A 115,343-nucleotide genomic window follows, 5' to 3' on the forward strand; every position below is an offset into this window, starting at 1 on the left:
TGGGCGGAACGCGATTCGTTGATCTCGAGGGCTTTATTCTGTCCCTGCGCACGAAAAAAAGCGAAGAAGAAATCAGCAAGGTGCAAAATGCCGTCCTTATGGTGGAGAAGGTCGTAGCCCACGCCGCTTCCCATGCCAAAATCGGCATGACGGAGCTGGAGCTGACGGCGGAAATCGAGTACCAAATGCGCAAGCTTGGCGCGGACCGCCCGGCGTTTGAGTCGATCGTGCTGACCGGCGCGCGTTCCGCGCTGCCGCATGGCACGCCGGGTTACGACAAGATCAAGCATGGCGATTTTGTGCTGATCGATATCGGCGTACAGGCCGGCGGCTATTGCTCCGACATTACGAGAACCTTTGTGATGGGCGAGGCTTCAAAAGAGCAGCGCGCCATCTATGATACGGTGCTCGCGGCGAACATGGCGGGAATCGCGGCGGCAAAAGCCGGCGTAACGCTGGCCTCCGTGGATCAAGCGGCCCGCGGCGTAATTGAGCAGAAGGGCTTTGGGCCGCTGTTCACGCATCGCCTCGGCCATGGCTTTGGCATGGATGTGCATGAGCAGCCCTCCGTTTCGGGGCAGAATCTATCGATTATCGAGCCGGGCCTGCTGTTTACGATTGAACCGGGCATCTATGATCCGGCGATCGGCGGCGTCCGGATTGAGGACGACGTGTACATTCAAGCGGACGGCTCCGTGCGCGTGTTGACCAGCTACCCGAAAGAGCTGATTTTGCTGGGCAACTAGTTGAGTGATGTGGCGGTGGTGGTGATAGCCTTCGCGTGGGGCTAACGAAACTACAACACCTTATCTAGAGCATTTGCAGCAGCTCTCATTTCTAGCGAAACTCAGTATCGTTATTTGGGGCGAACGAGCTGCATTTGGCTTGAAAACGACCGAATAGCGATACCTGGTTTCGTTAGATTTAGAAAACGGCCGTTTTTCCGGAAATAACGATACTACGTTTCGTTAGCGGGATGAGGGAGGCTGCGAGGGTCTATCCTTGAAATTTCCCCGACAAAGCCCAGTGTACAAACCTTCACCGGGCTTTGCGGTTACCCGACAAAGCCCAGTGTGCAAACCTTCACCGGGCTTTGCGGTTACTTAAACATATTCCTCAAAACCAACACCAGGTTTGCCGGCTTCTCGGCCAAACGGCGGGTGTAGTAAGGGTACCACATCGTGCCGTAAGGCACGTAGCAGCGGACGCGGTAGCCTTCCTGGGCAAGCTCGGCTTGTTTACCCATGCGAAGGCCGTAGAGCATCTGGAACTCGAAGGCTTCCTTCGGAATATGATTCGCCTCGGCGAAAGCCTTGGTGAAGTTGATGATCTTATCGTCATGCGAGGCAACGGCCGTGTATACTCCGTTCTTCAGGCGGTGCTCGATGAGCTTCTTGAAGTTGTCGAGCACTTGCCCCGCATTCTGGTACGCCACTTCCGGGGGCTCTTTATAAGCACCCTTCACCAGCCGCAGGTTAACCTTTTCCTTGCTAAGCGCCTTCACATCCTCCTCGGACCGGTGCAAATACGCCTGAATGACGGTGCCGACATTGGTCATCCAGCCGGCATGCAGCTTCCGCACGAGATCGATGGTGGCCTGCGTGTAGGGCGTATCCTCCATATCGAGCCGGACAAAAATCCGGCTGTACTTCGCCTCCGACACCACCGCCCGGATATTGGCGTGACATTGCTCCTTATCCAGCGCGAGGCCGAATTGGGTCGGTTTGAGCGAGACGTTGGCGTTTACTTTGCGCCTTGCGATCTCGCGGACGATTTTTAAATACTCATCCCTGTAGCCCTCGGCCTCCTTCAAGTCCTTGATCCCTTCTCCGAGATGGTCCAGCGTCACCATGATACCCTGACTGTTGAGCTCCTCCGTTCGATCCATCGCTTCTTCCAGAGTGTCGCCGGCGATGAATTTGGAAGCGAGCTTGCGGCCGTAGCGGATGGACAGATGCTCCACAAGCTTGTTGCCGGTGATGCCTAGCAGCGTTCGGCGGTAAAGGCCAGCACCCATTGTCTATCGCTCCTTTCGTAGGTTACCGGGAAGTCCGTCATGGATCCTTGCATGCCAGACTTCCAGTTAAGACACATAACGTTCTGCCGGATGAACTATAAATGGAATAGTGAGCATGTATCGAAGGGGGATGCGGGTATGAGGGCAGCATTCAAGAATGAACCTTTTACGAATTTTCGGCTGGAAGCAAATAATAAGGCGTACGATGCGGCGCTTGAGCTGGTCAGATCCAAGCTGGGCCGGGAGTATCCGCTTGTGATCGGAGGCCGCCGGATTACGACAACGCGGACATCGCCGTCCACGAATCCGGCCTCCAAGAATCAGGTGATTGGCGTAGTGTCCCAAGCGGACGCCAGTCTTGCGGAAGAGGCCATTCAGACAGCGGCTCGCACCTTCGACAGCTGGAGGTATACCGAGCCAGGCGAGCGGGCCAGGTATTTATATAAAGCGGCGGCATTGCTGCGGCGGCGCAAGCATGAGTTCTCCGCATGGATGACCCTTGAAGCGGGCAAAACACGCGCCGAGGCCGATGCGGATACGGCGGAAGCGATAGATTTTATGGAATTTTACGCGCGCGAGCTGCAGCGAATAAGCAAGCCGCAGCCTCTGACTCCTCTTGACGATGAGGAGAATCAACTTTATTATATTCCGCTTGGCGTCGGTATTGTCATTCCGCCTTGGAATTTCCCTCTCGCCATCATGGCGGGCATGACTACGGCCGCTCTCGTATGCGGCAACACGGTTGTCCTGAAGCCGGCCAGCCCAACGTCGGTTATTGCGGCGCAGTTCTTCGAGCTGCTTGAAGAGGCAGGCGTTCCCGCTGGTGTAGTCAACTACTTGCCGGGACCGGGAAGCGAGGTTGGCGATTATCTGGTGGATCATCCGCTGACGAGATTCGTCAGCTTTACCGGCTCCCGCGAGGTTGGACTTCGAATTAACGAACGGGCGGCGAAGACGCAGCCGGGGCAAAAATGGATCAAGCGCGTCATTGCCGAAATGGGAGGGAAAGACGCGATCATCGTGGACGCGGAAGCGGATCTCGATCTGGCTGCCGATTCGATTGTCGCATCGGCCTTTGGCTTTTCCGGGCAAAAATGCTCCGCCTGCTCGAGAGCGATCGTCCACGAAGCGGTGTACGACGAGGTGCTAGCGAAGGTACTGGACCGGACCAATTGGCTTACGGTAGGCGATCCCGCGGATGCCGCCACGAATGTTGGAGCCGTTATCGACGACAAGGCATTCCGCAAAATCCAGGAATATATCGAGATCGGCAAGGGAGAAGGCAGGCTGGTCGCCGGCGGAGCATCCGACGATTCAGTGGGGTATTTTATCGAGCCTACGATCTTTGCGGATGTAGAAGCGAATGCCCGTATATCGCTGGAGGAGATTTTTGGCCCCGTGCTTGCTTTTACGAGAGCGAAATCCTTCGACGAGGCCCTTCAAATGGCGAACAATACGGAATTTGGCTTGACGGGAGCCGTTATTTCGAGAAACCGGGCGCATCTGGAGCAAGCTAGGCGCGAGTTTATGGCAGGCAATTTGTATTTGAACCGCAAATGCACGGGGGCGCTGGTTGGCGCTCATCCGTTTGGCGGATTTCATATGTCGGGTACGGATTCGAAGGCGGGAGGCCGCGATTATCTGCTCCTGTTCACGCAGGCGAAGATCGTATCGGAGAGATTTTAGGGGAATGCAAGCGTCCGTCAAAGGGAGTTTGGCTCAGCGCCTCGAATAGAATACAATAGTGGAAGCGGGTACTTGGGAGATGCAGGATTTATGGAAAAAGGGGATCGATGATCATGACGCAGCAGGAAACCTATATCATCGCGCTGGACCAAGGAACAACGAGCACACGTGCGATTTTATTCGATAAAGCGGGAAACCCGCGCGCGGTTGCCCAGACGGCGGTGGACTGCGCGTTCCCGCATCCGGGCTGGGTAGAGCAGGACGCCGGGCAGCTGTGGGAAACCTCGCTGAAGGTGATACGCGAGCTGCTTGAGAAGGAAGGCCTGAAGGCGGAGCGCATCGCCGCGATCGGCATCTCGAACCAGCGGGAGACGACGATCATCTGGGACAAAACGACGGGAAAGCCCGTCTATAACGCCGTCGTCTGGCAATCGCGCCAGACGTCGGGTATTTGCGAAGCATTGAAGGAAGCTGGCCATGAGAGGCCGATCCGGGAGAAAACAGGGCTTCTGATCGACCCGTATTTCTCCGGAACAAAGGCGAAATGGGTGCTCGACGAGGTGGCGGGTGCCCGTGACAAAGCCGCGGCCGGCGAGCTGCTATTCGGCACCGTGGACAGCTGGCTGATCTGGAAGCTGACCGGCGGCGCGGTTCACGTGACGGATTATTCGAACGCGTCGCGGACGCTGCTGTACAACATTCATGAGCTGCGGTGGGATGCCGACCTGCTCGAGTGGCTGGATATTCCGGCTTCCATGCTGCCCGAGGTTCGTTCGTCTTCCGAGGTGTACGGCACAACGGAGGCGGCTTTGTTCGGCGGGCCTATTGCAATCGCAGGCGCTGCGGGAGACCAGCAGGCGGCTCTGTTCGGGCATGGCTGCTTTGAGAGAGGGGAAGCGAAAAACACGTACGGCACCGGCTGCTTTATGCTGATGAACACCGGCATGGAGCCGATCCGTTCGGAGCATGGCCTGCTCACGACCATTGCCTGGGGGGTTGACGGGCAGGTGGAATACGCGCTTGAAGGCAGCGTTTTTGTAGCCGGTTCGGCGGTACAGTGGCTTCGAGACGGCATGGAATTGATCGATACCTCGGAGGAGAGCGAAAAGCTGGCCTCTTCCGTCGATTCGACGGAAGGCGTTTACGTCGTTCCGGCCTTTGTCGGACTAGGGACGCCATACTGGGACAGCGAGGTCCGCGGCGCCGTATTCGGCATGACGCGCGGAACGCGGCGCGAGCATTTTGTCCGGGCAACGCTCGAGTCCATTGCGTATCAGACGAAGGATGTGCTGGACGCGATGGAGCAGTCGGCGGGCATTCCGCTGCAAACGCTTTGCGTGGACGGCGGCGCGATCCGCAATAATCTGCTCATGCAGTTCCAGAGCGATCTGCTTGGCGTGCCGGTTGAACGGCCGGTGATCAGCGAGACAACGGCGCTTGGCGCCGCTTATTTGGCGGGGCTTGCGGTTGGCTATTGGCAGGGCCGCGGGGAGATTTTGGAGCAGCGGCGGCTGGACCTTGTTTTTGAGCCGGCGATGGCGAAGGAGCAGGCGGATCGGCTTTATGCCGGATGGCAGAAGGCGGTAAAGGCGGCAATGGCTTTTCGATAGGGAGAAGACCGTGGCAGTTCTTCAGGATGCGTAATAGCATAATGGAGGAATGTTCGCGGTTTTCTTTTTTACGCATCAATAAAGAATTTGCGATAGGAGCTGTTCGTAATGGCAAGCGGGAACGGGCATGGGGGAGAACCGGCTTTATTTAACGCTCTAAAGAGAGAGGAGCAGTTCGGGAAACTGCAGGCGGAGGACTATGATCTGCTGATTATCGGCGGAGGGATTACAGGTGCGGGGATTGCGCTGGACGCGGTTACGCGGGGCTTAAAGACGGCGCTGGTGGAGATGCAGGATTTTGCCGCGGGAACGTCAAGCCGTTCGACCAAGCTGGTGCATGGCGGTCTGCGTTACTTGAAGCAGCTTGAGATCGGAGTTGTAGCCGAGGTTGGCAAGGAACGCGCGATTGTGTACGAGAACGGGCCGCATGTGACCACGCCGGAATGGATGCTGCTCCCGATTTATAAAGGCGGTACCTTCGGAATGTTCAGTACTTCGCTGGGACTTCGATTGTATGATTTTCTGGCCGGGGTCAAACGCGCCGAGCGTCGGAAAATGCTTGGAACGGACGAGACGGTCACGCGGGAGCCGCTTCTGAAGCGGCAGGGCCTGAGGGGCGGAGGCTATTATGTCGAGTACCGGACCGACGATGCCAGATTAACGATAGAAGTGATGAAGAAGGCAGTCGAGCTTGGGGCAAACGCGATTTCTTATGTGAAGGCCGAATCGCTGCTCTACGAGAACGAGCGGGTCGCCGGAGCGGAGCTGAGGGATCAACTGACGGGCAAAACGGGACAAGTGAAGGCGAAGGTTACGATCAATGCCGCCGGCCCTTGGGTAGACACGATACGGGAGAAGGACGGATCCAAGAGAGGCAAGACGCTCCATCATACAAAAGGCGTTCATCTCGTGTTCGACCAGAAGCGGTTCCCGCTTGGTCAGGCGATTTACTTCGACTCGGAGGACGGCCGGATGCTGTTTGCGATTCCCCGCGACGGAAAAACGTACATCGGCACCACCGATACCGACTACAAGGAGAATCTTGTCCATCCGCGGATGACGGCTGCAGACCGGCAATATATTTTGAAGGCGGCTAACGATATGTTCCCTACGCTTGGGCTTGAAGCCGAGGATGTGGAGTCCAGCTGGGCGGGCGTAAGGCCGCTGATTCATCAGGAAGGGAAAAATCCTTCCGAGATTTCGCGGCGCGACGAGGTGCTGGTGTCGTCTTCGGGCCTTCTCTCCATGGCGGGCGGCAAGCTCACCGGCTACCGGAAAATGGCCGAGACCGTTATGGAACAGGCGGCAGAGCAGCTCGTTAAAGCCGGGCGGAGCGGTATAGGCGAGAGCCGGACGAAGACGCTCGCGATCTCGGGCGGCGATGTTGGCGGTTCGGAGGGGTATGAGCGATTTGTAGCGGAGAAGAAGGCGGCTGCCGCCAAGGCGGGGCTTGCCGGCCCGGATGCGGAACGGCTTGTCCGCCGGTTCGGCTCCAATATCGATACCGTGCTCGGCCTTATGCCCGAAGCGCAGGAGGAAGCGATCCGCCGGAAGCTTCCCGTTACGCTTCTGCTTGAGCTGCTCTATGCGATTCGTTACGAAATGGCCTGCAAGCCGGTTGATTTCTGGATTCGCCGCAGCGGCAGCCTCCTGTTCGACCGAAGCCGGGTTATCCGCTGGAAGGACGGCGTGCACCGTTATATGGCGGAGCTGTTCGGCTGGTCAGCCGGTATAAGCAACGCTTACGCGGAGGAGCTGGAGCGCGAGCTCCAGCTGGCGGTGACTCCCTCGGAGTAGGGAGGATTAACGGTTATGCCGGGAAAAGAACACCCGACAGTTGAATAATGACGGTAAGCGTAATACTGCTGAGCAATGTGGAGAAAAGCACCGCCTGTGCGGCAAATCCGGGCTCACAGTTGTACTCGAGAGCAAGCGCAGCGCTGTTTCTGGAGGTAGGTATCGCGCTGGCGATAAAGAGCGCCTGCGCGGTAACGCTATGCGCATGCATGAGCTCCAGCAGCAGCCAAGCGATGGCCGGAGCGGCAATCAAGCGGATGAGACTGCTCCATAGGACGGTAATCGTATGAAGCTTAAGCATCGTAGAGGCCATTTGAGCGCCTATCGTAAACAAGGCAAAGCTGAGCATCCCGTCCGCAACAGCCGATAAGGGAGTCAGAAGCGGTTCCGGCAGGTCGATCGGGACGAGCCGCAGCAGGGTGCCGGCGATAATGGCATACAGGACGGGCATTTTAACAAATTGCAGCAGCGAGTGTTTAAGCCCGCTTGCCGCCCTGCTGGCATTCAGCAGGCCAAAGGTAAAGGTCGCGAACAATTCGAAGGTTACGACCATCATCTGGACGGACATGGCGAACGGATCATGCTTGAATGCCATGGCATTGACGGGAATGCCGATATTGCCGTTGTTCGTTAACGCGATGCTGTTGGAGAAGCTGGCGGCAAGCGGCTTTGGATGGCGAAGCATCCGGCTGACGCCCTGGCCGATCAGCACGATGGCGATAAATTGCGCGGCAAGGAATACGAATATCGTGGCCAGCAAAGAAGCGGTAAGCTCGGCTTGGTACACTTTCACGAAAGCAAGAGCGGGAATGTAGTAATACATGAGCATCTTGGAGAAACCGCCAAGCTCGAATTTGAACTTGCGGTGGAGCAGCGCGCCGATTGCGAGCGGAATAAGGATCGGGACGATGATATAGAGGAAGGTATGCAGGATATTCATCATCTCAATTCCTCTGCCCTTGGCTTTGGCTGGACGTTCAAATGCTGCCCGGGTTCAAGCGCGGTGCCGGCGATCCCTTTTTGCCGGAGCATGCGAATGAATGCGGCTGCATCCTGCTCAATGACCGGAAACGTATTGTAGTGAATGGGAACGATATAACGCGCGCCGATCCACTCCGCGGCTACCGAGGCATCGCCAGGATCCATCGTGAAGCGTCCTCCGATCGGCAGAAAGGCGATGTCGATATCGAACCGTTCTCCAAGCAGGCGCATATCGCCAAACAAACCGGTATCGCCGGCGTGGTACAAGGTAACCCCGCCCATTTGAAGGATAATGCCGACCGGTGAGCCCGTGTAGACGATTTTGCCTTCTTCGTTAAGGGAGGATGAGGCGTGAAGGGCGGGAGTGAGATAGACGCGCCCAAACGGAAAATCCCAGGCTCCGCCGGCATGCATCGGTTCGACCCCAACGCCATGCTTTCCCAGATGCACCGCCAATTCTTCGACGGCGACTATGGGCGCATCGTTTTGCTTTGCCAACGGAATGGCGCCGGTGATATGATCGGAGTGACCGTGAGTCAATAGAATGTATTGGACTTTAATTTGGTCTATACGCGGAGTGGTGACGGGATTGCCGGTCAAGAAGGGATCAATGATGACGGAATAAGCATCGTGGGTTACTTGGATGCAGGAATGCCCGTGATAATCAATGCGCATTAGCGGGACCTCGCTTTCAAAATTAAATTTTATAATAAAAAAATTAACGATCGTATATATTTATGTTATATTACTAACAGTGAATAAATGTCAATCATTTCGGCTTGTTTTTTTGCGAGGGGAGTTGTGGGTCCGTTGTTGTCGATAGAAAAACAGTTGCTGTATCTTCTCGCAAGCGGGGACGGAGCCGGTTCCGGAGCTTCCGTAAGCCGTCTTGTCGAGGTGTATGAAGCGCGGGGCATCTCCCATCAAATCGTGCGCAACGCGCTCTCCAAGCTGAAGAAGGACGGATATGCCGAATCGGCGGAACGCTCCCGCTACAAGGCAACGCCGCTTGGCGAGGAATTCATCCGGATCATTAACGCTAAGCCCGGTTTATACGGGAAGGAATGGGACGGGCAATGGTGCATGGTTATGTTCGAAATTCCGGAATCGGAACGGCGCCGCAGGGATAGCTTCCGATCGGAGCTGCTGCAGCTGGGCTTCGGCTCGCTGTACAAGAGCGTCTACGTCTCGCCATGGGATTACCGGGAAGAGGTTATCCGGCTTGCCCTTCAGTGCGAGGTTACGGAATATATAACGGTTACGAATACAAGGATTGTACATAACGGCATCACGCCGGAAAAGGCAGCTTCCTTATGGCCGCTTGAAGAGCTTCAAGAGCTATATCGGGAAAAGGAGCGCTGGTTCCGCGAAGGCTTGGAGCCAGCGCTTACGGAACTCGTAGCAGCGGGAACAGGCACGGGCGGCGGGCTGCCGCTGTTTGTTCTTTTCCTCGAGCTGGGCGAAGTCATTGCCGAGCTTGGTTTGCGCGATCCGATGCTTCCGGACCCTCTGCTGCCCGAGGCTTGGACGGGCAAGCTGCTGCTTGGACAATTCCAGGCCTGCCTGCGGCGGATCGCGCTTGCGATACCGGAGCAATCCCCATACCGCCCTTTTGTGGCGCATTTTCTCGGACGGTAGAGCATTTTCCTCATTGCCGCCCTCCGACTCTCCCTACTATAATAAAAGCGCATACAATTCCAATCCTGATAGGCAGTAGGGGGAACGTCCTTGTATACGATAGTGCTGGTTGACGATGAAGCGGTCGTAAGGGAAGGCATCAGGGAGCGCATCCCGTGGGAGGAGCTTGGTTTTCGGTGCGTGGCGGATTGCGAGAACGGCGTACATGCGCTGGAGGAGATCGAACGGCTGCAGCCGCATATCGTGCTGACCGATATTAATATGCCGTTTATGGACGGGCTCGCCTTGTCCCGCGAAGTCATGGAACGGTATCCGGAGACAAAGGTCGTAATCCTGACCGGCTACGACGATTTCGAATACGCGCAGCAGGCGCTGAAGCTGAAGGTAAAGGATTTTATCCTCAAGCCGGTAACGGCAGCCGAGTTCTCGGCGATGCTGCATAAGCTCCGGCTGGAGCTGGACGAGGAGAAGAGGGAGCGGGAGGACCTGGCCCGGCTGCAAAGCCAGCTGCATGAGAGCATGCCGCTCCTCAAGGAACGCTTCCTCGAGCGGATGTCGACGATGGCCTTAAGCGAGAAGGAGATTGCGGCGCGTCTGCGCTATTTCCGGATTCGACTGACGGGGCCTTGCTATCTGGGGCTGGCGATCGACACGGACCGGCTCGAAGAGCAGGGTGGGGCGGATACGGACCGGGAGCTGCTCAGGTTTGCCGTGTACAATATCGCGCAGGAGATTATTAGCGGGGAGCCGGAGGCCGTTGTATTCCGGAGCAGGGAGGAACGGGTCATGGCCATCCTTGGCGGGGAGCGCGAGGAGCTGCTGCAAGAGAAGGCGCAGGAGCTGGCCGAGCGCATTCGGCAATCGGCGGTTCAATTCCTGAAGCTGACCGTTTCGATCGGAATAGGGACGACCGTTCATAGCTATACGAGAATCAGAGAGACCTGCAAGGCTGCGGCCGCGGCATTGGACTATCGGCTTGTCCTTGGCGACAACAGCGTCATCAGCATTCTGGACATGGAAAAGCGCCGAAGCTCGCCGGCCGGTCATCCGGCCGAATTCGACCGCGAATTAATAGCCGGGATCAAGACCGGCACGGCGGATGAAGTTGAGCGCGCTATCGAAGCGCTGATCCGGTATAACAAAGCGGAACTGACCAGCATCGATCACTGCTATTTGCGTATTCAAAGAACGATTCTTGCCGTCATGCAGGCGCTTGGCGATATTGGCTGCAAGGAGTCCGAGGCGTTCGGAGAAGGCATTAACCCGATGACCGAGATCTACCGGCTCAGGACGATGGAAGAGATCGGGGAATGGCTGAAGACGGCCTGCCGGCAAGCCGTTTATAGCGTAACGGCCACACGCCGCGATCAATGCCGCTCGCAGATTGAAGAAGCGATCGCCTATCTGGAGTCTAATTACGAGGACGAGAATCTATCGGTCAAAGGCGTCTGCAAGCAGGTTCATATGAGCGTCAGTTATTTCAGCGCGGCTTTCAAAGCCCACACCGGCAGAACCTTTGTCGAGTATGTCACTGCGGTCCGGATGGACAAAGCGAAGGAGCTGCTGAAGTTTACCGGGCTTCGAACCTACGAGATTGCCGCCAGAACCGGCTACAGCGATGCGCAGTATTTCAGCGTTCTGTTCAAGAAGCACACGGGGGAATCTCCAACGGATTACCGTCATCGGACGGCGGCGGAGCAGGCATGAGGCGCGCTTATGGAATTATTTAAATTCAAAAGCATTCAAACGAATATTGCCGCCGCCTCCGCCTGCCTCATTCTGCTTACGGCCATCCTGTTAGGCGTCATCTCGTACCAGCTGTCGGCCTCGTCCGTCCGCGAGACGGCCCAGGACTATACGGCGGAGCTGATCCGTCAGGTGAATGCCAACATTCAGACCTATATTACCAGCATGGAAAATATATCGATGCTCGCGCTCAGCAACGAGGATGTCCGCGAGCTTGTAGGCGAAGCGGGAAGTGACGGGCAAAGCTCGGAGGGGCTGGCGCGCGAGCAGCGGATCTCCGCGTATTTTCACTCCATTATGGCTTCGCGCAAAGACATTGCTTCGATTAACGTCATTGGCTACAACGGCCGGTTCGTCTCGGACCGCGAGCATGTTGAGCTGAATCCAAGCGTCAGGCTGGCGGAGCAGCCTTGGTATACCAGCGCGCAAGAGGCATCGGGCCGGATTGTCGTGTCTTCCTCCCATGTCCAGCATATGTTCAAGGACGAATACGGCTGGGTGGTCTCGCTCAGCCGGGAGCTGTGGAGCAAGGATCAGACGGAGCCGCGCGGCGTGCTGCTCGTCGACCTGAACTTCAGCGTTATTAACGACACTTTGAACAATATCGACTTAAGCAAACGGGGGTACATTTTTATCGTGGATGAAGCCGGCAATATCGTCTATCATCCGCAGCAGCAGCTGATCTACAGCAACTTGAAATCGGAGAAAATCGACGAGGTGCTCGCAAAGGGCAGCGGCAGCTTTATGACCGACGAAGGGAAGACAAGCCGGATCTATACGATTCAGGATACCGGCTTCGGCTGGAAAATCGTTGGCGTGTCCTACGTCAACGAATTGATCGGCAACAAGCGCGAAATGCAGCTGTCGATGGCGGCGGCGGGGATCTTTTGCCTGATTGTCGGGCTCCTGCTTGCCGTCTTTGTCTCGCGTAACCTGTCCCGTCCGATCAAGCAGCTGCAGGAGCATATGAAGAAGGTGGAGAAGGGGATTTTTAATATCCGGGTACCGATCGGCAATCCGAGGGAAATCGCGTCTCTCGCCCGCACGTTTAACCTGATGGTTGTCAAGATCGAGGAGCTGATGAGCCAGGTCGTCCGGGAACAGGAAATAAAGCGGAAGAGCGAGCTGACGGCGCTGCAGGCGCAGATTAATCCGCATTTTTTGTACAATACGCTCGATTCGATCATTTGGATGGCTGAGGGGAAAAAGACGGACGAGGTCGTTCTGATGACCTCCGCGCTGGCGCGGCTGTTCCGTTCCTCCATCAGCAGGGGGCAAGAGCTGGTCTCGATCCGGACGGAGATTGAGCATGTTGCCAACTACCTGACGATCCAGAAAATCCGGTATAAGGACAAGCTGGATTTCCAGATTGACATTGATCCGGATATCTACGCGTACCGCACGCTGAAGGTGCTGCTTCAGCCGCTGCTCGAGAACGCGATCTACCACGGCATCAAGAACAGAATCGGGACCGGAACGATTCAGGTTACCGGCGGCAAGCGGGACGGTTATATTTGGCTGGAAGTGAGCGATAACGGCGTTGGGATGGAAGCGGAGGCGCTCCGAACGATTCTGGAGCCGAGGAGAAGCGACCGGGAAAGCAAAGGCGTTGGCGTGGTGAATGTCCACGAGCGGATCCAGCTTTATTTCGGCAAGGATTACGGCCTGACGTACAGAAGCGTACCGGATGAAGGGACAACGGTAACGGTACGGATTGCCGCCATTGAAGGCGATGAATGGGCGGGAGGTGCTGGCGCATGAGCGAGTACAGACGCAGATCCGCATCCGTGGCCATTGCCGCGATTCTTATCGTGGCTGCTGTCGTCGGCCTCTATAAATGGGCGGCAAGCCAGCGCGGGGAGAAGCCCGTCGACATCATTGTTACGGTAAAAGCAACAAGCTCGGCGATTGATTTCTGGAAGGTGCTTATCACGGGGGTTGAGGACGCGGCCAACGAATTTGGCGCCAACGTTACGGTAATCGGGCCTCCGTCGGAGACGGAGATCGATATTCAAATGGAGCAGCTGGAGCAGGCCATCCGGCAGAAGCCGGATGCGATCGTGATGGCCGCGACCGATTATAACCGGCTGGTTCCTATCGCCCAGCGGATCGTTAAGGCGGGCATTAAGCTCATTACGGTAGATTCCCGCATTAACAGCGATGATGCGCTAAGCTTTATCGCAACGGATAATATGGCAGCCGGGGAGAAGGCCGGAGAAGAGATGGCCAAGCTGCTGCCGGGGGCCGATTCCTCGAAAATCGCCATTATGAGTTACGTTTACGGAACCTCTTCGCAGCTTGAACGGGAAAAGGGCGTGCGGCAGTGGCTGGAAGGTCATTCAAACGTTGAGGTAGCAAGTACGCTCTTTAGCGAAGGACGGCTCGAGAAGGCATATGAGCTGACCAAGCAGCTTCTCTCCGAAGATCCTGGCATTAAAGGGATTGTTGGTCTAAATGAGCCTTCCACCGTGGGGGCCGGCCGAGCGATCCGGGATCTTGGGCTCAGCGGCAAAATAAAGCTTGTTGGCTTCGACAGCTCGGTGGATGAAGTACAGCTGATTGAAGGCGGCGTGCTGCAGGCAACCGTTGTCCAGAAGCCTTACAATATGGGCTACCTCAGCGTGAAGACGGCCATTGAAGCGGTGCGGGGCAAGAAAGTGCCTAGGCTGATCGATACGGAATCGGTCGTTATCAACAAAGACAATATGTACACGGAACAAAATCAGAAGCTGCTCTTCCCCTTTGTGGGAGAGTAGCTTTTTTCATTTTTTGAAGAAAAACGGATTCTAAAAAGGAACAGATTTTTTTCAACTAATCAAATACATTATTCCATTCTGGCAATCGAGAAAGCGCTTTAGAATGAGCTTAGTTACAGCGGGATGGAGTGATTGGGGCATGAAGGACATACTCGTTCAGATGGAAGGGATCAACAAGTATTTTCCGGGCGTTCAAGCCTTGCAGGACTGCCGCTTCGAATTAAGGCGGGGCGAGGTGCACGCGCTGGTCGGTGAGAACGGGGCGGGCAAGTCGACGATGATGAAGGTGCTGACGGGCGTCTATCAGAAGGATGGCGGAAGCATCGTATACGAGGGAACGGAAGTCGAGATTCCAAGCGCGAAAGCCGCGCAAAGTCTGGGGATTTCGATTATCCATCAGGAGCTGAACCTGGCCCCCGATCTGACGGTGGCACAGAACATTTATATCGGACGCGAGCCTCGGCGGGGACTTAGGCTGTTTCTGAACGAACGGGAGCTGAAGCGCAGGGTAGAGCGGTTGTTCGAACGGCTGAACATGGAGCTGGATCCGGATGAACCGGTCGGCAATCTTACCGTAGCGAAGCAGCAGATGGTGGAAATCGCCAAAGCCTTGTCTTACGACGCCAAGGTGCTCATTATGGACGAACCAACAGCCGCGCTGAGCGATACGGAGATCGATGATCTGTTCGTTATTATAAACCAGCTTAGAGCAAGCGGAGTCGGCATCGTCTACATCTCGCACCGGATGGATGAGCTGAAGAGGATTACGGACCGGATTACCGTCATGCGGGACGGTCGGTATATCGACACGGTGCCGACGGATTCCGTTACGAACGAGAAGATTATCGCGATGATGGTTGGGCGCGAAATTTATGACAGCACGAAGCAAAGCCGGATAGCGGAGAACAGCGAGACGGTGCTTGAGGTGAAGGGGTTAAGCCGCAGGGGAGCGCTGGACAATATCAGCTTCAAGCTGCGCAAAGGAGAGATCATCGGCTTCGCCGGGCTGATTGGAGCGGGGCGGACCGAAGTGGCAAGAGCGATTTTTGGCGCCGATCCGCTCGATGCGGGAGAAATAACGGTGCATGGGCGCAAGGTCGTAATAAAGCAGCCTTATGACGCGGTACGGGCGGGAATCGGCTACCTGTCCGAGGACCGCAAGCGGTACGGCTGCATTGTGGAGATGGACGTGAAGACCAACGTGGCCGTCGCCTCGCTCCGGCAATACGTGAATGGGGTAGGCTGGGTGAACCGGAGCAAGATTGCGAAGGCGGCCGATCAGATTGTCGAGATGCTGAAGGTAAAGACGCCTCATATCGATCAGGATGTTAAATTCCTTTCCGGAGGCAATCAGCAGAAGGTTGTAATCGGCAAATGGCTGACCCAGGGCTGCGACATTTTGATTTTTGACGAGCCGACCCGGGGCATCGATGTTGGGGCAAAAAGCGAAATCTACAAGCTGCTGAACGATCTCGCCGCCAAGGGCAAATCGATCATTATGATCTCCTCGGAGCTTCCCGAGATTTTGCGGATGAGCCACCGCATCATTGTGATGTGCGAAGGGCGCATCACGGGCGAGCTGGACCGCGAGGAAGCCACGCAGGAGCGGATTATGCGATACGCGACATTAAGAGCTTAACAACGGAGTTTAGGGGGAATCTCTATGAAAATGCAGCCAAAAGCCGAAATGGCGCAGCTAGGCGGCAAGCAGACCGCGATTATTCTGAAGCCGGGCGTTCTGCAGCAGGTGCTTGCTTTTGCCAGTCTGATCGTCCTTATTCTCGTATTCACCATTTCGTCCAGCAACTTTTTTCAATTCTCCAATATCGTGGGGATTCTGCTCTCGACCGCGGTGACCGGCGTCCTGGCACTGGGCTCTACGTTTGTCATTATAACGGGCGGCATTGATTTGTCGGTCGGAACGGTAATGACTTTAAGCGCGGTGATGACCGGGGTGTTTATCACGTATTGGGGACTGCCGGTTCCGATCGGCATTATCGGGGGCATCCTGACCGGCGCCGTTTGCGGGCTGCTGTCAGGGGTGATGGTCGCCAGGCTCAAGATCCCGCCTTTTATCGCTACCCTTGCCATGATGATGATCGCCAAAGGTCTAGCTCTTGTCATCTCCGGTACGAAGCCGATCTACTTCAACGATCATCCGGTGTTCAGCGAGGTGTCGCAGGGCTCGTTCTTCGACGAGATTATCCCGGGCTTTGCCATCCCGAATGCGGTTGTCATCTTCTTCATCGCCGCGATTATCGGAAGCATCCTGTTGTCCAAAACGATCATCGGCCGTTACAACTTTGCCCTCGGCAGCAACGAGGAAGCGACCAGGCTGTCCGGCGTTAACGTGAACTATTGGAAAATCGTAATCTACACCTTAACCGGTGTCTTCACCGGTCTGGCGGGTATCCTGATTGCTTCCCGGCTCAATTCCGCCCAGCCCGCGCTTGGCGCCGGTTACGAGCTTGAGGCTATTGCGGCGGTCGTCATTGGCGGTACCTCGCTTAGCGGAGGGAAGGGGACAATCGTGGGCACGGTTATCGGGGCTCTGATTATGAGCGTGCTGACGAACGGGCTTCGGATTCTGTCCGTTCCGCAGGAATGGCAGACCGTGGTTGTCGGCTTTGTCATCTTGCTTGCGGTATACGCTGATATCCTTCGCCGCCGCAAAGCGTAAGGCCTGTTATCGCTAGAAGCTCTGACCGGCGCGATGTGCCGGAACAAGAGATTCTATACAGAAGGATTCCATCCAAAAATCAAAGGGGAGATTTCGGTGAAGAAGTTTACGGCATTGCTGCTAGTAGCGTTAATGACAGTTGTTATGATGAGCGCCTGCGGTTCGAACAATTCGAACAGCGCAGACAACTCAAAGAGCTCGAGCAATACAGGCAGCAAATCCGGTACGAACAACGGCGGAACCAAAGCGGGTGGAGACAAGATTTATATTCCGATCATTTCGAAAGGCTTCCAGCATCAATTCTGGCAGGCGGTTAAACAAGGCGCCGAGAAGGCCGCAGCCGAATTCAACGTGCAGATTACCTTCGAAGGTCCGGAAACCGAATCGCAAGTGGATAAACAGATCGAAATGCTGCAGGCCGCTCTCGACAAGAAGCCTAGCGCGATTGGTTTTGCCGCCCTCGACAGCCAGGCATCGGTGCCTCTCCTGCAGAAGGCGAAGGACGCGGGCATTCCGGTTATTGCCTTTGATTCGGGCGTAGACAGCGATATTCCGGTTACCACCGCTTCGACGGATAACAAGGCCGCTGCCGCCCTTGCCGCAGACAAAATGGCCGAGTTAATCGGCGGAGAAGGCGAGGTTGGCGTCATTGTGCATGACCAGACCTCCGTTACCGGCGTTGACCGCCGCGACGGCTTCGTAAACCGGATCAAAGAGAAATATCCGAATATTAAGATTGTCGACATTCAATACGGCGGCGGCGATCATCTGAAATCGACGGACCTTGCCAAGGCGATGATCCAGGCGCATCCGAATATTAAAGGCTTCTTCGGGGCGAACGAAGGCTCTGCGGTTGGCGTCATTAACGCCGTAACCGAGCTGAAGAAGGAAGGCCAAATTACGATAATAGGCTTCGATTCCGGAAAGGCGCAGCTGGATGCGATCAAGAGCGGCGTTATGGCCGGCGCCATTACGCAGAATCCGGTAGGTATCGGCTATGAAACGGTTAAAGCGGCCGTTGAAGCGATCCGGGGCGAAAAAGTGGAGCCATCGATCGATACGGGCTTCTATTACTACGATAAATCCAATATCGACAGCGACGAAATTAAAGCGGTATTATACGAATAATCAGCTGAAAAGAAGGGGATAAAACTAGCGGCCGGGTGTCATATTCATTGACGCCGGCTGCTTTTTTTCATCCTCCTTTTTTGAAAAGACCTGAGGATTGTGTTACCCTAAAAAGAAAAGGTTGGAGGTCACGATGGCAAAAGAGCACAAAAAAATATCTGGATTAGAGATTTTTAAAAGGGCTATTTTTATCACGATTGGTTCTGTATTGATGGGTGTTTCACTGGAATTATTCCTCGTGCCAAACGATGTAATCGACGGTGGTATCACCGGTATCTCCATTATGGTATCCGAATTAACCCACTTGCCCCTTGGTCTATTCATCTTCATCCTGAACATTCCGTTCCTGTTCATCGGCTTTAAGCAGATCGGCAAAACGTTTGCCATATCTACTCTATACGGTATCGCCGTTATGTCGATTACCACGCAGCTGCTTCACCACGTACATGCTTTTACCGAAGAGAAACTGTTGGCCGTCCTGTTCGGCGGGATCATTCTTGGAGCCGGCGTTGGTCTTGTCATCCGCTTTGGCGGTTCCCTCGACGGCACGGAGATTCTAGCGATTCTGGCATCGAAAAAATTCGGCATGCCGGTCGGTCAAATCATCATGATCGTCAACGTCTTTATCTTCATCCTCGCAGGTTTTGTGTTTGAATGGAATTCCGCGATGTATTCGATGGTCACCTATTATCTCGCAACCAAAGTCATGGACATCGTTGTTGAAGGTATTGAGGAATCCAAATCCGTCACGATTATATCCAGCGCGTACGAAGAAATCGCCGAAACGATTATGACCCGTCTGGGACGCAGCACGACTTATATCCAGGCACGCGGCGGTTACTCCAGAGAAGAGACGCAAATGGTTTATTGCGTGGTCAGCCGTCTCGAAGTGGCGAAGCTGAAAGCGATCGTGCATGACATTGATACAAAAGCGTTTATTGCGATCGAAAATGTTGCCGACGTGCAAGGCGGCGGCTTTACGAAGAAAAGCATCCACTAAACGGATTAAAGCTTGTTTAGCAGAGCAGTGAGCCGTTCCGGGTAATCGGTAATGATTCCCGCGACTCCCGCTTGGATCAGCCGAAGCATCTCGGCCGGTTCATTGACTGTAAACACGTTATAGATAACGCCATGCTGGGCGGCTTCCGCAACCCAGTCCGGCAGCACGGCAAAATGCGAGGCATGCAGGGCGGAAGCTCCAATCGACAAGGCGTATTTCCACGGACGGTATAAGCCTTCCATGTACAAGATGCCAGTCCGTATTTCCGGAGCCAGCCTCTTGCACTCGATAAGCGAATAATGATTAAAGCTGGAGAGAATGACCTGATTCTCCATGCCGTAAGCACGGACGGTTTCGATTACCTTTTGCTCCATTCCGGGGTAAGGCGCGATGCCGTTTTTTAGTTCGATGTTGAGAATCGTCCCGGTCTGCCCGGCTAAGTCCAGCAGCTGCGCGAGCGTCGGAATCCTGGCGTCCTTGAAATTCGGGGAAAACCAGCTGCCGGCATCCAATTGAAGCAGATCATGGGACTGAATATCGGCGACATGGCTATTCAACCCGGTTGTCCGTCTCAGCATTTCATCGTGAATGAGCACCAGCTCGCCGTCCTTGGTCATTTGCACATCGGTCTCGATCCCTGCAGCGCCAAGCTCGATCGCCTTCTCGAAGGCGATCATCGTGTTCTCCGGATAATTGCCCGAGGCTCCCCGGTGCGCATAATTCACAAGCGTAGTCATAACCGTTCTTCCACTCCCATCTCCATCATAAAATTGAATTGATTTTACTTTACTTCTGATTTGTTTGCGGCATATTATCTTTATCAGGTTTATGCGCGAATTGCGGATTGCATACCCCTAGGGGGTATGATACAATAAGACTATTCCATACCCCCTGGAGGTATTTAAAGATGATTGAACAAGAGAAGACCGAGCATTGCCATTCGAGCGAACCGGAACAACAAGGTGCCGAGCGGAAGAGCCATCATTCCGATAAGATGAAATCCAACCTCGTATCGCGCCTGAACCGGATAGAAGGCCAAATCCGCGGCGTTAAGGCGATGATCGAGAAGGATACGTATTGCGATGATGTGCTGAACCAGATTGCCGCGGTGCAGTCTGCGCTGAACAGTGTCGGGAAGCTTCTGCTGGAAGGTCATCTGAAAAGCTGCGTGATCGAGCGCATTCAGGCGGGAGAAAGTGAAGTTATTGACGAGCTGCTCGTTACCGTAAATAAATTAATGAAATAAAATCGGGAGGGATTAATATTATGGCAAACGTAACGTTGAAGGTTGAAGGGATGTCTTGCGGCCATTGCGTTAGCGCGGTGGAGAAGGCGGTTACCGGAGCAGGAGCAAGCGGTACCGTGGATCTGGCTGCAGGCAAAGTAACCGTTCAGTACGACGAGAAAAAGGTATCGCTTGACGCCATCAAGGAAGCGATTGAAGATCAAGGCTACGATGTCGTTTAACCGGCTATAAAGAGGCGCTGCCAGCTCCGACGGAGTCCGACAGCGTCTTTTTTTTCTGCTTAATACGAGCCCACTCGTATGATGCACATTATGCAGGATAATAAAGCCTTTTCGATCGATGCAGGGTATTACGTTGCACGGAATGCAGCAAATTGGAGAAAAGCGATTCGAATTCGCCTCAATCGGGGCATTATCCTGCATTTTGTGCAGCATAAAGCCTGTAGCTTCTCCAATAATGAGCAATATCCTGCATTCCGTGCAATGCATCGAACACGTTGCTTTTGCTTCTTCCATAGGTGATTAGCGTATACCGGCTCTGGGTATATTGTTAGGGATAAATGGAAGGAGCGAATACAGCGCATGATGCATAGACGTAATCGAAAAAATCGCAATCGCACGTTGCATATCGGACTTATGGCCGTTCTTTTGTCGGCTGCCTATACATCCAGCCAAACGGGCTGGGCCGCATCCGGCTCTGCCGCAGCAGCTCCCGCGCCCGCATCCGGGGTAACCTTCGGTCAAGCCGGCACGCGGCTATCCGGCGACACCGCCGCAGGTCATGAGCATCACCATGCCCATGAAGAAGGGCATAACCAGAGCGTCACCGTGCAGTGGAGCTTCCTGCCGAAGCAGCCGGAGGCCGGCAATCGCGCAGCTATTCAGCTTAACTTCAAGGATGCGCACGGCCGTCCGGTTCAAAGCTTTGATCTGAACCATGAGAGGGAGATTCATCTCATTGCGGTCAGCAGCGATTTAAGCGAATTTCAGCATCTTCATCCGGTCGATGAAGGACAGGGGCATTTTACGGTAGACACCGTCTTTCCGAAAGGCGGAGCCTATAAGTTGTTTGCGGATTTTGTCCCGGCCGGAGGGAGTCATCAGGTTGCTCGGACGGAAGTGACGGTTGGCGGCAAAACAACGGCGGCCGTTCCGCTGGTACCGGACAAGAGGCTTGTTCAGACGGTTCAAAGTACCGTCGTATCGCTGCACACCGGCGAGCTGCAAGCAGGGAAAGAGACGGCTCTCGCCTTCTCGTTCAAGGATGCCGGGACAGGCAGACCGGTGCCGGATATGGAGCCTTACCTTGGGGCGGCGGGACATGTGGTTATCGTCAGCTCGGATCTTCGGCATTATTTGCATGTTCATCCGAAGGAAGGGCAGACGGCGGGACCGGAAGCTTTATTCGAGACGACGTTCCCTTCCCCGGGCATTTATAAAGTATGGGGCCAGTTCCAGCGCCACGGCGACCTATTGACCTCTTCCTTTACGATTAAAGTGGGGGAACAAGCATAGCTGCCGCTATCCTTGCGCAACCTAGGTCAATAATGGAAGCGAAGGGATGGTATAGAGAACCATGAATGAGAAAATTATTTCGATTCTCGAAGGCAAAATCCGGCATATCGACAGCGAGGACGGGGAGATTTATTTGGTTGGACCGATCAAGCTGCCGGTTAACCTGGATGATCAGACGGCTATTTTTCATTGGTATTGCTGGCTGTTATGCGAGGAGGAAGCAGATAAGCTAGAGGATATTATACATAAGCTGTCCGGCGCCAATCTCGCGGAGATGCAGCAATCAAGCGTGCTCGTTTATGGTGATTTCGAGCATGCGGACGAGGCGTTTATCCGGATGCACAGCATCTGCCATACGGGAGATATATTCGGCAGCAAGCGCTGCGACTGCGGCTACCAGCTGCATCAGTCGATGAAGATGATTGCGGCGCATGGGGCGGGAGCGCTTTTTTACCTGGCGAATCATGAAGGGCGCGGAATCGGGCTGTTCAGCAAAGCGATGGCCTATCTGCTTCAGGAGCAGGGTTATGATACGGTCGAGGCGAACCTTAACCTCGGATTTGTGGATGATGCGCGCAACTACGGCGATGCCATCCGGGTGCTGCGCTCCTTGCGGCCGAAGGACAAGCCGGTTACCCTCATTACGAATAACCCGCGAAAGCTGGACGCGCTGCGCAATGCCGGGCTTGACGTTTCCGACCGGATTCCGCTCTGGGGAGATGTGTCGGAATATAACGAGAAATATTTGCAGACGAAGATCAACCGGTCCGGTCATCTCGTAGGCGGTTGTCCGGAGCAGTAGCGGTATTCCATATAATGTGTGCGTCCCATCCCTGTAATTCCTGTGATATAATTCAAGAAAAAGCGCAGGAAGCGGTGAGGTCGCGTGACTTGGCAGACGAATCGGGACGGGGAAGTGCCGGAAGTCATTCATGAAATCATACTTGAAAGCTTTCGGCTTGCCTTTCAGCTGTTAGGCACGCATTGGCGCACCGTAGGAAAAGGCTGGTCTTACAAGGAGCATCAGCATCCGCTGCTGGAGCTCAATGTCGTGCTTCAGGGGAGCCAGCGAACCGTGATCTCCGGTAAAGAATATGTTCAGCGGGCAGGGGACCTGCTGCTGATACGGCCTGATGAAGTGCATCACAGCCGTAACGCGTCGGATGAGCCGATGACTTATTTTGCGCTGCATCTCGATGTGGACGAACCCGATTTGTTCTACTTGCTGGGCCGGATCGAGCAGCATTTGTTCCGGGCGGAATCGCCCACCGTGCAGCAGTTGATGCCCCATATCGAGGAACTGATGGAAATCTGCTCCGCCGAGCCGGAAAATGATATCGTCAGGCGGCTGGATATCCGGGTCAAGGTAATGCAGATTTTGCTGATTCTGACGATGGAGGCTAGAAGTCTGACGCAGCCGCATCCGGGGAGAGGCGGGAGACCGCAAGGCGAATATTCCGTTCCCTTATTGCGTCACCGCGAGCAGAGCTCGCTGGAGAAGAAGGTTCAAACCTTGTTTTCCGAGCCGTATATGCGGGATGTCCAGAGGGATGAGGCAACCTTGCCTTCCTTCAGATGGGCGGGAGTGTTTACGTTTCAGATGGAGGACAAGCCGTTCTGGCAGTCGACGGACCGTTTCTGGATGAAGGAACAGCTAACCGAGAATATGAAGGAGCTTGGGACGGTCGTTGTAATAGACGACCCTCCTTTTATGAATGCTGCCGTTCTGACCTCGAAGCACGCCGTTCCGAATATGGAAGAGATGGTGCTGAAGAAAAAAAGAGAGCTTGAAGAGCGGCTGGGCATTCCGATCAAGCTGGGCTTTGGCGGGATTACCGCGGCGCTGTCGGAGCTCCGCTCCTTGTACCTGAACAGTCTGCGTCAGCTGGGGCATGCGGGGGAAGCAGGCGAGAAGCTGCTCCGTTACGAGTTTGTGAGCCGCATTATCCGTTCCGCGATGCAGATTATGGAGGCCGAGTACGGGGACAAAGGGCTGTCTCTCGTCGCGCTGGCGAAGCGGCTTGGCGTGACGCCCAATTATTTAAGCAATCAGTTCAGCTCGCAGACCGGCGCTACGTTTACTCATCATCTGACGAGCATTCGGATCCATCAGGCCATCCGGCTTATGCGAGAGACGAATCTGAAAATATATCAGGTGGGCGAGCTGGTCGGCTATGCCGATCATGCCTACTTCAGCCGTTTATTCAAAATGACGGTGGGGGTCAGCCCCGCGAAATACCGACTGTCCGAGCAGTCATTTTAATGGATTTGGGCAAACGCCGCAGTAACCCCGGGTAACCGGGGTAGCGGGTTTTCTTGCAAAACCAATCGTAAACGCTTACATTTTATCTTAAAATAATCCAACAAATCTTAACTTTTTACATTGCTGATGGTTTAACCCTATGTGACACTGAGGGTAGGTATTGACGACGAAGATAAACGTCTGAAAGGTGGTGCCCGCATGTACAACGTACTTGTTGTAGATGATGAACCGTTTATGCTGGAGGGCTGGAGAACCATGGTGGATTGGGAATCGCATGGGTTCCGGCTTTGCTGGGCCGTATCGGACGGCAGGGAAGCGCTTGAGGTTATGGAGCGGGAAGTGCCCGATCTTGTATTTACCGATCTGCAGATGCCGGTTATGGACGGACTTGAGTTAATCCGGCAAATGAAGCAAAGCCAAAGGCTGAAAGAGATAAAAACGGTGATCGTGAGCGGTTATTCGCGGTTTGATGCCGCGCAGTTTGCGATCCGTCATCAGATAGAGCAGTACCTGTTAAAGCCGCTTATCGAAGAAGAGATACATGAATTGCTGGACTCGCTTCGGGTAGACATGGATCAGCGGAACAGCATGGAGGCATCGGCGAGCGAATCGTTATCCATCGTATTTGCGAGAGCGCTGCAGGAGGAGGACGAGGAGGCGCGGACAGCCTTGCTTTCCCATCTGGACTGCTTGCCGGAGGCGGCGGGGAGACTGATTGTCCTTGACGTAACGGGCGGAAAACCCGGGCCAACGATGGAAGAAGTGGAAGCTGAATTGACGGGACTACCGGCCGGCAGCCGATGTATGGAGGAGCCATCGGGTTCAACCGGGCTGCTTGTGTGGTCTCGGCAGCAGGATGGCTTGGAAGAGGGATTAGACTCGGACGTTAGGCGGATTGCGGAGAGGCTTTCCGGCCGGTGGCCTTATTGCTCGATATATGTCAGCGGAGAAACGCAGGGCTGGCGGCATCTAAAGCAGCTGTATACGCAGCTTCAGGAACTCCGAAGCAGGGGCTTGTACAAGGGACGGGCGGGTGTCTTTTGGTATGAGCACAGGGATGAGCATACGCATTGGCGGTGGGAGGATGCGGCGAGCCGGGCAGAGGCTTTACTGGCGGCGGTAGAACGTAACAATGTTTCTGCGATAGAGAAGGCTGCCAGCGCACTCGTCGAGTTTGTTGAAGGAACCAATAAACCGGCAAGCAGCTTGGCGGCCTCTCTCTCTTATCTGCAAGGCGGACTGCTTCGGGCTTATCATAAAGCCGGCGGGGATCCGGCCAATCCGCCGGAATGGATTCTGCCCCAATACGGCCTGGTGGGGAATGTGCGGGAACAGTTGTCGGCAGCGTGCCTGCAGGCAGCCGGGGAGATCGACGAGCTGAACGGCAAGAAGCCGGAAGGCAGGCTTCAGGAGGCCGTTGCGTACGTAACCGCTCATTACCGGGAGAAGCTGCAGTTGAAGGAGCTTGCGGAGCTCTTCAGTCTGAACCCGGTCTATATGGGCCAGCAGTTCAAACGGGTAACCGGTTATTGTTTTAACGACTATATGCATCTTCTGAGAATCAAGGAAGCGAAGAAGCTGTTGCTTCGAACGGATCTGAAGGTGTCTACCATTGCAAACGAGCTTGGGTATCACAGCACCGAATACTTCGGCTCCGTCTTCAAGTCCCTAACGAAAGTATCGCCCTCGGCTTACAAATCAAATCAAAAGGGGATTGTCTTGAGTGATGAACAGGCTGTTTCCGAATAAAATCAACGATATTCCCTTAAATCTAAAATTTTTAATGATTTACGTGTTATGCATCCTCATCCCCATTATCGGCATCAACGTTTTTTTCTACCAACAGAACTCGGATAATATCCGGATTCGCGAACAGGAGAACCTTCGCAAATCGATGGACCGGGCCGCAGCGGAGCTGCACAGCATGATTGACGAAAGCGTAGCGGTCAGCCATTCCATTGAAGGCGACGATTCCCTGAACGAGGTGCTCGACAAAACCTACGACAGCCCTGTCTCCTCTTACGAGAGCTATGACAGCGTTCTTCGCAATAAGCTGAAGCGTTACATGCCCGTATACCCGAACATTTTGGAAATCCGGATTTATACGTATAACCATTCCATTCAGACCGGAAACAATTACTATGTCATTAATGCCCCGGAAGAAGCAAGTCCTTGGCTTGGGCCTTTGTTAAGGCAGCCAGGCCATGCTTTCCGTGTAGTTGCCTATTCGGAGGAATCGGGGACAACAGGCCCGGCAAAGAAAATAAGCGTCATTAGCGACATGGATCAAGGATTCAGCATTGTTAAACCGCAATATCGCAAATTTCTAAGGATCGATTTGAACGTTGATAAAATCTACGATATTTTGAGCAGGGAGAGCGACAGCCTTCAGCTGGAGCTGGTAAACGAGCAGAATCAGGTCGTGGCGGAAACGGGCGGCCGCAGCAAGTCGGTTTATGATGCCGATATGTCGGATTGGGCAAAGGGAGACGTTTTTGTATCGAATTTGGGCACGGTCAGTTACGTGCAAGGATGGAAATTGATCGGAAGGGCTAACAACGACCGGATTGCGACTCTTCTGGATGAAGCTCGGCGTTCCATCCTGTGGCTTGCGGTCATAAGCACGCTTATTCCTTCGCTCTTAATATTCGTTATGCTCCGTTCTTACCATTACCGGATCAAGAAGTTAGCCCGGCATATGGACCGCGTGCGCAACGAACGGTTTGATCAGGTGACTCTCCCGGAAGGGAAAGACGAGATTGGCGGACTTATTAATACCTACAATATGATGACGAGGAAGATCAATACGCTGATTAACGACGTCTACAAACTGGAGATTCATCAGAAAAGTCTGGAGGTCGAGCGGGTGCGGATGGAGATGAATATGCTTCAGAGCCAGATGAATCCGCATTTCCTGTTCAATACTTTAAATGCGCTTCTTGTTGTGGCGACGAAAAACGGTTACAAGGATGTGACCGAAATTATAAAAAGCCTGTCGCTTCTTCTCCGGAGGCTGCTCCGGCGGGCGGATGATCTGGTACCGCTGAAGGAGGAACTGCAGTTCACCCTGATGTACCTGCAGATTGAGAAATTCCGTTTCGGCGATCGGTTTGATTACGTTGTTGATATCGATCCGCTTGCGAATGACGTCCGGGTACCGATCATGAGCATTCAACCGCTGGCGGAGAATGCCTGCAAGCACGGGCTGCAGGCGATTAAAGGCGGAGGGTCCGTCAGAATCGAAGCCCGCCTGTCCGAACGGGGGTTAACGGTCTCCGTAGCCGATAACGGAATCGGCATGGAGCAGGAGGCGCTGGACCGGATTCAGCAGGCGGTCCGTTCGGAGCAGGCAATGGAAGGACATGTCGGTCTGCGCAACGTGTACCGCAGGCTGGAGCTATTTTACCATGAAAGCGTACAATTCCGGATGATGAACGGCCCGGAGGGCGGATTGACCGTGAGCTATCAAATACCGCTCCAGCAGCTTGAGCATAACCAGACAAAGCCGGGTGCGGCTTCGTAAATGGAAAGGGGGAGCAGCATGTACCGTGTCCTGCTTGTTGATGATGAGCCATTTGCAATAGAAGGCCTTCAATTATTGATAGACTGGGAGAAGAACGGATTCGAGGTGGAATCGGTCTGCGGAGACGGCGAAGAGGCAGCCCGTCTGATCCGGGAATCCAAGCCCGATTTAGTCGTTACGGATATTCGCATGCCGATCATGGATGGATTGGAGCTTATTTCCCAGATGAGGCTGGAAGGCCATAAACAGACTAAATTTGTCGTTATGAGCGGCTATAGCGACTTCGAGTATGCAAGGCGGGCTCTGCAGCTTGGCGTCTCGCATTATTTGACCAAGCCGATTATGAGCGATGAAGCCAATGAAGTGCTGGAATGTTTGAACAAAGTATTGGGGGAAGAGAGCCGCAGACAGAAGGCTGCCCGCTATACGGAACGCTGCGCACAGCGCCGGGCATTAACCGCATTGATACGCGGCGAAGAATTATCCGATGCCGACAAGACTTCTATTAAACGCCTTTCCATAGATGCTGACGGATGGGTATATATACGCGTTGAACTGGACGAATCGGAATTGGCCTCCGCAGCGGAAGCGGTCGAGGAGCTGCTTGAGAAGGGGCAAGGCGAAGGGGGATTCGGAGGCTGCATACTGGATCAGGAGCTGACCTCTTTTGGGCTGGTCTGCATACTTAAAGAAGACAGCAAGCCGGCTATGCAGGATATGGCGGAGCTTCTGTACAAAGAGATCCGGGGTTCGGTTCATGGAGGCCTCAGCCTGGTAGTCGGCAGTCTGGTGAAGGAGGCGGAGGAGCTTGGCAGCTCATACCGGCACGCGGAGGAAGCGGGTGCTTATCTCTTTTATGACCGAAGAGAGAGGCCTCTCTACTACGACGAGATCAAGGAGCAGGGCTTTGCCTATGATTCCCATCTATGGGAGGCGGCCGAAAAAATCATAGAGGCAGTTGAAACCAATGACGAAGAACGGATAGTCGAGCGCTTGCAGCAAATCTTTGATCATTTTGCCGATAAAAGGACGATGCCATCCTTGATCTCCGCCTTTTCTACCCACATTATGGTGCAATGCTCCGGCATCTACAAAGAGCTTGGCGGGGACGCGGACCAACTGCTTGAGAAAACCGGGTATCCGCTTGTTGGGGCGAATGAGCATTCCTTGCTGAAGCTGCACGCGTTTTTGCTGAGCTTTTGCCTAATGTGCCGGGAAGAACTGTCATTGTGTCGAAGCCGGCAGCAGGGGGGGACCATTGCCAAGGTAGAAGAATATTTGCGCCAGCATTACTGCGAATCCGTTACGGTGAAGGAGATAGCGGAAATCTTCTATATGAATCCCGTCTATCTGGGGCAGGCCTTTTCCAGAAAGTACGGGGTCAGCATTCATGAATACATTCATCATCTGCGGATGAACGATGCGAAGAAACTGCTCCATAACCAGGATATTTCGGGGGCGGCGCTGGCGGAGGGGCTTGGTTATTGCAGCTATCAGCATTTCTTGAAGCAATTCGAGAAACGTTTCGGCATGAAGCTTGCCGAGTATAAAAAAACAATACCCCACCTTAAATCGTAGGGGTATAATGCTTAACTCTGATTATGATGTAAACGCATTCAAATGCCTCATAATGTAGAGGTAAGCACACAATCCGTAGGAGGAGAAGCAAATGGGGGTTAAAGCAAAAAAGCCATTGTTGACAACTATGGCAGTCGCGGTTGCCTTAAGTTTAACGGTTGCAGCGTGCAGTAATGGCAATAACGGTGGCAAAAATAGTAACAGCGATGCGTCCGCTGCGCCATCTACATCTGCGAACGCAGGCAATTCGGGCACAAATGCAACGGACGAGGCTTTGAAGCCGGTTGAGATCTCGGCATTTATCGGGGCGCCTGGCCAATCGCCGACACCGGACAACAAGCTGTTCAAAAAAATTAAAGACGAGCTTGGCATTACGTTTAAGACGGAATTCCTGGTAGGCGACCTTGAGCAAAAGCTTGGCGTTATGATTGCCGGCGGCGACTATCCTGACCTGATTACCGCGGACCCTAAGCTTGTATCGGCGGGTGCTGTTATTCCACTTGAAGATCTTATTGAGCAGTATGCTCCGAAGCTGAAAGAGCATTACGCGAAATACTGGAACCGGATGAAGGATCCTTCCGACGGCCACATTTACTGGCTGCCTAACTACGGCGCGTATCAAGGCAATGTGAACGAAACGTTCTACAGCGGTCCTGCCTTCTGGATTCAAAAAGCCGTACTGAAGGAATTCGGTTATCCTAAACTCCAAACCCTTGATGATTATATGAAGCTGATCCGCGAATATCAGGCGAAATATCCTGAAATCGACGGTCAGAAAACAATCGGCTTTACGACACTCGCGTCCGACTGGCGGACATTCGGCCTGCTGAATGCGCCTGAGCATCTGACAGGACATCCAAACGACGGCGGCGTTGTTGTAGACAATGGCGTGGCAAGCGTTTTCGCAACGCAAGACATTTCGAAACGTTACTACAAAGAACTGAACGGCCTGTACAACGAAGGGCTGATGGATAAAGAAGCATTTACCCAAAACTATGACCAGTATTTGGCGAAGCTGACTCAAGGCAATGTCCTTGGCATGTTCGACCAGCACTGGAACTTCCAAACCGCGGAAGACTCTCTGAATACGCAAGGCAAGTCCGACCGCACTTATGTAGGCTTCCCGCTTGTTTATGACACAAGCATTAAGGACTACTACCGCGACCGCGCCGTTATCAACTTGAACAACGGCTTTGGTATTTCGGTAGACGCGAAGGATCCGAAACGCATTATTCAAGCGCTTGAACAGCTGATGGATGAGAAATACCAGAAGATGTTCACTTGGGGCGAAGAAGGTGTTGACTATCAAGTTGGCGCGGACGGCAAATATACCAGAACGCCTGAGCAACGCAAAAACTACGAGGATCCGGCTTGGAAGCTTGCCAACCTCGGAGACGGCATTTACGGATACCTGCCTAAGATTGAAGGTACTTTGAGCGACGGCAATGCAACATCGCCGGGCGGAGACCCTGTAGAATTCTATGACAGCTTGAAAGATGTCGACAAAGAAGTTCTGAATGCTTACGGCCACAAAACATGGACGGAATTCTTCTCGATGCCGCCGGATAATCCGGTTTACTACCCGGCTTGGCAGATCGACCTGATTGACGGCTCCGATGCTTCGATTGCCAACAAGAAAATGACGGATGCTTCGCTGAAATTCTTGCCTAGAGCGATTATGTCGAAACCTGATCAATTCGATAAAGTATGGCAGGATTACGTAGACGAGTATAAGAAAATCAACGTAAAAGCTTACGAGGACCGCATTAACGAACAAATTCAATGGCGTATTCAAAATTGGAGCACTAATTAATGTAAGGCAGCAGAAAGCGGAAGGGATGAAGCAGACTGCCTCAGCCCTTCCGCTTTATCTTTGGAGCGGAGGAAGGAAGAGAGATGGCGAAACCCGTAGATACTATAGCTGTAGAGGCTGCTATCCAGCCTAAGAAGACCCGCAAATCCAAGCGGTTCAAAAACCAGGGTCAGCTTATGTGGATGTCGCTGCCCGTACTCATTTATGTCATGCTCTTCTCGTATTACCCGATTTGGGGCTGGACAATGGCTTTCCAGAATTACAAGCCGGCAAAATCTTTTGGCGAGCAAGAGTGGGTTGGCTTAAAGCAGTTTAAATTCTTGTTTACCGATGACAGTTTCTTGCGCGTTTTGCGTAATACGATTGGCATGAGTGCCATTAACATGGTATTAGGCTTCGTAACGGCCATTGTTTTCGCGATTCTGTTAAACGAAGTGAAGAACAAGCTGTTTAAGCGTTCGATTCAGACGATTTCGTATTTGCCGCATTTTCTATCGTGGATTATCGTAACTGGAATTGTTGCAACTTCGCTGTCCGTGGATGGCGGTATCGTCAATGAAGTATTGATGAAGCTTGGAATTATTCACGAGCCTATCATGTGGCTTAGCGAGCCTAAATATTTCTGGGGCATTGTTGGCGCATCGCATGTATGGAAAGAAGTCGGTTGGAATGCAATCATCTATCTGGCGGCGATTACCTCGATTGATCCATCCCTGTATGAGGCGGCGGAGATTGACGGGGCTAACCGTTACCATAAGATGTGGTATATAACGCTGCCAGGCATCAAGTCCATCGTTATTATTTTGCTCATCATGAACCTGGGCTGGATTCTGGAAGCTGGCTTTGAAGTGCAATATTTGCTTGGCAATGGCGTTGTAGTCGATTGGTCGGAGACCATAGATATATTCGTACTGAAATACGGACTCAAGCAGGGCAACTATTCGCTTGCAACCGCAGCGGGTATATTCAAGACGGTTGTCAGCATCACGCTTATCTACGCCGCCAATACGATAGCGAAGCGATTCGGCGAAGAAAGGCTTATTTGATAAGGAGGGGATTACAATGAGAAAAAGAACACTTCAGCTTGAGCCGGCGATTTTTGGTACAGTCAATGCCATCATCATGATATTGCTGGCCGTAGTTACGCTCTACCCCTTCTTGAATACGCTAGCCGTATCCTTTAATGCGGGGCTTGATACGATTCGGGGCGGTATTTACGTCTGGCCGCGGGAATGGACGCTTCAGAATTACAAAGCGGTATTTGTAACGGGAACCGTGTTTAATGCCTTCTTTATCTCGATCGCGCGTACCGTACTGGCAACCGTGCTGAGCTTGTTCCTTACGACGATGCTGGCTTATACGGTAAGCCGGAAGGAATATGCTTTCCGCAAGCCTATAACGATTATTATCGTGATGACGATGTACTTTAACGCGGGTCTGATTCCGTATTACTTCTTGGTCAAGGACCTTCACCTGCTCAATAACTTCCTGGTTTACATCGTTCCTGGCCTGGTAAGTGCCTTTAACATGATCGTCATCCGTACCTATATCGGAACGTTGTCGGAGAGCCTGATCGAATCGGCAAAAGTAGACGGGGCGGGAGATTTCCGCATTTTCTTGCAGGTCATTCTCCCGTTATGCCAACCGGTGCTTGCTACAGTCGCATTGTTCGTAGCGGTAGGACAATGGAACTCCTGGTTCGATACGTTCCTGTTCACCTCTTCGAAGCAGGAGCTTAGCACGCTTCAATACGAGCTGATGAAGCTGCTCTCATCGGCTATGAACTCCAACAGCAATCCGGCTCTGCAAAACGGCGGCGATGCCAGCGCGGCAAAAGCTATGGTTACTCCACTGTCGATCCGTGCTGCCATTACAATCGTCGCATCCTTGCCGATTCTCGTTGTCTATCCGTTCCTGCAAAAATACTTCGTTGTCGGCATGCAGCTCGGCGGCGTAAAAGAATAGCCGCACGACAAAAAGACCATCCTAAGGGGCAATGCCCTATAAGGATGGTCTTTTTGTCGTGGTTAAAGAGCCGATTGCGCATTTGAAATGCTAAGCTCAGTTACCAACCTGCTGAGCGGTATGTAAATTCGGCAGTCAGGGTAAGCTGACTGCCGAAACGGTCCCAAAAAAAAGGTGAGGGAGCGAAGCGGAAATAACGTACTGGAGAAGTGAAACATTCGCCTTTTGCCCCAGAATTTCATCCGCAATAAGCGGATTATCATCGAAGCAATTCGGGGGCAACAGCGATCGGAAGGACGTTATTTCCGCGCAGCGGCATCCCAACTTTATTCACTCTAAGCTAAGCTGCAGCCAAGCGCAGCAAGCTCACCTTAATAAATCTCTACGTCATTAGGATTAGTCCGTCCAACTTCCTTGCTCAACTCATCGAATGATTTCACTTTGCCATGCGTTGGATGCTGCGTGTGCTTACGTTGCTTCCACGCGTTCTCGCGGCGGTTTTTTGGCGATGTCATGGTTAGTCCCTCCCTTCCTAAGCAATAGGTTGGCGTTTTGGGCACCGAATCATGCAGAAGAGAACGCTCATCATAATTTAGGCGATTTAGGTAATGATAACCTGTATTAATGAACGGTGGTGACACAACAGTGCCAACGAAAACAAAGACCAGAAGCTTGCCCGAAGGAAAATTGGATCATCATGCAATTAACAAATTTGAGGATGTGCCAATACGGCCAACGATAGAAGCGAACGGCAAAATCATGGAGGAGCTCTTCAAGGACAGCTCCGATATCGTCATGCGCGACTTCGAGATCGAGAATGGTCCCAAGGCGCTCCTGTGCTATGTTGACGGGATGGTAACGACCAGCGCCGTCGATGCTGCGATGAAGGCGCTTATGATCCTTGAGGGCGACGAATTTACCGTTGATCAGATTACCGAGCAGACCCTTCCGGTAGCCCAAGCTTCCAAGATCAAGTTCTACAAGGAGCTGCTCACAAACCTGTTGTCGGGCGACAGCGTTCTGTTCGTTGAAGGGCAGGATACAGCCGTCTGTCTTGGCCTGAGAGGCGGCATCCGCCGCAGTGTAGCCGAGCCCGAGACGGAAACCGTGGTTCGCGGCCCCCGCGAAGGCTTTAACGAGCATCTTCGTACCAATACGTCGCTTGTACGAAGCAAGATCAAGTCTCCGCGGCTGAAGATGAAGTCCTTCGTCATCGGAACCGAGACGAATACGAATGTGATCCTGACCTACATGGCGGGAATCGCAAATCCCAAGCTGCTGCAGGAAGTGGAAGACCGCTTAAGCCGAATTCATATCGACGGCGTTCTGGAGAGCGGATATATCGAGGAGTTCATCCAGGATCAGGGCTTCTCTCCGTTTCCCCAGGTACAGACAACGGAACGACCGGATACGGTGGCCGCATCGCTTCTGGAAGGACGGGTTGCCATCCTTGTGGACGGCACGCCTTTCGCCTTAATCGCTCCGTTTGGCTTTTGGCAGTGGCTGCAGGCAAGCGAGGATTATTATGAACGGTTTATGGTCGGTACCCTATTGCGCTGGCTAAGATTGTTCAGCCTGTTTGTCGCTTTGTTTTCCCCGGCATTGTATATCGCGGTTTCTACCTATCATCCGGAGATGATTCCGACTAACCTGCTGCTTAGCATCGCTGCCTCGCGCGAAGCGATTCCTTTCCCCGCCGTCGTAGAGGCGCTTATTATGGAGATCGCCTTCGAGGCGCTTCGGGAAGCGGGCGTTCGGCTGCCGCGTATAGTCGGCCAGGCCGTCAGTATCCTCGGAGCGCTTGTAGTAGGTCAGGCGGCGGTTCAGGCCGGCATCGTGTCGGCGGCAATGGTTATCGTCGTCTCGATGACAGGCATCGCATCCTTTACCTTGCCTCGTTACAATGCGGCAATCGCTATCCGGATGCTTCGGTTTCCGATCATGCTGCTCGCCTCGGTCTTTGGCCTGCTTGGCATTATGATCGCGGCAATGGTTGTGGTTGGTCACTTGGCGAAGCTTACGACATTTGGCATTCCGTATCTGGCCCCCGTAACGCCGGTTGAACTGAGCGATATGAAAGATGTCATGGTTCGCGCGCCATGGTGGAAGATGAGAAGGCGTCCGAAATACTTGACTCCCGATAATCTTCAACGTCAGCGTCCGCAGCCTGAATAAGCAGGAGAGGAGTATCCTATAACCGTATGAAAATAATCCGAGTATGGCGTGTGGTTTCCATAAGCCTATGTATAGGCATGCTCCTTATGCTTACGGGCTGCTGGGATCGCCGCGAAATCAATGACGTCGCTTTCGTGCTGGCGAGCGCCATCGATAAAGAGGACGATAGTTTCCGTGTGAGCGTACTTATTCCGCTTCCCGGAAATATGGGAAGCATGGGCGGCGGAGGCGGCTCCGGCGGGCAGAAGCCGTTCGCCATCAAGACCGAGACGGGCAAAACGGTTCGCGAAGCGGTCTCGAAGCTCCAATTCCGTCTTCCAAGACATCTGTTCTTCGGTCATCGGCGCGTTATTATCATTGGCGAAGACCTCGCAAAGACGGAGGGTGTAAAAACGGTTATCGATGCCTTGACCCGTACGCCGGAAAATCGGTTAACCGCCTTTATAGCGATAACGAAAGGCAAAGCGCTTGATGTGCTGAATGCCGACACGCGTCTTGAACGCTTCTCTGCGGAATCGATGAGGGAGCTGCTTCAATCCGAGGCTAGCGTGAGGATTTCCGTTAAGGACATTATCAGCAAAATCATCGCAGTCGGGGAGGATGCTTTTTTTCCTTATGTAGAGAAACTGAAGACAAAGGTTAAAGGCTCTGAGGCAGAGGATGTTCTTATCGAAGGCTTTGCGCTAACAAATAACGGGAAAATGACCGGAGTAGCAAAAGATAGGACGGCTATCGGCTTGCGGCTGCTCAATAAACAGTTCCGCAAATACGATGAGACCTTTAGCGACCAGGGCAATTACCTTACCGTTTCCATTAACGAGGCCCAGGTCAGAATCAAACCGGTGATCGAGAACAACAATCTCACCTTCCGTATTCATTCGAAAGTGAAGGTCAGCGTTAACGAGGATCGAAATTTGAATCGGAATTACGACGATTACGAGCAGCGTAAGCAGATCGAGCAACTAGTGATCAAACGTGTGATAGAAAATATAAATCTCGCACTGGATAGCATGCAACGTGCCAATTGCGATGCCGTAGGGTTTGGACTTCACGTATACCGTGCTTATCCTCAACTATGGACGAAGCAATACCGGAATGATTGGGATGCGGTTTTCCCTACCGTTAAATTCGAAGTGACCGCAGCGGCAAACCTGTACAGATTTGGGATGACCAGCGAAAATCTGGGAAGGAAGGATCAATAGATGGATTTAGGGTTTATTGTCTTTGCGATCGTTCTTGTGATTGGTACGGGGATTGTGAAGTGGAAAAACATGAAAGACGGATCAAGCAAGGCAATGTTTTTTGCGGTAGTGGGGATCATCGCCGTATTAATCGTTTTTTGCGTCAATCAAAAAATATACTCCATCATGAACATCACCTTTATGCGGGCCATGGTTATGGGCATTTATGTTCTAATGAGGGGGCAGGGGGTCTAGAATGCAGGACCGGATGAAAGTTACGACCATGCAGATGTCAATGCTTGTAGGATCATTGCTGATTGCTTCCAATATGAATACGATGCCTACGGCCCTTACGATGGCTTCCGAGCAGGATGCCTGGTATGCTTATTTATTTCCGATTCCGTACGGTATCTTTATGGGCTATTTACTGTGGAGGCTGATGCGCTTCAATCCGGAAAAAAACATGTACGAAATGATGCAGTATTCCTGCGGCAAATGGCTTGGCGGGCTGCTGAACGGTATACTAATCGCGTATCTAATGCTGGATTTGATTAGTCAGCTGCGCATATACAGCGACTTTTTCAGCTCTTCCATTTTGCTGCGGACGCCGCAAATCTACATTTTGCTCATGACGATGCTTCTGTTGTCCTACTATGCTGGAGGCTCCATGGAGCATTTATTCCGGACGAACGTGGTGTTTATTACGTTATTTCTTTCCCTGTTTGCCCTTACACCGCTGCTGCTCCTAAACGAGATTGATATGCAGAAGCTGAAGCCCTTTCTAAGCGGCGGCGTAGCCCAGCCGTTAAAAGGGGGGCTGCTTGCCTTAGGCTCCTTCACGGATTTGATTATATTCGGGTCCTTCCTGCATCATGTAAGGAAGCCTCGCGATATTTATATCGCGATGAAAATGGGCGTCATTTACTCCGCTATGATGCTAACGATCTGGCTGTTTTGCGTCGTTAGCGTGGTCAGTCCGATTCTATCCTCAAGGGTGCTCTACATCGGCTGGATCCTGGTGCAGCAGATTCACATTACGGACTTCCTGGACAGAATCGACCTGTTCCTTATTTCGCTATACGTGCCTGTTCTGTTGATCAAATACGCTGCGCTGTACATAGCCATTCTGACAGGGATTGCGTCCTACACGAAGAAAAAGAAATTCGATTTCATCAATTTGCCGATGGGGATCGTGATTACTATCCTGGCGGCCATTTCTTTTGATAATACGGATGAGGTGTCGTTGTTTTACGCTTTCGGCATGCTGCCTTTATCGTTTGGCGTGCAGATCCTGTTCCTCGGAAGCTTATTTATAGGACTTGCCATTCGGAAGAAAAAAAGCATGCCGCCCGATCTGAGAATATCCGGCTACGGAATAGGGGTATGGCTGACGCTGGTCGGGGCGATCGCCTCCGTGGTTGGGGGTACGATGGTTGGCAATATGCGGGGAATTTATGGCGATATAGGTTCCACCTTGTTTATCTGCTTCCTTGTATTATGCGTCTTTATGAGCTTCAAGGAGTACGGCAAAGGAATTGAAGCAAGGGGAAAAAACAGCTAGAAATGGATAACGGCACCCTTAAGCGGGTGCCGTTGACTTGTGTACCTTATATTTAACCTCGGCGGTTTGTATTTCATGCAGCATTAGGCTGACCGCGTGGTTCATATCCCTTGTTAATTGCAACAAGATTTATGTGAGATGATCATCTTGCGCATACTCTGGGTTGCTTTGTGTAACGGACAAAGCAGCTTGTAAGCATACTTTAAAACAACGAAAGCCCTGCCTCTCTTCCGTCCTTGCGGCTCCTAGACCGCGCCAGTGTGAATCAAAGTTCTTACTGTACGTAAGGATTGGAATTAACAGAAAAAGAAAAATCGAAATTCGAGGAAATCATGAATTTTTCTGTTTTTTGGAGGGATATACAGGGGTTAAATATAACACAACTTTTATAGTATACAATCACTCGCCAGAAAAAGCAAGGAAAAGTAAGAAACTGTTAGGTCCACTTGGCTGCCCACAGCTTCATTTGCTTCAAAATCGCATGCAGGTCTTCGCCTTTTGGCGTAAGCGTATATTCAACCGTAACGGGGACGGTCGGGAATACATGCCGTTCGAGCACGCCTTTTTCCTCCAGGTGGCGAAGCGTACTGGTCAGTGCCCGAGGGCTTACCGCCGGTATCAGACGCTGAAGCTCTCCGAATCTTTTCGTGCCGCAGAATAGCTCTCTGATCACGAGAAATGCCCATTTGCCGCCTATGACGTCCAGCGTTTTCTCGATATTGCATTCAATCGTTTCCGGTTCCTTCGGAATATAATTATTCGCGTTCATGATCATTAAAGCTCCTTTCTTTCTTAACGAGCCAAAGTTACTTCCAGTATAGTATATATAATAGAAATAATAAATTAAAAAAACATTCACTACTTTAAAAAGAATACGGCCTGGCTTACACTTAGCCTTGATAGAGATTGGGCGAGGAGGAGTTAAAGGATGAAATACAGAAGACTCGGCAGCAGCGGATTAAAGGTTAGCGAGATTGGACTTGGTAGCTGGCTTACATATGGCGACGCAACGGAGAAGGATACGGCAAGAGAATGTATCCGGTATGCGTATGAGAACGGGATTAACTTCTTTGATACGGCAAACGCCTATAACCGGGGAGAAGCCGAAAAGGTTATGGGGGAAGCGCTGAAGGAATTCCGGCGCAGCAGCTACGTGCTGGCAACCAAAGTGTATTTCCCGATGGATGCGGGTCCAAACGACCGCGGTCTTTCGCGCAAGCATATCCTGGAGCAATGCGATGCGAGCTTAAAGCGTCTAGGCACGGATTATATTGATCTGTACCAATGCCACCGCTACGACCCGGAGACACCGGTGGAAGAGACGCTTCGTGCATTGGACGATCTGGTTGCTTCCGGCAAGGTGCTTTATGCGGGCATCAGCGAGTGGACGGGCGCGCAAATTACCGATGCGGTTGGAATCGGGAAGCGTCTTGGTCTTCGCCCGCTGGTGTCTAATCAGCCGATCTATAATATGATTGAGCGTTATATCGAGAAGGAAGTGCTGCCGGTAAGCGAGAGGGAGGGCCTCGGGCAGGTCGTGTTCTCCCCTTTGGCGCAGGGCGTATTGACGGGGAAATACAAGCCGGGACAAGCTGCCCCTTCAGGCAGCCGGGCGGCAAACGACCGCACGAACTTCGTCATCAACAGCTACATGCGGGAGGATGTATTGGCCTGCGTTCAAAAGCTGGAGCAGCTGGCGGGCGAGATTGGCGGTACATTATCGCAGTTTGCCTTGGCCTGGGTGCTGCGCCAGCCGGGAGTTAGTTCCGCAATCATCGGCTCAAGCCGGCCGTCGCAAATCGAAGAGAACCTGGGGGCTACGGAACTTGTTCTGTCGGAAGAAGTTCTTGCCCGCGCTGACGAAATTCTCGCCGAGATAAAAGGGTTTGCTCCGCTTCGTTAATCGGATTTCGAATGTATTCCTTCATTAAAATAAGGTATGATGGGTTCAGGTTTTAATGAAGGGACGAAAGATCAGTTATGAGGATTGTATTGCTTAGGGGTTACAACTTCTTCTATTTTTCGATGTTTGCCATGTTTCTATCGTTCCTGCCGTTATACTTTGCGGAGAAGGGGATTTCGGCATCCGAGATCGGGGTTATTCTCGGGACGGGCAGCATCATCGGAGTCGTCTCCCAGCCGTTATGGGGAATGATCAGCGATAAATACAAAACGGTCAAGGTTGTGCTCTTGATCCTGCTCATTGCTTCAATTGGACTTGGGATGGCCTTGTTCTCCATATCGCTTATGCCGGCAGCGTTTGCGCTCACGGCTGCGATGTATTTCTTCCTGATGCCGGCTGACCCGTTAACGGAGAGCATGAATTACCGCTTGGCGGAACAGGCGGGGATTGGTTTTGGTACCGTCAGGATGTATGGCGCGCTTGGGTATGCTGTCGCTTCCTATATAATAGGGTTTATCGGTGACCGGTACGGGATGAGCAGCTTTATGTACTTGTTTGCCGCCTATGGCGCTCTTGCCTTTTTGCTCTGCGCCATGCTGCCCGAAACGCCTGCAGCCGGTAAGCCGGTAGCTTGGCGGGACATGAGGCCATTCTTAAAGGACAAGCGCACGGTGCAATTTCTGCTGCTTGTGCTTCTGATCGCCATTCCGCACCGGATGAATGACAGCTACGTCGGTTTGTATGTGCAAAGTCTTGGCGGAGGGGTAGGCATGGTTGGATTGGCCTGGTTCATTATGACGCTGGCGGAGGTGGTATTCTTCGCTCTCATTAACCGGTTCATCAAACCGGGCAAGGAATTGCAGGTCATCTCCATAGCGGCGTTGTTCTATGTGCTGCGCTTTGCATTGTCGGCCTGGCTGGATAATTCGGTTGCCATTGTGTGGCTGCAGCTGCTGCAAGGCGTTTCGTTCGTCTTGTTTTATGCGGCATCCATTCAATATTTGTACACCTTGATTCCGGAACAATGGAAAGCAACCGGGCAAACCATACTCGCGATGCTGCTGTTCGGGATATCAAGCATCATATCCTCGACGGTGGGAGGATGGCTTTTTGACTGGATAGGAGGACCCGCTCTATACGCTTGTATGTCGGCTTTGTCGTTCATCGGGGCTTGCTGCGGCCTGCTTATCAAGCGGAATGTCAATCAAATGAAAAGGATCAGGGCAACCTGATCCTTTTTGCATATATAATAGAAGAGATTTTTTTGGAAATTCATTAATGGGTCGGAATGATGGATTCTCCGTTTTTTTGTTTGGCGCGCATATTATCGTAATCCTTAATCTTCTGCGGCATAATCTCACCGCCCGCAAACTGGTATTTCACCAGGGTGTTGAAGTCCTGCAGCCATGGAGTAAGGGAATGATTCATCCATGCTTCTTTCGCGTATTCATTAAGCTCATTCACAAAATCCATGTTGGCCGAGATGTGCACCTCCTGGACAGCCGGAGCAAGCTCCCTGATCTTTACGGCTACGGTCTGCTTCAGCTCCTCGGACAGCATGCTGTGATCATTAACCGTGAAAAGGGAATTATACGGCGTTACCAGATGACGGTTATCCCAGCGTTGACTGCCAGTGTCGTGATTGTACACGCCTTCGCTGGAACCGCTGCGGTCCTGCTCGTCGGTATGCCCGGCACTCTTGGTGCCAACTGCCGACCAATCGAGAGCAAGGCCTACATAAGCATTTTTGTCGGTGAGCATAACGATGGCCGAGCCAACTCCGCCAAGCTTGGATACTTCATTAGAGAGCTTGTTGCTGTATTCGAAAAAGGCATTGTCATGCTGGCGGGGATTGTTGGCGGAAGAAGTGCCGTACATTTTGCCCCCAAGCATTTTGGCGTCACCGGTTTTCCGGCTTCCGTAATCGTGATCGCTGCTTTGGATGTTCTTTTCGTAACCGCAGGCTGCAGTCATGCTTATCAATAAACAAGAAATCATCAATAATCCGGATACTCGTCTGTTCAAGGAAATCAGCCTCCATTCGGGCAGTTATAGGATTAGGGTTTGTAGGGAACGATGAAATATACACTTTGGCCGCCATACATAATTGACCATGGGTTTGGTGCACAATGTAGGGTAGGGAAACCGTGTGTGCAAAGCATGTTTACATTCACTTTGTCAAAGCCGCGAAACCGTGAAAAACCTGAGTTTTTGACAGCTTTGAGAACAATTTGTGAACTCTCTGTGGAACATTGACAAATAAGTACAGCAACTTTATATTTAATTAAGTGATTTAGTTCCAGTAGTTGTCATAACATCTGTGAAACACGCAGTTTGCCGCATTATTACTGAGATGTTAGCATCTGCGAAAACGTCAAAAGTGGGGTTGATTATTGATGAATCGGTGGCAGTTTTTTAGAAAGCTTGCACCGCTTCTGGCCTTGATGGTGCTCGTGCTGTCGGCATGCGGACGAAGTGACTTGTCCACGCTGAGGCCCCAAGGTCCTGTAGCGGAAGAGCAGTTCGGACTGATGAAGCTGGCGATTTCAATCATGCTCATCGTGATTGTGGTCGTGTTTGCGATTTCTTTCTATGTAATTATTCGTTTCCGCAGACGTCCCGGTGACAACACCATTCCGAAACAAGTGGAAGGTAACCATAAGCTGGAGATTATCTGGACGGTCATTCCGATCATCCTGCTGATCATCCTGGGCGTACCAACTATCCAATCGGTATTTAACCTCTCAAAGGATCACACAAAAGATCCGGAGGCGGTTAAGGTTGTTGTAACCGCTCACCAATATTGGTGGGAATTCGAGTATCCCGAACTCGGAATCAAGACTGCACAGGAATTAGTCATTCCTAAAGGCAAGACGATCTCTATCGAAGCGAAATCAGCAGACGTTCTTCACTCGTTCTGGATTCCGTCTCTTGCCGGTAAAATCGATGCTAACCCTGGAGCTAACGTTAATATTATGTACTTCTCAGCTCCGAAAGAAGGCGTTTACTTAGGTAAATGCGCCGAGCTTTGTGGACCTTCGCACGGCTTGATGGACTTTAAAGTAAAATCGGTGGACGAGGCTTCGTTTGACCGTTGGACTGCTGCATTGCAAGCTCCGGTTGCGCTTCCAAGCGACCCGGCTATTAAAGAAGCATTTGTCAGCAAATGTCTGACTTGCCACGCTGTAGGCGATCAAGGCGGTCCGGCATTCCCTAACCTGACTGGTATCGGCAGCCGTGAAACTGTCGGTGGTATTCTCGTTAACACTGATGATCCGAAATATTCCAACGAAGGTTCGACTTACGACAACCTGCATCGCTGGATTGAAGATCCGTCGGCTGTAAAACCTGGCACGCTGATGCCTAAGGTTGACCTTACTCAACAAGAGCTTGACGGAATTTCTAAATATTTATCGGAATTGACTCTCGACTATCAACAATAATCATCGGTGATTAAAGGAGGTACCTACCTTGGCTCATGGACATGCGGTTAAACGTTATTCCGGCCTGATGGACTGGCTGACAACGGTTGACCACAAAAAAATCGGTATTTTGTATTTAATCGCCGGCGGTTTTTTCTTCCTGGTCGGCGGGTTGGAAGCACTTCTCATTCGGGTTCAGCTGTGGAAACCGCTTAACGATTTCGTTAGTGCGGATACATATAACGAGCTGCTTACGATGCACGGTACTACAATGATCTTCCTTGCAGCGATGCCCGTCATCTTCGCATTGATGAACGCGATTGTGCCGCTGCAGATTGGCGCACGCGACGTTGCGTACCCGTTCGTAAACGCAATTGGTTTCTGGACGTTCTTCTTTGGCGCAGTCCTGCTGAATGTCAGCTGGTTTACCGGCGCAGCTCCGGACGGCGGCTGGACAGCTTATGCACCGCTTTCGGGCAGTACCTTTAACGGCGACCATGGTTTTGACTACTACGTACTCGGCTTGCAGATTGCGGGTATTGGTACACTGGTCGGCGGTATCAACTTCTTGGTAACGATTATTAATATGCGCGCTCCGGGAATGACGTTCATGCGCATGCCGATGTTTACATGGTCTGTATTCATTACTTCGGCACTGATCCTGTTCGCTTTCCCTGCACTGACAGTTGGCCTTGCGGCCCTCATGTTCGACCGCGTATTTGACGCTAACTTCTTTGATCCTTCCGGCGGCGGCAATGCCGTTCTCTGGGAGCATATTTTCTGGATCTTCGGGCATCCTGAGGTTTATATCCTGATCCTGCCGGCATTCGGCGTTATATCCGAGGTTGTCAGCACGTTCTCGCGTAAACGGTTGTTTGGCTACAGCTCGATGGTCTTCGCTACGATTCTGATTGGTTTCTTGGGCTTCATGGTATGGGCGCATCATATGTTCACGACAGGTCTTGGACCGGTTGCGAACGGCTTGTTCTCCATCGCAACGATGCTGATCGCGGTACCGACAGGTATCAAAATCTTTAACTGGCTGTTCACGCTGTGGGGCGGTTCCATTAAATTCACGGCAGCAAACCTGTTTGCCGTAGGATTTATCCCAACGTTCGTAATGGGCGGTGTGACCGGTGTCATGCTGGCAGCGGCTCCTGCCGACTTCCAGTACCACGACTCCTACTTCGTCGTAGCGCATTTCCACTACGTTATCGTTGGCGGTCTAGTATTGGGCCTCTTTGCGGGTCTTCATTACTGGTGGCCTAAGATGTTCGGCCGCATGCTGAATGAAGGTTTGGCTAAGCTGACGTTCTGGACCTTCTTTATCGGCTTCCATCTGACGTTCTTCGTGCAGCATTTCCTTGGTCTGATGGGTATGCCGCGCCGGATCTGGACTTACCTGGACGGCCTTGGCTTTAACGAATTGAACTTGATCAGTACGATCGGCGCCATGCTGATGGGTCTGGGTACGATTTTCTTCCTTCTGAATGTTGTCATTACGGCGTTCAAGCCTAAAAATGCAGCAAACGATCCTTGGGAAGACGGCCGTACGCTGGAGTGGACGATTCCTTCGCCGGCTCCGGAATACAACTTCAAGCAAACGCCGCTTGTTCGCGGTTACGATGCATACTGGAAAGAAAAAATGGATGGTCATAAAGAAATGACGCCGGCTGAACCAATCGGCTCGATCCATATGCCATCCCCGTCCATTCTGCCATTGTTTATGGCGATCGGCTTGTTTATTACGGGTCTCGGTCTCATGTACTCGCATGGCGAATGGGGTAAAATCGCAGGTATTGAAGCAGGATTTGTGGTAGGCGGTATCGGTCTAATCATTACATTTACTTGTATGATTATCCGTTCCCTGATCGATGATCACGGCTTCCATATCGAACCAGAAGAATTGCAAGATAAGGGGGTTAAAGCATGAGTGCACATTCCCATACTGAAGGCCAATTGCCTCATGAGCCTGAAAAAGCAACCCTCGAGGGTCGCAATAAGATTCTTGGTTTCTGGTTATTCCTTGGCGCGGAAACGGTATTGTTCGGAACGCTCTTCTCGGCGTTCCTTGCTCTCCGCGACCAGGTGCTCGACGGTCCGAAATCGCAAGAGCTGTTCGAGCTTCCGCTCGTTGCGCTTGCAACGGCTTTGCTCCTGACTTCCTCGCTGACGAGCGTATTCGCAACGCAAGCTCTTCACCTGCATAAGGTAAAGGCAATGGTCTGGTGGCTGGTCATTACGGTAATTCTCGGTCTTGGCTTCCTTGGCCTGGAGATTTACGAGTTTACGAATTACGTTCATGAAGGACATGGATTTACAACGAGCGCATTCAGCTCCTCCTTCTATACATTGGTTGGCTTCCACGGCGCTCACGTAGCGTTTGGTATCGTGTGGATCTCGCTTCTGATCGGACAATTGCTGAAGAAAGGCCTGACGGTTACAACTGCTCCAAAAGCATACGTGGCTGGAATCTATTGGCACTTTATCGACGTTGTCTGGGTATTTATCTTCACCGTCGTTTACCTGATGGGAAAGGTGGGCTAATCCATGGCAAGCAATCATACCACGGAGGAACAACGTCCGGTTCGTCATAAGGTTGAAGGACCTAAGAAACACATCGTTGCCTTTATTTTCTCGATCTTGTTGACACTGATCGCTTTTGCGGCAGTCGCCGGCGGTGAGATTAACACCGACTTCATCTACATCATTCTTATCGGCTGCGCAATCTTGCAAGTATTTGTACAGATGGCGTTCTGGATGCATATGAAGGATCGCGGCCATACGTTCGCGATAATCGGTATCCTGTTTGGCGTATTCGTTGTATTCACATGTGTCATCATGGCAGAATATTGGGCTTGGTGGTAACATTATTGCATAATTGAAAAGAGGAGGGTCCCCAACACAGTTACGGGCCCTCCTTTTTTGCAGATATTTGAAAGGAGCTGCCATCGATGCTTGGCTTACAATATTTCAGCTTTGAAGAGTTGTGGACCCCATGGTTTCTGTTCTTCATGATCGCCGTTGTGATACTCTACTTCTATTTGATTGGACCATGGCGGGAGAAGCATGCACCGCACGCGGATAAGGCAACAGTCTGGCAGAAAATCATGTTCGTGAGCGCAGCGGTCATGTTCTACCTTGTGCAGGGAGGCCCATTCAGCTTGCTGGGCCACATGATGTTTACGTTCCATATGATAGACATGTCCGTCTCTTATTTGATTGTGCCGCCTATGCTGCTGCTCTCGGTACCCGCTTTTATCTGGCAGAGAATGCTCGCTGCCCAAGGCTGGAAGAAGCTGCGCTTTATGACGCATCCGATTGCAGCAATTCTAACGTTTAATATGCTGTTCTCACTGTATCATGTACCGCTTCTAAACGATTATGTCATGACGCATTTCTGGCTGCACCGCCTTGTTTATTTCATCCTGCTTGTTGCTGCCATGTTGATGTGGGCACAGATCGCGAATCCGGTTCCGGAATGGAATCGATTGACCGATCTGAAAAAGATGGCTTATGTATTTGCAAACGGCGTGTTGTTGACGCCGGCTTGTGCTTTTATTATTTTCGCTAAGGATCCGATGTATGCCGTTTATAGCGATCCCACTGTCTGGGTAAAAGCAATGGGGTATTGCGTCAATAATCCATCTCAATTGCTTGTCTTGTTCGATGGCCCGCAGTTCTTTAATATTTTGTCGAGCCCGGAAGAGGATCAGCAGCTTGGCGGCATCGTTATGAAGCTGCTGCAAGAGTTCATGTACGGCGTTATTCTGGCTTATATTTTCTTCCATTGGTTTAAACGCGAGCATAAGGACGATGATGTAACAAATGCGACAAATGAAACGCCGATTGATCTGTCCAACATGAACAAAGGCACGGTATAATAGAGCGGATAGTATGTGGCGTTCTCATTTTAAATGTAAGAAGCAAGAATCTTTTTTAGGTGGGATAGCATTGGACAAGTACACAATTTTTCCTACGATCAGCACGAGCTTTATCGTAATAAGCGCGATTCTGGTCGCGATCGGCTGGAATCTGGCTATTAAGCGGAAGCTCGATCAACATAAGAAAGTCATGATTGCCGCGGCTATTGCGGCGCTTATCTTCTTCATTATCTATTCGTCCCGTACCGTTCTTGTCGGCAATACGGAGTGGGGTGGACCGGATAGCTTGAAGCCTTATTACTTAACCTTCTTGTTGTTCCACATCGTTCTTGCAACGGTTGCAGCCGTATTTGGCATAACAACGCTGGTGCTGGGCTTCAGGGAGAAATACGCAAAGCACAGGAAGTGGGGAAAAGTTACTTCGGTTATTTGGTTCTTTACGGCGATTACAGGCGTTGCCGTGTATATCCTTCTCTATATGATGTATCCGGGCGGTCATACCAAGCCGGTTATTGATGCGATTTTTGGTTGGTAGTAGATGAGTGAGTATGTCTCAGAGAGCATGAGGCATACTCTCTTTTTTTATTTAAAATGGTAAAATCTGTTGACTCTATAGCCTTGCTGTGTATATACTGTGTATATGGATATACACAGTATAATGACTGTGCTTAGGAAGGAGAGGGGCATTTGAATTTACGGCAAGGAGCCTGGCATATTGCCAAGCATGAACTTACGCGGGATTGGATGGGAATTCTGTTTACCTTTTTATTCAGTCTATATCTGGCTTTAATTACGATGGCGGTCTATAACGATACGGAGAGCGTTATGTCCTGGGTGCTGGATATGATCTTTATTGTTACTTTTCCAAGCCTGGCCTTTGTGATGAATAAGACAACCATGCGCTTCTGGCGGGAGGATACCTTCACCGGCAAGCTGGCAGAATGGCGAACGCTGCCGATTCCTCTCTCCCATCTTGTCATCGGAAGAATGCTGCAGCTGGTTATCGTGCTGGCATTGGTGCTGACGTTATTTTTCACTACGCAGTATATACTGGTTGGCCGCCTGCAAGACCAATTATCTGTCGGAGCTTATCTGTTGTTCGCATTGTTCTGGTATTTCTATGCTTTATCGATGGCCGTTTTGTACGTGTACTTTGAAATCGGGCATACGGGAAAAGCTTATGCGATGTTCTGTTATATCAGCGTTGTCGTCTATGTGGCGATTTGCGCGGTGCTTGGTTTTTTCAAAGCAGGTATCGTTCTTGGCCTACTGGACGGACTGGAGAAGGGACATTGGTGGTATACGGCGGCCGCATTCCTCGTGTGTGCAATTACCATGTACTTGGGCTATATGATTATCAAAAAAAGGCTTAAGAATCGTCACTATACGAAAAAGATTTCGGTAAGCTCCTGATTTGGAAGAAGGTGAGACTGTGTGGCTGCCAATTCATATTAACGAACAAAGCGCGGAACCGCTCTATTATCAGATTGAAGTACAGCTAAGAGCGCTAATCGTAAGCGGGCAGCTGGAGGAAGGAGCTTTATTGCCCTCCATCCGGGAGCTGGCGCAGCTGCTCAAATGCAGTGTCATTACGGTGCGCCGGGTCTATCAGGATTTGGAGAATGAAGGGCTTCTCCGGACAAAGCAAGGAACCGGAACCTATGTAGCCCGGATCGAGCAGAATGCGATGGACCGCTTCCGTCTGGACGCGGTTACGGAAGCGCTCGAGGCGGCGGTGGAAGCCGGAAAGCTAGTGCAATGCACCAGGGAAGAACTAACAAAGCTATTCCAGGAAGTGCTGGATCGAAAATTGGAGGGTGAAAGATGACCGACCATGCAGTAAGTTTGACGGAAGTAGAGCTGCGGCGGACGCATTTTCAACTGGGACCTATTCAGCTGGAAGTACCTAAAGGTTATGTGACGGCCATTGTAGGGCCGAACGGCTCCGGAAAAAGCTCGACCTTCAAGCTTATTCTGGATTTGATAAAGCCCGAAAAAGGGGAGATCAAGCTTCTGGGGAAAAACATTGCCGAGGCTGATGACTGGCAGACGAAGGCGAGAGTCGGTTTTTTGCCGGAGTTATTTTCCCCGCATGATGATAGGCTGAAGGCTTCTTCCAAGACGGAATTCGTGAAGAAGTGGTATCCCGAATGGGATGTGAACCGCTATCAGGAGCTGCTTCGGTTATTTGAGGTGGATGACAGCATCAAGCTAGGCAAAATGTCGAAGGGGATGAGGCGCAAGTATGAATTCGCTTTAATCCTTTCCCATCACCCGGAGCTTCTTCTGCTTGATGAGCCTTCGTCGGGACTTGATCCGTTAGCCTGGAGGACCATGATTGAGGTTCTTCACCGTTATATGGAGCCTGGCGACCGAACGATTCTGATGGCTTCCCATATCGTTGAAGAAGTGAAGCGTCTAGCCGATTATATCGTATTTATGATACATGGGCGCGTGCTTGGCGTATACGAGAAGGATGAGCTGTTCGGCAGCTGGCATGCTTTTTACGTGCATGGGGAGCAGGTTAGCCGCAAGCGGGTGCAAGTCATGCCGGGACATTGCGGGATTGAGGAAGCAGGCGGAGGCATGCTCCGCGTTATTACACGCATGGCTCCTGATGCTGAGGACTGGTGCGGACAAGAGGGCATTACGATTACGCACCGTCAGGCGCTGCAGCTGGACGATATTTTGGCTATATTGGTCGAGCAGGAACGGACGCGGCTCCGGTCATAGTTAATTAGAGAATCCGAAGTGTGATCATTCTTTAAGCCTATGCTTTCGAAGTAAGAATCATCACGAACAACTAGACCTGGTTGTTTGTGTGATCATCTTTTTAGGAGGAACAGAAAATGAAGCCATTGATAGTAGATCGGGTGCATAAGCAGTATGGGGAGAAGACAGCGGTTAACGGAATCAGCTTCGAGGTGGAAGAAGGGGAAATTTACGGCTTGCTGGGAGCCAACGGCGCCGGCAAAACAACCACGATGCGGATGGTGCTGGGGCTGATCTACCCGGACGAGGGCAGGATTTTGTATAACGGCCAGCCGTACACGCAGGAACAGCTAAAAATGCTGGGTTACTTGCCGGAAGAACGCGGACTATATCCGCGCGTGAAGGTAAGCGATCAGCTGATCTACTTGGCGCAGCTGCGCGGAATGAACAAGAAGGACGCGGATGCCAACCTTAAGCGTTGGCTGGACCGGTTCGAGGTCCCCGAATACTACGGCAAAAGAGTCGAGGAGCTGTCCAAAGGCAATCAGCAGAAAATCCAATTTATCGCTTCGGTTATACATCGACCGCGTATCGTTATTTTGGACGAAGCATTCAGCGGTCTTGACCCGGTTAACGTGGAATTATTGAAGTCTACGGTTAAGGAATTGAGGGACTCGGGTACCTCCATGCTGTTCTCGACGCACCGGATGGAGCATGTCGAAGAGCTATGCCGCAACATTACGATTCTTCATCGGTCGAATCCGGTGCTGGAAGGCAGCTTAAGAGACATCAAGAAACGTTATCCGCGGGAAAAGGTAGTCCTGCGCACGGAAGGCAATGTTACAGGCCTTGAAGGGCTGAGCGGGATAACCGGTGTACAGAAGCATGAATACGGCTACGTAGTTGGGATTGCGGAGGAAAGCGCGGCGGCAAATATTTTGCGCCATGCTCTTGAGCAGACGACCATTCATAAATTCGAGATTATGGAGCCGACATTAAACGAAATCTTTATTAAAGCGGTAGGCGGTGATCTGCATGAATAGTTTCTGGACGGTAGCAGGCTTTACGATGAAGAACAAGTTTAAGGGCAAATCCTTTCTAATTACTACGCTGATCTTTGTCGTCATTTTATGTGTCGGTTCGAACCTGCCTTATATCATTTCTTTGTTCGATAAAAACAGCGATAAAGCAGCCAACATCGGTTATGCCATCGATGCGCGTGCTGTGGAAGGGACCAAAATCGCGGAGCAGCTGCGCCAAATGTACGCAAGCCAGGAGAAGCCGGCAATCAAGCTGATTGAGTACCCGGATACAGGCTCGACGGAGCAAAACGAAAAGACGTTGAAAGATGCCGTAGCGAACAAGAAAATTAAAGGCTATCTATTATTCGGTCCGGTCAACGAAACGGGCTTGCCGACGGTAACCTATAAATCCGAGAAGCTGATGGACGAGAAAACGTCGCAGGCGCTGGAGCAAGGCATTCAAATCGTAAAAACCGACATTGTCCTCAAGGACAGCGGATTAACGGAACAGCAAAGATCCATGCTGCTAAATCCAGTCGTTATTAATACGATGCAGATTGCGGCAAGCGATGGCGCAGGCGGAGCAGGCAATGGCAAGACCGAATCTCAGCAAGGCGTAGACATGGGCTTTGTTACTTTCCTGCTGCTGCTGCTTTTCTTCGGTATTATGGTCTCCGGCCAGATGATTGCCTCGGAAATTACGGCGGAGAAAAGCTCGCGCGTAATGGAGATCATCGTCACCAGCGTATCGCCTCTAAAACAAATGTTTGGCAAAATCTTCGGGATGTTTGTAGTTGGCCTAACGCAAATTGTAGCTTACTTGGTTGTTGTCATTATCAACATCAACCTGCCGCATAACAACTCGGCGTTTATGCAATACGATATCGACCTGACGAAGGTAGATCCGTTGCTTCTGGTATATGGCTTGCTGTTCTATGTGATGGGCTTCCTGTTGTACGCGACTTTGTTCGCAGCCGTTGGGTCCATTGTCAGCCGTACCGAGGATCTGGGCCAAGCGGTTATGCCCATTACCATGCTGTCGCTTGCTGGCTTCTACATTACCACGTTCAGCATTTCCAGCCCGGATACGATGCTTGTAAAAGTCACTTCGTTTATCCCATTCTTCTCGCCGTTCGTCATGCTGCTTCGCGTTGGTCTCGCCAACCCGCCAATCTGGCAGGTTATTGTCTCCATCGCGATCCTGCTCGTAAGCATTTATGGAGCAGGCTGGCTGTCAGCGAAGATCTACCGTACCGGCGTCTTGCTTTACGGTAAGCGTCCAAGCTGGAAAGAGCTTCGGAAAGCGATGCGAGCTTATAAGGTATAGCATGCTTAAAAATACAAATTTGTCAGACTGTTCATTTATGCAGTCTGATTTTTTTGCGCTATTTTCGGTCCGAGTAACACTTCCGCTTTGCCTATAATATGATGTGTCTAGAAAGCTAAAGAGGTGAGTCAATGGCAGTTGTAAAAGCCAGGAGTCGGGATATCGATATGTTGGCAAGGTTACTCCGTGCTGAAGCTGAGACCGAAGGCGAAATGGGCATGTTGCTTGTTGGAAATGTTGGCATTAACCGAATAAGAGGAAATTGCTCCGATTTTAAGAATATCCGGACAATTCCCCAAATGATTGAGCAGCCTCATGCATTCGAAGCGTTGCAGCATAGTTTGTACTATCAAGGCGCAAGAGACAGGGAACGCCGTCTGGCCCAACGGTCTGTCAATGGGGAGCGGAATTGGCCAGGCGAATTTTCTCTATGGTATTTCCGTCCGGGATCGTTCGAAAATCCAGGCCCATGCCCGCCAACGTGGTATGATCAGCCGCTTGTAGGACGCTGGAAGAAGCACTGCTTCTATCAACCTACCGTGAAGGAATGCGAAAATATATATAATACGTAAGGAGCTTATTAAGAGCTCTTGAATATCTCATTAGCGGCCGCGTAAATCGCGGCCTTTTTTGTTTACGGATGTAAATTGCGCGTCGAGAATGTTCGACAACTCCATTATTCAGTTTTAATAAGTATAATAATGACCGGAAGCGCAAAGAAGCAAGCGGCTATTTTTCTCTCCACGTTCCATTTTTTATTAGTGAAAAGGTAGTAAAAGGATGCCATTAGCGATATCCCCGGAAAAGCAAATGCAAAGAAGAGTAAAGGAGGGAAGACGATAACAGCAAGAGAAACTTGTCCAAGCAAGAACACTAGAAACCATAATCCAGAAAGAATATATAGAGTATTTAGAATGCTTCGGTTGCTGGTCTTCAAATGAATACCTCCTTTTATACTTATTACTCATTTCCCATGTGTCTATGATAAATCGAGTTTAACTGTTTAATAAGTTCTAACTTTTATAGAACCATTTAACTAGAAATTGGTCATTCCTTTTAACTAGCGGTTAGAGGGTAGAGTAGTTACAATATGTGGTAATATTAAGTTGGACTACTTGTTATCGAGAGGGGGAAATATTTTTTTGAAAAAGGAACTAACCAGGAACATACGATACTGGCTAATTCCCCTCCTGATTCTTGCTGTACCCGCCCTGCTGATCGTTCTATTCTCTCGTTTTGTAAATTCAGTTTACCCGGAACCGCCAAAACCGGCTGTAAAGTATGCTGAGTTTCCCCTGCATGCGGTATACATAATGAACGGTCAGCGCCACGAATTGAGGGACACAATAATTGGTGAGTATGACGGGACAGGTTGGAACGAAGGGAACGGAAAATTCCGCAAGTGGAAGCTAACGCTTAAAAGCAGCGGAGCAGATCGATTGACCCTTGTCAAAACGAAAGAAGGAGACGTGGAAATCGAGATCTTTTTTAGCCTAGGCCACGCCGAATATCTGATGGGAGATCCCGACAAGGATCGCAATTACAAACAGAATTATCCAAGCAGTCCCCTAATTTCAAAAAAAGAAGGCCGGATGAACAGCACAAGTTTGTTCACATCTGGTGAATGGTCAGAGAAGCATAATATACGTATCCTTGAGTGGGAAACGGGCCCGCCGATTCAAAATCACTTTGAAGCAGAAAACGGAGACTTATTTGAAATTCTACTTAGCCGAACCATGTTCAATGGAGGATGGTCGAGCTATTGACTACACAAACGGGGATGGGGTGATCGTTTGAATGAAAAAAATCTTATCTGTTCTTATATTGATTTGTATTGTTATCAGCTTAAATGTAATACGCCCTAATAGGGTGTTTGCATGTAGTTGCAGTTCTCCAAGTATTGAACAAAAATACGAAGAAGCTAGCGTCATATTCACAGGTACATTGGTTAGTAAAGATACTGAAGGCGGAAACATTTTTAGTGCGGATAAGGTTTGGAAAGGTACGCTTACAGATGGTTACGTATATAGTGGTTTCAATGGTATGTGTGGAACTGAATTTGAAGTAGGAAACAAGTATTTAATTTACACATTCAATTCTAAAGGAAAAGAAACAACCAGTCTTTGTAGCGGAAATAAATTGATAACCGAGGCAAGCAAAGAGATTCAAACCCTAGACCGATTATCTGAACCTGAATGGAAATATAAGTACTTGCTGATATTCGCTTTTGTTTTCGTAGTAGTGATCTTAATAATGGTTTGGAAAATGAAAGGGAGGTTCAAGAAACATCCATTAAGCTAAAGAGGACAAATTTTTGTCTATATATAGGATATAGTTTCATTAGTTTGGTAAAGGAGTGGAACCGGTGAGGATGATATTCTTAGTTTTGTTGGTGTCTTTTTTGGCGGCAGGCTGTAGTAATAATGGATCGAACTCATCGGATAGTTATCCAAGCGCCGTTGCTTGGAATAATATCCTGTATGGATATTCGATAGAAGAAGTTTCCGTAGAAGAAATCGGCAAGCAGATTGGAGAAATTAAAAGACAAGTAACTCCTATGCCGAAAAAAAATGGGGATTCAAATGACCGACGTCTACCAACGGGAAGTCAGTTGTTTGAAATAAGTGGAAAGGATCACAATCAAGAAATGGCAATAAAAGTAAATGGCAAATATTTTAAAGCTTCAAAACTGGGACCTCTGAATTGAATTCGGACGACTACAGTTTAAAAACTTCATGACAGCAACCGGCATCTAATCGGTTGCTGTTTTTGTTGAAGAGCGGGCAGCTTACTTCACTTTTTTTTTTCGTAAAAAGAAAATCGAACAAATTAAAGATATGGATTGTCTATATATTGAGGTGATGAGAATTGTTGGAAGTGTCCCTAAGGCATTTGGTCAATTTGGATGAAGTATCCTTCGATATACTGATGAGAGATTATGGGCAAGAGGTTTGGAACTTTGCTTATTCAATCGTCAAGAATCAGAGCATGGCCGATGATATTACGCAGGATGTTTTTCTGCAGGTGTTCAGGCATGTCACATCATTCCGCAATGAATCTTCAATCAAGACGTGGCTGCTCAAAATTACACGCAACATCAGCTATAACTATCGAAAGGCAGCCTTCTTTCGTAAGGTGTTTCTAGTTGAGAGAATAGATAGGACCGAATACAGTGTCTCAGCAGAGCAATCTTATTTCGATAAGGAAGCGACAAATGATATTTGGAGGTATGTCTTTAAGCTGCCTGTAAAATCGAGAGAAATACTTATTTTGCACGCTAAATATCAACTATCCATTCTGGAAATTGCTCAAGTATTAGGCATTCCGCAAGGAACGGTAAGATCGCGATTGTTCGAAGCCCGCAAGAAAATGAATGTGCTATTGGGGGGAGGCTTACTCTTATGAAATCAGATCCTGATTGGTATAAGTCTTTACAAGGGGATATTCTCAAGGAACAAAAATTCGATAATGAACTCATTCAAAAAATCAGGCTGCGCACAACTCAATTGGGAGTCGTTCCCGCGAAGAATAGGTTGCGTCAGGCGACTTTCGCAAGTCTGGCATCATTAATCGTAGTTGTGGCGATTTTGTTTACAGTAAGTGAAACGGCAATGCATTCTTCAATTTCTCAGCAGAATACGAATATAACAGAAGGTGAACACTTAGGCGGACAAGCAACTTCTGAGGAAATAGAAAAACTGTCAGAACTAACGGATACGGATGGCGAACAATTGCCTGGTGCAGTTGATCTATCGGAAGTTTCAACTACTCCTGGTCGAATAGACCTAACCATGGTAAATGATTCGATTCATCTCCCTTTGAATTTAGCAGATCCATCTCTGCACCATACCCATACTTCTTCGTCTGCCCTCCAAATTACTAAATTGGTGGATGCGCATGGGCAAATTTCTCTTAATGGGGAAACCATATTGGTTATCTATCAGCTTAACGATGATAAGCATGAAGTTATATTTACACAATCTCGTAACAAGTTTGAGGATGTACAAGCGGCAGTTGAGGATACAAAATCTTGGTATAAATCGGAGGATGTCAAAGTCATGGAGATCAACGGATGCACGGCCGTAATCGAAGATTCGCCTAGCCGAAAACAAGTGCATTTAATTACAGCTGCTCATTTCTACACTATTGGCTCTCCAGGTACACTGGATCTAGAATATTTAATAACATTGGCTGGGAAAATACAGTCGCCTTAGGTAAGAGTTTCTGCGGGTAATTTATCAGCGTAGGATGGTGTATTAAATGGCAGACAGATTAGAAGGTCAAAAGAAACCCTATCGTACTTTGATTATTGTTCTTTGTATTTTAACCATATTGATTGCTATTTTGTGCTATGGATATTATCAAGTTTTTTATGCGGAAAAAATAATACTAACTCAAAACTCCCCTAACAAAATAAATCAAATTGAAATTAGAGTTCGAGGTCAGAACGCGTTTTTTTCGAATGCTCCGATACGAATTCACTATGGAAAAGTTGGACATATTCGCCCTTATATCGAGGAGAGGATTATCAACGACGGAAAGAATCTTCATGCAGAAAATTTTGATTTTAATTGGGTAACAGAAGATAAAGTTTCAATTACTCTAAAAGGAGAAGAGCAAGAAGATAAAACATTAGAAATTACGTTTCCTGACTGATACAATGAAGTCATTTAATTGGTGCATGAGAGAAGGGGATTTAATGAGATCTAGAGGGTTATACGTCCTGGCGGTTTTGGTCGCCATCTTGCTAGGGATCGGGTCGAGAGAATATGCCTCTGTACTTCCCCATTTTATAGCGAAGCATTTCGGCGATGCCTTATGGGCGGCCATGATCTATTTCGGCTTGCGTGTTCTGCTAGTTCGGATGTCTTCTCTGCAAACCATCCTAATTAGCCTTGGAATCTGTGTTGTGATCGAGTGCAGTCAGTTGTATCAGGCAACCTGGATAAACGGTATCCGGAACACGCTGCTTGGCGGGCTAATTCTGGGGAGAGGATTCCTCTACGCGGATTTGGTCCGGTATAGCGTGGGAGCCCTAAGCGCTTATGGGTTGGATCGTCTTATCTTAATCCCGGTTCCAGTTAGTGCCAAAAGATTTTGAGTTTATAACAATAAACTTTCTACCGCTCAATCGATTCCTTCAATATTGCATTGTAACTTTTCTGCGGCTATTGCGTCAAAAATTAAAATAGAAATTGACGGGAGGGATAGATTGAGAAATATTACATTACTACTTCTCTTAATATTAACAATGGCGATGGCAGGCTGTGGCTCATATGAATCTCAACGCGAAACTCCTATTGAGATGGTAGCATTCGCTGCCCTCTCTGACGAAGAGTCGAAATTAATACCAGTAAGCCCTAAAGATTCTATTGTAAAGAAAGTATCCGTGGATGACGAAATAAAATCTGTAATTGCTACTAACTATAATAAAAAAGAAGTTTACTCCGTTACATTTAATCACACTGAGACTAATTCTTCGGGAAACCTTATAGTCTTTATTGCTTTAGACCAAAAAACGGTTGTTGGTAAAAGTAAAATAATGAATGGTTTTGGTAAAATGGAAAAAAGAGGTGATTCCATTGAGTAGAAATATTACGTATGTAATCTTTCTACTGATTGGAGCACTAGTACTATATATTGCTTCTATTCCGCTTTTCTATGCTTATCCATATAGTAGAGGACCGAACTCCGGCCCTTCGAACAGTTGGGAACTTATTCGAATGATGGCTTACGAATCATGGGGATTGTTTTTATTTATAGGATTGGTATTTATTGTAATTTCAGTTTTAGGGCTATCGCGAAAGAACGATAGTTGAATATAAAGCGTGACAAAGCTGCCGGCCAATGATCGGCAGCTTTGTTATGTTAATGGACAATTTACTGGAACAAATTATTGTATTGGGGTGGTACTACATTCATGGTAAATTTGTAGAAAAGCATTATCATGATGTGGGGTACGAATTGTGAACAAAATAAAGCTTGCAGGGTTTTTAATTATTGGATTCTTTTTTGGAGCTACTGCTGTACTAATGATTTTGATATTGAAAACCCTACTCTTGCAAGCCCTTCAGAATATAATATGATAACGAGGAAACGATAGTTTCATGAATAAAGCGTCAGCAAGGCAGCTTCTCATTTCATACTAATTTCATAGTTTATTGATATATTTAAGATCTATGAAGTTGCAGGAGGTAAGATAAAATGCGCGTCTTGCTTGCGGAGGACGATGAAACGCTTGGTGAGTTAACTGAGCATCAATTGAAGCGAAGATACCATGTTGTAGATTGGGTAAAGGATGGCTCTCAAGCTAAAGAAGTTATTACAAAAGGTCATTATGATGTCTATGTGCTGGATTGGATGCTTCCCGAGATGACTGGATTAGAACTGGTCAGGGAGATTCGAAGTAAGGATGATCACACTCCAATTCTGCTTTTGACAGCAAGAGATGCTGTACAAGACAGGGTGGAAGGACTGCATGCCGGTGCAGATGACTACATGATAAAGCCTTTTGCATTTGAAGAACTGGAGGCACGGCTTATCGCTTTATTCCGTCGTCAGGAACGTGGTTATCAATCGGATATAATATCCCTTGGGGACATAACGGCACATTTGAACAGATTGGAAGTAAACCGTGGAGGTATGGCAATTTCACTTACGAGGCGCGAGTTTCAATTGCTTGTCTGTTTGATGCGTCATGCCGGACAAGTCTTGTCACGCGAGCAACTGCTTGATCATGTATGGGGGATCGGCTCGGATGTTACCCTAAACGTCGTTGATGCCACCATCAAACTGCTTCGGAAGAAATTGGATGGGCCCTTTGAGTCGAAAAGCATTCAAAGTGTATATGGTGCTGGCTATCGGCTGACAGTGGACGGGGGCGCACATGTTTAAACAAACAAGAACACGTCTAACACGTGAATTCTCGTTAACCGTAGGTATTATCTTGATGATAACTGCGGTTTTTTCGCTATGGATGGTACAGAATATGATGACGACGACAGAGGATAATCAGCTTACGACGTTAAGCGGTCAGTACAAATCAGAATTGCAAAAGCTGTTGGACTCACCAAAGGGTGATGTCTTGTTCGATTCTTATGAGAATTCAGAGAAGGGATATGCTCCCTCAGGCTTGCAATTGGATCAAATGGCATGGTTAGTTGATCCGAATGGGCAAATCATTTTTGAATCCCCGTCGGCAAATAAACTGGGTTTGAATGATGAAACGGCAGAAGAGGTTTTTCCCATGAACGCGCTATTGCCAAGTGTTCTCGAAAAACCTGCTCATGACTATCATAATGTCCGAGCGAATGGTCGGACCTTCCGTATGGGAGGGTTGGTCATATCAAGCGGGAAGCTCAATGAATATAGGATTATCGTCGCGCAGGAAATAACGAATGACACTGCACTGATTACGCAATTAAGATGGGCGTTCGCGGGGCTTGCTCTTGTTCTACTGTTAGCTGGCGGAATCGCAGGTTATTTGTTGGCTGGCCGGGCCATGAAACCGATCGCGAATGCTTTCCAAAGGCAGGAGCAATTCACCAGTGACGCGTCTCATGAGCTCCGAACGCCGCTAAGTATATTGAGATCCGCCTATGAAGTGCTTGATGAGCAAAGGGATAAGCTTCCGGAGTTTCATCGTCATGTACTTATGAAGTCGGGGCGTGAAATCCATCATATGAGCCGGCTTGTTGAAAATCTGCTTGTACTTGCACGCAGCGACAGTGGCCGGATTGAGCTAGCGGTCTCACGTTTCTCTTTATGGTATACCATTAACCAAGTCATTGAGCAGCTTCAGCCAATTGCATCGTCGAAGAATGTATCTCTGGGATGGGATGCCAGCCAAGGAAGAGCTACAGAGGATAATGTAATGATTCAGGCGGATGAAGTGAGAATAAGGCAGCTAATCCTCATCCTCGTTGAAAATGCGATACAGTACAATCGTGAAGGCGGCAGGGTAATGGTTGCATTGAATGTGAGCGCACAGAAGACGTCCTTCACGGTAAGGGATACGGGGATCGGGATTGAGAATGAGCACTTGCCACATATATTTGAACGGTTTTACCGCATGGATAAAGCCCGCACGCGCCGTTCCGAAGGAACGGGACTTGGACTTGCGATTGCTAAACAAATTGTGGATGCTCATCACGCAAAGATTGAAGTGTGGACTCAGCCGCAGACAGGAACAACATTTCGGGTAACCCTTCCGAATATTTCATAATCTTTTCAGATTGTTTTCTTATCTTATATCACGTAGCCTTCCGAGGAAGGAAGGCAATTATAAAGAAGGTAGGGATAAATCAATGAAGAGAAATTGGAAGCTCGCAGGCGCAGCGCTATTGGTCGCGGTTGCAGTACCGGTATCCGCTTATGCAGCAGACAACAGCCTGAACAGTAAATCACAAGAGAAAGCAAGCTATGCAGATGCTCAAACCAAGCCGGCTGGAAAGCAAGGAGATACAGTCAAAGGCAATAAGTTGAACCTGGATGTGCTGGAAATCGCTAAATCCAAGCTTGGTCTGGATCAAGCAGCATTCGAGCAAGCTCAGAAAGCCGGTAAGTCACTGGCAGACATCGCAAAAGAAAAAGGCAAAGCGCTTCAACCGCTGATTGATGAACTGACTAAGGAAATCAGTGCTGCGATTCTGGCCAATCTTGATGCAGCAAAACTCACTGATCAGGAGAAGGAGAACGTACAGAAGAAGGCATCCATGGAGGCAGAACGGATCTTCACTGAACCGCTTAATAAAGAAAATGTTAAACAAGAGGGTAATGATTGGAATCTGGCGGCGGCGCTTGAATTAATCGGAATCGACAAAGCTGCTTTTGCCGAGCAGGTTCATTCAGGCCAATCATTCGTTGATATTGCCAAAGCCCACAATATATCCCGCCAGCAGCTGATTGATGCTCTAGTGTCTGATGCGATCGCTAAAGTGGATGATCTTAAGGCGAACGGAGATCTTACACAGGAGCAGGCAGATAAGAAGAAGCAAGCAATACTTAAAGAAGTAGAAGATTTCGTCGACCATACACAGGTGCTGTTCGCTAAGAAGGAGAGTTCTGCAGCTGCACAGGGGAATGAGGATAAGCAGACTCGAGCTGAAGGGATTAGAATTGATTTTCAACAAATCGCTGCATCCAAACTTGGTTTAGATAAAGAAGCTTTCCAGAAAGCACTTGAGGCTGATAAGTCTTTAGCTGATATTGCGCAAGAACAAGGTAAAGAGGTTCAGCCGCTGATTGATGAGCTGGCAGGGGAAATCAGTGATGAGATTCAGGTTAAGAGCACTAAGAGTCTTACGGATGAAGAGAAGGAGAACGTGCATAAAAAAGCAGCATTAGAAGCTGAGCGGATATTCAAGACTCCTCTAAACAAGGAGCAAGAAGTGAAGGAGCAAGGAATTGGTCAATATAATATGCAAGCGGCTTTCGAGCTGTTAGGCATTGAAAAAGAAACCTTCGCCGAACAAGTTCAAGCAGGTAAATCATTTGCGGATATCGCTAAGGACCATGGCGTATCCCGACAGAAGCTCATTGATACATTAATGTCCGACTTTGCTGCCAAAATTGCTGCTATACAAGCAAATGGCGATATTACACAAGATCAAGCAAATCAGAAAAAGCAAGCTGTGCTGAAAGAGGTTGAGGATTTTGTTGATCATACACAGACAAAGTTTGATATAGAAGAGAAGAAATAAGATAGGAATAAAGGCTGCCGATGATGGCGGCCTTTTTAACGAGTATGTGCATCCGGGTAGCTTTCATGTTGATTCTAAGTAGCAACATTAAATTGGTTTTCTCCGTCAAAATACGATAATGACAATCTAAGAGTAGTGTTCTTGGTTGATAAAGAAAGTGCTGCTAATATGAAAGCTCTTCATCAGGAACTTACAGAGAAACTGGGAGATAGAGTTGTCTTTGTGAAAGCCAAGTATAATCCCCAAGCTTTAGTTGATTTAATGAATCAAGTAAGTGATTATCTTCAGACATTGCATCTTCAAGGCAGCTATTCTGTCGGTCGGGATACAGTGGGGGAAGTAATTGAAATCCATGCCAAACTGAGTGACGAACAAATAGATCAGCTGCGAAGTAAATTTGATTCTGCTCTTTTGAAAATTACTAATGAAGAACTTCACATTGTTCTAGAATAAATTACCGCATTACGCTAACGAAAGAACGATAGTGCGGTAGGTGATCAAACGGAGGCAATTTACTATGCACTACAAGTTTTAGTAGTAGGCACTTTTTTAACGTTCCTTGTATGGGGGATAGTTCGGATAATAAAAGGTTTAAAAAAGTAGTTAAGGCAGTTGATCGGAAAGATCAACTGCCTTTTTTATTGTCCTTGCTTTTGTTGGTTATCGAATTGTTGAATTGACAGAGGGCAACCGTCGGGTGAATTCTTAAATCAAGCCGGACTGGGACAAGTTTCCACGGAAAAACGCAGCGAGCTTCGAAACCGCAGGCGTTACGTACTCGTCTTTGTCGTAAGTATCGACATGAGTGGCGCCATCTAACCAGTACAGTTCCTTTGGCTCATTTGCTTTCGCAAAGGCTTCGGTCGTCATCCACGACGTGACCGCTTGAGTTCCTGCGATCATCAGGAGCGGACGAGGAGAAATCTGCTCAATGAACCGGAACGCCTCAAAATAGGCGATTCGGTCTATACTGTTCCATGTAAAGAGCTTAGCCGAACGTTGATGCTGTGCGCGGTCAGTGCAATAGTATTCCCATCCCTCGAAGGCATGCAGATCACCTATTGCGCGGGCTTGATCTTCGGTTTCAGGAAAGATCGGAAACACGCCGATTCCTTCTCCGCGGGCTTCCGAAGTTCGAGCCTGCGCCGCAGCATCAAGCATGCTCTTGAAGATGGCAGGGTCCTGCTTGCCGTCGCTTCCTTTACGGAATTGAAGATGGATGTCGGCCGCACTGACAGTAGCAACCGCCTTAATACGATGGTCGGTTACCGTGGCCGGAATAACGTAACCTCCGGAGGCGCAGATGCCAAGAGCACCAATGCGCTCCGAGTCGACTTCGTTGCGTGTGCTGAGGAACGAGACAGCGGCTTTAAAGTCCTCTACTCGATGGTAGGGGTCTTCGAGCCCCCTTGGCTCACCTTCACTTTCTCCCTGATAGGCCGCATCAAAGGTAAGTGTGATAAAACCTTGCTCGGCAAGGCGTTTCGCATAGAGTCCAGCGCTCTGCTCCTTTACAGCGGCGCCGGGGTGTCCGATTACTATTGCAGGGCGCGGACCGTCAACCTCTCCTTTTGGTAGGTATAGATGGCCGGCGATCTTTACTCCCGCACTCTCGAAGTTAACGTTCATTTTCATATAATTTAGCATGTGTAACTCCTCCAATTCAATTTAACATAAGTTCATTAATAGACATTGATTCATTTGTGAACATGTATATAATTATATTCAGGTGCAGAAGACCCGCAATTGTTAGATTAGCGTAATTTGTTAATTAGTGAACACAGGTTACGATATTGTTCATTATTTCTTGAAGGCTGGTGAATCCCATTGTCTAAAACGGATCGAAGAATAGGCAAAACGCAAGAGGCAATCAAGGACGCGGTTATAGAATTGATGTCTGAGAAGAATTTCGACGACATTACGATTCGAGACATATCCGACAGGGCTAATGTGAGCAGAGGGACCATTTACCTCCATTACTTAGATAAATATGATTTACTCGATAAGCTTGTTGAGTCGCATATCAATGAGCTCCGGGAAATTTGCATAACAGGAGCAGATCTAGACTATGTAAGCGGCTCACCGCTATGGACCGAATATTTCGAACAAAATTATACTTTCTTTTCGTTAATGCTGGCGAGCAAAGGAGCCCCTTATTTTCGCACACGGTTCCTTGATTTCCTTATCGAACAATTTAAGCAAGAAGTAGACGTCACCGAGGGGAAGAACCAGGGATTAAATGAGGAGGTCATAATAAGGTTTGTAGCATCCGCATACGTAGGGGTAGTGGAGTGGTGGTTTATCAATGACAAGCCGATTCCTCATCATGTCTTGGCTGAACAACTCGGATTATTGTTTGAGAGGAATTTGTAAAGGATCATACGAAGTTGCTAAATTAATAAGGGGTACTCACTTATGAAAAAAACAAGAAATATGCTTGTTCTTGCCCTATTAATCATTTTATTTTTCATAGTATACTTTACATTTTGGTGGAAGGATCCTTATGAGGAGATCAAGCTGGACAGTCCTGCCTATTTATACGGTGATCACTTTAATCAAACAACCAGGCTTACTCTAGAGGGGAACTATAACCGGGACGATCATAACTTTCAAGGTTCGTTAACAATTGGGGATAATATCAGGCTGGATCATGTTATCCTATTGCACGGTGCCTTATTGATATCATATGAAGGCAGCGAACGGACATCCGTAGGTCCAGTATTTTTCGATCATGAGCAGGTTAGAATTTCTATTGAAATCACTGATCCTGGTTTATATAAGCTGCTTACGTCAAAAAGTTATGATGGTAAATCCAAGCTTGTGATCAGCTCGCCTGCTACAACTGCGGATGAGGCTAGAGCGATAACCGAGAACCTTATGCAAATTAAAACGATATTCGATAAATAAGCGGTACCCGAGTATTCTGCGAAACGAGAAATGGATGGGTCCCGCTGATTGACTGGATGCAACAACAAACGCTATAATTTTCTTGTTATGCAAAAAAGTTTCTTAGGAAATGGAGGGAGCTCGCATCAAACTAAAAGAGATTGCAAAAAAAGCAAACGTCTCGATTAGCACAGTATCCAGAATCATAAACAACCAAGGCAATTTCAGCGAGGAGACTCGCAAAAAAGTATTGGATATCGCGAACGAGCATTTAAAACCGGGGATCGCTCCCTCCAACCAGGTTGGAATATCCTACACGATCGTTGTTATCATACCGGGCAATAGCGACTTTTTCGATAATGATCCATCTACCTCCGCCGACTTGAATCACTTAAAGGATGAGTTTGAAGCATACGGTCATCAGGTTCATATCGCGAAGCATTACACCGATTTGTTGTCGTCTCCGGCTTATAAGCTTCTGGGCGAGGAAAAAATCGACGCTGCCATCCTGTTTGACCCGTTTGTCGGCGATAAGATGTTTGAGGAATTGGATAGACTCGGCATCCCGTATGTGTTTACGAACGGGAGAACCTACCGGACCGGTCAGAACTATATCGACTACGATAACCGAAAAGGCGCCTATGAAGTAATCCGTTATCTGCACGGATTAGGCCATCGGCATATCGGGATGATCGCGGGGCCTCAAAATCATCTTGTCAATTTGAACCGGCTGGACGGCTGCAAGGACGCGTTTCGCGATTTGGAGCTGCCATGGACCGATGCCAATGTAGCAATGGGCGCGTTTGATCCCGCGCACGGCTATGAAGCCGTCAAGCAATTGCTGTCGGAACGGCCGGCCATCACGGCGATTTTCGCGTTTAACGACATTATTGCTTACGGGGCCATGAAGGCTTTGGCGGAAATGAACCTTCGTATTCCCAAGGATGTTTCCTTGGTTGGGTTTGATGACCTGAAGCTGTCGGAGTTTATGGTTCCGCCATTAACGACCGTAAGAAGGTTCAGGTATGACATCAGCTCCATCATCGTTAAAGTACTGACCGAATTAATAACGAACAAGAATATTTCCGAAGTGTACATTAGTCTTAAGACCGAGATCATCGAGCGGGAATCCTGCTCCAAAGCGGTAAGCAAGGCTTAAGAAACGGAACAGGAATAGCCGTCTTCAGATAAACCATATCTGAGGACGGCTATTTTTGTTTTTGGATTGACGAAGTAAACACGGGTAGAATATACTAAGAGCGCAAATAGTTGCGCAACTAATTTGCGTAAATTTTATTCATGTAGGAGGGATGATTGATGAGAGGCGATAGTTCAAGGTCAGTCTTGAAAGCGTTTACCATTCTGTTGTCGTTTGTGTTATTGACAGGAGGTTCATTTGCGCTGCCCTTTCCGGATAAGGCGTCAGCAGCCGTTGGCGCGATCACGGTTAATTTGTCGGAAACGCAAGAGGCTTTCAAAAACCCTTTAATGGGATTTCGGCCAACCCGCTTTTTGAATGACGCAAGCTTTTCGAATCATGAGTACGGCACTGTGTTTAAGCACTACATCAAATACACCGATTTGGAGAACGCGGCGTCCGATTCCGTTCAGAAGATTAAGGATTGGAGCAATACGGCCTGGGCCGGCATCGAAAGCCAGAACAAAAAGGTGATTCCCCGCGTAATCATCGTTTACCCGAACTCCGGAGAGTATTGGCCGGAAGGCGTTCCTCATGGAGACGTGGCTACGCAATGGACGACGGATACCTTGAAAAACCGTCTAACCGCCTTCGTCCAGAAGCTTGGCCAAGCTTGGGATAACGATCCGAGAGTGGCCTACATCGAGCTGGGACTATGGGGAAATTGGGGAGAGCATCATATTTACCCGGATAAGCTGGCGGACGGGACCGACCGGATTCCGCTCGCCTTCCAGACTGCGTTAGGAAACGCGGCTGCGCAGGCTTTTCAGAACAAGAAAGTGCAGGTGCGGTATCCCAATACCTTTCAGAATTTTAACTTCGGATTCCTGTGGGACTCCTTTGCCTTAATCGATGACCTGTCGGGAGGCGAAGGCATTGTTGCGAGAAATGTCTGGAGAACGCAGGTTAACGGCGGGGAGGTTGCTTACGATTGGGGGCAAAAAAATATTCAGCCGGGAGATTCCCCGAATGATACGTTAAGCGATCCGAACCATCGGAACTACGTAATCGATTGGATCAAAAAAACGCATACAACCAGTCTAGGCTGGATTGATCTGTACGATGCGAACAATTCCGCCGTCTCGCAAGGGGCTGCGCTAATGCAGAAGGAATTCGGCTATCGATTCGTCATTAACCAGGCTACATACTCAGGCAGCGTGCAGCCCGGCGGGTCCATGAACGTGTCCTTCTCGGTCGTGAACAAAGGATCGGCGCCGTTCTACTATAACTGGCCGGTGGAAGCAAGCTTGCTGAGAAGCGACCGTACGGTTGCGTGGAAGGGGATTTTCAATGGCACTGACATACGGAATTGGATGCCGGGCGACGATTGGAACGCCGCCACGCGTCAATACAATCAAGCGCCAGCCGTGCAGCAGGTTTCCGGTGCCTTTACCATTCCGTCCAATATGCCGGCTGGAACTTACACCTTGGCGCTGTCGATTCTGGATCCTGCCGGTTATAAGCCTAGCGCCAGATTCGCGAATTCGAACTATTATACGGGCGGCAGAACGCCGCTTGGCAAAGTGGGAATCGGCATGGATCCCGCCGATCAGAACATCGGGCCCTTCGATCAGCTGAAGCCGGATAACACGCTCTCGTACAGCCTGACCCAAATCCCTTACGATGGCGGCTACAGCGGAGGCGGAAGCACGGATACTCAGGCGCCAAGCGTTCCGGGGAATGTGACGGTAAGCGGTACGACCTCGAGCAGCGTCAGCTTGTCGTGGTCGGCTTCAACCGACAATGTCGGCGTAATCGGCTATGACGTTTATCGCGGAGGGGTATTGGCAGGCTCCGCGGCAGGCACAACCTTTACCGATACCGGATTAAGTGCAAGCACGAATTACGTCTACACCGTCAAGGCCAAGGATGGAGCGGGGAACGTATCCGGTTCAAGCAGCTCCGTAACCGCGACCACCAGCGCTTCAGGCGGAGGCGGAACATCAACGGCTTATGAAGCAGAGGCTGCGCCTAATACAAGGACCGGAGCGGCCGTTATTTCCTCGTGCAGCACCTGTTCGGGAGGCTCGAAAGTAGGATATGTCGGCAATAATGACGGTACGCTGCAATTTAACGGAGTAAGCGCGTCAGCGGCGGGAACGTACACCATGACCGTTTCCTACCTCAGCGGGGAGGCCCGTTCGGCTCAGATTCGCGTGAACGGCGGATCGCCTGTTACGCTTAACATGCCAAGCACGGGAAGCTGGACGACCGTTGGCGCCGTTCAGACGCAAGTGCAGCTCAATGCAGGCAACAACACGATTCATTTCTCCAATCCGACGGGCTGGGCGCCTGATTTCGACCGTATTCAGATTAGTGCGAGCGGCGGCGGCACCGGCGATACGCAGGCACCAACGGCGCCAACCAATGTGAGCGTCTCGGGCAAAACCGCAAGCAGCGTCAGCTTAACCTGGAACGCTTCGACGGACAATGTCGGCGTGTCGCAGTATGTCATCTACAGAAACGGGACTCAGGCAGGAACGTCAACCGCGGCAAGCTTTACGGACAGCGGGTTAAATGCCAGCACGGCATACGCGTATACGGTGAAAGCGAAGGACGCGGCGGGCAATCTTTCGGCAGCCAGCGCGGCGGTTAATGTAACGACCAATGCCGCAAGCGGCGGAACAACGGCCTTGCTGATCGATAACTTCGACAACTCGCCAAGCTGGCCGGGAAGCAATGATCTGGGCAAGTGGGCAGGCGCAAACAGCTTCGCCAACAATGCGGGTGTTATAGACTCGGGGGCTTTGAAGCTGGAGTATAACAACAACGGGTGGTTAGGCACGGATATTAACCAAGACGTGGGAAGCTACACCAAGCTTGTCATTCGCATCAAAGGCGCAAGCGGCGGCGAACAAAACCATATGCAGCTCACGATTGGCGGAGTGACGAAGTCGCTTGCGGATTTCAGCGGTGACACCGTTACAACAAGCTATAAGGACCTCGCTATTAATTTGGCGTCGAACGGAGTAGACCGCAGCAGCCCCGGACAGCTGGTGATGACCTTTTGGCATGGAGGCAATAGTACCGTCTGGATAGACGAGATTCGTTTCGAATAAAAATAAGGCTGGCCCGCGGTTGCGCGGGCCAGCCTTTTCGTTTTTTTATACCGCTGTATCGCGTGGCGTTGTCGCGGTTGATGCAAAAGATTGACGGAAGAGCTTCATGTCGACAAGGGCGCCGCCATTCAGCCTTGAATTCTCGGCAGCAAAGGCCATCAGGTGACTCTCCAGAGAGGCTTGCGCAGAGGTCAAGGTATCGATGTACCTTTCATGCCGGAGATCGGACACGAATTGCCGCATGATTCCGTCGTCGCCTCCTTGATGGCCGCTGTCGCTGACGGGGATCTGAATGACCGACAACGTGCCGGTAGAGAAATCGAACAGCTCGATACGGCCGTTTAATAAATCGCCGCGCATTTCCCCTTGGGTCCCCATAATTTGAACGATGCGGTTAATATCCCGCGTAAACCCGCTCATGCTGAACATCACGGTAACGCCGTTCTCGAACTCCATGTTTACCGTCTGATGATCCACTACATTGTTATCCGTTCTGTAAACGCATTTGCCGTAAGGACCCTCCAGGATCGCCTTCATTCGATTCGTTTCCGTAGGAGGATCCGCGATAAGCGCCGCAAAATGATTCGATTTCGTATCCTGCATGTAGAATCGCAGTGCGGAATAAGGGCAGGTCGATTCTACTGCGCAGCCATCCGTGCAGCGGTTGGTCGACCCTTCGGGCGCATTCTCTATCCGGAAGTGGCCTAACGAGCCAAACGAGCTGATCCGCTCGCAATCCGCATCCACAAGCCAGCGGATCAGATCCATGTCGTGGCAGGATTTGGCCAAGATCATCGGACTTGATAGCGTATCGTTGCGCCAGTTGCCCCGCACAAAGCTATGAGCGTAATGGAGGTAACCGACGTTTTCGTTATGCTGAATGGACATGACGTTTCCAATAAATCCGTCCTGAATAAGCTGCTTCATCTTTTGCCAGAAAGGGGTGTATCTCGAAACATGGCAGATCGAGAGCAAGCGTCCCTCTTCGCGGGCGACGGCCTCCATGGCTACGCACTCGCTGGGACTGTTCGACATCGGCTTCTCCAGAAGCACGTGATACCCCTTGCGAAGAGCGGCAACCGTAGGCTCGTAATGCATCTGGTCCTGCGTGCAGATAAGAAGGGCATCGCAAAGCTTGGGCTGGCCCAGCAGCTCTTCCCAAGTGGAATAGAGCTGGTCCGAGGTTAAGTTTAACGCTTCAGCAAATCTCGTTCTCCTCTCTTGGTTCGGTTCCGCAACCGCGACGACCTCAACCTCGCTCGGAAATTTTTGAACATACGGCATATAGGACCGGAAACCGCGTGCTCCTGCTCCTATAACGGCTAGTTTGATTTTTTTCATCTAAAGATCACCCTCCTCGAAGCAACGATTTAAATTTTTCGATACCATGGCAGCCGGGATAGCGGCGCATGAACCTCTAGCTGGATAGGGCCTTCTACAATACTTTCGTCATCGCCGAGCCATCGGCCTTCCGGAAATTGGATGATGCGGTTTCGTTGTCCCTTCACTAAGACCGGTGCTGCCAGAATGGAGTCGCCAACCATGAATTGATCCTGGATTGAATGATAACCTTGATTAGGAAAAACAAATTCCAAGCTTCGCAGAATAGGCAGTCCATCCGCGGCAGCCTGTTTCGCAAGCTCGAAGAGCAGGGGACCCAGCTTTGTCCGGAGCCGTACCGCATCCATGCACCAGGATAATTCCTCGCCGCTGAGAACCCGCCAAGGAGCCATGGAGAACTGCATGGCGGGGAATAGAGCCGAGCATTGCACAAAACGGATAAACAGCTCGGAATCGAATCGGAAATCAGGGGAGTTGATGTCGCCATCCATTCCTCCGCCTATCATATCGGGACAATTATAGGCATAGCCCATGAGGCCTTGAGCGATGGCATTGGGGATGAGCCCTCCAAGACCCGTCGCATCCCACGTATGCGTCTTGTCGCGCTGCCTCTGAATAAGCGCTTGGCCTCCAAGCTTCCAACACATCCGCAATTCGCTAAGCCCGTATCCGATCCCCAGGCGCGCGTAAGCTTCGCAATCTTCCATGGGGAGAATAGGGCGCGACCATTCGACGTCCCGGGAAACGTCATTCAGCAGGCCGGGCAGAATTGGTTCTCCGGCGTCAAGCTTGAAGCCGTCAACCCCGTAATCCTCGATCAGCCTGTCCAGCTGCCGCTTGAACCATGCTGAGCCTTCCGCGCGGGTATAATCAACAACCCCGCTGTACCCATTCCACCATCTTCTTAAAACAGGCGTCCCGTCGGCATGCTTCATCAGGAGATCCTGACCTCGTAATTGCCGGAAGGTGATGCTGTCAGGGCTCACATACGGGCATACCCACAGCATGACTTTAAACCCTAATTCATGAAGAGCCTGGATCATTCTGGCGGGATCGGGGAAACGATGCTTATCGAAATCCCAGGTCCCGTAATCCTGCATCCAATTATCGTCGATGATCAGTACGCCTGGAGGAAAGCCGTTCTCAATAATGGATTTCGCGTAATGAATAAGCTTCTCTTGCGTCGGCTCATAGAACATCTCCACCCAAGTGCAGTATTGCGGCGCCGTAAAGGCGATTTCGTCCGGCGTAACGCCGGAAGGCGGGAAATGGTTAACGCAGGCATGCCGGTAAGCGCCTTGAAGGTTGAGGTGACCTTCTTCAACCGTGATCTTCTGCCGGTGATCGATCGTCACGGTACTCTCATTAAAGGAGAAGGCAAACGGCTCTTCGCACCAAATGTATCTGCCGTGATTAGACAGCAATAAGGGGGAGGCTTGATTATCGTCGGTCAAACGCAAGTCGCGCGAATGCGGCCGCTCGCCAAATGGCATAAGATGACCTTCATTGATAACGCCTCCCCACCAGAATTCGCCGGGCTCTCGTTGCAATGCGGTGATTGTCATAGTAGACACTCCTAATCTGTTGATGAAATAATTTGCGCAATTATTTACTGATATTATGGAGGAATCTATATATGAATGCAAACCTTTTTTCATCTTAACAATAAGGCATGTAATCTTAAAAATGAGGCATTTAAAGCGTTTATAGAGATCGTTTAAACTAAACGTGTAAGAGGCAAGAGTGATGCAATCGATAAAAGTTTAAGCAAAATTTTTGCCTAAATCATTCATTAGGGGGATATCAAATGGTGAAAAGAAACAAATTTTCATTCATGTTAGTGCTAGTCTTGATGGTTCTTTCCTTAATTACCGCTGCATGCAGCAACAGCTCGAACAACGCGCCAGCTAACAAGCCGGACGACAGCAAGAATGGCAATGCCGGAGAAGAAACGGACGCTCCTAAAAAGAACGTAACGCTTACCTATGCCATCTGGGATAAAATTCAGCAGCCGGCAATGGAAGCGATTGCGAAAGAGTTTACGGCGCAAAACCCAAACATCAAGGTTAAGGTAGAAGTTATTCCATGGGGCGATTATTGGACAAAAATGTCCGCTGCCGCTCCTGCCGGAACATTGCCGGATGTGTTCTGGATGCACGGCGGTCAATTCGCAACTTATGCCTCCGGTAAATTCCTCGAGCCAATTACCAGCAAAGTAGAAGCCGGAGAGATCGATCTCAATAACTACGCGGCTAATCTTGCTTCTATTTATACGCTGAACGGCGAGAACTATGGCATTCCTAAAGATTTCGATACGATCGGCCTGGCTTACAACAAAGAGCTGTTCGACCAAGCGGGCATCCCTTATCCGGACGATACTTGGACTTACGCCAAGCTTGCCGAGGTTGCCAAGCAGCTAAGTCAGCCTGACAAGGGCATTTATGGATTCGGAGCTAAAATGGATACGCAAACCGGCTATTGGAACGATATGCTGGCTAACGGCGGCAAAATCATTTCCGATGATATGAGCAAATCGGGGTACGATGATCCGGCTTCCATCGAAGCCTTGCAAGCCCGCTATCAAATGACGGTTGACGGCGCTTCTCCAACGCATCAGCAAATGACGGATATGGAAGCAACCGAGATGTTCAAATCCGGCAAATTAGCGATGATCTTCGACGGATCCTGGCGAATCAGCGATATTGACAGCAGCGACATTATTAAAGGGAAATGGGATTGGGCGAAATTGCCTATGGGCAAGGCGAAAAGAGCGAACATCATTAACGGCCTCGGCAACGTGATGTCCGCAAGCGGCAAAAACAAAGAAGAGGCTTGGCAGTTCCTCAAGTTCCTGGGATCGCAAAAAGCGGCGGAAATTACGGCGGAGATGGGCGCGGCTATTCCGGCGTACAACGGCACGCAGGATGCATGGCTGACTTCGAGGCCGTATCTGAATCTGAAAGTATTCACGGAGCAAGTAGCCGATGCAACTCCGTATCCAAGCGGTTCGATGTCGTATCCGGTATGGTTCGCGAAAGAGCCTGAGATTATGTCGCAGGCATGGGGCGGAGCCATCTCCGTGGAAGAAGGCGCCAAGAAGGTTGCCGAGATGATGAATCAAGCAATCGCGGACACGAAGTAATGAAGGAACTATCGGCAAATTGAACGGAATTCGGGGGACGTTCCTGCTGGCAGGAACGTCTCCGATGAATAGGGAGTGGTGAAATTGAATTCCAGAAGCAGGTATGTGTGGGCTTATTTCATGATCGCGCCGACTCTCATAGGCACATTGGTTTTCTGGGGTTGGCCGGTTATCCAATCGATCCTGTTAGGCTTCCAGCATTCGGAAAATTTCGGGACCGTTAATCATTGGGTGGGATTCGATAACTATGCGAAGTTATTCCGTGATAAAGAGTTTTGGCAAAATCTGCGCAACACCTTAGTTTACGTAGCGATGTTTGTACCCCTTACGCTTGTGCTCTCAACCTTGTTTGCCGTACTGCTGAATACGAAGATCAAAGGGGTTTCCCTTTATCGCGTCATCTTTTTCCTGCCTCAAGTGACCATGCCTGCCGCGGCAGCGATGGTGTGGGTTGTTCTGTTCGCTAAAGACTTCGGCCTCATCAACCATTTATTGGGGACGCGTATCGCATGGCTGTCCAATGGCCATTATGCCATGCTGGTGCTGGTTATCGTAGGCGTATGGGGGGCAATCGGCATGAACATGCTGCTTGTTCTCGCAGGGTTGCAGGGGATACCGAAATCGCTGTACGAAGCGGCGGATATTGACGGCGCCAAGCGATTCAACAAATTTCGGTATATTACCATCCCGATGCTGACGCCAACTTTATTTTTCACCAGTATCATTCTACTCATTGGAGCTACGCAAATCTTCGACTCGATCTATCTGATTATCGGAAAAACGAATGTCGCGCTTCCGTCGGTTCGTTCTCTTGTGTATGCCTATTACCAGAACAGCTTCATTTATAATGACCGCAATTACGGCGCCGCAATTATCAATATCTTGCTGGTGATTAACCTTGCGCTGACAGGCATTCAATTCGCATTCCAGAAAAAATGGGTCGTCTACGACTGAGAAAGGGGGAGACGCAACTATGATCAGCTCATCGGCGAGGAAAGCTCACCTCGTTGTTCACATCATTCTTATTATCAGCGCCATCGCTATGCTTGTTCCGTTTGTATGGATGGTGCTCACTTCGCTGAAGACAACGACGGAAGCCACGCAGATTCCGATCCGGTATTTTCCGGATGCCCCCAGCTTAAGAGGATATATCGAGGCAATCAAGCAGTCGGAGTTTCCGCATTATTATCTGAACACGGTTATATCGGCCGTAATGAAAACCGTGTTTCCCGTTATCTTCAGCTCGATGGCGGCTTATGCCTTTGCCCGGATCCGGTTCCCGGGAAGCTCGATTCTGTTTATCTTGATTCTCTCGGTCATGATGGTGCCGAATCCGGTGTTCTATACGCCGCAGTATATGATGATGAGCGAACTCGGGCTCGTCAACACCGTTACCGCTCTATGGATTGCATCCTTGATCAGTCCGTTTGCTACTTTTCTTCTCAGGCAATTTTTCATGAGCATATCCAAGGAACTGGAGGAGGCATCCGTTCTGGATGGCTGCAATCCGTTCCAAATTTATTGGCATATTATGCTTCCTTTAGTCAGGTCGGCTTTGGTAGCCATCGTTATTATTCAACTGCAGTGGGCTTGGAATGAACTGCAGTGGCCGCTTATTATCAACAGCTCTCCTGAGAAGATGACCCTGTCTTCGGGCATAGCGACGTTAGTGTCCATGTTCGGGACGGATTACCCGGTGTTAATGGCAGGCGCCTTTATGGCGGTTGTTCCCATGATTATCCTCTTCTTTATCTTCCAGAAACAGTTTATTGAAGGGATCGCCTTCAGTGCCACAAAAGGATAAGGGATATCCGGACTTCCAGGAGTCCGGATATAACCTGTTTCAGCCTGGTGATAGTAGGAAGGATTTTAAAGCTCATTATTGACAGCGCTTTCAAATAAGATAGAGGAGGATTTCGATGAAACGGTTATCCATGCACGATATCGGAAAGACATCCCTTAAAGCGATGCTCATTGTCAGCTTGTTATTGAGCGCGCTTTTTGGCAATGCCGCCAGCAGAGCAAGCGCAGATCCGGGACCGACGCGCGTACCAACGAATCCGTATCCAAGCCCTGCGGTGGATAGCGCACTGACGAGGCATGACTTGACCTACGCCCCAAGCCCGCTGGACAATCCGTTAAAAGGGTTTGCGCCGTTCTATCCGTGGGAAACGGAGACCTCCTTTCCCCACAGCTTGGAATGGTATTACGTACCGCTGAAGGCGGTGATGAACGGCCCGGATTCCTTTACGTTCGATACGGGCATTGAGCCGGCTCTGAATGCCATTGCGGCAAGAGGGAATCAGGCGGCGCTCAGAGTCTATCTTGAATATCCGGGCAAAGAAGATGCCATACCGGCGTTTATTCATGACAGCGGCGTTGCCATGCGCCATAACGATACCTTTGACCAAGACGAGCCGGATTACGACGACCCTTTAATGGTCACGTATTTGACGAACTTCATTAAAGCTTTCGGCGCAAAGTATGATGGGGATCCGCGTATCGGCTTTATTCATATGGGCCTCGTTGGTTTATGGGGGGAGTGGCATACTTACCCTTACGATGAGGATACGGCGGACGGACTGCCGAACTATATGCCTAACGCCGCTACCATCGAAGAGCTTTTTACCGCCTACGATGCAGCCTTCGATTACACGAAGCTTGAGGTCCGGTATCCCGGTTTGCCTGGCGCATCGGAGCACCATATAGGCTACCATGACGACTCCTTCGGTTATAAGGAGGGCGATCCGCTGCAAAGCGTAACGCAGCCCGAGAGTATGGGCGGAGCCTATTATTCGTTCCTGACCAAGATGCTGGAAGCCGGTGCGGAAAATAAATGGATAACGGAATCGGTTGGCGGGGAAGTACGCCCGGAAATTCAGAGCCAGCTGTTCAGCGGCGGGACTAACGTTGATCATGCCATGGACGATATCGAGCTGACTCATGCGACGTGGATGATTAACCAAGGCGGTATCAGCAGCTATAACGCTAATGATGCTGCCGTTGCCGCCGGCGTGAGAAAGATGGGCTACGATCTGAATGTAAAGAGCGCTTACTATAATGATGCTGCTCAAGGCGACCCGCTTAAGGTTGGCGTCACCATTCAGAACAATGGCGTTGCTCCTTTCGCTTATCCTTGGAAGGTAGAGCTGGGAGTCAAGAATGCATCGGGAAAACTCGTGAAAGAGTGGGATACAGCCTGGGATTTGACGAAGGTTATGCCTTCGGAGATCAGAACGTATCCGGAATGGAATGTAGCCGGCGATCCGAAATATGTTCCGTTCGGCGAGCCTTATTATTTCGATACGACAATTGCCGCTCCGGGGCTAAATGACGGTTATTACTATTTAGTTATGAGGGTTGTAAATCCGTTAGAGGCGATTAGCAGTAAGGCGAAAAAAGTAGGATTCGCAAATACCGATCAAGACAAGGAGGGCTGGTTGAATTTGGGGCCAGTCCGGATAGGGGATTGCGCCTCGCCTTGTTCGGAGCCTCCAACATCGCCGCCGGCACCTCCAAAACGCCTGCTCGTCGATGATTACGACGGAACGCCGGCCTGGTCCGGAAACACGCAAAATGATCTGAACCAATGGACCGGATCAAGCGGTTTTGCCAATGGGAACGGCGCCGGTATTGTGGAAGACGGCGCATTAGTGCTGCAATATCAGAATATGTCGCGGATGGAAACCAATATCGGCCGAAATCTCGCAGATACGAGGAAGCTGGTCATTCGGGCGAAAGGAGCCGCCGGAGGCGAAGAGAATCAGGTCAATATCAGCATTGGCGGCGTAACGAAGACACTGGGTCAATTGAGCGGCGATACGGTTACGACAAGCTATAAAGACTTCGTTATCGATTTGCCTGATCAAGGAGTAGATCTGTCGCAAACGATTTGGAGCATTGCGGTCTCGCAAGCTGCTTGGGGCACTACGGGAACTATCTATCTCGATGAAATCTATTTTACGGATAAGGTAGATTCAGATACGGACCCGGGTACGGATCCTGGATCCGGTACCGACAAACCGGGACTTATCGAGGATTTCGAGTCTTATGCCAATGACGCTGCGCTTGGGCAAGCATGGACGGAAGCGTGGTCCGACAAACCGGGCTCCGTTATAAGATCGTTAGGTCAGTCGAGCGGAAGCAAGGGCCTCCGGCTGTCGACCGCTATCGCGGATTCCGAATGGTCGAATATTCTTTATTCCATTCCTTCGGACAAGAGGGATTGGTCGAAGTATGACGGGGTAAGCTTCTGGGTGGACAATACAACTAGCGATAATAAGGATTTCAGCTTGAATGTCGCGCTTCAGACGCCTGCGGCCAAAGGCGAGTTCGGATTGAAGGAAGGCGGCCATGCCTTAACGATTGCGGCAGACGGGAGCATGCAGCCTGCGGCATTTAATGGCGGTTCGCTTCGTATTCCCGCAGGCTTCAACGGTATTGTAAAGCTCGCTTGGGATCAATTCGTTCAATCCGCATGGCAGTGCGGCGGCGTTCAGCCGGAATGCTCGGCGGTGCTTGATCCAAGCGAGGTAACCGGTCTTCAGTTCGGATACCCGCCTTCGGGATATCCTCATAACGTTATTACGATTGATGACATTACACTCTATCGGGCGGATAAGATATTGGACGATTTCGAATCGTACGCGGACGATGCCGCTTTGCAGAACACTTGGCGGATCGACTGGGAATCCGGAGAACCTTCAACGATTCGCGCGATTGACCGGGCGAATGTGTCGAATGGCAATCAAGCGATGAAATTTTCCGTGTCTCCGCCTCCGGGCAAATCGGCATCCGATTGGGTAAATATCAAACGCGTGGCCTTTAGCGGAACGGATTCGGATTGGTCCGCCTTTGACGGACTCACCTTCTGGGTCCATAACCAGTCGCCAACGAATAAAAATATGGATTTGAATCTCTCGCTTGTTACGGATGCGCCAAAAGGCGAGTTTTCCTTGAAAGAAGGGGGAACCGTACAATTCTATCAATCGGCTGATGGCTGGGAGGCAGTCACTCTTGGCGGGGGAGCCCTATCCATTGCCGCCGGTTACAAAGGAATGGTCAGAATTCCTTGGAGCTCATTCGCGCAATCCGCATGGCAAGGCTGCGATGCCTGCGACGCTGAGTTTGACGCAAGCAAGGTTCTGCAAATTCAATTCGGCTTTGGCCCGAAAAATCAAGCCGACAATGTTCTCAGCATCGACCGGATTGCCCTCTATGCGTTAGCTGGCAGAACCGGCGGATCGGGAGGAGGACCAACGACGGATCCCGTTGACCACCCGGCGCCGCCTGCTTGGGCAACAAAAGCCGGAACGGAAGAGCTGACGTATCAAAATGCGCCCGTAGATAATCCGCTTAAGGGCCTCCTTCCTTTCTACGACGCATCGGAGGAGTCTTATTTTACCGAAGGCGATGATTGGAGAGACCGGGGGACACAGCTGCCTTACAGCATGGAGTTCTTCTACTTGCCGCTTAATAAGCTAATGAATAACCTGAATGATTTTAATTGGACGGAGCTGGACAAACGGCTTGAAGCCGTCGCATCCAGAGGCAATCAGGCCGTATTCCGAGTCTATCTGGACTATCCGAACAAGCCGTCCGGCATCCCGCAATTCCTTCTGGATGAAGGGCTGGAGACTTATGCTTACTCGGAATACAACAACGGTAAAGACGCTGCCAGTCTAGCGCCTAATTACAATGATGAGCATTTAATGGGAGCCCTGGACAATTTCATTGAAGCGCTGGGAGCCCGTTATGACGGCGATCCCCGTATCGGTTTCCTGACCATTGGCTTGATCGGCTTCTGGGGGGAGTGGCATACGTATCCTTACGACGGGAATATCAAATCACCGAATCTAATGCCGACGGACGCCAACCTGAAGCGGGTTCTTACCGATATGGACAATGCGTTTAACGAGACGCAGCTCGTATTGCGGTATCCGATGGACAACAGCACGCTGAAGACCAAAAACTTCGATGTCGGCTATCACGACGATTCCTTTGCTTTCCAGACGCTGCCGCCAAGTCTGGGAGGACAGGGCTGGCATTTCTGGGGGAGAGTCAACGACGCCGGAGTGACGGACTTCTGGAAATCGAACAGCATGGGCGGAGAGATGAGACCGGAAATCCAGCTGAAGATGTGGAACAACGATCCGCCGGTTTACAATGAACCATCGGCGCCAATCGAGGGAGCGCAGGGCGAGGATTACTACACCAGTCTAAACCTAACCCATGCCTCCTGGTTAATTACGCAGGGCGTTTTCCAAACTCCGCTGGAATCCGAGCCGCTGGCAAGAGCTGCCGAAGGCTCGCGCAGATTGGGCTATGAATATTATGTACCCGCCACTTATCTAGACGCATCCGACGGAAATCTGAAAGTGGGAGTAGAGCTTGAAAACAGAGGAGTAGCGCCGTTCTACTATGACTGGAAGGTAGAGCTTGCGGCCAAATCGGACAATGGCATCGTAAAAATATGGGAACCGGGTTGGGATTTGAAAGACCTGCTTCCTAATACGAATGGATTCGATAACAATAAGCTGTTCGAATCGACCAGCAATCCGGCTCTAAGCAACGGAAGCTATCAAATTCTGATGCGTTACGTGAATCCGTTGGAAGCGATCAACGCAGACGCCAAGAAGTTCCGCTTCGCTAACGCGGAGCAAAATAGCGACGGATGGCTGGAGCTAGGCAGCGTAGACGTATCGAATAGCACGGTCGAGGCTCCGGTCAGAGTGACGGGCTTAACGGCGAATACGCCAAGCCGGCTTCAATTGACTCCTGCCTCCAGCGCTCAGATTAGCGTTACGGTCGTGCCGGCGGAAGCGGGCAATAAAAGAGTCGTATGGTCTTCAGCCAATAATGAAGTCGCCTACGTATCCGCTGATGGCTTGGTCAAAGCTGTTGGAATCGGCAGCACCGTCATTACCGCTAAATCTGCTGACGGCAATCTGGAGAAGCGATTCCAGGTGACGGTTGCGTCCGGTGATTCAAGCTCGAACCCGTCCTCTGGCGGCTCATCTACGCAGCCAGGGCCGGAAGTAACGGATAAAGGAATCAAGCTGGGGCAAGATGCCGTAACCGTTATCCGTTCAACGAATGAGAGCGGCGTAAGCGAAACGACGGCTGCCGTTGATGCGAAGAAGCTTCAGGATGCCTTCCAAGCTCTTCGCGAACATGCGGCTGCCGTGAAATCGAATTCCGTCATTATCGAATTGAATAACAACGGCGGAAGCGTAAAGGTGAATATTCCTTCATCTGCATTAGTGAATGCAGGGAATGACCTGTCGGATGCGGTTATCCTTATCCAGACGGATTTTGGAAGCTATAAGCTCCCCGTCAAAGCATTAGGCTTGGCTGCTGTTGCGCAAAAGCTTGGCGCGAGCGCTGAGAATATGACCCTGAGCGTTGTCATTGACAAAGTTGCAGGAAGCACGGCGGATGCGTTGGCCGAACAAGCAAGAAAAGAAGGGTTAACCTTGCTGGCTCCTGCATGGGATTACAAAATCTATGCTCAAGCAAACGGACAGTCGATCGAAATAACCGGCTTCGGCAGCACCTATGTGGAGAGAACGGTTATTGTGCCGGGGACCATTGATCCAGCGCACACGACGGCACTTCTGTTCAACCCGGAAACCTCGACATTCCGTTTCGTTCCGTCGGTCCTTCAAGATAACGAAGGCAATAAAGAAGTTGTGATCAAACGAAACGGGAACAGCATTTATGCGGTCGTTTCGGATTCGGGCAGCAGAACGTTCGCCGACCTTCAAGGCCACTGGGCTAGATCGGAAATCGAATTGCTAGCCTCGAAACGAATCATTAACGGTACTGCGCCTGACCGCTTCTCGCCGGAGAAAGCGATTACCCGCGCGGAGTTCACGGCCTTGCTTGTTCGCTCCCTTGGTCTTAGCTCCGCGGATACGGCCGCTTCCTTTAGCGACGTAGCCAAAGGAGACTGGTTCGCGGATGCGATCGCAACGGCGGTTGATGCGGGCATCATTAACGGCTATACGGATGGTTCGTTTAAACCAAACGAACGAATCACCCGCGAACAAATGGCGGTTATGATAGCCAGCGCTCTGGATTACGTGAACAAACCGGTTCAAGTGAATGATAATGCTCTTGGCAGCTATAAGGATCAAACTTCCGTTAGCTCATGGGCTAAAGCTTCGATCGCCGAATTGCTAACCGCTCAAATCATAAAAGGGAAGTCCATGGCGACAATAAATCCGGCAGCGAATGCAACCCGGGCGGAAGCTGTCGTGATGATCAAACGGTTCTTGCAATTCGTCCGGTTTATGAATTAAAAAGCAGATGAATAAGGGAGCACATGACGGTAGCGCTCATGTGCTCCCGTTCTATGACGGCAGCATATTCACGTTACCGGAATTCGTGTAGACTAGCATTGAGACTTTATGGTGAAGGGGAAGCGTTACAAGATGAAGCCTGCCGTGATCGGTACCGTTGCGATACTTTTCTTCTCTCTCGTATTCGCTTTATTCAGCCAGTATATTAACCCGGGATCATCGAAATCGCCAGGAGCCCATCATTCCGATGCGGCGGATAATACGGAAAAAGGCGTACCGGAGACGTTTGTCACGCTCAAAGTGATTATGCCCGGGGACCAGTCGTCCCGCATGGGCGATTTTGTCGAGAATGAACTGAACGACCGTCTCAAGAAGGATCTGAACATGAATCTGGAATTGACTTATATTCCATGGTCCAATTACCAGCAGAAGCTGGAGCTGGCCCTATCAACCGGAGAAGATTACGATTTGTTCTGGTATGGCGCGCCATTCGTTTCCGTTTATTACAGCAAAGGCTATATTCAGCCGTTAGACGAGCTGCTTGGCCAATATGGACAGGATCTGATTAAACATATACCCGAAGACAACTTCAACCAGAACCGGATCGACGGGAAGCTTTGGGCGATACCGTCTCAGGCTTTTACATCCGCCGGGAAATTCTCCTCCGTCATGGTCCGCCAGGACTTGCTGGAGAAGGTCGGCATGACGGACATTAAGTCGATAGCGGACCTGGAACGATTCTATCAAAGCATGCACGCGATAGACCCAAGCTACTACGGCTATTTGGAAACCGACCGCGGGCATGAATTGTTGTGGCGCGAATTGACGGACCGGAACTACTCTTCCTTGGACGAAAGAATGCTATTTATGGTGGATGAGGATACGGGAGAGCTGCTCAGTTACGTGGAATCCGATCTATATAGGAAAGTAGCTCAAATACGCGAGTCCTGGGTGAACAAGGGGATTATTGACCTGAACCTAGTGGGAAATCCGGCAGCGAAGATCGATCAGGAGAATGCGGGTAAGCTTCTTTTCCGCGTAGGCGCCGTTTCCCGAGCAATGGAAAATCTGCAAACGGCGCGGAATGCCGATCCAAAAGCAAGGCTCCGCGAGTACTATCTTGCGAAAGAGAAGCCAAAGTATATTACGACGCCAAGCAATGAAGCCTTTATGATCACCTCCGCTTCGAAAAATCCGGAACGCGCCATGATGTTTATGAATTGGATTTTGCAGAGCAAGGCAAATTACAATTTTATTATTTACGGGGTTGAAGGAAAGGATTATGTGCTGGAAAACGGTAAAATCAAGCAATTGACCAATGATCAGCTGATGTACGAATGGATGTGGCGGAACAAGGACTATTTCATCGCGCCAGCCAGCGTAGAGGATGATGTGATCGAGGATATGCTTGCGAACGACGAGAATTCCCGCATTTCCAAGCTATCCGGATTTCATTTCAACGAAGCTCCCGTTAAGAACGAAATCGCGCAAGTGATGGCGGTCTATAAAGAAAAATTCGAGCCTATCAACTTCGGGATAGCCAGTTACGATCAATATTACGAAGATGCGCTCGCAGCCCTCAAGAAAGCGGGCTTTGACATTGTTTTCGCCGAGTTGAAAAAGCAGTTCTCCGAATTCCAACGCCAGCATTAAACGAGGGTGAGCCAGAAGCTGAGAGGACGATCAGTCATGAGCCGATTCAACATATTTACCAAATTGATCGCGACATTGTTGATATTACTTATCCCGATTCTGCTCCTGTTCGCCGTGTCGAATCGAACAAGCACGGATGTGTTGACCGACGAAATCATCAAGGTGAAGCGATACCAGATCGAAACGTTCGCCAACCAGCTGGACCAGTTGTTTTTCCGGCTGGATACGTATAAGAAAATGCTGTACGAAAGCACGGACGTACGAAATTTAGCTTATCCCGATTTGCTGGACGATGTGCTCGATAAATACCGGGTCAATCGAACCGTCTCGGAAGAGATCAATCGGCTTGCCGGTTACGGCGATTGGAAAGCGGTGATCGCGGTGCTTTATCCCAAAACCGGTATCGTGATCAAAAGCAATTCCAGCTTGAATGCGCTCCCAAAGGAACTGCCCCTGCAAGACACCTTTTGGCAGTATTATCCCGATTCCAACGAGGATTATTTCATGGGGATCTTGTCTTATCCCGAGAACTCGGCGGAGACCGGCGAGGCGCGTATGCGGGTTGTGCTTAAATTCGGCGTATCCGCGCTTCGAAGCGCCCTGTCGGAATTTAAAGCGAACGGCTCGGGCGATCCGTTCCTGTACCACCCCGGAGCGGACCCTATTTACAATTATTCGGTTAACGTCAAACAAATCGACGAGTTTCTCCCCCGGCTTAAGGAGATTGATCCTGCTGCGGAAAGCGGCTATATGCTGCTTCAATCCGACAAGACGAAGTATCAGGTTCATTATCAGAAGCTGGAATCGCTAGGCTGGTACCTCGTCGACTATGTACCGATCAGCCATATCATGGCGCCGATCAGCCGGAACCAGACCATGTTTTACATTATAAGCGGCATGCTTCTGTTTATGGGGGCTTATCTTGCTTTCGTGATGTACCGCAATATTCAGATCCCGTTCCGGAAAATGATCCGCAACATGAATCTGATCGAGAAAGGAATTTATTCCGTCAGGATGACCGACAAGCCCAAGGGGGAATACCGGTTCCTGTACGACAGATTCAACTCCATGGCCTCCAAGATCGAGGAGCTGATCGTGGACGTGTACAAGGAACAGCTCCGGTCGAAGGATGCGACGCTGAAGCAGCTGCAGTCGCAGATCAACCCGCATTTTCTGTACAACACGCTTGCTTATATCAAAAGCATGATAGAGCTCAAGGAAAATAAAGCGGCTATCTCGATGACCATGAATCTAAGCAGGTATTACCGGTATACGACCAAGACGGGAAGCAAGATGGTGCGGCTCCAAGAGGAGCTGGACCTGATCCATTTCTATCTGGAAATCCATTGCATGCTAAGGGATGACTTCGAGTTTCAGATCGACATAGAGCCGCAGATGGAGGAGCTCGAGGTTCCGCGGTTAATCGTACAGCCGCTTGTGGAGAACGTTATTTTGCATTCATTCAATAATCACTCGGAATACGGAATGATCCGCATAAGGTGCTGGAGCGAGGAAGGAATGAACCATGTTGCGGTGGAGGACAACGGCACCGGCGGGGATCATGACTTGATCGAATCCATGCGCAAGAAAATTCATTCGAGCAGCGAGGAAATAGAATCCGGGTTGAAAAACGTTCATCAGCGTCTGCGCTTAATGTACGGCGGCGAATCGGGCGTGCATCTTCGCAAATCGGAGTTAGGAGGACTTTGCGTGCAATTAAGCTGGAGCGGCAAGGAGGGGGGATAAGCATGTACGAAATATTAATCGTAGACGATCATACGCACCTGGTTGACAGTCTGGCGATTGGACTTCCGTGGAGGGAAATGGGAATTTCCAATGTCTATAAAGCCTATTCCGGCGAGGAAGCCCTTGAGCTGCTGAATTACCGTTCGGTTGATATTGTCGTGACGGATATTCATATGAACGGAATGACCGGACTTGAATTAATCGCACGCATTAACGAGAAATGGAAAAACACGAAGGCGGTTATTATAACCGGCTACGACGAATTTCAATATGCGAGAGAGGCGCTTCAGCAGCAGGTATGCGATTATCTGCTCAAGCCGGTATCGAACGAGGAATTGGAGCATACGCTCCGCGCGATTATCGATAGGATTACGCAGGAAGGAAACGAGCTGCTCAATCAGCAGAAATTCGCCTACCGGTTCCGAGAAAGCCTGCCCAAGTTAAGAGAAATGTTCCTGCTCGAATTGATATCCGGAAAAAGCTACCCGTTATCGGCTTTGCAGGACAAGCTTCAATTGTACGGACTTCCCTTTTCCTCCGAAAAGGATGCCATTCTCTTGTGCATGAGAGTAGAGGAGGACTATTCAAGCACGGATCTCTACAGCCTCTCGCTGATCGAGTACGCCATGTTTAATATCGTGGAGGAGGTTTTCGCGGATAAGTTTCATGTGACCTTCTGCAAGGATTCGCATGATTATTTGATTTTTCTCGTTCAGCCCAAAGAGATTGAACATTCAAGAAGAGACCATTCTGCGATGATAGAAGACTTAGCCAGGCTGTCCCAGCATCAAATCAAGCTTTATTTAAAGTCGAAGGTATCCGTTGTGCTTAGCAGCTGGGGCGGATTTCCGAAAGACATCCTGCCCATGTACCACTCGGCTTTATCCATCTATGCCGATTATATCGGCTACCAGACCGAAAGCTTTTTCGACGCGACGCAAAAAAAAGAGGCTATCGAAGCCCAGCCGTTCGCGGAGCTTTATCGTTCCCAGACGTTTATGGAATTAATGGACCTGGAGCAATGGAACGGATTCGAGAGCAAGCTGAACCGGATATTCGATGAGCTTGAAGGCGGGGCGGGCAGCGGAGCCCGCGAATACGGGCTGCAAATCTACGTTACCTTGCTGCAAGCCTACTCCTATTATTTGCACAAGAAAGGCAAACGGATCTTCGAGGTATTCGGAAGAGAGCTGGATAAGATGCTAAAGATGGATGCCGGTTGGAGCGTAGAGCCGTTAAAGGAATGGGCGTTCGGCAGCTATGTTCAAATCAAGGCTTACAGCGACAGCCGTTCGGATAACATCCGGACCGACCTGATGGAACGAATCCGCCGGTTCATACAAGAGCATGTCAAAGAGATCACCCTTCAAACGGTGGCCGACCACGTCAACCTGCATCCGGTCTATGTATCCAACCTGTTTAAACAGGAAACCGGGGAGAATTTCTCCAACTACGTGCTCCGGCTGCGAATGGAAAAGGCGGTGCAATTGTTGAAGCACAAGGACTTGAGAATAAGTCAAATCGCCCATGAGGTCGGCTATCAGAAGCCGCAATATTTCATTAAGCTGTTCAAAACCCAATACGGGATGACGCCGCAAGAGTTTAAGAACGGTTTATAAGTGGAGGAGCAGCGAATAAGCTGAAACAGCATTTTCGGACGGACCGGCATTCGTTCTTCCGTCAGGTCAAGGGAACGGCGGGAAACTTGGAAGCGGCTGCGGGATCTACATACCGGAGAATGCCGATTAACGGATAGGATCGTTTCCTAGCGCCAATCATGCTATTATTTAATAGATATTTCCATTAAGGAGTCAGCCATACTTGGAGGGAGATCGGACGATGAAATTTGGGATAAGCACCTACAGCTACTATCAAGCGCTTCAATCGGGGGAAATGGACGTTCTTGACGTGATTGCCGCCATTGCGGAAATTGGCGGCGAGCATGTTGAAATTGTACCGCTTGGCTTCCATTTGACGGAGAATCCGGCGTTAATCGAAGGGATCCGACGTAAAGCCGATGAGGTAGGCATTGATGTCTCGAATTATTTGATAGGCGCCAACTTTGCCGGTAAAAGCGAAGCGGAATACGAGCAAGAGATTGAGCGTGTTATGCGGGAAGTGGATATTGCAGCCAAGCTAGGCGTGAGGCTGATGCGCCATGACGTGGCATCGTCGCCGGATACGTCGATTCGCAACTTCAATAACGAGCTTCCTAGGCTGGCGGAGGCCTGCCGCCGAATCGCCGATTATGCGGCCACGAAGGGAATAACAACAACCGTTGAAAACCACGGCTATTTCCTTCAAGCCAGCGATCGTGTCCAGGCGCTCCTTCACGCAACGGACCGGGGCAATTTCAAAACAACGCTGGATGTCGGAAACTTCGTCTGCGTAGACGAGAATCCGGTTGTTGGCGTCTCCAATAATATCGAGTATGCGGCTATGGTGCATGTTAAAGATTTCTATGTGCGTCATCCCGAAAGCGATCTTGGAGACGGCTGGTTCCGTTCCACCCGCGGCAATTACTTGCGTGGGGCTATCGTAGGCCAAGGCGATATCGATATGCGCCGGGTGCTGGGCATTGTGAAGCAATCCGGCTACGACGGCTATATTTCCGTTGAGTTCGAAGGCTTGGAGCCTTGCCGCTTCGGCGTGCAGCAGGGCCTCCATCAATTGAAGAAGATCTGGCAATCGCTGTAAGGACTAAACATAGTTTTCAACAAGGGGGGCGGCATTGCTGCTGTCCTTTTTTGTTATTCTCGACTAGAGAATTTGTGAAATCTGAAGTAAATTTGTTTCCCGCTGTTCTGATTTTACTTAGGGAGTGTATAATCACTACTAGAAAAAAGACAGGAACGTAGGGGGATAGCATGCTCTCATTAAGAGATCATTTTAAACACGAGCTGTTCGTGAATCAAAATAGTGAGCTGACACAATTTTTGTTAAACCGGATTTTGAACATGAAATCGGAATTCGTCTGCATCACGACCTTCCATGACGGTGAATTTATTTACGCCAACGATTCCGTTGTTCAAAGGCTGGGCTATAGCGACGACGAGCTTCTAAAGCGGAATGTTTTTGATTTGGGGATATGGCCGGATGCGGAGAAGCGAGACAGCGTCATGTCCGCTCTGACGGACAGCGGACTGATCCAGGACCTGGAGATAGAGGTCAGAGACCGGCAGAATAATATCGTGACCTGCGTCTTGGATCTGGAGCTTATTAACATCTTGGCCAAACCGTGTATTTTGATCGCGGGCAGAGATATTTCGATCGTAAAAGCCATCGAAAAAAATAAATACGACGAAATGAAAGAAGAGCTGCTGCAGACGGTTCGATCGGTGAACGGTTTCGTGATTCAAATGAAGAAGAGGGAAGACGGCGAGCTTTATTACGTCCTGGCCGAAGGGAAAATCGCGGAGGAGCTTGGTTATACGACGGCTAACAGCTACGGCAAAACGGTCAGGGAAATATTCCCTTTTCTCTACAAGACGGAAGGGCAATATTACGATCGGATTCTCCAGGGGGAAACGATCAGCTTTGAAACCGAGCTGCATGGCAGAAGCTTATACAAGACCTTAAGTCCGTACTATAAGCAGGGGCGCGTTATAGGAATCATAGCAACGGCCGTAGATATTTCCGAGCGGAAAAACATCGAGAAGATGCTGCGCTTGTCGGAGATGAATGCGGCGCTTGGCGAATTGGCTGTTGGCGTGGCGCACGAGATTAGAAATCCGCTGACGGGCATAAGGGGATTCGTTCAGCTTTTAGGCGAAACATTGAAGAGGCATGGGATTGAAAAAGAGCAGCGTTACGTCGAATTAATTCAGACGGAGCTCTCCCGCATTAACGATCTGGTCAGCGAAATGCTGTGGCTCCGCAAGCCTAAAGAGAGCAGCATGGAAATCATCGATATGCTGAAGCTGGTAAACGATATTCTTCCCCTCATCCAGGTGGATACGAATATGAACAATATCCAAATGGACACTTACGGGGTTGTGGCAGGCAAGTCGATTAGAGCCAATATCGCTCTCTTAAAGCAGGTTATTCTGAATTTATGCAAGAACAGCATCGAAGCGATGCAATCGGGAGGCAGGCTGATCCTTGGTCTGCGGGAAGCAGCGAATACCGTAACGCTGTTTGTTCAGGATTCAGGACCGGGAATTCCGCCCGATGTAATGGACAAGCTGTTTACGCCGTTTTTCACGACCAAACAATCGGGCAATGGCTTAGGGCTGTTTATTTCCAAGCAGATTATTATAGAAATGGGCGGGAAGCTGGCGATAGAGACGAGTTCTTCAACGGGAACTGTCGTATCCGTTACTTTTCCCGTGGAGACGGCATGAAGCGCAGGTTTCCCGTTTTGGGACGGGCTGCCCGAAACCACTGCGTGCAAAGAACGAGGATAAGCATGATCTCGATGGCATCCCCGCCGTAATACATCATGTAACCGGCAGTTTCCGATTGCGCCAAAGAAACCCCGTCAGGCGGATGAGCATAAATATGCTTGGATAGAATGCCATGACATGCGGAGGCCATTATAAATACGGCCGCACGGTACATATAAGATGCCTGATAACGGACCGGCTCTACGGAAATCATCGAAGCCGTAAACAGATAACCGGCTAAAAAAATATGCGCATGTACGAGCAGGCTTGCGAGAGCATCATGATGCATAAGCGGGTACAGACGGGTTGCGTATACAAGCCAGAGTCCGCCCACATGGAGCGCGGAGGCTGCAACGGGATTCGTTAACATGCCGAAAAACGGGCTCTTTAAGAGCTTTGTGATTTGCCTTGCCGGACGGACGGGAAGAGTTCTTAGGACAAGGGTCAACGGCGCGGCCATTACCATAAGGAAGGGAGCCAGCATGCCCAATAACAAATGGACAACCATGTGGGCCTCGAAATCATCATGGGCATTATGAAATAAAGGGCCCGTAACGGCTGCGGAGGCAGTTAGAATGCCAAGGGTCCAATAAACGGTGCGAACGATGGGCCAAGGCTTGAGCCGGTTATTCGAAGCCCATGCGGCAAGAATGTAAAGGGTCAACGCGAGCAGCAGCGGAATGGCTACTAGCAGGTCATGGGAAACGGGACTAATCGCGGACATTTGGCGAAGCCTTTCTGCATAGTCGGAAGCCGAAAAGAATCATAAGGCAGGCGAGTACATTCCATATCGCATCATAGATATAGACCTGTTCCACATAACGGATCTGATGCAGCCGCATAAGCTTATGCTGGATCGTCCCGTCATACAGCTGGAATATTCCTGCGCCGAGCCATACGCCTCCCCACCAGCCGACAGGGAAGAAGGCTTGTCTCCTTCGAAGATCGGCTAGAATAAACAAGCCGCCAATGGTCGCGAACCAGCTGAACGCATGAAATAAGCCATCCGAGATTAACCCCAAGCTTGTTGTGGATTTATCATAGAAATGATGCCAATGCAAAAGCTGGTGAAAGAGAGTCTCGTCGACAAAGGCAACCATGCCTATTCCGAACAGAAAGCCTGACCATGTATTGCGGCTGTTTACCATCCTGCAGTTCCTCCTTGACCTGTGCTTAAAAAAATCCGCGGAATCCGCGGATTTTTTGTGTTTTATTCGTTATGTGTTTCAACGATTTCCTCCAGCACGGAGGACGGCTCCCGGCTGGCTGCCAGCACCTCTTGATCGGTTTGGCTGGTGCCTTGGATTTGTTCGGCAGCTTGCGCTTGACGGTTTAATTGCTTCTCTACTTGTCCGATTCCGTGGGCGCCTTGATGGCCGCGGCTTGATGTCATAGGTTTCTCCACCTTTCTTGTTTGTCTGCAACCGGTATTTTATCGGCCTGAATAGTATATCCAGCTAAACCAGAATAATGATCGGAAGAATCATCGGTCTGCGTTTTGTTTTGGCGTACAGGAATTTCCCGACCGACTCTTTAAGACCTTGCTTGTACAGATTCCAAGGCTTATGGAGCTTGTTCTCCTTCTCCAAAAGCTGCTCCATTTCATTTAGCGTGATCCGGTGCACTTCTTCCATTAATCCTTCCGATTCCTTCACGAACACAAAGCCGCGGGAAATGATATCCGGTCCGGACACAATCTTGTTGTCGCTCTTTCCGATCGTTACGACAATAATGAGAATGCCGTCGGCGGACAGCACCTTGCGGTCGCGCAGCACCACGTTGCCTACATCGCCGATCCCAAGACCGTCGACATAGGTGTCTCCGTTCGTGACGCTTCTTTCGTGAAAAGCCTCCGAGCCGGCAAAGTCCACGACATCGCCGTTATTCAAGATAAAGATATTGCTAGCTTTAACCCCTACGGATTCGGCTAATTCGCGATGCAGATGCAGCATCCGGTATTCGCCGTGTATGGGAATGAAATATTGCGGCTTCATGAGGGTAAGCATCAGCTTCAGCTCTTCCTGGCTGGCATGTCCGGATACATGCATGCCGGTGCTTGCACCGGAGCCGTAAATGACTTTGGCTTTTCTCTCGAACAGGTTGTCCACGATACGGGCGACATTCCGCTCGTTTCCCGGAATAGGGGAGGAGGCAAAAATAACGGTATCGCCGGGATGCACGGCAAGCTGCCGGTGATTGCCGCTGGCAATCCGCCCCAACGCCGCCATGGGCTCGCCTTGACTGCCCGTGCACATAACCGTGATTTCATTCCGTTTGTATTTATTGACTTCGGCGATGTCCACCAGCATATTGGAAGGCATGTTGAGATACCCCAAAGTGGAGGCGATCTCCACGACATTAACCATGCTTCTGCCGGCGAGGGCAATTTTGCGGTCCGTTTTGACCGAGGCCTCAATAATTTGCTGAAGCCGGTGCACATTGGATGCAAACGTCGTTATAAAAATCATCCCGTCCGCATTGTAGAAGGCTTCCTGTATGTTGGCCCCAACCAGACGCTCGGAAGGGGTAAAGCCCGGACGTTCCGCATTGGTGCTTTCGGACAATAGCGCCAATACGCCGTTTTTCCCGATCTCCGCCATCTTGTGAATATCGGCGTATTGGTTATTGACGGGAGTAAGGTCGAATTTGAAATCCCCGGTATGGACAACCGTTCCTTGGGGAGTATGAAATACGATGCCGAGGCAATCCGGAATGCTGTGGTTGGTGCTGAAAAAGCTGACGGGAACCTTGCCTAGAGTAATCTCGGACTGCGGTTCAATCTGATGGAGGGTTGTCGAGCCCAGCAGGCCATGCTCCTTCAGCTTCCCTTTGATTAATCCCAGCGTCAGTCTAGTTGCGTAAATAGGCATATTTAATTGTTTGATAATATAGGGGATACCGCCAATATGATCTTCATGGCCATGCGTAACGACAAGGCCCCTGACCTTGCCCTCATTTTCGATAAGATACGCAATATCCGGAATAATCACGTCTATGCCAAGCAGGCTTTCATCCGGAAACTTCGATCCGCAGTCCACAACGATCAGATCGTCGCCGCATTCGATGACATACATGTTTTTTCCGATCTCATTAACCCCGCCAAGAGGGATAACCGACAATTTATCGTTTCCCGCCATGCATCATCCGCCTTTCCATGTTTGTTATTTTCCTTATTTGGTTGGTTTACCCGTTCCTTGGGACCATTATTCCGGAAGAGATTGATTAAAGCTTAAAGTTTGGTTATGATAATCGATAGAACGTTTGTTCCTATTCATCATTGCGGAAAGGGGATTGCCATGGCTGTCGAAATCAAAGATATCGTATCCAAAAGTATCCTAAGCGAAGCCAAGGGGTACTTGGATACAGGCTTCACCCATTCCCTTAACCCATATAGCGGCTGCTCGTTTGCCTGCAAATATTGTTACGTGAGAGAAATGCCGATTCAGAAGTTCAAGCAGATTCCGTGGGGAGAATGGGTGGACATTAAGACAAATGCCGCGGACATATACCGGAATGAAGTAAACAAGCTGCGCCGGAAAAACAAACCGGTTCATATCTTTATGTCGTCGGCAACGGATCCATATCAGCCGGTTGAGCGGGAAGCGGGGATAACAAGGCGAATATTGCGGGAAATGCTGGAGGTCCCTCCCGATCTGATTCAGATTCAGACGCGCAGCCCTCTAATCATGAAGGACATGGATCTTATCGTGCAGCTGAAGGACAAATGCCAGGTGCTTGTGTCGATGACGGTAGAGACGGACCGCGAGGATATGAAGCGGCTGTTCGCCCCTTACGCACCGGGCATCAAGCTGCGGCTGAAGGCTCTTAGGGAGCTGCATGCCGCCGGGATTGCGACGCAGGCTGCGATCTCTCCGGTGCTGCCTTTTACCCCGGATTTCCCGAAGGTATTGGAAGGAATTGCGGACCGGATCTGGATCGATACGCTTACGATCGGGGATGGCTCCATGGGGAAAAGGTCCAAGCGCCTCGGTATGCCTCAGCTGTTTGATGATCATAACCTGGCGGATTGGTACCGGAGCGATATTCATGCCAGGGTCGAGACCTACTTTCGGTCGTTCTTTCCGGCCGAGATGATTCATGTCTCGAAGAGCGAAGCTTTCCCGCTGAATGAAGCATGAATTTCAGTAGCCCTTTTCCCTATTTTTGTTACCACAATAGAATGTATAATGAAAATAGACATTCGATATCTTCAATAATCTGAAAGTTCGGCAGAGGGGGCCATATCCATGTTGTTGGGGGAAAATACGAAGCTGGTTATGATCGGAGATTCGATTACGGATTGCGATCGGGCTAGGCCTAGGGGAGAAGGGCTGTTTGGCGCAATCGGGAAAGGGTATGTTTCGCTGGTAGATTCGTTGCTGACCGCAGCTTATCCGGAGCTAGGGATTCGCGTGGTAAACATGGGGACAAGCGGCAATAACGTCCGGGATTTGACGGAACGCTGGGATACGGATGTCATCGATCTTCGGCCCGACTGGCTGTCTATTATGATCGGTACGAACGATGTATGGAGACAATACGATTTGCCTGCTCAGACCGAGCAGCATGTCTACATCGACGAATACGAAGAGAAGCTGGAAGCTTTGGTGAAACGTACGAGACCAACGCTAGAGGGACTTGTGTTAATGACTCCGTTCTATCTGGAGCCCAATGATGCGGACCCGATGCGCAGAACAATGGATCAATACGGCCGGGTCGTCCAAAAGCTGGCGTCCAAGTACGATGCCCGATTCGTGGATACGCAGGCGGCGTTTAACAAGGTGCTTGATCATATTTATCCGGCAACGCTCGCCTGGGACCGGGTTCATCCCAATATGTCGGGTCATGCCGTGCTTGCCCGGGCCTTTCTGCAAGCGGTTGAATACGATTACAATCGATGATTACGGTGAAATAAAAGAAAGGACCACTGACAGTGGTCCTTTCTTGCGTCTATGTTTTAATGCGCCCGGCTTGGTTTAGCCTTCTTTAATTCTTTATGACCGTTTGGATTGGATGATTTGTTAAGCTCGGCGATCAGCTTGTCGCCTTCCACATCAAGGTTTGGAAGAATGCGGTCGAGCCATTTCGGCATGCCCCATGCTTTGTCGCCAAACACGGCCATAATGGCCGGAACAAGCGCCATGCGGACGAAGAAAGCGTCAATAAGAATACCGATGGTAAGAGCAAAGCCGATTTGCTTCAGCATAATGTCTTCGGTCAGAATGAACCCGGCGAAGACGGATACCATGATAACGGCTGCGGCCACAACGACACGGCTTGCTTGCTTATAACCTTCCACTACGCTAGTCGTTCCTTTGTGCCCGTGAACGTAAGCTTCCCGCATGGAGCTGACAAGGAAGACTTGGTAGTCCATCGCAAGACCGTATAGGATGCCGGATACCATAATCGGCATAAAGCTTAGTAGCGGGCCGCCGGTATCGAAGCCAAACAGGTCGTGCAGCCATCCCCATTGGAATACGGCCGTCGTAATTCCGAAGGTAGCCAGAATACTTAGCAGAAAGCCGGTGGTTGCTTTTACCGGCACGATAATCGACCGGAATACAAGCAGTAGAATAATAAGCGACAGAATCAGGATGATGCCGATATAAATCGGGAACACCTCGGCCAGCTTAGCGGACATATCGATGTTAATGGCCGTGAAGCCGGTAACGCCAAGCGTCACTTTGTTGGATCGGGAGATGCTGGAGTCTTTGTCGCGAAGCTCTTTTACGAGCTTTTTGGTCTCGTCGTCCGTAGGACCCGATTTCGGAATAACGCTGATAATCCCGATGTCGCCGGTCTTGTTAATGCCCATAGGCGTAACAACCGCAACATCGTCATGCTGCTGGATCTCCTGCACAAGCTTGCCGAGCCGTTCAGGCGTAACCTTATCGGAGGAGCTTGCAGGCTCGGCGACGAGCAGAAGCGGCGAGTTGAAGCCCTTGCCAAAGCCGGCCGAGATCGCGTCAAAGCTTTGTCTAGCCGCCGTATCCAGATTCGCGGTATCGCCGGATGGCATGCCTAATTTCATATTGGCTGCCGGAATGGAGGCGGCTCCGAGGATAACGATCACGCTAACGATCACGAGCCAGCGGCGTCGCACAACTCCGTTCGCCCAGCGATGTGCCGTGCCTTGACGGGCAACGCCTGCCTGCTCGTTGTTTTTCTTCCGTGCTTTCTCGGAGACGATACGTTCCCCAACCAGTCCTAGCAAGGCCGGAAGCAAAGTCAGGGCTACCAGGACGTTAATGAAGACGCTTGCCGCTGCAACAAGCGCCATAGCGGTAAGGAAGTCGATATTCATAACAACCATGCCGCATAACGCGATAATGACGGTTAACCCGGCGAAAAATACCGCGCTGCCCGCCGTACCAACCGCACGGCTCGCAGCTTCGCGGGCGCTAAGGCCTTGATCCATGATCATGCGGCGCTGACGGTTCACGATAAACAAGGAGTAGTCGATTCCGACCGCGAGTCCAACCATCATGGCAAGCGCCGGCGTGATATCCGTCATCGGAATAAATTTGGAGAGGGAATAAGCGCCCCCAACGCTAATGCCGACACCCAGCAGTGCGGTTACGAGCGGCAGACCGGCTGCAACAACAGAGCCAAGCGTAATAAACAGTACAACCGCGGCAACAACGATACCAACTCCTTCGGTAGCGCCGATTGCCGGTTTGCCTACCAGCGTATCGCTTGGCAGGGCTTTGATTCCCAAGTTCGCTTGCTCAACGGCGGTAACCGAATCCACAACGTTGTCGATAACCTCTTGAGGCAGCGACATTTGCTGGACGGTGAACTGGAATTGGAACAAAGCGACGTTGCCGTCGGCCGAGATCATAACGCCGGGTACCGGATTGCCTTCAACGATCAACGGACCGTAAGGAGCTGCTGCAGCCGCCTGAGATTGTTCAGACTGCGAAGCGGCTTGCTGCGCTTTTTGTTGCTCGCTGCCGGCGGCGGCATTGCCGGACTGCGCCGCATCCGTTGCCGTTGCGCCCGCCGCGGCAGCTGCTTCCGCCGGATTGATGACATATTCAACGCCGTACACGGCGTTAATGGCTTTCGTAATAGCCGCTATACGCTCGGGCGTATCGAGACGTTCACCCTGCGGGGCGGTGAATACGACGCTTGCTTGCCCGCCGGAGGCCTCCGGCAGCTCTTGGGCCAGCTGATCCAATACCTTTTGCGCTTCCGTGCCTTTGATCTTCATCTCGGAGCTGGTATGAATGCCGTTAATGCCGATCAGGGCGCCAACTACGCCAAGAATGGCAATCCACGCAATGATAAAATGCCAAGGCTTGTTATAAGCGGTCTTGCCTATTTTGTACAGGAAAGTCGACATAACAGTGTGGTTCTCCTTTTATATAGGGATTAATAGCTAAAAACCGTTTTTCAAATAACCAAACATGTCGTCTAAATATTGGTCGAGCGGGATAGAGTCAGAGGCTTCTTCGCTTGATTGACCAGGGAACAGGATGTTGCTGCCGCCGTACAGCATCGGAAGCGCCGCTCCATAAGAAGCGCCAACAAGCAGCTGAATATAGCCCTTCGCATATTTGTCTTCGAACAAATCGAGCAGCAATTGCTGAGCCATCCCTTGATGGCTATGAAGAGCGCTAAGGATATAAGGCTCCAGGGTAGGATGCTGCTTGGACAGCTTCACGAGCTCGCGCGTTTTTTTGAACAGCCCTGCGGTAAGCTCCATTCGGACCAGATGCTCCATAACCTCAATCGGAGTGGAGGTCTCCGTCAGATTCTCGATCAGCTGCTGCACCTCTTCTACATTGTTGAAGGCGGAGGAAGCCCCCATAACAACCGCTTCTTCCTTGCAGGAAAAATGGTTCGCAAACGTTCTTCTCGAATATCCCGCGCGCTGCACGACATCTTCTACTACAAAACCGTCCATTCCGCGTTCCATCGCGAGATCAAATGCCGCCTCCGAAAGCGCATTAGCCGTTGCCTCTCTTTTGACATCACGCAAGCTTTGCTTGTTCATCGTAGACCGGCCGCGTGCCTTCACCTCTCTTCGGTTCGTTGCCCATTGGGCAACAATTGTATAAGTATATTATTGCCCAATGGGCAATAATGCACAACGGGCAGAGTTTGACGGTTTTGTGGCAGAAACGGGCGAGGGGCCTGCCAACATGAGCTGTAACACGAAAATTTCCTCTAATCTAGTTTCCGTTCCTTCCTTGAAAGAAAAAGAACGACCAGGGACAAAATCCCTGGCCGTTCTTACAAATCGACGTTATTCCAACCCCAGCCCGATCGAATCCAGCCATTCGATGCACAAGCCGAACCAATGTGCGCAGTGCGGGTTTGGCGTATGTACTTCTTCGTTGCACATGGACAGGCCATGCTGTCCCTTGTTGAAAATATGGCACTCGAACGGTACCTGATTTTTACGCAAGGCGCTGATCATGAGCAGGGCGTTCTCCACGGTCACCGCCGAATCGTCCTCCGTATGCCACAGGAAGGTTGGAGGCGTGCCGCTGGTCACTCTTTTCTCGATGGAGAAGAAGCGGGCCGCGTCGTCATCCTCGTGAGAGCCGGTCAAGTTATGGAACGAGCCCCGATGCGCAAACTCCCCGGAGGTAATGACCGGATAGCCAAGGATCAGCGCGTTAGGCTTCACCAGATCCCCGGCACCGTTCAGACGCTCCATAAGCGCCGGCTCATTCCACATGGTGCCGGTTGATGCGGCTAAATGTCCGCCTGCCGAAAAGCCGCAGACCGCGATTTTGTCACCGGCAATCCGCCATTCCCCGCTATGCTCTCTCAATATCCGGATCGAATCCAGCGCCTCAACCATAGGCTGCATGTCCCGCGCATCTTCCCCGACGGAATATCGAAGAATAGCCGCGTGATAGCCGGCATTATAGAAGGCGATGGCCACCGGCTCGGCTTCGCGCTCGGACACCATTCCGTACCCGCCGCCGGGGGCAATTAGAATAATAGGCCGCGGTTTCGCTCTTAGTTCGGTTATGTCGTGCAAATAGACGGTTAAGGTTGCCTGCCTGCTGTTTTCAAGCTTCATCGTTTCCAGTCTCATGATCCATTTCCTCCTTTATCGGAACTAATCCAGTGCTAGCTCTCCCACAAGTTTAGCTTATCTGGACCCGGGCTTCTCGCTCGATTTTGTGCAATTTGATAGACCCGCGCAGATTATGCCCTCGGGGAAAATAAACCCGTTTCCGTCCATGAACAGGTTTCCAACCCGACGTCGTTCATCCGTGTATTCAAAATCGGCTTGTCTCCCGGGCAATTCCGGGAGTCAGAGCTGAAAAGCCCGGATCAATAAGATCCGGGCTTTTCAGTGCCGAATTTTTCTTACCGCTTCAGCAAATCCTCGCGCACCGGCGTAAAGACATCCAGCAGCACCGCAGCTTCCAGCGCGGTTACGCCATGCCTTGCTCCGCCGGGGATGGTGATCGCATCGCCAGCCTCGAGAACGGTCTCGGCGCCGTTGATGCGGAACGCGATTCTTCCCTTCATGCAGTAGCTCATCTGCTCATGCGGATGGCTGTGCTCATAGCCTTCGGCCCCGGGCTCGAAATGCACCTCCATCATCATCAGGCTTTGCCCGGCCTGCTTAATGCAGCGGGTGACGCCGGGCTCGGCTTGTTCCCACACTCCTAAGTTGCTCATATCCAATCACGCTCCAAGCTGGGTTTATGAATGCCTATACGTGCAGTGTAGCGCAGTTCTCATCCACATGGCAGTGCCATGCCGAAGAATCTAAAAAAACTACAAAAAATTATAAGATTACTCAAATACGGCCTAGAGCTTCCCGCCGCTACAATAAAAACGCAGGCTATGTGCCTTACAAAACGTAGGGGGAGGATAAATGAAAACGCTCAAAAAAATTGCGCTTGCGATAGACACGCTGCTCGAGACCGTTACGTTGATCGGCCTGGTAACGATGATTATTATCGTAACCGTGCAAGTGTTCACCCGGAAGGTATTCAGCTTTGTGTTCCACAGCTCGGAAGAGATCACGATGCTGCTGATGGTCTGGTTTTCGTTCCTCGGCATCGCCTTTGGCTTCCGGGAGCATCTCCATATGGGAATCGATTCTTTTACCTCCAAGCTGCCTAAGGCCGTTAACTATGTGCTCGACAAAGTCATTGGAATAACCATCTTCGCCTTTGGCGTCTATCTCCTCCATTACGGCTGGGACTTTACGAAGCTGATGAGCGAATCCGAGCTCCCGGCAACCGGCTGGCCGAACAGCCTGCTGTACCTCGTGATGCCGATTACGGGCGTCCTCGTATGCGTCTACGCTATTCTTCAATTAATCGGCATTGATACGAGAAGGCATAAGGGATTAGGGGGGCATGAATAATGGACAGCACGGCAATGGCCGCCTGTATTCTGGCGGGGAGCTTTATTCTGTTCGTCCTGCTGAGATTCCCGATCGCACTGGGGCTGGCGGGCTCATCGATTCTAACGCTGCTCTATTTAAAGGTACCGCTCGCCACGATTGGCCAGACGATGATTCAAGGCATGAACTCTTATTCGCTCCTAACGATTCCGTTCTTTATCCTGGCGGGGCAGATCATGAGCGAGGGGAAAATGGCGCTGCGTCTCATCAACTTAGCTCAGCTTATCGTAGGCGGCATTCGCGGCGGACTCGCCATGGTGAACTGCGTCGCTTGCATGTTTTTCGGCAACATATCCGGCTCGGCGATCGCGGACGTCTCCTCGATTGGCTCGGTGATGATCCCTTCGATGAGGAAAAAAGGCTACGACAACGATTATTCCGTAGGCGTTACCGTTTCCTCCGCCATTCAAGGCGTCGTTGTGCCGCCCAGCCATAATCTGGTTCTGTATTCCCTGGCAGCGGGCGGAGGCATCTCGATTACAAGCCTGTTCCTTGCGGGCATCGTGCCGGGCATTCTGATGTGTATTTCGCTTATGGCAACGAGCTACGTCTTTGCCGTCAAACGCGGCTATGAAAAAGGCGACCCCGTCGCTCGCAAAGATATTCCGCGCATCCTGCTTGACGGCTTTATGTCGCTGATGACGGCGGTGATCATCTTGGGCGGTATTTTTACCGGCTGGTTTACGGCCACCGAGAGCGGCGCGATTGCTTGTCTATATGCCTTCATCCTCACGTTCTTTATTTATCGGGATATTCCTTTGAAGCGAATGACCGTCATCTTGAAAAGAACATTCCGGACCGTCTCGATGGTGCTGTTCCTGATCGCGGCCTCCGCGGCATTCAGCTGGGTGCTTGCCTATCTGCAGGTGCCGGGCATGATTACGGACTGGATGCTGGGCATCTCGGATAATCCGATTCTGATTCTGCTCATCATTAATATTTTGCTTCTGCTGCTTGGCGCGCCGATGGATATGGCGCCGCTTATCCTCATTATGACGCCGATTCTGCTGCCGGTCGTGACCTCGATCGGGATGGATCCGGTACACTTCGGCATTATCCTGATGCTGAATTTGGGCATTGGCTTGCTTACGCCGCCGGTTGGCACCGTATTGTTTGTTGGCGCGGCGATCGGCAATATCACGATCTCGCAGGCGACCAAAGCGATGATGCCGTTTTTCTACGTGTTATGCGTCGTCCTGCTGATTCTCACTTATATACCGGGAATCGTCATGTGGCTGCCGCATCTGGTGCAGTAGCTGTGTGCATTTGGAACGATTTACGCGATTCCACCTATGTATGCGCTTTCCATAAAGAAAGGCCGTATCGTATAATTCAAAAATAGAGGAGCGATTATGTCATGAGCAAAAAGAAATGGGGATCCATTCTGGTCGCATCCGCGCTTGCTGCGGTCATGCTTGCCGGCTGCAGCTCGAATACGAAAGAAACGATTGACAGCGCGAATACGGGGAGCAGCGCCGCTGAAGGACCGAAGTATACGTTTCGTCTGGCGGATACGCATCCGGAAGGTTATCCGACGGTTGTCGGCGACCGGAAATTCGCGGAGCTGGTAAACGAGAAGTCCGGAGGCCGCATCAAAATCGAAGTATTCCCTGCATCGCAGCTGGGTGAAGAGAAAGCCGTCATCGAGCAGGTTCAGCTGGGAGCAATCGAGCTTACCCGCGTAAGCACGGGAGCGATGGGCGGATTTAATAAGGAATACGAAGTATTCAGCCTGCCTTATATTTTCAACAGCGACGAGCATCTATGGAAATTCCTCGAAAGCGATAAAGGCAAGAAGCTGCTGGACAGTCTGGAATCCTCCCGCATGAAGGGGCTGGCGTATTACAGCTCCGGCGCGCGTAATTTCTACTCGACGAAGCCTCTTACCAGCATTGCGGATATGAAGGGACTTAAAGTGCGCGTCATTCAAAATAAAGTAAACATCGATTTGATGGAAGCGCTTGGCGCGAATGCAACGCCAATGGCTTACGGCGAAGTGTTTGGAGCCTTGCAGACCGGCGTTATCGATGCGGCGGAGAACAATTATCCGAGCTACGATACGTCGAACCATTACCAGCAGGCCAAAAATCTGATTCTGGACCAGCATCAGCGCGTGCCGGAAGTGCTGCTCATCAGCAAGATTACCTGGGATAAGCTTTCCGACGCGGACAAGAAGATCATCAGCGAAGCCGCGCAGGAGTCGGTCGCCACGCAGCGCGCGGAATGGGACAAATTCGAGAAGCAATCGGAAGAGAAGATCAAGGCGGCCGGCGTCACCATTACCGAAGTAACCGATTTTACGCCTTGGCAGGAAGCGGTTAAGCCGGTTATCGAGAAGTACCGTGCCGATTACAGCGAAATTCTGGACGCGATCGAGAAAGCCAAATAACGAAGAAGCGAGGCGTATCTCCCGGCTTCCTTCAACGATGGATTCTGCGATACGTCCATTTAAGGGGGAACCGGGTTGCGCCTCAAACAGTCATACCGTATCTGGCAAGCGCTGTACAAGATTCTTTTTCTGAAAAATCGGCCGCTGTCGGTGAAGCTGCTCGTATTTCTGGCCTTGCTGGTGGTTGTGCCGTTAACGGTTGTTGGCTTTATCTCTTACAGCAATTCATCGGCCAGCCTCAAGGAGGCCGCCAGCCGCAGCAGCTGGCAAATCATCGAGCAGGTGAAATCCCATATCGAATATTACATCCGGGATTTCGAGATTGATTCGATCAAGCTGCTTAATCAGCCGGAGATGAAGGGCATGCTCCAGATGGACCAAACGGTTGACCTGGAGAAGACTCGTCCTTCCATCATGGAACTCTTCGAGGATGTGGCGTATTCCCGGCCGGACATTTCCCGGATTACGATGCTGCTCGAGAACAAGGCGATATTCGATACGGGAAATGATACCGATATGCGCCATGCCGAGGAGCTCGAGTCGGAACCCTGGTACGATACCATACCGCTCAACGGCGATATCAGGCTGATCAGCCGACTCTCCAGCCGAAGCGGGAGCGGTACGGAACCGGTTATCTCGATCGTAAAGCGGATTATCGATCCTCGGACGCTGGAGCCCATCGGCATGCTCATTATGGATATTAACTTCAAACGAATTCAGGAAATCGCCTATAACGTAACCGTTGGCCGTTCGGGTTACATGGCGATTCTGGACGAGAAAGGCGCGTATATTTACCATCCGGATCCGTCCAGGATCGGAAGCAAGGCGGATTTCCGATACGCCGATTGGATGCTGCGGAACGATGACGGTTACTTCCAGAGCGGGAAGGGACCGTTTTATACGTTTAATCGTTCTTCCTATTTGAACTGGCATCTTGTAACGATCATGCCCAATGAAGAATTGAACCGGGGCGTTGCTTATATCGGACGGACGATTTGGCTTACCGTGCTGATTACGCTGGTGATGGCTTATCTGCTGGCGGTTGGTTTTGCGGCCAGTATTGTCGCGCCGATCCGAAAGCTGCAGTTTTTTATGAAAAGAGTGAAGGACGGCAACTTCTCGGAGCGGGCAAAGGTTGAATCGGGAGATGAGATCGGCATCCTGACAAACGACTTTAATCAGATGGTCGAGAAGGTGGAGCAGCTGATGAAAGAAGTGTATAGCGCCAAGCTGAGAGAAGCCGACTTGTCGCTCAGGCAAAAGGAGTCGGAGCTGAAGGTGCTCCAATCCCAGGTCAATCCGCATTTTTTGTATAATGCCTTGGAAACGGTACGGGGCATGGCGCTTGAGCATGGCATTACGGATATTTCCAAGCTGGTAACTTCGCTGGCGAAGATGCTCCGCTATAATCTAGGCCATGCATCTCCGGTTGTCACGCTTCGCGAAGAGCTCAATATTTGCTGCATGTACCTGGACGTTCAGAAGTTCCGCTTCGAGGAAAAGCTGCATTACCGCATCGACGTTCCGGAAGATGCTCTCGAGCAGCATATTCCCAAGTTCTCTCTGCAGCCATTAGTCGAGAATTGCGTCATCCACGGTACGGAGACGGGTACCTCCAAGGTGACGATAACCATCTCCGCAGCTTTTAACGGTTCGGATTACGCCATTACGATAGCCGATTCGGGTTCCGGGATCGAACCGGTGCGGTTGAAGCAAATCGAGCTGGATTTGAGAGAAAAGGAGCTGTCGACGGACGGGGCGCATATCGGCATTATTAATGTCCATCGACGCATCATGCATTTGTTTGGAGAACGGTATGGCTTACGGCTCGGCAGCATAGCGGGGGAAGGAACAACCGTTACGATTACTTTGCCGCTGAAGGAGGAAAGCAGCCATGAATCAATCTCCGTATAGCGTATTGGTGGTGGAGGATGAGCGCTGGGTAAGAGTCGTTCTTCGGGAGGTGCTCCGCGAGACCGGGCTGCCCTTCCGGATCGTGCAGGAATGCACGCATGGCCTGGAGGCTTTGGATTGGCTGCAGAGCCATACGGCCGATATCGTGCTGGCCGATGTGAAGATGCCAGTAATGGACGGCGTCTCTTTTATCGAGCGGCTGGCGGGATTAAAGGAAAGCCCTTCGGTTGTATTTATAAGCGGGTACGATGATTTTCAGGCGGCCCGCAAGGCGCTACGCTGCGGCGTGATCGATTATCTGATGAAGCCGGTAGCGGCCGAAGAGCTGTCCCTTGCGCTGGGCAAATGGATGAAGGATCGGGAGAAAAAGCGCGAAATCGCCCAGGCCTCCTCTTCGGCAGGGGCGGAAGAAGGGCATAGCGAGATTATGGAGCAGGTGCTCCGGCTCATTCACGAGCGTCCCGGACATGTCAGCCTGGCCGGGCTTGCCGCCCAGGTTCATATGAATGCCAGCTATTTAAGCCAATATTTCAAGCAGCATACCGGACGGAATTTTACGGATTACGTAGCCGGGCTGCGTCTTGAAGAAGCGAAAATGCTGATCGCTCGCACTTCGCTTCGCATATCGGAAATCGCGGAAAGGCTGGGTTACAGCGACATTGCTTATTTCAGCAGCACGTTTAAGAAAACAACGGGGAAAAGCCCGCTTGATTTCCGCAGGCAGGAGCAGGTACAACGGAATTAAACGGCGTCCGTCGGCAAAGCCCGTTCTTCCTTCGGGGGAACGGGCTTTCGCGCGGAAATCGGATAGCCCGGCGGAATAAAGTCTATTGTTTCTTCCATGCACGCCGGCTCCGCAGTAGCCGGAATACGAGAGCGGCCGCGGGTTTCCACCCGCGTGGCCGCTCTCTTTGTTATTCCCGGTTAGCTGCCCAGCACCTTTACCTCCCATAAGGTTGGCGTATACCAGTTGCTCGGGTTGTTCCAGAGCACGGCGTTAACGAGCTGGATTCGGATATACCTTGCGGTAATATTCAAGCTGTCGGTGGTGAAGCCGTACGTTTTATTGCTTGTTCGGTCGATCGTCGTATAGCTGGTGCCGTTGGTGCTGTATTCGATCTTGTATTGATGATAGCCCTCGGAGCCCTTCACCATGTACCAGGAAATATCGATTTCCCTGACGTTCTTGGAGGAGCCCAGATCAACCTGCCACCAGGACGGCCACGTGACGGCGGATGCTTTCCAGCTGGTCTGGTAGTTCCCGTCATTGGCGCTGCCTGGCGCATAACCGGAAGCCGATGAGCTGGCGGTTGCCGTCTTGCCTTGCGACAGATTCGTCAGCGTTGACGGATAGGTGACGGAGCCGGCAGCCGCATCCAGATTCCAGCTGCTGTACCATTCCAGGGAGGCCGTGCCGCTTGAGCCGTTTAGCGTTAAAGGAAGCCAGATATACCGGGAGTCCCCCAATGCGCTCGAATTCCAGCGGTCAGCCATGTAGAGATAGGAGGTTGTAGATGTTCCTTGGATCGGCAGAATAAAGGTTGATTGGGAAGCAAAGGTCGACGGATTGCCAAGCGGCTGAACGGCCGTCCAAGGTCCTGCCATGGAAGTGGCCGTCGAATAACCGCCTTGGTTCGGATACCAGCCGGAAGCCTGCGAGGTAATCAGGAAATACTTGCCGCCCTGCTTCACTACGGCGGGAGCTTCCCGGTAGCCGTTGTCCGCGTACCAGGTTTTGAAGGAAGCCACGCTGAGGTAGTCGGAGCTGAGCTGGAAGATTGCCATCGAATCGTTCGCGCCGCCGTTCTTGTTGGAGGCGGAGACGAGGTAGGCCGTTCCGTCATCGTCCTTGAAGACGGTCAGGTCGCGCGATTCGTAGTTCATAGGTCGGAAGCTGCCGTGGTATGTATAGTCTCCGCAGACCGAAGAGCTCGAAGCAACGGCTACTCTTCCAAGACTGTAATCCGAACCGTTCTCGTAATGCATCCACATGACGTATTTCCCGGTCGAAGAGTTGTAGATGACTTTTGGTCGTTCGATTTTGCTCGAGGCAAGCTCGGAGGCGGAAGTGGTCTTGAGCGGATAGCTGACCCAAGCCCAATTCTTCAGGTCGGTAGAGGAATAGCAGACGACATGAGAGAAGTTGGCCGAATTGTTCAGCTTATCCTCGCCAATCCAGTAATAGGTGGAGCCGACTTTAATAATGCTTCCCCCGTGGGCTTGTATCGTTCCGCCCGTTGTATCGTACCATACCGGACCGTTCGTAATCGCAACGCTGGCCGCATTCGTTACCTTTGGCAGCGCCGTAACCGCTAAGGCTAACAGCAGCGCAACGCACGCCATAAGCTTGGATAACACGCGAATTTGACTCATCCTCCAACAGCCTCCGCTCCATATTGGTTTTCTTCCTTTCGGTTGCGCGAGAAACATGAAACCCGTTTCATCCCTCCCTTCAGCCGGTCAAGACGGATGACCGCATCCCGCCGACTCTAATATGTTTACAAGCGCTTTCACGGAATATGACTGGTTCATGCGGAGTGATTTTCGGGTCGAACGTTTGCGGAAAAAGGTCAAAATTTTACACGCTCGAAGCAAAAGTTGTCGCTCCGTGGGCTCCCGCATTCGATTACGATAGTGGAAAATCGCAAGGCAAGGGGCGAAAGGACATGTGGAAGACGGCAATTGACGGGGCAATCGCCACGATTACGAGCAATGTTGATAGATTCAAAGAGGCCTATCCTCATGTTGGAGAAGGCAGCCGTTATGCGTTAATAGGGAACAACGATTGGACCAACGGCTTTTGGAGCGGGCTGTTATGGCTCGGCTATGAATATTCGGGAGACGAGAGATTAAGAGAAGCGGCGAGGAGAACAACGGCAAGCTTCCGCCAGAGACTGAAGGACAACGTGGTGCTGGACCATCATGATATCGGCTTCCTGTACTCCTTATCCGCGAAGGCGGAATGGATCGTTGACGGAAGCGAGGCGGCGAAAGAGCTGGCGCTTGCGGCCGCGGACGTCATGATGAAGCGCTGGCGCAAGGCGGGAGCTTATTTTCAGGCTTGGGGACCGGAAGGCGATCCGGTGGAAGGCGGAAGAATTATAATCGATTGTCTGCTTAACTTGCCGCTTCTATATTGGGCGTCCGAGCAGACGGGCAATCCGGTCTATAAAGAAGCGGCCAAAGCCCAGGCGGAAAAAAGCAGACGGTATCTGGTAAGAGGCGACGACAGCTCTTATCATACGTTTTTCTTCGACCAAGAGACGGGTGAACCGGTTGGCGGCGCCACGCATCAAGGCTTCGGCAACGGTTCGACCTGGACGCGCGGACAGGCTTGGGGCATCTATGGTTTTGCGTTGTCCTATCGTTATACGCGCGATCCGTTGTTCCTCGAAACCTCGAAGCGGATGGCGGTCTATTTCCTTAAGCATCTGCCGGAGGACGGCGTGGCGTATTGGGACTTCCACCTGCCGGAGGAGCAGCCGAAGTATCGGGACAGCTCGGCCTCCGCGATTGCGGCAGCCGGCCTGCTGGAGTTATTGTCGCATTTGAATCCGCAGGATGCCGCGTTTGACGAATTGCGCGACGGGCTGCAGCGTTCGATGGAATCGCTGGTTTCCAACTATTCGACGGTTGGCGACAGGGAAGCGGAAGGTCTTTTGAAGCATGGCTCTTATCATGTGCGGGGCGGGCTGGCGCCGGATGATTTTATGATCTGGGGAGACTATTTCTATCTGGAGGCCTTGCTTCGGCTTGAGAGAGGAATCGGCGGCTATTGGCATGAGAGGAAACGGGTTCGGGACTAACCAATCCTTGGGGATGTTCCCTGTAAATCGATACTGCTACAATGAGGATATATCGTATGGGGAAAGAGGCGCGTGCGGCCATGACGAGATTAACCTACTACCGAAGAATCCAGTTGTCCTTTCTCTTGTTTATTATTTTTCCGATCCTCGCCGTTTCGGTTATTTCATATACGCTATTGAAGCAGAACATGATAGAGAAGTTTCAGATCAGCAACAACGGCATGCTGAACGTTATTGTCGGGGAGATCGACCGGACGATCGATGACGTGACCTTTGCCTCGCATTATATCGTAAACGATTCGGAGCTGCGGACATCCCTTAATCTGTTCGCGGATACAAGCAGGCTGAATACGTATACCGACTATACCCGTTTTATCCGGATAAAAGACAGCTTCTCCATGATTACATCCAAGCCGCTGAACAATAGCATTCATATGTATCTGGTCAACCGGGCGAACTTTATCCTGTCGCCGGATTCGGAGAATTTAGCGGCAATCAACAGCAAGCTTGTTCCGCTCCTCAAGAACGTAAATGCCTCGAAGCCGGTGGTTCTGCAATATCTTGGACTCCTTCATGACAGTGCGGATGATGCCGGCACGTATTATCTGGCGAGAGTGATAGGGGATGGAGGAGGCAAGCCTTACAGCGCCGTGCTGCTTGTCGGTATTGAGGCTGCTTATTTCGAAAAGCTGCTCGAGCGGGTCGAATTCGGGCAGATTGCATTGTTTGACGGGGCAGGCAAACCGATTGCGGGCAGCCCGGATGTTCGGCTTCAGCCAAGAGGCACCCCGGATTCCGTATTTCGGACGCAGCTAACGCTGGACAAAACCGACTGGAAGCTGGCTTACGAGACGTCCGAGGATTCGCTCTTTGGCCAAATCTCCCGCGCTTTTTACATCGGAATCGGACTAGTGCTGGTGTTTACGCTGCTGTTCTCGGTTATTTCGCTATTGTTCGCCAGAAGGCTGCATAGTCCGATTCAGAAGCTGCAGCGGGTTGCCCGCCAGTTCGCGCTCGGGAACCGCGATATGCGGCTTGAAGTAAAGGGCAGGGACGATATTGCGGAGCTTGGGCATTCCTTTAACGGAATGCTGGACGAGATAGAAGTACTGATTACGAATATCGAACAGGAGCAGGAGCAAAAGAGGGTCATGGAGCTGGAAGCCCTGTTTATGCAAATCCGGCCGCATTTTCTGATCAATACGCTTAATTCGATCAAATGCAGTCTTATTCTTAGCAAGGACCAAGTGCATAGCGGCATTGTCGACTCGTTAATGAATCTGCTGCGGGCCTATCTGAAGGTTAATACGCCATCCTCGCTGGAGGAAGAGTGCCGGCTGCTTGGTTATTACGTCGATATAATGAAGATCCGAAGCGAAATGCCGCTATCTATTGAAGCCCGCATCGAACCGGAGCTGAAGAGCTTGATTGTGCCCAAGCTGGTTCTTCAGCCTATAGTCGAGAATGCGATTGTACACGGTCTGGACGAGAAAGACTTGCTTCATATCGTTGTTCATGCTTACCGGGAGCAAGGCCGTATTTACGTGGCAATCGAAGACGATGGCTGCGGCATGGACGAGGAGCAGCTTGCCTGGCTGAACAGGCAATTAAACGCTTCCCCGGACATAGACACGGACGCGGAGGAGTATGTCCCTTACGAGCGGGTAGGACTGAGGAACGTCATTCAGCGTCTCAAGCTGACGTACGGCTCCGCGGAGATGAAGCTGAGCTCCAATGCCGCAGGCGGCATTACCGTTATTCTGGCCATTCCGATTCCAAGTCCGTCCGGACAGGAGGTATCCCATGTATAAAGTCATGCTGATTGATGATGATGTCCCGATGCTTAAAGTGCTGCAGCAGATGATTGAATGGGAGCAGCTTGATTTGCACGTGGCCGCAAGCACGTTCTCGAGCGTAAAGGCGCTGCATCTGTTCAAGGAGACGATGCCGGATATCGTCATTACGGATATCGGGCTGCCGAAGAAGAACGGAATCGAGCTGGCCGCCGAATTCGCGGAAATAAAACCGGGCGTGAGAATTATATTTCTGACCTGCCACGAGGAATTTCATTATGCCCAGCAGGCGGTCAAGCTGGATGCCGACGATTATTTGATCAAGGATCAATTGACGGCCGACCAGCTGGAGGAGAGTCTTCGCAAATCGGTTACCCGTATGAAGGGACGGAAGACGGAAGAAGTCCCGGATTCCGATGCCTATAGCATCGAGCTGCAAAAACGAGCGTTATTCCAGATGATTATGGACGGAGCGGATCTGGAGAAGACGCGGGCCTATGCTTCGCGCGCCCAAATCGAGTGGCCGTATGCGTGCTTTATGATGGGGATGATTCATCTTCGGTATTCGGATTTCGAACTGCTCTACAACCGGAGCAACATTCCGCTGATCCGGTACGCCATTTACAATATTGCCCTGGAAATTGCCCAGTCCTATAAAGAGATTACGCCGTTTATCGATCAGGATCATTTTATGGTGCTGTACAATTACCGTCCGAATCTGGCCGGGAATGATCAGGCTTACCTGCAATCGTATCTGGACGAGCTGCTTCGCCAGGTGGCCGCGTACCTTCGGATTACGCTGCAGATCGTTCTGGTCACCGACAAGCTTGTGCTGCAAGCGGCAGGCTCCGTCTATCAGCAGATCAGAAGCGGCAAGCCGGAGTTTTACCGGGCGGGCCGCGTGGCCGCGGCATCGTCTTCGCAGCTGCTCGGCCAGCTCTTCTACCCGGTGCCGCCGGACTTTAATTCGGCATTCCGCGGCGAGCTTGAGCGCGCCGTCCTCGAGAAGAATACCGGGGAGATGCGAGGCGTGCTGCTCCGTTTCGGGCAGGAGGCGGCAAGCCGCCGGATTGAGCCGGAGGAATGGACCGAGGCGCTTGTTCAGCTGCTTCGCGAAGCCGAAATCCTGTTCCCGCGGAGAAAAGCGGAAGAGGACGTCTACGCTTATATCGATGCGGCAAGAACGATGGAGGATGCGCTGGAGCTGGCCGTTGGCCGGCTGGAGCGACTTGCCCAAGATCAGCTTGGGCATGCCGGAGGCTCTGCCAAATCGCGGGAGCCGCGGCTTCAGGTCATCCAAGCCTTTATCGACAATCATCTGTCGGACAATATTACGTCCATTGATATCGCGCAGTACTTATATTTGAACCCAAGCTACTTCTCCCGTTATTTCAAACGGCTGACGGGGCTTAGCTTTACGGACTACGTGCATCAATACAAGATGAAGATTGCCGCCAATATGCTGAAGAGCTCCGGCCAGACGCTCGAGACGCTTGCCGTTGGGCTTGGTTATTCCGACCGCGCTTATTTCTCGAAGGTGTTCAAGAAGTACATCGGCTTCACCCCAAGCCAGTTCAAGCAAAAGCATCAGCTGGTCCGCAAATCATAATGCCGCAAACATGATATCAACGGAATGTTAAGTCATAGATTTCTCTCCAAGATGCCGCTCCTTACAGCGGCATTTTGCATGCCCGGGTCATGCCTGGTTTTTACGTTGCACGTATTACAGCATAATGCCGCCTATTGACCTAGTAACAACAATGATGTTGTATATTTTGCAGTATATTTCTCTCAAAACGGGCCTAAGAACTCCAATTCAGTCCAATATGCTGCATTTCGATCATCGTACGCCGCTGAAGTGCGCGATTTGAGCGTATTAGGGTGTAATTTATGCAATGTAGGTTGGGAGGGGCTGATAAGAGCAGTCCAGCCAATTCCCAAGCCCTTTCTTTACCCGGATAAGGCCGTGGCTCGAGCGCGGCTTTTTTTCGTTGCCGGTACCTCGCCGCTCCGCCTCAAAAAAGGTCAAAATCTTCCCTGTATCGGGTCAGAATACTTCGCTTACAAATCGGCTCGATCGCTTATTATGATCTCAACACAAGAGTTGAGGTGATGGTATGGAAGTCGTCAAACAAACGGCGGGCACCGGCCATGCGGCTGCAGCCAAGAAAAGATTTTGGACGCCGTCGCGCAGAGAGGCGCTGGTCGGCTGGTTATTCCTCATTCCCGAGATTGTCGGGATGCTGCTGTTAAACGTCTTTGCCTTAGGGTTCTCCTTATATTTGAGCTTCTCCAAATGGGACATGCTATCCGGCCTTCCCGGTATCGAATGGATCGGGCTTGGCAACTACAAGGAGCTGTTCCGTGATCCGGCCATCCTGGAGGCGCTGAAAAACAATCTGCTGTACACCGTCATGACGGTGCCGATTCCGATCGCGATTGCGCTGGTGCTGGCCGTTGTTATCAATAACAGCGTTTTTCTGAAAAGCTACTTCAAGGTTGTTTTCTTTATCCCGTACATCTCGTCGATCATCGCGATTGCCGCGGTATGGAGCGCTTTGCTGCATCCGTCCCTCGGTCCGATTAACCAGCTGCTGATGCAGCTTGGCATTGACGCTCCGCCGAAGTGGCTGGTTGATCCGAAGACCTCGCTGCTCTCCATCGCGATCATCGGCACATGGGCGAGCCTCGGCTACACGATTATTATTTATACCGCGGGTCTGACCAACATCTCGAATGAAATTTACGAAGCATCCGAGATTGACGGGGCGTCCCCGCTGAAGAAATTTTTCCGGATCACGGTGCCTCTGCTGCGTCCAACGACCTTTTTCCTTGCGATTACGATGCTGATCGGATCGTTTAAGGTATTTGACATCATCTCGTACCTGACGGAAGGCGGCCCTAACAATTCGTCTACCGTATTGGTCTACCGGATCTACGAAGAAGGCTTCCGCAACTATGATATGGGCTATGCCTCGGCGATCTCCTGGCTGCTCTTCGCCATAATCGGCATCATTACGGCGGCGACGTGGAAGCTTGGGAAGGATTAAGAAAGGGAGGGACTACCTGTGACAACAAAACTGTCAAAAAGCATTTTTACCGTCTTGCTCGGAGCATTCTCTCTGATGTTCCTGACCCCGCTGGTCTGGATGGTCTCGTCGGCCTTTAAGTTCGAGAAGGATGTCATGCGCTTCCCGATCCAGTGGATTCCGGAGAAAATAAACCTCGTCTACAACTTCAAATCCGTCTGGATGGGAAGAGTTCCGTTTTACGATTTCTACTGGAACTCCCTGAAGGTTGCCATCATCACAACGGTTATTACGCTGCTGATCTCCTCGATGTCGGCTTACGCGCTGACGAAGCTGCGCTTCCGTGGACGTCACATGATCTTTCTGGCGATGCTGTCCTTTATGATCATTCCCGATCAAGCGACGCTGATTCCTCGGTTTCTCATCATCCGCTGGCTGGGGCTGTACGATACGCATGCCGCGATTATTCTGATGAGCATGTTCTCGATCTACTTCACGTTCCTGCTGCGGCAGTTCATGTCCGATATCAGCGATGAATATTTGGAGGCGGCGCGCATCGACGGCGCGGGACATCTGCGGACGTTCTTCTCGATTATGATTCCGCTCTGCAGGCCCGTCTTGGCGACAGTGGCGATCATCAAGTTCATCTGGACCTGGAACGATTACCAGAACCCGCTTATTTTCCTCCTGAGCAAAAAGCTGTACACGATTCCGCTTGGCATTACGCTATTCCGGGATGATTACACGAATAACTATGCGATTATGATGATGGCGGCCTTGTCGGCGATTATCCCTCTTCTGGCTATCTTCATTATCATGCAGAAGCAGGTCATTAACGGGATTGCGCTAGGCGGCGTGAAAGGGTAAGGTAGTCAAAAAAGTACTCGTTACACCTCAAAATTATACACTTGGCAAAATGGGACGATCGTTATACTGGGTGTGTAGTCATTATAAAGTTCTAGGGGGAAGCAGAAATGAAACAAGCAAAACGCAAGTTTACGGCGGTAGCGGGCTTGCTGCTGGCCGGCACGGTTGCGCTCAGCGCATGCGGAGGCAATAACTCGGCGAATTCGGGCAGCGAAGGCTCATCCGGATCAGGCAAGTCGGAACCCGTAACGATCAAGTATTACAACTGGGATAACGAAGCCCAAGCGGTGGCAACCGACGCGATGCTGGACGAATTCATGACCAAGAATCCGGATATCAAGGTTGAGCATGTCGTTCTCGTCCCGGGTGATTCCGTTGAAATGCTGAAAAAGCTGGACTTCCTGATCTCCTCGGGCGAGGCGGTTGACGTTGTGGCGATGCCGAACCTTGGAGCTGTCTACGAGCGTGCGACAAGAGGTGCATTGGCACCGTTAAATGAATTTTATAAACAGGAAAATCTGGTGCCGGAAGACGAGTATTATGTGAATCCGAAGATTGACGACAACTACTACGGCATGCAGCTGACTTCAAGCTTCAACTACGTGCTGCTGAACAAGGATGCGCTCGATGAAGCGGGCCTGCCGGTTCCAACCTACGGCTGGACCTGGGATGACTACCGCGACTATGCCAAGAAGCTGACCAAAGGCGAAGGCGTGGACAAGCGCTACGGCACGTACTTCCATACCTGGGAGCTGTACATGAACGCACCGGCGCAGACGGTGATGAAGGATCCGTTCCGTTATGACGACGGATCGACGATTTTGTCCGATCCTTCCTATAAATACTTCTTCCAGCTCCGCAAGGATATGGAGAACGTCGACAAATCGGCCAAGCCTTACGCCGATGTGCTTGCGGCCAAGCTGAATTACCGGACGGAATTCTTTAACGAGCAGGCCGCGATGATTTTGACGGGAAGCTTTACGATTCCGGACGTAGGCAATCAGGAGCAATACCCGCATTCGTTCAAGACGGCATTTGCACCGGTACCGCTGCCTCCGAAAGGCGCCGAGCCTAAGAATTACGAAGGCGGCAAATATTTCACAAGCGGCAGCTCGGTTGTGATGGGCGAAAGCTCCAAGCATAAAGACGCTTCGTTTAAGCTGATGCGCTTTATGACAACCGCGGATTCCGAGAAGCGCACCGAATTCTCCGGCTGGAAAAAAGCGGACAACAAGGCGCTGCTGGACCGCATCATTGGCGGGAACAAAGATCTGTATGACGTAGATTCGCTGCAAAGCACGCTGTTTGGCGACAAAATCAAATACCTGGATGCTTCCAGCGTGATTACGGTATCGACATCCGAACTGACCAAGGTCATCGACGACGGCTTCAGCAAGTTTATGCTGAGCAACGAATCGATTGACGATGTGCAGAAGTGGATGGTTGACCAAGCAACGAAAATAATTAATGAGAAAGAAAACAAATAATCGCTCATAAGCTAACGGAAGAGAGCTTCGGAGACAACCTGCCGGTTGCTCCGGGGCTTTCTTCCGTTAGCGGGGCATGGGCAAATGGGAGGTACAAGGTGAGCCGTTTAACGTGGAAGGATCAGAGAT

At 50.8% G+C, this 115,343-nt stretch carries 100 protein-coding genes (2 of these 100 running past the window's edge); 80 read left to right on the forward strand and 20 right to left on the reverse strand.

All coding sequences use genetic code 11. The features are described 5' to 3' along the window. Window positions 1-746, forward strand: the 3' portion of a protein-coding gene (locus tag FHT67_RS20640) for a M24 family metallopeptidase (RefSeq protein WP_167201126.1). 364 nt of this gene lie to the left of the window's left edge; the window shows 746 of its 1,110 coding nt (coding positions 365-1,110); its start codon lies beyond the left edge, outside the window; it ends in the stop codon at window positions 744-746. A 353-nt stretch (window positions 747-1,099) separates the two neighbouring features. Here FHT67_RS20640 and FHT67_RS20645 read toward each other — a convergent pair whose 3' ends face one another. After that, window positions 1,100-2,017 carry a proline dehydrogenase family protein gene (locus FHT67_RS20645; protein WP_167201128.1) on the reverse strand — a complete coding sequence of 306 codons (918 nt, stop codon included), beginning with the start codon at window positions 2,015-2,017 and terminating at the stop codon, window positions 1,100-1,102. Between the two features lie 138 nt (window positions 2,018-2,155). Here FHT67_RS20645 and pruA point away from each other — a divergent pair, with 138 nt between their 5' ends. From pruA to FHT67_RS20660, 3 genes are all read left to right on the forward strand, one after another. Further along, window positions 2,156-3,703: an L-glutamate gamma-semialdehyde dehydrogenase gene (gene pruA / locus FHT67_RS20650; RefSeq protein ID WP_167201130.1), complete on the forward strand. Its 1,548-nt coding sequence runs from the start codon at window positions 2,156-2,158 to the stop codon at window positions 3,701-3,703. Between the two features lie 113 nt (window positions 3,704-3,816). After that, window positions 3,817-5,313, forward strand: coding sequence for a glycerol kinase GlpK (gene glpK / locus FHT67_RS20655; RefSeq protein ID WP_167201132.1), 1,497 nt, complete (start codon window positions 3,817-3,819; stop codon window positions 5,311-5,313). A 108-nt stretch (window positions 5,314-5,421) separates the two neighbouring features. Further along, window positions 5,422-7,110: a glycerol-3-phosphate dehydrogenase/oxidase gene (locus FHT67_RS20660; RefSeq protein WP_167201134.1), complete on the forward strand. Its 1,689-nt coding sequence runs from the start codon at window positions 5,422-5,424 to the stop codon at window positions 7,108-7,110. A gap of 13 nt (window positions 7,111-7,123) precedes the next feature. On the opposite strand, the gene FHT67_RS20665 is transcribed toward FHT67_RS20660, so the two are convergent. Then, window positions 7,124-8,053, reverse strand: coding sequence for an AEC family transporter (locus FHT67_RS20665; RefSeq protein ID WP_167201136.1), 930 nt, complete (start codon window positions 8,051-8,053; stop codon window positions 7,124-7,126). Continuing rightward, on the reverse strand, window positions 8,050-8,766 hold the full coding sequence (locus tag FHT67_RS20670) for a metal-dependent hydrolase (protein WP_167201138.1): 717 nt from the start codon (window positions 8,764-8,766) through the stop codon (window positions 8,050-8,052). Before FHT67_RS20670 ends, FHT67_RS20665 begins: the two co-directional genes overlap by 4 nt. A gap of 135 nt (window positions 8,767-8,901) precedes the next feature. Between FHT67_RS20670 and FHT67_RS20675 the strand changes: the two genes are divergently transcribed. The 8 genes from FHT67_RS20675 to FHT67_RS20710 all read left to right on the forward strand — a co-directional run bounded on the left by FHT67_RS20675 (window position 8,902) and on the right by FHT67_RS20710 (window position 19,039). Beyond that, complete coding sequence (locus tag FHT67_RS20675; RefSeq protein WP_167201140.1) at window positions 8,902-9,729, forward strand: PaaX family transcriptional regulator C-terminal domain-containing protein; 828 nt, start codon at window positions 8,902-8,904, stop codon at window positions 9,727-9,729. A gap of 90 nt (window positions 9,730-9,819) precedes the next feature. Then, entirely contained in the window at window positions 9,820-11,436 is a 1,617-nt protein-coding gene (locus tag FHT67_RS20680; protein ID WP_167201142.1) for a response regulator, read from the forward strand. A 9-nt stretch (window positions 11,437-11,445) separates the two neighbouring features. After that, on the forward strand, window positions 11,446-13,236 hold the full coding sequence (locus FHT67_RS20685; protein WP_132310806.1) for a sensor histidine kinase: 1,791 nt from the start codon (window positions 11,446-11,448) through the stop codon (window positions 13,234-13,236). Continuing rightward, window positions 13,233-14,231 carry a substrate-binding domain-containing protein gene (locus tag FHT67_RS20690; protein WP_132310804.1) on the forward strand — a complete coding sequence of 333 codons (999 nt, stop codon included), beginning with the start codon at window positions 13,233-13,235 and terminating at the stop codon, window positions 14,229-14,231. Before FHT67_RS20685 ends, FHT67_RS20690 begins: the two co-directional genes overlap by 4 nt. Before the next feature lie 139 nt (window positions 14,232-14,370). Continuing rightward, window positions 14,371-15,870 (forward strand): sugar ABC transporter ATP-binding protein, encoded by a 1,500-nt coding sequence (locus FHT67_RS20695; protein ID WP_167201321.1) that lies wholly within the window; start codon window positions 14,371-14,373, stop codon window positions 15,868-15,870. A 48-nt stretch (window positions 15,871-15,918) separates the two neighbouring features. After that, a complete protein-coding gene (locus FHT67_RS20700; protein ID WP_167201322.1) occupies window positions 15,919-16,911 on the forward strand; it encodes an ABC transporter permease in 993 nt (330 codons plus the stop codon). Between the two features lie 132 nt (window positions 16,912-17,043). Then, a complete protein-coding gene (locus tag FHT67_RS20705; RefSeq protein WP_208403424.1) occupies window positions 17,044-18,039 on the forward strand; it encodes an ABC transporter substrate-binding protein in 996 nt (331 codons plus the stop codon). Between the two features lie 133 nt (window positions 18,040-18,172). Continuing rightward, the gene (locus FHT67_RS20710; protein ID WP_132310788.1) at window positions 18,173-19,039 is read left to right on the forward strand and encodes a YitT family protein; all 867 of its coding nucleotides are present in this window, start codon (window positions 18,173-18,175) and stop codon (window positions 19,037-19,039) included. Between the two features lie 5 nt (window positions 19,040-19,044). Here FHT67_RS20710 and FHT67_RS20715 read toward each other — a convergent pair whose 3' ends face one another. Beyond that, a complete protein-coding gene (locus FHT67_RS20715; protein ID WP_167201146.1) occupies window positions 19,045-19,776 on the reverse strand; it encodes a glycerophosphodiester phosphodiesterase in 732 nt (243 codons plus the stop codon). A 170-nt stretch (window positions 19,777-19,946) separates the two neighbouring features. Here FHT67_RS20715 and FHT67_RS20720 point away from each other — a divergent pair, with 170 nt between their 5' ends. The 11 genes from FHT67_RS20720 (at window position 19,947) to FHT67_RS20770 (ending at window position 32,941) form a co-directional block, all read left to right on the forward strand. Further along, window positions 19,947-20,285 carry a metal-sensitive transcriptional regulator gene (locus FHT67_RS20720; RefSeq protein ID WP_243867355.1) on the forward strand — a complete coding sequence of 113 codons (339 nt, stop codon included), beginning with the start codon at window positions 19,947-19,949 and terminating at the stop codon, window positions 20,283-20,285. Window positions 20,286-20,305: 20 nt separating this feature from the next. After that, window positions 20,306-20,506, forward strand: coding sequence for a copper ion binding protein (locus tag FHT67_RS20725; protein ID WP_132310782.1), 201 nt, complete (start codon window positions 20,306-20,308; stop codon window positions 20,504-20,506). A gap of 360 nt (window positions 20,507-20,866) precedes the next feature. Further along, window positions 20,867-21,799, forward strand: coding sequence for a hypothetical protein (locus tag FHT67_RS20730; RefSeq protein ID WP_132310780.1), 933 nt, complete (start codon window positions 20,867-20,869; stop codon window positions 21,797-21,799). 61 nt (window positions 21,800-21,860) lie between these two features. Continuing rightward, the gene (locus FHT67_RS20735) at window positions 21,861-22,601 is read left to right on the forward strand and encodes a GTP cyclohydrolase II (RefSeq protein WP_132310778.1); all 741 of its coding nucleotides are present in this window, start codon (window positions 21,861-21,863) and stop codon (window positions 22,599-22,601) included. Window positions 22,602-22,685: 84 nt separating this feature from the next. After that, entirely contained in the window at window positions 22,686-24,062 is a 1,377-nt protein-coding gene (locus tag FHT67_RS20740; RefSeq protein ID WP_167201148.1) for a helix-turn-helix domain-containing protein, read from the forward strand. A gap of 198 nt (window positions 24,063-24,260) precedes the next feature. Next, complete coding sequence (locus FHT67_RS20745; protein ID WP_167201150.1) at window positions 24,261-25,811, forward strand: response regulator transcription factor; 1,551 nt, start codon at window positions 24,261-24,263, stop codon at window positions 25,809-25,811. 34 nt (window positions 25,812-25,845) lie between these two features. After that, on the forward strand, window positions 25,846-27,585 hold the full coding sequence (locus FHT67_RS20750) for a sensor histidine kinase (RefSeq protein WP_243867356.1): 1,740 nt from the start codon (window positions 25,846-25,848) through the stop codon (window positions 27,583-27,585). An 18-nt stretch (window positions 27,586-27,603) separates the two neighbouring features. Next, window positions 27,604-29,163: a response regulator transcription factor gene (locus FHT67_RS20755; RefSeq protein ID WP_167201152.1), complete on the forward strand. Its 1,560-nt coding sequence runs from the start codon at window positions 27,604-27,606 to the stop codon at window positions 29,161-29,163. Window positions 29,164-29,254: 91 nt separating this feature from the next. Continuing rightward, window positions 29,255-30,976: an ABC transporter substrate-binding protein gene (locus FHT67_RS20760; RefSeq protein ID WP_132310770.1), complete on the forward strand. Its 1,722-nt coding sequence runs from the start codon at window positions 29,255-29,257 to the stop codon at window positions 30,974-30,976. An 83-nt stretch (window positions 30,977-31,059) separates the two neighbouring features. Further along, entirely contained in the window at window positions 31,060-32,022 is a 963-nt protein-coding gene (locus FHT67_RS20765; protein ID WP_127495371.1) for an ABC transporter permease, read from the forward strand. A 16-nt stretch (window positions 32,023-32,038) separates the two neighbouring features. Continuing rightward, window positions 32,039-32,941: a carbohydrate ABC transporter permease gene (locus tag FHT67_RS20770; protein ID WP_127495370.1), complete on the forward strand. Its 903-nt coding sequence runs from the start codon at window positions 32,039-32,041 to the stop codon at window positions 32,939-32,941. A 371-nt stretch (window positions 32,942-33,312) separates the two neighbouring features. Here the strand turns inward: FHT67_RS20770 and FHT67_RS20775 are convergent, their stop codons facing one another. Continuing rightward, entirely contained in the window at window positions 33,313-33,456 is a 144-nt protein-coding gene (locus tag FHT67_RS20775) for a DUF6254 family protein (protein WP_164775478.1), read from the reverse strand. A 130-nt stretch (window positions 33,457-33,586) separates the two neighbouring features. On the opposite strand from FHT67_RS20775, the gene FHT67_RS20780 reads away from it, so the two are divergent. The 4 genes from FHT67_RS20780 to FHT67_RS20795 are packed head-to-tail and all read left to right on the forward strand — an operon-like array spanning window position 33,587 to window position 37,858. After that, on the forward strand, window positions 33,587-35,116 hold the full coding sequence (locus FHT67_RS20780; protein ID WP_167201154.1) for a spore germination protein: 1,530 nt from the start codon (window positions 33,587-33,589) through the stop codon (window positions 35,114-35,116). A gap of 26 nt (window positions 35,117-35,142) precedes the next feature. Further along, the gene (locus FHT67_RS20785) at window positions 35,143-36,318 is read left to right on the forward strand and encodes a Ger(x)C family spore germination protein (protein ID WP_167201156.1); all 1,176 of its coding nucleotides are present in this window, start codon (window positions 35,143-35,145) and stop codon (window positions 36,316-36,318) included. Then, window positions 36,319-36,552, forward strand: a complete 234-nt coding sequence (locus FHT67_RS20790) for a hypothetical protein (RefSeq protein WP_132310764.1) — start codon at window positions 36,319-36,321, stop codon at window positions 36,550-36,552. It abuts the gene before it with no gap. Window position 36,553: 1 nt separating this feature from the next. Next, a complete protein-coding gene (locus tag FHT67_RS20795) occupies window positions 36,554-37,858 on the forward strand; it encodes a GerAB/ArcD/ProY family transporter (RefSeq protein ID WP_132310762.1) in 1,305 nt (434 codons plus the stop codon). A 436-nt stretch (window positions 37,859-38,294) separates the two neighbouring features. Here the strand turns inward: FHT67_RS20795 and FHT67_RS20800 are convergent, their stop codons facing one another. Beyond that, window positions 38,295-38,633: a winged helix-turn-helix transcriptional regulator gene (locus FHT67_RS20800; RefSeq protein WP_015846857.1), complete on the reverse strand. Its 339-nt coding sequence runs from the start codon at window positions 38,631-38,633 to the stop codon at window positions 38,295-38,297. A 153-nt stretch (window positions 38,634-38,786) separates the two neighbouring features. Here FHT67_RS20800 and FHT67_RS20805 point away from each other — a divergent pair, with 153 nt between their 5' ends. Beyond that, window positions 38,787-39,761 carry an aldo/keto reductase family protein gene (locus FHT67_RS20805; RefSeq protein WP_132310760.1) on the forward strand — a complete coding sequence of 325 codons (975 nt, stop codon included), beginning with the start codon at window positions 38,787-38,789 and terminating at the stop codon, window positions 39,759-39,761. 77 nt (window positions 39,762-39,838) lie between these two features. Continuing rightward, a complete protein-coding gene (locus tag FHT67_RS20810; protein ID WP_167201158.1) occupies window positions 39,839-40,993 on the forward strand; it encodes an MFS transporter in 1,155 nt (384 codons plus the stop codon). 43 nt (window positions 40,994-41,036) lie between these two features. On the opposite strand, the gene FHT67_RS20815 is transcribed toward FHT67_RS20810, so the two are convergent. Further along, the gene (locus FHT67_RS20815; RefSeq protein WP_132310756.1) at window positions 41,037-41,786 is read right to left on the reverse strand and encodes a hypothetical protein; all 750 of its coding nucleotides are present in this window, start codon (window positions 41,784-41,786) and stop codon (window positions 41,037-41,039) included. Window positions 41,787-42,157: 371 nt separating this feature from the next. Here FHT67_RS20815 and coxB point away from each other — a divergent pair, with 371 nt between their 5' ends. The 12 genes from coxB to FHT67_RS20875 all read left to right on the forward strand — a co-directional run bounded on the left by coxB (window position 42,158) and on the right by FHT67_RS20875 (window position 52,700). After that, window positions 42,158-43,204, forward strand: coding sequence for a cytochrome c oxidase subunit II (gene coxB / locus FHT67_RS20820; protein ID WP_015846853.1), 1,047 nt, complete (start codon window positions 42,158-42,160; stop codon window positions 43,202-43,204). A 67-nt stretch (window positions 43,205-43,271) separates the two neighbouring features. After that, window positions 43,272-45,116: a cytochrome c oxidase subunit I gene (gene ctaD / locus FHT67_RS20825; RefSeq protein WP_132310957.1), complete on the forward strand. Its 1,845-nt coding sequence runs from the start codon at window positions 43,272-43,274 to the stop codon at window positions 45,114-45,116. Next, window positions 45,113-45,730, forward strand: coding sequence for a cytochrome c oxidase subunit 3 (locus tag FHT67_RS20830; RefSeq protein ID WP_132310754.1), 618 nt, complete (start codon window positions 45,113-45,115; stop codon window positions 45,728-45,730). Before ctaD ends, FHT67_RS20830 begins: the two co-directional genes overlap by 4 nt. A 3-nt stretch (window positions 45,731-45,733) precedes the next feature. Beyond that, window positions 45,734-46,051 carry a cytochrome C oxidase subunit IV family protein gene (locus tag FHT67_RS20835; protein WP_015846850.1) on the forward strand — a complete coding sequence of 106 codons (318 nt, stop codon included), beginning with the start codon at window positions 45,734-45,736 and terminating at the stop codon, window positions 46,049-46,051. Between the two features lie 86 nt (window positions 46,052-46,137). Beyond that, window positions 46,138-47,067 carry a cytochrome c oxidase assembly factor CtaG gene (ctaG, locus tag FHT67_RS20840; protein WP_132310752.1) on the forward strand — a complete coding sequence of 310 codons (930 nt, stop codon included), beginning with the start codon at window positions 46,138-46,140 and terminating at the stop codon, window positions 47,065-47,067. Between the two features lie 70 nt (window positions 47,068-47,137). Continuing rightward, window positions 47,138-47,602 (forward strand): DUF420 domain-containing protein, encoded by a 465-nt coding sequence (locus FHT67_RS20845; RefSeq protein ID WP_132310750.1) that lies wholly within the window; start codon window positions 47,138-47,140, stop codon window positions 47,600-47,602. A gap of 152 nt (window positions 47,603-47,754) precedes the next feature. Beyond that, window positions 47,755-48,480 carry a hypothetical protein gene (locus FHT67_RS20850; protein ID WP_167201160.1) on the forward strand — a complete coding sequence of 242 codons (726 nt, stop codon included), beginning with the start codon at window positions 47,755-47,757 and terminating at the stop codon, window positions 48,478-48,480. Between the two features lie 19 nt (window positions 48,481-48,499). Next, the gene (locus FHT67_RS20855; protein ID WP_132310746.1) at window positions 48,500-48,895 is read left to right on the forward strand and encodes a GntR family transcriptional regulator; all 396 of its coding nucleotides are present in this window, start codon (window positions 48,500-48,502) and stop codon (window positions 48,893-48,895) included. After that, window positions 48,892-49,800: an ABC transporter ATP-binding protein gene (locus FHT67_RS20860; protein WP_167201162.1), complete on the forward strand. Its 909-nt coding sequence runs from the start codon at window positions 48,892-48,894 to the stop codon at window positions 49,798-49,800. The genes FHT67_RS20855 and FHT67_RS20860 overlap by 4 nt, the downstream gene beginning before the upstream one ends. Before the next feature lie 116 nt (window positions 49,801-49,916). Further along, entirely contained in the window at window positions 49,917-50,822 is a 906-nt protein-coding gene (locus FHT67_RS20865; protein WP_167201165.1) for an ABC transporter ATP-binding protein, read from the forward strand. Then, window positions 50,815-52,128, forward strand: a complete 1,314-nt coding sequence (locus tag FHT67_RS20870) for an ABC transporter permease (protein WP_167201166.1) — start codon at window positions 50,815-50,817, stop codon at window positions 52,126-52,128. The genes FHT67_RS20865 and FHT67_RS20870 overlap by 8 nt, the downstream gene beginning before the upstream one ends. Window positions 52,129-52,259: 131 nt before the next feature. Beyond that, complete coding sequence (locus tag FHT67_RS20875; protein WP_132310738.1) at window positions 52,260-52,700, forward strand: cell wall hydrolase; 441 nt, start codon at window positions 52,260-52,262, stop codon at window positions 52,698-52,700. A gap of 104 nt (window positions 52,701-52,804) precedes the next feature. Here the strand turns inward: FHT67_RS20875 and FHT67_RS20880 are convergent, their stop codons facing one another. Then, window positions 52,805-53,065: a hypothetical protein gene (locus tag FHT67_RS20880; RefSeq protein ID WP_167201167.1), complete on the reverse strand. Its 261-nt coding sequence runs from the start codon at window positions 53,063-53,065 to the stop codon at window positions 52,805-52,807. Window positions 53,066-53,270: 205 nt separating this feature from the next. Here FHT67_RS20880 and FHT67_RS20885 point away from each other — a divergent pair, with 205 nt between their 5' ends. The 12 genes from FHT67_RS20885 (at window position 53,271) to FHT67_RS20940 (ending at window position 62,282) form a co-directional block, all read left to right on the forward strand. Further along, the gene (locus tag FHT67_RS20885; RefSeq protein ID WP_167201168.1) at window positions 53,271-53,894 is read left to right on the forward strand and encodes a hypothetical protein; all 624 of its coding nucleotides are present in this window, start codon (window positions 53,271-53,273) and stop codon (window positions 53,892-53,894) included. Window positions 53,895-53,925: 31 nt separating this feature from the next. Beyond that, entirely contained in the window at window positions 53,926-54,429 is a 504-nt protein-coding gene (locus FHT67_RS20890) for a hypothetical protein (RefSeq protein WP_167201169.1), read from the forward strand. Between the two features lie 64 nt (window positions 54,430-54,493). Beyond that, window positions 54,494-54,835, forward strand: a complete 342-nt coding sequence (locus FHT67_RS20895) for a hypothetical protein (protein WP_132310730.1) — start codon at window positions 54,494-54,496, stop codon at window positions 54,833-54,835. A 221-nt stretch (window positions 54,836-55,056) separates the two neighbouring features. Then, entirely contained in the window at window positions 55,057-55,533 is a 477-nt protein-coding gene (locus FHT67_RS20900) for an RNA polymerase sigma factor (protein WP_167201324.1), read from the forward strand. Then, entirely contained in the window at window positions 55,530-56,342 is an 813-nt protein-coding gene (locus tag FHT67_RS20905; RefSeq protein ID WP_167201171.1) for a hypothetical protein, read from the forward strand. Before FHT67_RS20900 ends, FHT67_RS20905 begins: the two co-directional genes overlap by 4 nt. A gap of 46 nt (window positions 56,343-56,388) precedes the next feature. Further along, the gene (locus FHT67_RS20910) at window positions 56,389-56,784 is read left to right on the forward strand and encodes a hypothetical protein (protein WP_167201173.1); all 396 of its coding nucleotides are present in this window, start codon (window positions 56,389-56,391) and stop codon (window positions 56,782-56,784) included. Between the two features lie 43 nt (window positions 56,785-56,827). Next, a complete protein-coding gene (locus tag FHT67_RS30145; RefSeq protein WP_279591580.1) occupies window positions 56,828-57,229 on the forward strand; it encodes a ribosomal maturation YjgA family protein in 402 nt (133 codons plus the stop codon). 111 nt (window positions 57,230-57,340) lie between these two features. Beyond that, complete coding sequence (locus FHT67_RS20920) at window positions 57,341-57,718, forward strand: hypothetical protein (RefSeq protein WP_167201177.1); 378 nt, start codon at window positions 57,341-57,343, stop codon at window positions 57,716-57,718. Between the two features lie 614 nt (window positions 57,719-58,332). Then, a complete protein-coding gene (locus FHT67_RS20925; RefSeq protein ID WP_132310722.1) occupies window positions 58,333-59,022 on the forward strand; it encodes a response regulator transcription factor in 690 nt (229 codons plus the stop codon). A 94-nt stretch (window positions 59,023-59,116) separates the two neighbouring features. Beyond that, window positions 59,117-60,352: a sensor histidine kinase gene (locus tag FHT67_RS20930; RefSeq protein WP_167201179.1), complete on the forward strand. Its 1,236-nt coding sequence runs from the start codon at window positions 59,117-59,119 to the stop codon at window positions 60,350-60,352. 82 nt (window positions 60,353-60,434) lie between these two features. Then, window positions 60,435-61,829: a hypothetical protein gene (locus tag FHT67_RS20935; RefSeq protein ID WP_167201181.1), complete on the forward strand. Its 1,395-nt coding sequence runs from the start codon at window positions 60,435-60,437 to the stop codon at window positions 61,827-61,829. Window positions 61,830-61,970: 141 nt separating this feature from the next. Then, the gene (locus FHT67_RS20940; protein WP_167201183.1) at window positions 61,971-62,282 is read left to right on the forward strand and encodes a hypothetical protein; all 312 of its coding nucleotides are present in this window, start codon (window positions 61,971-61,973) and stop codon (window positions 62,280-62,282) included. Window positions 62,283-62,534: 252 nt separating this feature from the next. On the opposite strand, the gene FHT67_RS20945 is transcribed toward FHT67_RS20940, so the two are convergent. Then, window positions 62,535-63,476, reverse strand: a complete 942-nt coding sequence (locus tag FHT67_RS20945) for an alpha/beta hydrolase (RefSeq protein ID WP_208403403.1) — start codon at window positions 63,474-63,476, stop codon at window positions 62,535-62,537. A gap of 180 nt (window positions 63,477-63,656) precedes the next feature. Between FHT67_RS20945 and FHT67_RS20950 the strand changes: the two genes are divergently transcribed. From FHT67_RS20950 to FHT67_RS20965, 4 genes are all read left to right on the forward strand, one after another. Next, a complete protein-coding gene (locus FHT67_RS20950) occupies window positions 63,657-64,202 on the forward strand; it encodes a TetR/AcrR family transcriptional regulator (RefSeq protein WP_132310716.1) in 546 nt (181 codons plus the stop codon). Window positions 64,203-64,244: 42 nt separating this feature from the next. Next, window positions 64,245-64,736 carry a hypothetical protein gene (locus FHT67_RS20955; RefSeq protein WP_167201185.1) on the forward strand — a complete coding sequence of 164 codons (492 nt, stop codon included), beginning with the start codon at window positions 64,245-64,247 and terminating at the stop codon, window positions 64,734-64,736. A 109-nt stretch (window positions 64,737-64,845) separates the two neighbouring features. Then, window positions 64,846-65,874, forward strand: a complete 1,029-nt coding sequence (locus tag FHT67_RS20960) for a LacI family DNA-binding transcriptional regulator (RefSeq protein WP_167201187.1) — start codon at window positions 64,846-64,848, stop codon at window positions 65,872-65,874. A 158-nt stretch (window positions 65,875-66,032) separates the two neighbouring features. Beyond that, window positions 66,033-68,972 carry a DUF4832 domain-containing protein gene (locus FHT67_RS20965; RefSeq protein ID WP_167201189.1) on the forward strand — a complete coding sequence of 980 codons (2,940 nt, stop codon included), beginning with the start codon at window positions 66,033-66,035 and terminating at the stop codon, window positions 68,970-68,972. Between the two features lie 45 nt (window positions 68,973-69,017). Here FHT67_RS20965 and FHT67_RS20970 read toward each other — a convergent pair whose 3' ends face one another. Both FHT67_RS20970 and FHT67_RS20975 read right to left on the reverse strand, forming a co-directional pair. Next, window positions 69,018-70,313 carry a Gfo/Idh/MocA family protein gene (locus tag FHT67_RS20970; RefSeq protein WP_167201191.1) on the reverse strand — a complete coding sequence of 432 codons (1,296 nt, stop codon included), beginning with the start codon at window positions 70,311-70,313 and terminating at the stop codon, window positions 69,018-69,020. 29 nt (window positions 70,314-70,342) lie between these two features. Continuing rightward, window positions 70,343-71,878 carry a glycoside hydrolase family 31 protein gene (locus tag FHT67_RS20975; RefSeq protein WP_132310708.1) on the reverse strand — a complete coding sequence of 512 codons (1,536 nt, stop codon included), beginning with the start codon at window positions 71,876-71,878 and terminating at the stop codon, window positions 70,343-70,345. A gap of 269 nt (window positions 71,879-72,147) precedes the next feature. Here FHT67_RS20975 and FHT67_RS20980 point away from each other — a divergent pair, with 269 nt between their 5' ends. The 9 genes from FHT67_RS20980 (at window position 72,148) to FHT67_RS21020 (ending at window position 89,500) form a co-directional block, all read left to right on the forward strand. Next, window positions 72,148-73,455, forward strand: a complete 1,308-nt coding sequence (locus FHT67_RS20980) for an ABC transporter substrate-binding protein (RefSeq protein WP_208403404.1) — start codon at window positions 72,148-72,150, stop codon at window positions 73,453-73,455. Between the two features lie 78 nt (window positions 73,456-73,533). After that, window positions 73,534-74,409 (forward strand): carbohydrate ABC transporter permease, encoded by an 876-nt coding sequence (locus FHT67_RS20985; protein WP_243711756.1) that lies wholly within the window; start codon window positions 73,534-73,536, stop codon window positions 74,407-74,409. 19 nt (window positions 74,410-74,428) lie between these two features. Continuing rightward, window positions 74,429-75,259 (forward strand): carbohydrate ABC transporter permease, encoded by an 831-nt coding sequence (locus FHT67_RS20990; RefSeq protein WP_132310702.1) that lies wholly within the window; start codon window positions 74,429-74,431, stop codon window positions 75,257-75,259. Between the two features lie 115 nt (window positions 75,260-75,374). Further along, a complete protein-coding gene (locus FHT67_RS20995) occupies window positions 75,375-81,758 on the forward strand; it encodes an S-layer homology domain-containing protein (protein WP_167201195.1) in 6,384 nt (2,127 codons plus the stop codon). Window positions 81,759-81,890: 132 nt separating this feature from the next. Continuing rightward, entirely contained in the window at window positions 81,891-83,411 is a 1,521-nt protein-coding gene (locus tag FHT67_RS21000; protein WP_167201197.1) for an ABC transporter substrate-binding protein, read from the forward strand. Between the two features lie 36 nt (window positions 83,412-83,447). Continuing rightward, complete coding sequence (locus tag FHT67_RS21005; protein ID WP_167201199.1) at window positions 83,448-85,157, forward strand: sensor histidine kinase; 1,710 nt, start codon at window positions 83,448-83,450, stop codon at window positions 85,155-85,157. A gap of 2 nt (window positions 85,158-85,159) precedes the next feature. Then, the gene (locus FHT67_RS21010) at window positions 85,160-86,776 is read left to right on the forward strand and encodes a response regulator transcription factor (protein WP_167201201.1); all 1,617 of its coding nucleotides are present in this window, start codon (window positions 85,160-85,162) and stop codon (window positions 86,774-86,776) included. A 220-nt stretch (window positions 86,777-86,996) separates the two neighbouring features. Continuing rightward, window positions 86,997-87,854, forward strand: coding sequence for a sugar phosphate isomerase/epimerase family protein (locus tag FHT67_RS21015; protein WP_167201203.1), 858 nt, complete (start codon window positions 86,997-86,999; stop codon window positions 87,852-87,854). Between the two features lie 260 nt (window positions 87,855-88,114). Next, window positions 88,115-89,500 (forward strand): PAS domain-containing sensor histidine kinase, encoded by a 1,386-nt coding sequence (locus tag FHT67_RS21020; protein WP_208403405.1) that lies wholly within the window; start codon window positions 88,115-88,117, stop codon window positions 89,498-89,500. Here the strand turns inward: FHT67_RS21020 and FHT67_RS21025 are convergent. From FHT67_RS21025 to FHT67_RS21040, 4 genes are all read right to left on the reverse strand, one after another. Beyond that, window positions 89,475-90,266, reverse strand: a complete 792-nt coding sequence (locus tag FHT67_RS21025) for a cytochrome c oxidase assembly protein (protein ID WP_132310688.1) — start codon at window positions 90,264-90,266, stop codon at window positions 89,475-89,477. The genes FHT67_RS21020 and FHT67_RS21025 overlap by 26 nt on opposite strands. Beyond that, on the reverse strand, window positions 90,253-90,690 hold the full coding sequence (locus FHT67_RS21030; protein WP_132310686.1) for a DUF2243 domain-containing protein: 438 nt from the start codon (window positions 90,688-90,690) through the stop codon (window positions 90,253-90,255). The genes FHT67_RS21025 and FHT67_RS21030 overlap by 14 nt, the downstream gene beginning before the upstream one ends. A gap of 62 nt (window positions 90,691-90,752) precedes the next feature. After that, window positions 90,753-90,935, reverse strand: coding sequence for a hypothetical protein (locus tag FHT67_RS21035; protein ID WP_132310684.1), 183 nt, complete (start codon window positions 90,933-90,935; stop codon window positions 90,753-90,755). A gap of 64 nt (window positions 90,936-90,999) precedes the next feature. Then, entirely contained in the window at window positions 91,000-92,679 is a 1,680-nt protein-coding gene (locus tag FHT67_RS21040; protein WP_167201206.1) for a ribonuclease J, read from the reverse strand. 159 nt (window positions 92,680-92,838) lie between these two features. Between FHT67_RS21040 and FHT67_RS21045 the strand changes: the two genes are divergently transcribed. Together FHT67_RS21045 and FHT67_RS21050 are read left to right on the forward strand one after the other, a co-directional pair. After that, window positions 92,839-93,681: an SPL family radical SAM protein gene (locus FHT67_RS21045; RefSeq protein ID WP_167201208.1), complete on the forward strand. Its 843-nt coding sequence runs from the start codon at window positions 92,839-92,841 to the stop codon at window positions 93,679-93,681. A gap of 108 nt (window positions 93,682-93,789) precedes the next feature. Next, window positions 93,790-94,443, forward strand: a complete 654-nt coding sequence (locus FHT67_RS21050) for an SGNH/GDSL hydrolase family protein (protein WP_132310678.1) — start codon at window positions 93,790-93,792, stop codon at window positions 94,441-94,443. A 56-nt stretch (window positions 94,444-94,499) separates the two neighbouring features. Here the strand turns inward: FHT67_RS21050 and FHT67_RS21055 are convergent, their stop codons facing one another. From FHT67_RS21055 to FHT67_RS21070, 4 genes are all read right to left on the reverse strand, one after another. Further along, window positions 94,500-96,887 carry an MMPL family transporter gene (locus FHT67_RS21055; protein WP_167201210.1) on the reverse strand — a complete coding sequence of 796 codons (2,388 nt, stop codon included), beginning with the start codon at window positions 96,885-96,887 and terminating at the stop codon, window positions 94,500-94,502. Window positions 96,888-96,923: 36 nt separating this feature from the next. Then, the gene (locus FHT67_RS21060; RefSeq protein WP_208403406.1) at window positions 96,924-97,541 is read right to left on the reverse strand and encodes a TetR/AcrR family transcriptional regulator; all 618 of its coding nucleotides are present in this window, start codon (window positions 97,539-97,541) and stop codon (window positions 96,924-96,926) included. Window positions 97,542-97,793: 252 nt separating this feature from the next. Beyond that, window positions 97,794-98,597 carry an alpha/beta hydrolase gene (locus FHT67_RS21065; protein WP_167201212.1) on the reverse strand — a complete coding sequence of 268 codons (804 nt, stop codon included), beginning with the start codon at window positions 98,595-98,597 and terminating at the stop codon, window positions 97,794-97,796. A 278-nt stretch (window positions 98,598-98,875) separates the two neighbouring features. Continuing rightward, window positions 98,876-99,193, reverse strand: coding sequence for a cupin domain-containing protein (locus FHT67_RS21070; RefSeq protein ID WP_132310672.1), 318 nt, complete (start codon window positions 99,191-99,193; stop codon window positions 98,876-98,878). Window positions 99,194-99,392: 199 nt separating this feature from the next. Here FHT67_RS21070 and FHT67_RS21075 point away from each other — a divergent pair, with 199 nt between their 5' ends. The 5 genes from FHT67_RS21075 (at window position 99,393) to FHT67_RS21095 (ending at window position 104,977) form a co-directional block, all read left to right on the forward strand. Beyond that, window positions 99,393-99,890, forward strand: coding sequence for a TRAP transporter small permease (locus FHT67_RS21075; protein WP_132310670.1), 498 nt, complete (start codon window positions 99,393-99,395; stop codon window positions 99,888-99,890). Continuing rightward, a complete protein-coding gene (locus FHT67_RS21080; RefSeq protein WP_167201214.1) occupies window positions 99,890-101,185 on the forward strand; it encodes a TRAP transporter large permease in 1,296 nt (431 codons plus the stop codon). Before FHT67_RS21075 ends, FHT67_RS21080 begins: the two co-directional genes overlap by 1 nt. Before the next feature lie 101 nt (window positions 101,186-101,286). Next, window positions 101,287-102,318 carry a TRAP transporter substrate-binding protein gene (locus FHT67_RS21085; protein WP_132310666.1) on the forward strand — a complete coding sequence of 344 codons (1,032 nt, stop codon included), beginning with the start codon at window positions 101,287-101,289 and terminating at the stop codon, window positions 102,316-102,318. A 75-nt stretch (window positions 102,319-102,393) separates the two neighbouring features. Next, a complete protein-coding gene (locus tag FHT67_RS21090) occupies window positions 102,394-104,232 on the forward strand; it encodes a sensor histidine kinase (protein ID WP_167201216.1) in 1,839 nt (612 codons plus the stop codon). After that, window positions 104,213-104,977, forward strand: a complete 765-nt coding sequence (locus tag FHT67_RS21095; RefSeq protein WP_167201218.1) for a response regulator transcription factor — start codon at window positions 104,213-104,215, stop codon at window positions 104,975-104,977. Before FHT67_RS21090 ends, FHT67_RS21095 begins: the two co-directional genes overlap by 20 nt. A 179-nt stretch (window positions 104,978-105,156) precedes the next feature. Here FHT67_RS21095 and FHT67_RS21100 read toward each other — a convergent pair whose 3' ends face one another. After that, a complete protein-coding gene (locus FHT67_RS21100; RefSeq protein ID WP_132310660.1) occupies window positions 105,157-106,605 on the reverse strand; it encodes a family 43 glycosylhydrolase in 1,449 nt (482 codons plus the stop codon). Between the two features lie 293 nt (window positions 106,606-106,898). Between FHT67_RS21100 and FHT67_RS21105 the strand changes: the two genes are divergently transcribed. From FHT67_RS21105 to FHT67_RS21135, 7 genes are all read left to right on the forward strand, one after another. Next, complete coding sequence (locus FHT67_RS21105; RefSeq protein WP_167201220.1) at window positions 106,899-108,038, forward strand: glycoside hydrolase family 88 protein; 1,140 nt, start codon at window positions 106,899-106,901, stop codon at window positions 108,036-108,038. Window positions 108,039-108,094: 56 nt separating this feature from the next. Further along, window positions 108,095-109,849: a sensor histidine kinase gene (locus FHT67_RS21110; RefSeq protein WP_208403407.1), complete on the forward strand. Its 1,755-nt coding sequence runs from the start codon at window positions 108,095-108,097 to the stop codon at window positions 109,847-109,849. Next, window positions 109,842-111,440, forward strand: a complete 1,599-nt coding sequence (locus FHT67_RS21115; protein WP_132310656.1) for a response regulator transcription factor — start codon at window positions 109,842-109,844, stop codon at window positions 111,438-111,440. The genes FHT67_RS21110 and FHT67_RS21115 overlap by 8 nt, the downstream gene beginning before the upstream one ends. A gap of 508 nt (window positions 111,441-111,948) precedes the next feature. Then, window positions 111,949-112,881, forward strand: coding sequence for a carbohydrate ABC transporter permease (locus FHT67_RS21120; RefSeq protein WP_132310654.1), 933 nt, complete (start codon window positions 111,949-111,951; stop codon window positions 112,879-112,881). 75 nt (window positions 112,882-112,956) lie between these two features. Then, the gene (locus FHT67_RS21125; protein ID WP_243711755.1) at window positions 112,957-113,727 is read left to right on the forward strand and encodes a carbohydrate ABC transporter permease; all 771 of its coding nucleotides are present in this window, start codon (window positions 112,957-112,959) and stop codon (window positions 113,725-113,727) included. 107 nt (window positions 113,728-113,834) lie between these two features. Next, entirely contained in the window at window positions 113,835-115,214 is a 1,380-nt protein-coding gene (locus FHT67_RS21130; protein ID WP_167201222.1) for an ABC transporter substrate-binding protein, read from the forward strand. Between the two features lie 98 nt (window positions 115,215-115,312). Further along, window positions 115,313-115,343 carry the start of a beta-galactosidase gene (locus FHT67_RS21135; RefSeq protein WP_167201224.1) on the forward strand. Its footprint extends 1,787 nt past the window's final position, so only the first 31 of its 1,818 coding nucleotides appear in the window; the start codon lies at window positions 115,313-115,315; its stop codon lies beyond the right edge, outside the window.

The sequence above is a fragment of the Paenibacillus sp. BK720 genome, assembly GCF_011761545.1.
Taxonomy (GTDB): Bacteria; Bacillota; Bacilli; order Paenibacillales; family Paenibacillaceae; genus Pristimantibacillus.

Excerpts from the sequence above, each read along its gene's own strand:
- FHT67_RS20645 (WP_167201128.1), bottom strand. The coding sequence starts at position 2,017 with ATGGGTGCTGGCCTTTACCGCCGAACGCTGCTAGGCATCACCGGCAAC.
- pruA (WP_167201130.1), top strand. The coding sequence starts at position 2,156 with ATGAGGGCAGCATTCAAGAATGAACCTTTTACGAATTTTCGGCTGGAA.
- glpK (WP_167201132.1), top strand. The coding sequence starts at position 3,817 with ATGACGCAGCAGGAAACCTATATCATCGCGCTGGACCAAGGAACAACG.
- FHT67_RS20660 (WP_167201134.1), top strand. The coding sequence starts at position 5,422 with ATGGCAAGCGGGAACGGGCATGGGGGAGAACCGGCTTTATTTAACGCT.
- FHT67_RS20665 (WP_167201136.1), bottom strand. The coding sequence starts at position 8,053 with ATGATGAATATCCTGCATACCTTCCTCTATATCATCGTCCCGATCCTT.
- FHT67_RS20670 (WP_167201138.1), bottom strand. The coding sequence starts at position 8,766 with ATGCGCATTGATTATCACGGGCATTCCTGCATCCAAGTAACCCACGAT.
- FHT67_RS20685 (WP_132310806.1), top strand. The coding sequence starts at position 11,446 with ATGGAATTATTTAAATTCAAAAGCATTCAAACGAATATTGCCGCCGCC.
- FHT67_RS20690 (WP_132310804.1), top strand. The coding sequence starts at position 13,233 with ATGAGCGAGTACAGACGCAGATCCGCATCCGTGGCCATTGCCGCGATT.
- FHT67_RS20695 (WP_167201321.1), top strand. The coding sequence starts at position 14,371 with ATGAAGGACATACTCGTTCAGATGGAAGGGATCAACAAGTATTTTCCG.
- FHT67_RS20700 (WP_167201322.1), top strand. The coding sequence starts at position 15,919 with ATGGCGCAGCTAGGCGGCAAGCAGACCGCGATTATTCTGAAGCCGGGC.
- FHT67_RS20705 (WP_208403424.1), top strand. The coding sequence starts at position 17,044 with ATGACAGTTGTTATGATGAGCGCCTGCGGTTCGAACAATTCGAACAGC.
- FHT67_RS20710 (WP_132310788.1), top strand. The coding sequence starts at position 18,173 with ATGGCAAAAGAGCACAAAAAAATATCTGGATTAGAGATTTTTAAAAGG.
- FHT67_RS20715 (WP_167201146.1), bottom strand. The coding sequence starts at position 19,776 with ATGACTACGCTTGTGAATTATGCGCACCGGGGAGCCTCGGGCAATTAT.
- FHT67_RS20720 (WP_243867355.1), top strand. The coding sequence starts at position 19,947 with ATGATTGAACAAGAGAAGACCGAGCATTGCCATTCGAGCGAACCGGAA.
- FHT67_RS20725 (WP_132310782.1), top strand. The coding sequence starts at position 20,306 with ATGGCAAACGTAACGTTGAAGGTTGAAGGGATGTCTTGCGGCCATTGC.
- FHT67_RS20730 (WP_132310780.1), top strand. The coding sequence starts at position 20,867 with ATGATGCATAGACGTAATCGAAAAAATCGCAATCGCACGTTGCATATC.
- FHT67_RS20735 (WP_132310778.1), top strand. The coding sequence starts at position 21,861 with ATGAATGAGAAAATTATTTCGATTCTCGAAGGCAAAATCCGGCATATC.
- FHT67_RS20745 (WP_167201150.1), top strand. The coding sequence starts at position 24,261 with ATGTACAACGTACTTGTTGTAGATGATGAACCGTTTATGCTGGAGGGC.
- FHT67_RS20750 (WP_243867356.1), top strand. The coding sequence starts at position 25,846 with ATGATTTACGTGTTATGCATCCTCATCCCCATTATCGGCATCAACGTT.
- FHT67_RS20755 (WP_167201152.1), top strand. The coding sequence starts at position 27,604 with ATGTACCGTGTCCTGCTTGTTGATGATGAGCCATTTGCAATAGAAGGC.
- FHT67_RS20760 (WP_132310770.1), top strand. The coding sequence starts at position 29,255 with ATGGGGGTTAAAGCAAAAAAGCCATTGTTGACAACTATGGCAGTCGCG.
- FHT67_RS20765 (WP_127495371.1), top strand. The coding sequence starts at position 31,060 with ATGGCGAAACCCGTAGATACTATAGCTGTAGAGGCTGCTATCCAGCCT.
- FHT67_RS20770 (WP_127495370.1), top strand. The coding sequence starts at position 32,039 with ATGAGAAAAAGAACACTTCAGCTTGAGCCGGCGATTTTTGGTACAGTC.
- FHT67_RS20775 (WP_164775478.1), bottom strand. The coding sequence starts at position 33,456 with ATGACATCGCCAAAAAACCGCCGCGAGAACGCGTGGAAGCAACGTAAG.
- FHT67_RS20785 (WP_167201156.1), top strand. The coding sequence starts at position 35,143 with ATGAAAATAATCCGAGTATGGCGTGTGGTTTCCATAAGCCTATGTATA.
- FHT67_RS20790 (WP_132310764.1), top strand. The coding sequence starts at position 36,319 with ATGGATTTAGGGTTTATTGTCTTTGCGATCGTTCTTGTGATTGGTACG.
- FHT67_RS20795 (WP_132310762.1), top strand. The coding sequence starts at position 36,554 with ATGCAGGACCGGATGAAAGTTACGACCATGCAGATGTCAATGCTTGTA.
- FHT67_RS20800 (WP_015846857.1), bottom strand. The coding sequence starts at position 38,633 with ATGATCATGAACGCGAATAATTATATTCCGAAGGAACCGGAAACGATT.
- FHT67_RS20805 (WP_132310760.1), top strand. The coding sequence starts at position 38,787 with ATGAAATACAGAAGACTCGGCAGCAGCGGATTAAAGGTTAGCGAGATT.
- FHT67_RS20810 (WP_167201158.1), top strand. The coding sequence starts at position 39,839 with ATGAGGATTGTATTGCTTAGGGGTTACAACTTCTTCTATTTTTCGATG.
- coxB (WP_015846853.1), top strand. The coding sequence starts at position 42,158 with ATGAATCGGTGGCAGTTTTTTAGAAAGCTTGCACCGCTTCTGGCCTTG.
- ctaD (WP_132310957.1), top strand. The coding sequence starts at position 43,272 with ATGGACTGGCTGACAACGGTTGACCACAAAAAAATCGGTATTTTGTAT.
- FHT67_RS20830 (WP_132310754.1), top strand. The coding sequence starts at position 45,113 with ATGAGTGCACATTCCCATACTGAAGGCCAATTGCCTCATGAGCCTGAA.
- FHT67_RS20835 (WP_015846850.1), top strand. The coding sequence starts at position 45,734 with ATGGCAAGCAATCATACCACGGAGGAACAACGTCCGGTTCGTCATAAG.
- ctaG (WP_132310752.1), top strand. The coding sequence starts at position 46,138 with ATGCTTGGCTTACAATATTTCAGCTTTGAAGAGTTGTGGACCCCATGG.
- FHT67_RS20860 (WP_167201162.1), top strand. The coding sequence starts at position 48,892 with ATGACCGACCATGCAGTAAGTTTGACGGAAGTAGAGCTGCGGCGGACG.
- FHT67_RS20865 (WP_167201165.1), top strand. The coding sequence starts at position 49,917 with ATGAAGCCATTGATAGTAGATCGGGTGCATAAGCAGTATGGGGAGAAG.
- FHT67_RS20870 (WP_167201166.1), top strand. The coding sequence starts at position 50,815 with ATGAATAGTTTCTGGACGGTAGCAGGCTTTACGATGAAGAACAAGTTT.
- FHT67_RS20875 (WP_132310738.1), top strand. The coding sequence starts at position 52,260 with ATGGCAGTTGTAAAAGCCAGGAGTCGGGATATCGATATGTTGGCAAGG.
- FHT67_RS20890 (WP_167201169.1), top strand. The coding sequence starts at position 53,926 with ATGAAAAAAATCTTATCTGTTCTTATATTGATTTGTATTGTTATCAGC.
- FHT67_RS20900 (WP_167201324.1), top strand. The coding sequence starts at position 55,057 with ATGAGAGATTATGGGCAAGAGGTTTGGAACTTTGCTTATTCAATCGTC.
- FHT67_RS20905 (WP_167201171.1), top strand. The coding sequence starts at position 55,530 with ATGAAATCAGATCCTGATTGGTATAAGTCTTTACAAGGGGATATTCTC.
- FHT67_RS20910 (WP_167201173.1), top strand. The coding sequence starts at position 56,389 with ATGGCAGACAGATTAGAAGGTCAAAAGAAACCCTATCGTACTTTGATT.
- FHT67_RS30145 (WP_279591580.1), top strand. The coding sequence starts at position 56,828 with ATGAGATCTAGAGGGTTATACGTCCTGGCGGTTTTGGTCGCCATCTTG.
- FHT67_RS20925 (WP_132310722.1), top strand. The coding sequence starts at position 58,333 with ATGCGCGTCTTGCTTGCGGAGGACGATGAAACGCTTGGTGAGTTAACT.
- FHT67_RS20930 (WP_167201179.1), top strand. The coding sequence starts at position 59,117 with ATGATGACGACGACAGAGGATAATCAGCTTACGACGTTAAGCGGTCAG.
- FHT67_RS20935 (WP_167201181.1), top strand. The coding sequence starts at position 60,435 with ATGAAGAGAAATTGGAAGCTCGCAGGCGCAGCGCTATTGGTCGCGGTT.
- FHT67_RS20945 (WP_208403403.1), bottom strand. The coding sequence starts at position 63,476 with ATGCTAAATTATATGAAAATGAACGTTAACTTCGAGAGTGCGGGAGTA.
- FHT67_RS20955 (WP_167201185.1), top strand. The coding sequence starts at position 64,245 with ATGAAAAAAACAAGAAATATGCTTGTTCTTGCCCTATTAATCATTTTA.
- FHT67_RS20960 (WP_167201187.1), top strand. The coding sequence starts at position 64,846 with ATGGAGGGAGCTCGCATCAAACTAAAAGAGATTGCAAAAAAAGCAAAC.
- FHT67_RS20965 (WP_167201189.1), top strand. The coding sequence starts at position 66,033 with ATGAGAGGCGATAGTTCAAGGTCAGTCTTGAAAGCGTTTACCATTCTG.
- FHT67_RS20970 (WP_167201191.1), bottom strand. The coding sequence starts at position 70,313 with ATGAAAAAAATCAAACTAGCCGTTATAGGAGCAGGAGCACGCGGTTTC.
- FHT67_RS20975 (WP_132310708.1), bottom strand. The coding sequence starts at position 71,878 with ATGACAATCACCGCATTGCAACGAGAGCCCGGCGAATTCTGGTGGGGA.
- FHT67_RS20980 (WP_208403404.1), top strand. The coding sequence starts at position 72,148 with ATGTTAGTGCTAGTCTTGATGGTTCTTTCCTTAATTACCGCTGCATGC.
- FHT67_RS20990 (WP_132310702.1), top strand. The coding sequence starts at position 74,429 with ATGATCAGCTCATCGGCGAGGAAAGCTCACCTCGTTGTTCACATCATT.
- FHT67_RS20995 (WP_167201195.1), top strand. The coding sequence starts at position 75,375 with ATGAAACGGTTATCCATGCACGATATCGGAAAGACATCCCTTAAAGCG.
- FHT67_RS21000 (WP_167201197.1), top strand. The coding sequence starts at position 81,891 with ATGAAGCCTGCCGTGATCGGTACCGTTGCGATACTTTTCTTCTCTCTC.
- FHT67_RS21005 (WP_167201199.1), top strand. The coding sequence starts at position 83,448 with ATGAGCCGATTCAACATATTTACCAAATTGATCGCGACATTGTTGATA.
- FHT67_RS21010 (WP_167201201.1), top strand. The coding sequence starts at position 85,160 with ATGTACGAAATATTAATCGTAGACGATCATACGCACCTGGTTGACAGT.
- FHT67_RS21015 (WP_167201203.1), top strand. The coding sequence starts at position 86,997 with ATGAAATTTGGGATAAGCACCTACAGCTACTATCAAGCGCTTCAATCG.
- FHT67_RS21020 (WP_208403405.1), top strand. The coding sequence starts at position 88,115 with ATGAAATCGGAATTCGTCTGCATCACGACCTTCCATGACGGTGAATTT.
- FHT67_RS21025 (WP_132310688.1), bottom strand. The coding sequence starts at position 90,266 with ATGTCCGCGATTAGTCCCGTTTCCCATGACCTGCTAGTAGCCATTCCG.
- FHT67_RS21030 (WP_132310686.1), bottom strand. The coding sequence starts at position 90,690 with ATGGTAAACAGCCGCAATACATGGTCAGGCTTTCTGTTCGGAATAGGC.
- FHT67_RS21035 (WP_132310684.1), bottom strand. The coding sequence starts at position 90,935 with ATGACATCAAGCCGCGGCCATCAAGGCGCCCACGGAATCGGACAAGTA.
- FHT67_RS21040 (WP_167201206.1), bottom strand. The coding sequence starts at position 92,679 with ATGGCGGGAAACGATAAATTGTCGGTTATCCCTCTTGGCGGGGTTAAT.
- FHT67_RS21045 (WP_167201208.1), top strand. The coding sequence starts at position 92,839 with ATGGCTGTCGAAATCAAAGATATCGTATCCAAAAGTATCCTAAGCGAA.
- FHT67_RS21050 (WP_132310678.1), top strand. The coding sequence starts at position 93,790 with ATGTTGTTGGGGGAAAATACGAAGCTGGTTATGATCGGAGATTCGATT.
- FHT67_RS21055 (WP_167201210.1), bottom strand. The coding sequence starts at position 96,887 with ATGTCGACTTTCCTGTACAAAATAGGCAAGACCGCTTATAACAAGCCT.
- FHT67_RS21060 (WP_208403406.1), bottom strand. The coding sequence starts at position 97,541 with ATGAACAAGCAAAGCTTGCGTGATGTCAAAAGAGAGGCAACGGCTAAT.
- FHT67_RS21065 (WP_167201212.1), bottom strand. The coding sequence starts at position 98,597 with ATGAGACTGGAAACGATGAAGCTTGAAAACAGCAGGCAGGCAACCTTA.
- FHT67_RS21070 (WP_132310672.1), bottom strand. The coding sequence starts at position 99,193 with ATGAGCAACTTAGGAGTGTGGGAACAAGCCGAGCCCGGCGTCACCCGC.
- FHT67_RS21075 (WP_132310670.1), top strand. The coding sequence starts at position 99,393 with ATGAAAACGCTCAAAAAAATTGCGCTTGCGATAGACACGCTGCTCGAG.
- FHT67_RS21080 (WP_167201214.1), top strand. The coding sequence starts at position 99,890 with ATGGACAGCACGGCAATGGCCGCCTGTATTCTGGCGGGGAGCTTTATT.
- FHT67_RS21085 (WP_132310666.1), top strand. The coding sequence starts at position 101,287 with ATGAGCAAAAAGAAATGGGGATCCATTCTGGTCGCATCCGCGCTTGCT.
- FHT67_RS21095 (WP_167201218.1), top strand. The coding sequence starts at position 104,213 with ATGAATCAATCTCCGTATAGCGTATTGGTGGTGGAGGATGAGCGCTGG.
- FHT67_RS21100 (WP_132310660.1), bottom strand. The coding sequence starts at position 106,605 with ATGAGTCAAATTCGCGTGTTATCCAAGCTTATGGCGTGCGTTGCGCTG.
- FHT67_RS21105 (WP_167201220.1), top strand. The coding sequence starts at position 106,899 with ATGTGGAAGACGGCAATTGACGGGGCAATCGCCACGATTACGAGCAAT.
- FHT67_RS21110 (WP_208403407.1), top strand. The coding sequence starts at position 108,095 with ATGGGGAAAGAGGCGCGTGCGGCCATGACGAGATTAACCTACTACCGA.
- FHT67_RS21115 (WP_132310656.1), top strand. The coding sequence starts at position 109,842 with ATGTATAAAGTCATGCTGATTGATGATGATGTCCCGATGCTTAAAGTG.
- FHT67_RS21120 (WP_132310654.1), top strand. The coding sequence starts at position 111,949 with ATGGAAGTCGTCAAACAAACGGCGGGCACCGGCCATGCGGCTGCAGCC.
- FHT67_RS21125 (WP_243711755.1), top strand. The coding sequence starts at position 112,957 with ATGTTCCTGACCCCGCTGGTCTGGATGGTCTCGTCGGCCTTTAAGTTC.
- FHT67_RS21130 (WP_167201222.1), top strand. The coding sequence starts at position 113,835 with ATGAAACAAGCAAAACGCAAGTTTACGGCGGTAGCGGGCTTGCTGCTG.